The 109662-nt window shown below is 72.5% G+C and carries 111 protein-coding genes, 1 tRNA gene, 1 other RNA gene and 2 pseudogenes (1 of these 115 only partly in view); 57 read left to right on the top strand and 58 right to left on the bottom strand.

Annotated features, from left to right (window positions below):
* Positions 1-79, top strand: the final stretch of a protein-coding gene (locus tag ACTJK8_RS18115) for a MarR family winged helix-turn-helix transcriptional regulator (RefSeq protein WP_012322045.1). The gene continues 392 nt to the left of window position 1, outside the view; the window shows 79 of its 471 coding nt (coding positions 393-471); its start codon lies off the left edge, out of view; it ends in the stop codon at positions 77-79.
* Between the two features lie 42 nt (positions 80-121).
* Here the strand turns inward: ACTJK8_RS18115 and ACTJK8_RS18110 are convergent, their stop codons facing one another.
* Together ACTJK8_RS18110 and ACTJK8_RS18105 are read right to left on the bottom strand one after the other, a co-directional pair.
* Complete coding sequence (locus tag ACTJK8_RS18110) at positions 122-1492, bottom strand: pentapeptide repeat-containing protein (protein WP_012322046.1); 1371 nt, start codon at positions 1490-1492, stop codon at positions 122-124.
* Positions 1493-1537: 45 nt separating this feature from the next.
* Positions 1538-3856, bottom strand: coding sequence for an FdhF/YdeP family oxidoreductase (locus ACTJK8_RS18105; protein ID WP_053621227.1), 2319 nt, complete (start codon positions 3854-3856; stop codon positions 1538-1540).
* Positions 3857-4013: 157 nt separating this feature from the next.
* Here ACTJK8_RS18105 and ACTJK8_RS18100 point away from each other — a divergent pair, with 157 nt between their 5' ends.
* Entirely contained in the window at positions 4014-4187 is a 174-nt protein-coding gene (locus tag ACTJK8_RS18100) for a metallothionein (RefSeq protein WP_012322048.1), read from the top strand.
* A 412-nt stretch (positions 4188-4599) separates the two neighbouring features.
* Here ACTJK8_RS18100 and ACTJK8_RS18095 read toward each other — a convergent pair whose 3' ends face one another.
* Together ACTJK8_RS18095 and ACTJK8_RS18090 are read right to left on the bottom strand one after the other, a co-directional pair.
* Positions 4600-4887, bottom strand: coding sequence for an MTH1187 family thiamine-binding protein (locus ACTJK8_RS18095; RefSeq protein ID WP_012322049.1), 288 nt, complete (start codon positions 4885-4887; stop codon positions 4600-4602).
* 110 nt (positions 4888-4997) lie between these two features.
* Positions 4998-5900: a LysR substrate-binding domain-containing protein gene (locus ACTJK8_RS18090; protein ID WP_440762319.1), complete on the bottom strand. Its 903-nt coding sequence runs from the start codon at positions 5898-5900 to the stop codon at positions 4998-5000.
* Positions 5901-6007: 107 nt separating this feature from the next.
* On the opposite strand from ACTJK8_RS18090, the gene kdgD reads away from it, so the two are divergent.
* The 3 genes from kdgD (at position 6008) to gudD (ending at position 9868) form a co-directional block, all read left to right on the top strand.
* Positions 6008-6922: a 5-dehydro-4-deoxyglucarate dehydratase gene (kdgD, locus tag ACTJK8_RS18085; RefSeq protein WP_440762318.1), complete on the top strand. Its 915-nt coding sequence runs from the start codon at positions 6008-6010 to the stop codon at positions 6920-6922.
* Between the two features lie 98 nt (positions 6923-7020).
* Positions 7021-8376, top strand: coding sequence for an MFS transporter (locus ACTJK8_RS18080; protein WP_440762317.1), 1356 nt, complete (start codon positions 7021-7023; stop codon positions 8374-8376).
* A gap of 94 nt (positions 8377-8470) precedes the next feature.
* Positions 8471-9868 (top strand): glucarate dehydratase, encoded by a 1398-nt coding sequence (gene gudD, locus ACTJK8_RS18075; protein WP_440762316.1) that lies wholly within the window; start codon positions 8471-8473, stop codon positions 9866-9868.
* 22 nt (positions 9869-9890) lie between these two features.
* On the opposite strand, the gene ACTJK8_RS18070 is transcribed toward gudD, so the two are convergent.
* The 8 genes from ACTJK8_RS18070 to ACTJK8_RS18035 form a co-directional block, all read right to left on the bottom strand.
* Positions 9891-11432 carry an amidohydrolase family protein gene (locus ACTJK8_RS18070; RefSeq protein ID WP_287080418.1) on the bottom strand — a complete coding sequence of 514 codons (1542 nt, stop codon included), beginning with the start codon at positions 11430-11432 and terminating at the stop codon, positions 9891-9893.
* Between the two features lie 26 nt (positions 11433-11458).
* A complete protein-coding gene (locus ACTJK8_RS18065; protein WP_012322055.1) occupies positions 11459-12265 on the bottom strand; it encodes an ABC transporter ATP-binding protein in 807 nt (268 codons plus the stop codon).
* Positions 12255-13181 carry an ABC transporter permease gene (locus tag ACTJK8_RS18060; RefSeq protein WP_012322056.1) on the bottom strand — a complete coding sequence of 309 codons (927 nt, stop codon included), beginning with the start codon at positions 13179-13181 and terminating at the stop codon, positions 12255-12257. Before ACTJK8_RS18060 ends, ACTJK8_RS18065 begins: the two co-directional genes overlap by 11 nt.
* A 4-nt stretch (positions 13182-13185) precedes the next feature.
* Complete coding sequence (locus ACTJK8_RS18055; RefSeq protein WP_012322057.1) at positions 13186-14238, bottom strand: ABC transporter substrate-binding protein; 1053 nt, start codon at positions 14236-14238, stop codon at positions 13186-13188.
* 432 nt (positions 14239-14670) lie between these two features.
* Positions 14671-15216 (bottom strand): GNAT family N-acetyltransferase, encoded by a 546-nt coding sequence (locus ACTJK8_RS18050; protein ID WP_012322058.1) that lies wholly within the window; start codon positions 15214-15216, stop codon positions 14671-14673.
* 22 nt (positions 15217-15238) lie between these two features.
* Positions 15239-16132 (bottom strand): NAD(+)/NADH kinase, encoded by an 894-nt coding sequence (locus ACTJK8_RS18045; protein WP_012322059.1) that lies wholly within the window; start codon positions 16130-16132, stop codon positions 15239-15241.
* Positions 16133-16143: 11 nt separating this feature from the next.
* Positions 16144-17130 (bottom strand): SPFH domain-containing protein, encoded by a 987-nt coding sequence (locus tag ACTJK8_RS18040; RefSeq protein WP_012322060.1) that lies wholly within the window; start codon positions 17128-17130, stop codon positions 16144-16146.
* Positions 17131-17203: 73 nt separating this feature from the next.
* Positions 17204-17935: an NUDIX hydrolase gene (locus ACTJK8_RS18035; RefSeq protein ID WP_127991991.1), complete on the bottom strand. Its 732-nt coding sequence runs from the start codon at positions 17933-17935 to the stop codon at positions 17204-17206.
* Positions 17936-18186: 251 nt separating this feature from the next.
* On the opposite strand from ACTJK8_RS18035, the gene ACTJK8_RS18030 reads away from it, so the two are divergent.
* The 3 genes from ACTJK8_RS18030 (at position 18187) to ACTJK8_RS18020 (ending at position 21808) form a co-directional block, all read left to right on the top strand.
* Positions 18187-20376: a marine proteobacterial sortase target protein gene (locus ACTJK8_RS18030; RefSeq protein WP_440762315.1), complete on the top strand. Its 2190-nt coding sequence runs from the start codon at positions 18187-18189 to the stop codon at positions 20374-20376.
* Positions 20373-20963, top strand: coding sequence for a class GN sortase (locus ACTJK8_RS18025; protein ID WP_440762314.1), 591 nt, complete (start codon positions 20373-20375; stop codon positions 20961-20963). Before ACTJK8_RS18030 ends, ACTJK8_RS18025 begins: the two co-directional genes overlap by 4 nt.
* A 92-nt stretch (positions 20964-21055) precedes the next feature.
* On the top strand, positions 21056-21808 hold the full coding sequence (locus ACTJK8_RS18020; RefSeq protein WP_440762313.1) for a helix-turn-helix domain-containing protein: 753 nt from the start codon (positions 21056-21058) through the stop codon (positions 21806-21808).
* Between the two features lie 44 nt (positions 21809-21852).
* On the opposite strand, the gene ACTJK8_RS18015 is transcribed toward ACTJK8_RS18020, so the two are convergent.
* The 3 genes from ACTJK8_RS18015 to ACTJK8_RS18005 all read right to left on the bottom strand — a co-directional run bounded on the left by ACTJK8_RS18015 (position 21853) and on the right by ACTJK8_RS18005 (position 23438).
* A tRNA-Gly gene (locus ACTJK8_RS18015) sits at positions 21853-21926 on the bottom strand.
* A 98-nt stretch (positions 21927-22024) separates the two neighbouring features.
* Positions 22025-22546 carry a hypothetical protein gene (locus ACTJK8_RS18010; protein WP_440762312.1) on the bottom strand — a complete coding sequence of 174 codons (522 nt, stop codon included), beginning with the start codon at positions 22544-22546 and terminating at the stop codon, positions 22025-22027.
* 49 nt (positions 22547-22595) lie between these two features.
* Positions 22596-23438 (bottom strand): 3-keto-5-aminohexanoate cleavage protein, encoded by an 843-nt coding sequence (locus ACTJK8_RS18005; RefSeq protein ID WP_012322209.1) that lies wholly within the window; start codon positions 23436-23438, stop codon positions 22596-22598.
* Between the two features lie 207 nt (positions 23439-23645).
* Between ACTJK8_RS18005 and aroQ the strand changes: the two genes are divergently transcribed.
* The 11 genes from aroQ (at position 23646) to ACTJK8_RS17950 (ending at position 36141) form a co-directional block, all read left to right on the top strand.
* Complete coding sequence (aroQ, locus tag ACTJK8_RS18000; protein ID WP_012322210.1) at positions 23646-24095, top strand: type II 3-dehydroquinate dehydratase; 450 nt, start codon at positions 23646-23648, stop codon at positions 24093-24095.
* Between the two features lie 144 nt (positions 24096-24239).
* Complete coding sequence (locus ACTJK8_RS17995; RefSeq protein WP_012322211.1) at positions 24240-24941, top strand: orotate phosphoribosyltransferase; 702 nt, start codon at positions 24240-24242, stop codon at positions 24939-24941.
* Positions 24942-24954: 13 nt separating this feature from the next.
* Positions 24955-26034: a dihydroorotase gene (gene pyrC, locus ACTJK8_RS17990; RefSeq protein WP_029361017.1), complete on the top strand. Its 1080-nt coding sequence runs from the start codon at positions 24955-24957 to the stop codon at positions 26032-26034.
* Between the two features lie 206 nt (positions 26035-26240).
* Complete coding sequence (locus ACTJK8_RS17985; RefSeq protein ID WP_012322213.1) at positions 26241-27686, top strand: amidase; 1446 nt, start codon at positions 26241-26243, stop codon at positions 27684-27686.
* Positions 27687-28110: 424 nt separating this feature from the next.
* Positions 28111-29886 (top strand): acetolactate synthase 3 large subunit, encoded by a 1776-nt coding sequence (locus ACTJK8_RS17980; RefSeq protein WP_012322214.1) that lies wholly within the window; start codon positions 28111-28113, stop codon positions 29884-29886.
* A gap of 81 nt (positions 29887-29967) precedes the next feature.
* The gene (gene ilvN, locus ACTJK8_RS17975) at positions 29968-30510 is read left to right on the top strand and encodes an acetolactate synthase small subunit (protein ID WP_012322215.1); all 543 of its coding nucleotides are present in this window, start codon (positions 29968-29970) and stop codon (positions 30508-30510) included.
* A gap of 85 nt (positions 30511-30595) precedes the next feature.
* A complete protein-coding gene (locus tag ACTJK8_RS17970; RefSeq protein WP_024828151.1) occupies positions 30596-31240 on the top strand; it encodes a glutathione S-transferase family protein in 645 nt (214 codons plus the stop codon).
* 84 nt (positions 31241-31324) lie between these two features.
* On the top strand, positions 31325-31981 hold the full coding sequence (locus tag ACTJK8_RS17965) for a TetR/AcrR family transcriptional regulator C-terminal domain-containing protein (protein WP_440762311.1): 657 nt from the start codon (positions 31325-31327) through the stop codon (positions 31979-31981).
* Positions 31982-31993: 12 nt separating this feature from the next.
* Positions 31994-33013 carry a ketol-acid reductoisomerase gene (ilvC, locus tag ACTJK8_RS17960; RefSeq protein WP_440762310.1) on the top strand — a complete coding sequence of 340 codons (1020 nt, stop codon included), beginning with the start codon at positions 31994-31996 and terminating at the stop codon, positions 33011-33013.
* A gap of 165 nt (positions 33014-33178) precedes the next feature.
* Positions 33179-33832, top strand: a complete 654-nt coding sequence (locus ACTJK8_RS17955; RefSeq protein WP_012322219.1) for a pyridoxamine 5'-phosphate oxidase family protein — start codon at positions 33179-33181, stop codon at positions 33830-33832.
* A 233-nt stretch (positions 33833-34065) separates the two neighbouring features.
* On the top strand, positions 34066-36141 hold the full coding sequence (locus ACTJK8_RS17950) for a methyl-accepting chemotaxis protein (protein WP_440762309.1): 2076 nt from the start codon (positions 34066-34068) through the stop codon (positions 36139-36141).
* Positions 36142-36164: 23 nt separating this feature from the next.
* Here ACTJK8_RS17950 and tam read toward each other — a convergent pair whose 3' ends face one another.
* The 5 genes from tam to ACTJK8_RS17925 all read right to left on the bottom strand — a co-directional run bounded on the left by tam (position 36165) and on the right by ACTJK8_RS17925 (position 40673).
* The gene (tam, locus tag ACTJK8_RS17945) at positions 36165-36947 is read right to left on the bottom strand and encodes a trans-aconitate 2-methyltransferase (RefSeq protein WP_012322221.1); all 783 of its coding nucleotides are present in this window, start codon (positions 36945-36947) and stop codon (positions 36165-36167) included.
* A 23-nt stretch (positions 36948-36970) separates the two neighbouring features.
* Positions 36971-37672, bottom strand: a complete 702-nt coding sequence (locus ACTJK8_RS17940) for a haloacid dehalogenase type II (RefSeq protein WP_012322222.1) — start codon at positions 37670-37672, stop codon at positions 36971-36973.
* On the bottom strand, positions 37669-38733 hold the full coding sequence (gene trpS, locus ACTJK8_RS17935; protein ID WP_012322223.1) for a tryptophan--tRNA ligase: 1065 nt from the start codon (positions 38731-38733) through the stop codon (positions 37669-37671). The genes ACTJK8_RS17940 and trpS overlap by 4 nt, the downstream gene beginning before the upstream one ends.
* Positions 38734-38826: 93 nt before the next feature.
* Positions 38827-39588, bottom strand: coding sequence for an endonuclease III domain-containing protein (locus tag ACTJK8_RS17930; RefSeq protein WP_071000530.1), 762 nt, complete (start codon positions 39586-39588; stop codon positions 38827-38829).
* 317 nt (positions 39589-39905) lie between these two features.
* Positions 39906-40673 carry a GyrI-like domain-containing protein gene (locus ACTJK8_RS17925; RefSeq protein WP_012322225.1) on the bottom strand — a complete coding sequence of 256 codons (768 nt, stop codon included), beginning with the start codon at positions 40671-40673 and terminating at the stop codon, positions 39906-39908.
* A gap of 195 nt (positions 40674-40868) precedes the next feature.
* On the opposite strand from ACTJK8_RS17925, the gene dapF reads away from it, so the two are divergent.
* Positions 40869-41756, top strand: a complete 888-nt coding sequence (gene dapF, locus ACTJK8_RS17920) for a diaminopimelate epimerase (RefSeq protein ID WP_024828145.1) — start codon at positions 40869-40871, stop codon at positions 41754-41756.
* Complete coding sequence (mtaB, locus tag ACTJK8_RS17915) at positions 41756-42982, top strand: tRNA (N(6)-L-threonylcarbamoyladenosine(37)-C(2))-methylthiotransferase MtaB (protein WP_440762308.1); 1227 nt, start codon at positions 41756-41758, stop codon at positions 42980-42982. Before dapF ends, mtaB begins: the two co-directional genes overlap by 1 nt.
* A 10-nt stretch (positions 42983-42992) precedes the next feature.
* On the opposite strand, the gene ACTJK8_RS17910 is transcribed toward mtaB, so the two are convergent.
* A complete protein-coding gene (locus ACTJK8_RS17910; protein ID WP_012322228.1) occupies positions 42993-43667 on the bottom strand; it encodes an RluA family pseudouridine synthase in 675 nt (224 codons plus the stop codon).
* Positions 43668-43724: 57 nt separating this feature from the next.
* Between ACTJK8_RS17910 and ftsY the strand changes: the two genes are divergently transcribed.
* The gene (gene ftsY / locus ACTJK8_RS17905; protein ID WP_012322229.1) at positions 43725-45125 is read left to right on the top strand and encodes a signal recognition particle-docking protein FtsY; all 1401 of its coding nucleotides are present in this window, start codon (positions 43725-43727) and stop codon (positions 45123-45125) included.
* Positions 45126-45256: 131 nt separating this feature from the next.
* Positions 45257-45871, top strand: coding sequence for a septation protein A (locus ACTJK8_RS17900; RefSeq protein ID WP_012322230.1), 615 nt, complete (start codon positions 45257-45259; stop codon positions 45869-45871).
* 3 nt (positions 45872-45874) lie between these two features.
* Here ACTJK8_RS17900 and ACTJK8_RS17895 read toward each other — a convergent pair whose 3' ends face one another.
* The 3 genes from ACTJK8_RS17895 to ACTJK8_RS17885 are packed head-to-tail and all read right to left on the bottom strand — an operon-like array spanning position 45875 to position 47437.
* Positions 45875-46489 carry a DsbE family thiol:disulfide interchange protein gene (locus tag ACTJK8_RS17895; RefSeq protein WP_012322231.1) on the bottom strand — a complete coding sequence of 205 codons (615 nt, stop codon included), beginning with the start codon at positions 46487-46489 and terminating at the stop codon, positions 45875-45877.
* Positions 46486-46629, bottom strand: a complete 144-nt coding sequence (gene ccmD, locus ACTJK8_RS17890) for a heme exporter protein CcmD (protein ID WP_012322232.1) — start codon at positions 46627-46629, stop codon at positions 46486-46488. The genes ACTJK8_RS17895 and ccmD overlap by 4 nt, the downstream gene beginning before the upstream one ends.
* 10 nt (positions 46630-46639) lie before the next feature.
* Entirely contained in the window at positions 46640-47437 is a 798-nt protein-coding gene (locus tag ACTJK8_RS17885) for a heme ABC transporter permease (RefSeq protein WP_012322233.1), read from the bottom strand.
* A gap of 403 nt (positions 47438-47840) precedes the next feature.
* Here ACTJK8_RS17885 and ACTJK8_RS17880 point away from each other — a divergent pair, with 403 nt between their 5' ends.
* Together ACTJK8_RS17880 and ACTJK8_RS17875 are read left to right on the top strand one after the other, a co-directional pair.
* Positions 47841-48515 (top strand): hypothetical protein, encoded by a 675-nt coding sequence (locus ACTJK8_RS17880; protein ID WP_012322234.1) that lies wholly within the window; start codon positions 47841-47843, stop codon positions 48513-48515.
* A gap of 32 nt (positions 48516-48547) precedes the next feature.
* Entirely contained in the window at positions 48548-48859 is a 312-nt protein-coding gene (locus tag ACTJK8_RS17875) for a hypothetical protein (RefSeq protein ID WP_012322235.1), read from the top strand.
* Between the two features lie 9 nt (positions 48860-48868).
* Here the strand turns inward: ACTJK8_RS17875 and ACTJK8_RS17870 are convergent, their stop codons facing one another.
* Together ACTJK8_RS17870 and ACTJK8_RS17865 are read right to left on the bottom strand one after the other, a co-directional pair.
* On the bottom strand, positions 48869-49627 hold the full coding sequence (locus tag ACTJK8_RS17870; RefSeq protein WP_024828143.1) for a tRNA1(Val) (adenine(37)-N6)-methyltransferase: 759 nt from the start codon (positions 49625-49627) through the stop codon (positions 48869-48871).
* On the bottom strand, positions 49624-49848 hold the full coding sequence (locus tag ACTJK8_RS17865) for a putative signal transducing protein (protein WP_024828142.1): 225 nt from the start codon (positions 49846-49848) through the stop codon (positions 49624-49626). The genes ACTJK8_RS17870 and ACTJK8_RS17865 overlap by 4 nt, the downstream gene beginning before the upstream one ends.
* A gap of 168 nt (positions 49849-50016) precedes the next feature.
* Between ACTJK8_RS17865 and ACTJK8_RS17860 the strand changes: the two genes are divergently transcribed.
* A complete protein-coding gene (locus ACTJK8_RS17860; protein WP_043342815.1) occupies positions 50017-51036 on the top strand; it encodes a polyprenyl synthetase family protein in 1020 nt (339 codons plus the stop codon).
* Between the two features lie 67 nt (positions 51037-51103).
* On the opposite strand, the gene ACTJK8_RS17855 is transcribed toward ACTJK8_RS17860, so the two are convergent.
* Positions 51104-51532 (bottom strand): MarR family winged helix-turn-helix transcriptional regulator, encoded by a 429-nt coding sequence (locus ACTJK8_RS17855; RefSeq protein ID WP_012322239.1) that lies wholly within the window; start codon positions 51530-51532, stop codon positions 51104-51106.
* A 137-nt stretch (positions 51533-51669) separates the two neighbouring features.
* On the opposite strand from ACTJK8_RS17855, the gene ACTJK8_RS17850 reads away from it, so the two are divergent.
* Positions 51670-53487, top strand: coding sequence for a chloride channel protein (locus tag ACTJK8_RS17850; protein ID WP_076728476.1), 1818 nt, complete (start codon positions 51670-51672; stop codon positions 53485-53487).
* A complete protein-coding gene (locus tag ACTJK8_RS17845) occupies positions 53484-53963 on the top strand; it encodes a hypothetical protein (RefSeq protein WP_029361218.1) in 480 nt (159 codons plus the stop codon). The genes ACTJK8_RS17850 and ACTJK8_RS17845 overlap by 4 nt, the downstream gene beginning before the upstream one ends.
* A gap of 19 nt (positions 53964-53982) precedes the next feature.
* On the opposite strand, the gene ACTJK8_RS17840 is transcribed toward ACTJK8_RS17845, so the two are convergent.
* Positions 53983-54855, bottom strand: a complete 873-nt coding sequence (locus ACTJK8_RS17840) for a 4-(cytidine 5'-diphospho)-2-C-methyl-D-erythritol kinase (protein ID WP_012322242.1) — start codon at positions 54853-54855, stop codon at positions 53983-53985.
* A 66-nt stretch (positions 54856-54921) separates the two neighbouring features.
* On the bottom strand, positions 54922-56172 hold the full coding sequence (locus ACTJK8_RS17835; RefSeq protein WP_440762307.1) for a molybdopterin molybdotransferase MoeA: 1251 nt from the start codon (positions 56170-56172) through the stop codon (positions 54922-54924).
* 141 nt (positions 56173-56313) lie between these two features.
* Between ACTJK8_RS17835 and ACTJK8_RS17830 the strand changes: the two genes are divergently transcribed.
* Both ACTJK8_RS17830 and ACTJK8_RS17825 read left to right on the top strand, forming a co-directional pair.
* Positions 56314-57456, top strand: coding sequence for an aminotransferase class V-fold PLP-dependent enzyme (locus ACTJK8_RS17830; protein WP_440762306.1), 1143 nt, complete (start codon positions 56314-56316; stop codon positions 57454-57456).
* Positions 57457-57660: 204 nt separating this feature from the next.
* A complete protein-coding gene (locus ACTJK8_RS17825; protein ID WP_440762305.1) occupies positions 57661-58923 on the top strand; it encodes a hypothetical protein in 1263 nt (420 codons plus the stop codon).
* A 16-nt stretch (positions 58924-58939) separates the two neighbouring features.
* On the opposite strand, the gene ACTJK8_RS17820 is transcribed toward ACTJK8_RS17825, so the two are convergent.
* Together ACTJK8_RS17820 and ACTJK8_RS17815 are read right to left on the bottom strand one after the other, a co-directional pair.
* A complete protein-coding gene (locus ACTJK8_RS17820) occupies positions 58940-59938 on the bottom strand; it encodes a lipid II:glycine glycyltransferase FemX (RefSeq protein WP_440762304.1) in 999 nt (332 codons plus the stop codon).
* Positions 59939-60297: 359 nt separating this feature from the next.
* Positions 60298-61554, bottom strand: coding sequence for a glycosyltransferase family 4 protein (locus ACTJK8_RS17815; RefSeq protein ID WP_440762303.1), 1257 nt, complete (start codon positions 61552-61554; stop codon positions 60298-60300).
* 106 nt (positions 61555-61660) lie between these two features.
* Between ACTJK8_RS17815 and ACTJK8_RS17810 the strand changes: the two genes are divergently transcribed.
* Together ACTJK8_RS17810 and ACTJK8_RS17805 are read left to right on the top strand one after the other, a co-directional pair.
* Complete coding sequence (locus ACTJK8_RS17810) at positions 61661-62845, top strand: DUF1972 domain-containing protein (protein ID WP_012322248.1); 1185 nt, start codon at positions 61661-61663, stop codon at positions 62843-62845.
* Positions 62846-62862: 17 nt separating this feature from the next.
* Entirely contained in the window at positions 62863-64083 is a 1221-nt protein-coding gene (locus ACTJK8_RS17805) for a glycoside hydrolase family 5 protein (RefSeq protein ID WP_440762302.1), read from the top strand.
* Positions 64084-64118: 35 nt separating this feature from the next.
* Here ACTJK8_RS17805 and ACTJK8_RS17800 read toward each other — a convergent pair whose 3' ends face one another.
* A complete protein-coding gene (locus tag ACTJK8_RS17800) occupies positions 64119-65417 on the bottom strand; it encodes a VpsF family polysaccharide biosynthesis protein (protein ID WP_440762301.1) in 1299 nt (432 codons plus the stop codon).
* On the bottom strand, positions 65414-67519 hold the full coding sequence (locus tag ACTJK8_RS17795; protein ID WP_287081086.1) for a GumC family protein: 2106 nt from the start codon (positions 67517-67519) through the stop codon (positions 65414-65416). The genes ACTJK8_RS17800 and ACTJK8_RS17795 overlap by 4 nt, the downstream gene beginning before the upstream one ends.
* Before the next feature lie 418 nt (positions 67520-67937).
* On the opposite strand from ACTJK8_RS17795, the gene ACTJK8_RS17790 reads away from it, so the two are divergent.
* From ACTJK8_RS17790 to ACTJK8_RS17775, 4 genes are all read left to right on the top strand, one after another.
* A complete protein-coding gene (locus ACTJK8_RS17790) occupies positions 67938-68183 on the top strand; it encodes a hypothetical protein (RefSeq protein WP_024828128.1) in 246 nt (81 codons plus the stop codon).
* A 68-nt stretch (positions 68184-68251) separates the two neighbouring features.
* Positions 68252-68408, top strand: a non-coding RNA gene (gene ssrS / locus ACTJK8_RS17785) — 6S RNA.
* Entirely contained in the window at positions 68398-69015 is a 618-nt protein-coding gene (locus ACTJK8_RS17780; RefSeq protein WP_012322253.1) for a 5-formyltetrahydrofolate cyclo-ligase, read from the top strand. The genes ssrS and ACTJK8_RS17780 overlap by 11 nt, the downstream gene beginning before the upstream one ends.
* A gap of 3 nt (positions 69016-69018) precedes the next feature.
* Positions 69019-69837, top strand: coding sequence for a TIGR00282 family metallophosphoesterase (locus ACTJK8_RS17775; RefSeq protein WP_024828126.1), 819 nt, complete (start codon positions 69019-69021; stop codon positions 69835-69837).
* Positions 69838-70031: 194 nt separating this feature from the next.
* On the opposite strand, the gene ACTJK8_RS17770 is transcribed toward ACTJK8_RS17775, so the two are convergent.
* Positions 70032-70925, bottom strand: a complete 894-nt coding sequence (locus tag ACTJK8_RS17770; RefSeq protein WP_354405059.1) for a hypothetical protein — start codon at positions 70923-70925, stop codon at positions 70032-70034.
* A 104-nt stretch (positions 70926-71029) separates the two neighbouring features.
* On the opposite strand from ACTJK8_RS17770, the gene ACTJK8_RS17765 reads away from it, so the two are divergent.
* Both ACTJK8_RS17765 and ACTJK8_RS17760 read left to right on the top strand, forming a co-directional pair.
* Positions 71030-72043 carry a peptidoglycan -binding protein gene (locus ACTJK8_RS17765; protein ID WP_024828124.1) on the top strand — a complete coding sequence of 338 codons (1014 nt, stop codon included), beginning with the start codon at positions 71030-71032 and terminating at the stop codon, positions 72041-72043.
* A 279-nt stretch (positions 72044-72322) separates the two neighbouring features.
* Positions 72323-72757 carry a methyl-accepting chemotaxis protein gene (locus tag ACTJK8_RS17760; RefSeq protein ID WP_012322257.1) on the top strand — a complete coding sequence of 145 codons (435 nt, stop codon included), beginning with the start codon at positions 72323-72325 and terminating at the stop codon, positions 72755-72757.
* Between the two features lie 94 nt (positions 72758-72851).
* Here the strand turns inward: ACTJK8_RS17760 and ACTJK8_RS17755 are convergent, their stop codons facing one another.
* Positions 72852-74696 carry an ABC transporter transmembrane domain-containing protein gene (locus tag ACTJK8_RS17755; RefSeq protein ID WP_012322258.1) on the bottom strand — a complete coding sequence of 615 codons (1845 nt, stop codon included), beginning with the start codon at positions 74694-74696 and terminating at the stop codon, positions 72852-72854.
* Positions 74697-74937: 241 nt separating this feature from the next.
* Between ACTJK8_RS17755 and rpmE the strand changes: the two genes are divergently transcribed.
* Together rpmE and ACTJK8_RS17745 are read left to right on the top strand one after the other, a co-directional pair.
* Positions 74938-75186: a 50S ribosomal protein L31 gene (rpmE, locus tag ACTJK8_RS17750; RefSeq protein WP_012322259.1), complete on the top strand. Its 249-nt coding sequence runs from the start codon at positions 74938-74940 to the stop codon at positions 75184-75186.
* A gap of 375 nt (positions 75187-75561) precedes the next feature.
* Positions 75562-76344, top strand: a pseudogene (locus ACTJK8_RS17745) (MetQ/NlpA family ABC transporter substrate-binding protein).
* Between the two features lie 66 nt (positions 76345-76410).
* Here the strand turns inward: ACTJK8_RS17745 and rcdA are convergent.
* The 3 genes from rcdA to ACTJK8_RS17730 all read right to left on the bottom strand — a co-directional run bounded on the left by rcdA (position 76411) and on the right by ACTJK8_RS17730 (position 78773).
* Positions 76411-76941: a protease adaptor protein RcdA gene (gene rcdA / locus ACTJK8_RS17740; protein ID WP_012322261.1), complete on the bottom strand. Its 531-nt coding sequence runs from the start codon at positions 76939-76941 to the stop codon at positions 76411-76413.
* A gap of 437 nt (positions 76942-77378) precedes the next feature.
* Positions 77379-78353 (bottom strand): DUF1775 domain-containing protein, encoded by a 975-nt coding sequence (locus ACTJK8_RS17735; protein ID WP_440762300.1) that lies wholly within the window; start codon positions 78351-78353, stop codon positions 77379-77381.
* Between the two features lie 42 nt (positions 78354-78395).
* The gene (locus ACTJK8_RS17730) at positions 78396-78773 is read right to left on the bottom strand and encodes a hypothetical protein (RefSeq protein ID WP_058607212.1); all 378 of its coding nucleotides are present in this window, start codon (positions 78771-78773) and stop codon (positions 78396-78398) included.
* A 229-nt stretch (positions 78774-79002) separates the two neighbouring features.
* On the opposite strand from ACTJK8_RS17730, the gene ACTJK8_RS17725 reads away from it, so the two are divergent.
* Positions 79003-80301, top strand: coding sequence for a L,D-transpeptidase family protein (locus ACTJK8_RS17725; protein WP_440762299.1), 1299 nt, complete (start codon positions 79003-79005; stop codon positions 80299-80301).
* 215 nt (positions 80302-80516) lie between these two features.
* On the top strand, positions 80517-82172 hold the full coding sequence (locus ACTJK8_RS17720; protein WP_440762298.1) for a calcineurin-like phosphoesterase C-terminal domain-containing protein: 1656 nt from the start codon (positions 80517-80519) through the stop codon (positions 82170-82172).
* A gap of 34 nt (positions 82173-82206) precedes the next feature.
* On the opposite strand, the gene ACTJK8_RS17715 is transcribed toward ACTJK8_RS17720, so the two are convergent.
* Positions 82207-82785, bottom strand: a complete 579-nt coding sequence (locus tag ACTJK8_RS17715; protein ID WP_012322266.1) for a type 1 glutamine amidotransferase domain-containing protein — start codon at positions 82783-82785, stop codon at positions 82207-82209.
* Positions 82786-82951: 166 nt separating this feature from the next.
* Between ACTJK8_RS17715 and ACTJK8_RS17710 the strand changes: the two genes are divergently transcribed.
* Positions 82952-83155, top strand: coding sequence for a hypothetical protein (locus tag ACTJK8_RS17710; RefSeq protein WP_012322267.1), 204 nt, complete (start codon positions 82952-82954; stop codon positions 83153-83155).
* Between the two features lie 36 nt (positions 83156-83191).
* Here the strand turns inward: ACTJK8_RS17710 and ACTJK8_RS17705 are convergent, their stop codons facing one another.
* Positions 83192-83581, bottom strand: coding sequence for a hypothetical protein (locus tag ACTJK8_RS17705; protein WP_012322268.1), 390 nt, complete (start codon positions 83579-83581; stop codon positions 83192-83194).
* Positions 83582-83898: 317 nt separating this feature from the next.
* Here ACTJK8_RS17705 and ACTJK8_RS17700 point away from each other — a divergent pair, with 317 nt between their 5' ends.
* Complete coding sequence (locus ACTJK8_RS17700) at positions 83899-84108, top strand: cold-shock protein (RefSeq protein ID WP_012322269.1); 210 nt, start codon at positions 83899-83901, stop codon at positions 84106-84108.
* A 216-nt stretch (positions 84109-84324) separates the two neighbouring features.
* A complete protein-coding gene (locus tag ACTJK8_RS17695) occupies positions 84325-84561 on the top strand; it encodes a hypothetical protein (RefSeq protein WP_024828118.1) in 237 nt (78 codons plus the stop codon).
* A gap of 44 nt (positions 84562-84605) precedes the next feature.
* On the opposite strand, the gene ACTJK8_RS17690 is transcribed toward ACTJK8_RS17695, so the two are convergent.
* Positions 84606-85421, bottom strand: coding sequence for an inositol monophosphatase family protein (locus ACTJK8_RS17690; protein ID WP_012322271.1), 816 nt, complete (start codon positions 85419-85421; stop codon positions 84606-84608).
* 421 nt (positions 85422-85842) lie between these two features.
* On the opposite strand from ACTJK8_RS17690, the gene ACTJK8_RS17685 reads away from it, so the two are divergent.
* A complete protein-coding gene (locus tag ACTJK8_RS17685) occupies positions 85843-86298 on the top strand; it encodes a DUF6101 family protein (RefSeq protein WP_029360358.1) in 456 nt (151 codons plus the stop codon).
* Between the two features lie 15 nt (positions 86299-86313).
* On the opposite strand, the gene ubiA is transcribed toward ACTJK8_RS17685, so the two are convergent.
* A complete protein-coding gene (ubiA, locus tag ACTJK8_RS17680) occupies positions 86314-87261 on the bottom strand; it encodes a 4-hydroxybenzoate octaprenyltransferase (protein ID WP_012322273.1) in 948 nt (315 codons plus the stop codon).
* An 87-nt stretch (positions 87262-87348) separates the two neighbouring features.
* Positions 87349-87828: a hypothetical protein gene (locus ACTJK8_RS17675; protein WP_012322274.1), complete on the bottom strand. Its 480-nt coding sequence runs from the start codon at positions 87826-87828 to the stop codon at positions 87349-87351.
* Positions 87829-88048: 220 nt separating this feature from the next.
* On the opposite strand from ACTJK8_RS17675, the gene ACTJK8_RS17670 reads away from it, so the two are divergent.
* From ACTJK8_RS17670 to ACTJK8_RS17650, 5 genes are all read left to right on the top strand, one after another.
* Positions 88049-88801, top strand: a complete 753-nt coding sequence (locus ACTJK8_RS17670) for a 16S rRNA (uracil(1498)-N(3))-methyltransferase (RefSeq protein ID WP_024828116.1) — start codon at positions 88049-88051, stop codon at positions 88799-88801.
* Between the two features lie 293 nt (positions 88802-89094).
* The gene (locus tag ACTJK8_RS17665; protein ID WP_012322276.1) at positions 89095-90462 is read left to right on the top strand and encodes a glutamate--cysteine ligase; all 1368 of its coding nucleotides are present in this window, start codon (positions 89095-89097) and stop codon (positions 90460-90462) included.
* A gap of 98 nt (positions 90463-90560) precedes the next feature.
* Positions 90561-90908, top strand: a complete 348-nt coding sequence (locus tag ACTJK8_RS17660) for a hypothetical protein (RefSeq protein WP_012322277.1) — start codon at positions 90561-90563, stop codon at positions 90906-90908.
* Positions 90909-90987: 79 nt separating this feature from the next.
* The gene (locus tag ACTJK8_RS17655) at positions 90988-91257 is read left to right on the top strand and encodes a sulfurtransferase TusA family protein (protein ID WP_012322278.1); all 270 of its coding nucleotides are present in this window, start codon (positions 90988-90990) and stop codon (positions 91255-91257) included.
* 38 nt (positions 91258-91295) lie between these two features.
* Complete coding sequence (locus tag ACTJK8_RS17650; RefSeq protein ID WP_012322279.1) at positions 91296-91871, top strand: NUDIX domain-containing protein; 576 nt, start codon at positions 91296-91298, stop codon at positions 91869-91871.
* Positions 91872-91873: 2 nt separating this feature from the next.
* Here the strand turns inward: ACTJK8_RS17650 and ACTJK8_RS17645 are convergent, their stop codons facing one another.
* From ACTJK8_RS17645 to ACTJK8_RS17620, 6 genes are all read right to left on the bottom strand, one after another.
* On the bottom strand, positions 91874-92737 hold the full coding sequence (locus ACTJK8_RS17645; protein WP_012322280.1) for a WecB/TagA/CpsF family glycosyltransferase: 864 nt from the start codon (positions 92735-92737) through the stop codon (positions 91874-91876).
* On the bottom strand, positions 92730-94205 hold the full coding sequence (locus tag ACTJK8_RS17640; RefSeq protein WP_012322281.1) for a GumC family protein: 1476 nt from the start codon (positions 94203-94205) through the stop codon (positions 92730-92732). The genes ACTJK8_RS17645 and ACTJK8_RS17640 overlap by 8 nt, the downstream gene beginning before the upstream one ends.
* Positions 94206-94485: 280 nt before the next feature.
* Positions 94486-95613, bottom strand: coding sequence for a glycosyltransferase (locus tag ACTJK8_RS17635; protein ID WP_012322282.1), 1128 nt, complete (start codon positions 95611-95613; stop codon positions 94486-94488).
* Positions 95610-97598, bottom strand: a complete 1989-nt coding sequence (locus ACTJK8_RS17630) for a glycosyltransferase (protein ID WP_440762297.1) — start codon at positions 97596-97598, stop codon at positions 95610-95612. The genes ACTJK8_RS17635 and ACTJK8_RS17630 overlap by 4 nt, the downstream gene beginning before the upstream one ends.
* 104 nt (positions 97599-97702) lie before the next feature.
* Entirely contained in the window at positions 97703-98749 is a 1047-nt protein-coding gene (gene selD, locus ACTJK8_RS17625) for a selenide, water dikinase SelD (protein WP_012322284.1), read from the bottom strand.
* A 40-nt stretch (positions 98750-98789) separates the two neighbouring features.
* The gene (locus ACTJK8_RS17620) at positions 98790-99509 is read right to left on the bottom strand and encodes a cytochrome c biogenesis CcdA family protein (RefSeq protein WP_012322285.1); all 720 of its coding nucleotides are present in this window, start codon (positions 99507-99509) and stop codon (positions 98790-98792) included.
* Between the two features lie 211 nt (positions 99510-99720).
* On the opposite strand from ACTJK8_RS17620, the gene ACTJK8_RS17615 reads away from it, so the two are divergent.
* From ACTJK8_RS17615 to ACTJK8_RS17605, 3 genes are all read left to right on the top strand, one after another.
* Entirely contained in the window at positions 99721-100230 is a 510-nt protein-coding gene (locus ACTJK8_RS17615; RefSeq protein ID WP_012322286.1) for a metallophosphoesterase, read from the top strand.
* Positions 100231-100359: 129 nt separating this feature from the next.
* A complete protein-coding gene (locus ACTJK8_RS17610; protein WP_024828113.1) occupies positions 100360-100683 on the top strand; it encodes a hypothetical protein in 324 nt (107 codons plus the stop codon).
* Positions 100684-100771: 88 nt separating this feature from the next.
* A complete protein-coding gene (locus ACTJK8_RS17605; RefSeq protein WP_012322288.1) occupies positions 100772-100909 on the top strand; it encodes a hypothetical protein in 138 nt (45 codons plus the stop codon).
* Here the strand turns inward: ACTJK8_RS17605 and ACTJK8_RS17600 are convergent, their stop codons facing one another.
* Positions 100910-101209 carry a hypothetical protein gene (locus ACTJK8_RS17600; RefSeq protein WP_440762296.1) on the bottom strand — a complete coding sequence of 100 codons (300 nt, stop codon included), beginning with the start codon at positions 101207-101209 and terminating at the stop codon, positions 100910-100912.
* Positions 101210-101320: 111 nt separating this feature from the next.
* Here ACTJK8_RS17600 and flaF point away from each other — a divergent pair, with 111 nt between their 5' ends.
* Positions 101321-101692 carry a flagellar biosynthesis regulator FlaF gene (flaF, locus tag ACTJK8_RS17595; protein WP_012322290.1) on the top strand — a complete coding sequence of 124 codons (372 nt, stop codon included), beginning with the start codon at positions 101321-101323 and terminating at the stop codon, positions 101690-101692.
* A gap of 15 nt (positions 101693-101707) precedes the next feature.
* On the opposite strand, the gene ACTJK8_RS17590 is transcribed toward flaF, so the two are convergent.
* Positions 101708-102121 (bottom strand): flagellar biosynthesis repressor FlbT, encoded by a 414-nt coding sequence (locus ACTJK8_RS17590; protein WP_012322291.1) that lies wholly within the window; start codon positions 102119-102121, stop codon positions 101708-101710.
* Positions 102122-102271: 150 nt separating this feature from the next.
* On the opposite strand from ACTJK8_RS17590, the gene ACTJK8_RS17585 reads away from it, so the two are divergent.
* Positions 102272-103048, top strand: coding sequence for an SDR family NAD(P)-dependent oxidoreductase (locus ACTJK8_RS17585; protein ID WP_012322292.1), 777 nt, complete (start codon positions 102272-102274; stop codon positions 103046-103048).
* A gap of 72 nt (positions 103049-103120) precedes the next feature.
* Here the strand turns inward: ACTJK8_RS17585 and ACTJK8_RS17580 are convergent, their stop codons facing one another.
* The 5 genes from ACTJK8_RS17580 to ACTJK8_RS17560 form a co-directional block, all read right to left on the bottom strand.
* Positions 103121-103351: a hypothetical protein gene (locus ACTJK8_RS17580; RefSeq protein ID WP_012322293.1), complete on the bottom strand. Its 231-nt coding sequence runs from the start codon at positions 103349-103351 to the stop codon at positions 103121-103123.
* Positions 103352-103566: 215 nt separating this feature from the next.
* The gene (moaD, locus tag ACTJK8_RS17575; RefSeq protein ID WP_012322294.1) at positions 103567-103818 is read right to left on the bottom strand and encodes a molybdopterin converting factor subunit 1; all 252 of its coding nucleotides are present in this window, start codon (positions 103816-103818) and stop codon (positions 103567-103569) included.
* Positions 103819-103872: 54 nt separating this feature from the next.
* Positions 103873-104472: a CDP-diacylglycerol--glycerol-3-phosphate 3-phosphatidyltransferase gene (gene pgsA, locus ACTJK8_RS17570; RefSeq protein WP_012322295.1), complete on the bottom strand. Its 600-nt coding sequence runs from the start codon at positions 104470-104472 to the stop codon at positions 103873-103875.
* Between the two features lie 73 nt (positions 104473-104545).
* The gene (uvrC, locus tag ACTJK8_RS17565) at positions 104546-106612 is read right to left on the bottom strand and encodes an excinuclease ABC subunit UvrC (protein WP_440762295.1); all 2067 of its coding nucleotides are present in this window, start codon (positions 106610-106612) and stop codon (positions 104546-104548) included.
* Positions 106613-106686: 74 nt separating this feature from the next.
* Entirely contained in the window at positions 106687-107403 is a 717-nt protein-coding gene (locus ACTJK8_RS17560) for a protein phosphatase CheZ (protein ID WP_012322297.1), read from the bottom strand.
* 277 nt (positions 107404-107680) lie between these two features.
* Between ACTJK8_RS17560 and ACTJK8_RS17555 the strand changes: the two genes are divergently transcribed.
* A complete protein-coding gene (locus ACTJK8_RS17555) occupies positions 107681-108490 on the top strand; it encodes a L,D-transpeptidase (protein ID WP_266284496.1) in 810 nt (269 codons plus the stop codon).
* Between the two features lie 99 nt (positions 108491-108589).
* Here the strand turns inward: ACTJK8_RS17555 and ACTJK8_RS17550 are convergent, their stop codons facing one another.
* Positions 108590-109351, bottom strand: a complete 762-nt coding sequence (locus tag ACTJK8_RS17550; RefSeq protein WP_012322299.1) for a DUF2076 domain-containing protein — start codon at positions 109349-109351, stop codon at positions 108590-108592.
* 180 nt (positions 109352-109531) lie between these two features.
* Positions 109532-109662 (bottom strand): annotated as a pseudogene (locus ACTJK8_RS17545) (porin family protein); the annotation flags it as partial.

Below are 109662 nucleotides of genomic sequence, written 5' to 3'. Positions count from 1 at the left end.
CGAACTCAGCGAGCCGGAGATCCGCGCCCTGCGCAAGGATCTGAGCCTCGTGATCGACCGGCTCAGCGTGAACGACTGAGGACAGCCCGGATAGCGGGGCGCCGCTCCGGAGCTGGCGGCCTCACCGTCGCAGGCGGTTGCCCAGGACGAAGCCGTAGAGTCCCATCAGGATGATGCCGACGCCGCCCTCGATGCCGACCAGAAGGTTGGTGACGCGGCCGGTGGGCTTCAGGCCGATCTCCGGCGGGTTCGCGGTCATCATGTTGAGCGCGCTGTAGCTCAGGAGATCGAGGGGGTTGTAGGTCGGCCCGGCGTCCGGTCCCTCCAGGATGTACAGGCCGCCGGTCAGGCCGAAGAGCCCGCCGAACAGCACGATCAGCAGCGCGAAGGCGCGCGCGATGCGCGACAGGCTCTCGCCGTAATCGCACAACCACTCGACGAAGCGGTCGGCGGTCCAGCGATAGCCGTGCCGCAGGACGCCGGACCAGTCCCGGTCGGACCACGCGGCGCGGGCCTGCTGCCCGGCGTGGAAACGGCCCATCCGGCGGCCGCGCTTGTACGCCCAGCTCGCCGCGTCGTGGCTGCCGATGCTCTTCCAGTTCTGCTCCAGGGCGAGGTAGCTCGCCTGGGCGGCCTCGTAGGCGCCGGCCACCTCCTCGCCGACCGCCCCGCCGAGCTGCTCCACGCTCATCCGCGTGCCGTTGAGCCACGCGCCGGCGAAGCGGGCGTGCCGCAGCCGGCAGGTGGCGAGGTTGAGCCGCACGAGGTCGGTGTCGGAGAGATCCGCCCCGGAGAGATCGGCGCCGTCGAGCTTCGCGCCGGTGAAGTGGGCGCCCCGCAGCCGCGAGCCGGCGAGGCTCGCCTTGGTCAGGCTGGCCTCGGCGAAATCCGCGTGGGTCAGGTTGGCGTCGGCGAGCTTGGCCTCGTCGAGCCGCGCCCCGCGGAAGACCGTGTCGTCCGCATCCGCACCGGAGAAATCCGCGCCCCAGAGATCGGCGCCGGCGAAGTCGGTCCCGTCGAGCAGGGCGCCGGACAGGTCGGCGAAGCGCATCGCGGCCTCGCCGAACCGGGCATCCTCCAGCATCGCCCCGGCGAACTTCACCTGCCCGGCGACGATGCCGGTGAAGTCCGCGCCGGAGAGATCGGCCTCGGACAGGTCGGCCGCCTCCAGGATCGCCCCGGTGAAGCGGGTCGAGCGCCCGACCGCGCCGGTGAGGCTCGCCCCGCGCAGGTTCGCGCCGGAGAGGTCGGCCTCCTCCATGCGGGCGCGGGACAGGTCCGCGCCGACGAGCGCCAGGCCGCCGGATTCGGCGTCGGTGACGAGGCCGGCATCCGGCACGGCCGCGAGGGCGCCCGGCGCGGCGCTCAGCTGCGACAGGTCCGCGCCCGGCTCGCGCAGGGGCGCCGCGGCGGCGATCCGGCCGACGAGCGCGCGCAGCCGCGAGTCCGCCGGGGCGTCCGGTCGCGCGTCGGGGGGAGTCGCCTGGTCCATCGTCGTTCCTTGCCGGAAGGCGCGACCGGACGCCAGACGCTCCGCTCAGGGCGCGGCGGTCGCGGCCGTCACCCGCACGGTGATCGCCTTGGCGGCGGGGGTCTTGGACTGCTCGTCGTGGTGCCAGAGCGGCAGCAGGACGTTCAACTCCGGGTAGTACCCGGCGCAGTTGCCCTCCGGGATGTCGTAGGCGATCACCCGCAGGCCGCCCACGCGCCGCGGCACATGGTCGTCCGCCTCGGTCGCCACGTCGACGCTGATCCCGTCCCTCAGCCCCAGCCGCGCGATGTCGCGCCGGTTCATGAACAGCACGTCCCGGGTGCCCTTCACCCCGCGGAAGCGGTCGTCGTAGCCGTAGACCGTGGTGTTGAACTGGTCGTTCGACCGCAGCGTGATCAGGTCGAGCACGTCCGGGCCGCGCTCGGGCAGGTCCGGGTCGGCCTCGAGTCCCTCGGGCACCGCGAAATTCGCCTTCCCGGTCTCGGTCTCCCATTTGCGGTCGCGGGCGCCGAGCGGCTTCGTCAGGCCGCCGGGCTGGAACATCCGGCCGTTCAGGTCGTGGAACACGCTCGGGTAGGTCGCCTCGATCGCGTCGCGCACCCGCCCGTAATCGGCCACCCAGGCATCCCAGTCGATCCGGGGATTGGGCGGCAGCGTCGCCTTGGCGATCTCCGCCACGATCCAGGGCTCGGAGCGCAGGTGCGGCCCGACCGGTTCGGCCACGCCCCGGGAACCGTGGAAGCGCGCGGTGGAATCCTCCATCGACACCGCCTGCCGGCCGCTCGCCTGCTGGTCGATCTCGATCCGGCCGAGGCAGGGCAGGATGTAGGCGACGGCGCCGTTGACGAGGTGCGAGCGGTTGAGCTTGGTCGAGATCTGCACGGTGAGGCGCTGCCGCCGCCAGGCCGGCTCCATCCGGGCGGTGTCGGGCACGGCGCGCAGGAAGTTGCCGCCGAGCCCGACGAAGGCCTTCACGCGCCCGTCGAGGACGCCCTCGCAGGTCTCGACGGTGTTGAGGCCCTTCTCCCGCGGCGGCTCGAAGCCGTAGAGCTCCCGCAGCTTGTCCAGCGGCGCCAGCTCGGGCTTCTCGGTGATGCCGACGGTGCGCTGGCCCTGCACGTTCGAGTGGCCCCGCACCGGGCAGATCCCGGCGCCGGGCTTCCCGATATTGCCGCGCAGGAGCAGCAGGTTCACGAGCATCCGGACGGTCTCGGTGCCCTTGCGGTGCTGGGTCAGGCCCATCCCGTAGATGCCGATCACCGCCTTCGCGCGGGCGTAGACCCCGGCTGCGGCCTCCAGCGCGGTCCGGGTGAGGCCGGAGCGCCGCTCCAGCGCGGCCCAGTCCTGCCCGTCGCAGAAGGCGACGAAGGCCTCGAACCCGTGGGTGTGCTCGGCGATGAAGGCGTGGTCGAGCACCCGGGGCCGGCCGGCGGCCTCCGCGGCCCGGTCCAGGGCGAGCAGGGCCTTGCACAGGCCGGTGAGGGCCGCGAGGTCGCCGCCGGCCTTCACCTGGTGGTACTGCGTCGAGATCTTCGTGGACGAGCGGGTGAGCATCTCCACCGGCGATTGCGGGTCGGTGAAGCGCTCCAGCCCGCGCTCGCGCAGCGGGTTGAAGGTGATGATCTGCGCGCCCCGGCGCCGCGCCTCCTGGAGCGGGTGCAGCATCCGCGGCGCGTTCGACCCGACGTTCTGGCCGAAGAAGAAGATCAGGTCGGTGGTCTCGAAATCCTCCAGGAGCACCGTGCCGACCGGCGCGCCGATGGATTGCGGCAGTGCCACCGAGGTCGGCTCGTGGCACATGTTGGAGGAGTCGGGCAGGTTGTTGTTGCCGTAGAGGCGGGCGAGCAGCGCCCACATGTAGCTCGTCTCCAGCGAGGCCCGGCCCGAGGCGTAGAACACCACCGATCGCGGATCCTGCGCGCGCAGGTCCTTCAGCTCCCGGCCGATCTCCGCGAGGGCCTCCGCCCAGGCGACGGGCCGGTAGCGGTCCGTCGCCGGGTCGTAGCGCATCGGGTGGGTCAGGCGGCCCTGCTCCTCCAGGGCGTAGTCGCTCCAGCCGAGGAGCTCCGTCACGGTGTGCGCGGCGAAGAAATCCGGCGTCGCCCGGCGGCGCGTCTGCTCCCAGGCGGTCGCCTTGGCGCCGTTCTCGCAGTACTCGAAGGCGAGCGGCTTGGCGGGCTTCGCCCAGGCGCAGGACGTGCACATGTACCCGTCCGGCTTGTTCTGCTTCAGCAGCATCGCCGAGCCGGTGACCGGCACGCCCTCCCGGGTCAGGATCTCGACGAGGGAGCGGGCCGAGCCCCAGCCGCCCGCCGGCCCGTCATAGGGCTCGATCCGGACGTCGTCGGTCTTCTGCTCGGCCATGGCGCCCTCCCACCCGGCGCAGCGATCACCGGACCGGGGGAACGCGCGAGCGGGCGAATGGGATCACGGGCGCGTCACCGCGCCCGGGGAAGGGTTTCCTCGCCGCGGTCGCGGCTCTAACGTCGACAAGCGGACTGTCCCGCCGGAGGAGGAAATCATGGCCAGCGTCGACGTCGAGATGGTGAAGTGCGCCTGCCAGGACTGCGTCTGCGTGATCCCGGTCGCCAAGGCCGTGTCGCGGGACGGCAAGGCCTATTGCTGCGACGACTGCGCGGACGGCCACAAGGATCACGCCGGCTGCGAGCATGCCGGCTGCGCCTGCCACGGCTAGGGCCGCCTCCGATCGCGTTTCGACGGTCTGGAGAACGCATCTACGTTGGAGACAGCCGCAACGCGCCCCCTCTCCCGTCCGGGAGAGGGTTGGGGTGAGGGGCACGACGTTTCCGGATCGCACGCCGTCGCGGCTCGGTCAGGGTGCGCTGCGTTCGGACAGACCTGATCCCTCACCCTGTCCCTATCCCGCACGGGAGAGGGGACCCGCGCCTCGCTCGGGACAGGCTCCGCGATCGTCGCCGTCCCGACCTCGGTGAGATCAGGCCCCCAGAGGCTCAGGCGCTCTCGTTTCGGAGCGCCGAAGGCGGCCCCGGAATCGCGACGCTCCGTTGGTGTGAGACCTGCCGACCCCGGCACTGCATCACCGGCTCCGCGGCGCGACCCCGGGATGGCGGGCGATGGGCGCGCGGTCAGGAGACCGCGGCGAGCTTGTCGGCCATCGACTGGTCCTTGTCCCGGCGCGTCGAGAAGATCAGCGTGAAGAAGGTCCGCTGGACGCCGAGCTCGGCGAGCCTCGCCTCGCACCGCTCCGCCAGCGCGCAGATCTCCGACAGCTCGCCCTCGATGTTCGTGCCGTTGGGATGCATCGTGGCGGTGAGCCCGCTCGACTCGATGATCCCCTTGATTTCCCGCACGTAGGGCGAGACCGACGGGCCGACGCCCATCGGCACGATGCAGAGGTCGGCCGAAACTCTCATGGTGCCTGCCTGATCCGGGAGGGGCGGCCCCGGCCGGCAGCGCGACCGGAAGCGGGGCGAGCGGGCAGCCTATCGCCGGCGGCGGCGACTTTCCAGGGTGGCGCCGGCGGTCACGCCTCGCCGGTCTCCAGCGCCGCGGCCCGCACCGAGGGCAGGCACGGATTGGCGTTGTCGCTGCGCCACGCGAGCCACAGCTCCGGTCCGATCGCGGCCGGCAGCGCGATCGGCCGGAGCCGGATGTCGGCCATGCTGTTGCCCCGGGCGCTGCCCGGCACCAGCGCGACGCCGATGCCGGCGCCGACGAGGGCCAGCATCGCGTGGACCTGGTTCACCCGCTGCACGATCCGGGGCTGCACGCCCCCGGCCTCGAACAGACGGTCGAGCAGGTCGATGAAGTAGCGGCCGCCCCGGGGCGACCACGTCACGAAGGCCTCGCCGTCGAGGTCCCTCAGGGTCGGCGCGCGCGCCGCGGCGAGGCGGTGCCCGCGCGGGACCGCGAGGAGGAGCCGCTCGCGCGCCAGCGGCGCGGTGGCGATCGCGGATTTCGGATCCTGCAGGACCGGGGCCGGCCGCAGGATCGCGAGATCCGTGCGGTTCTCGCCCAGCGCCAGGATCTGCTCGTCCGAGACCATCTCCTCCAGCACGAGGTCGACCTCGGGCAGCGTCCGGCGGACATGGGCGACGACCTGCGGCAGCGTCCGGTAGGCCGAGGCGGCTGTGAAGCTGAGGCGCAGTACCCCGCTCTCGCCCCGGGCGGCGCGGCGCGTGATGCGGGCGGCGTTCTCGGCCGCCGCCAGCACCCGGTAGGCCTCGGCCAGGAAGGTGCGGCCCGCCGGGGTCAGGCGCACCGCCCGGGTGGTCCGCTCCAGCAGCGTCACGCCCAGCGTCTGCTCCAGCATCTGGATCTGCCGCGACAGGGGCGATTGAGTCAGGTTCAGCCGCGTCGCGGCCCGGCCGAAATGCATCTCCTCGGCGACGGCGACGAAGCTGCGGGCGTGGCCGAGATCGAACATTGATGCAGGATCCGGGATAATCCAGCCAAAATCAACGTTGGACGCATTTAACGCCGGCGCCTAACCCCGGACGCGACACCGAACGGTGCGTTCCAGGGAGAGGATCGATGGCGAGCATGACCCCGGCCGAGATGGCGCGCGTGCTGGGCTCCGGCCTGCTGTCGTTCCCGGTCACGCATTTCCGCGACGACCTCACCTTCGACGAGACCGCCTACCGGGACAATCTCGGACGTCTCGCCGACTACAAGGTGTCGGGCCTGTTCGCCGCCGGCGGCACCGGCGAGTTCTTCTCGCTGACGCCCGCCGAGATCGACCGCGTCCTGCGCGCCGCCGTCGAGGAGACCCGCGGCCGGACCCCGGTCATCGCCCCCGCCGGCCAGGGCACCGCCCTGGCGGTCGAGATGGCCCGGGCCGCCGAGGCCGCCGGCGCGGACGGGATCCTGCTGCTGCCGCCCTACCTGGTCGGCTCCGAGCAGGCCGGTCTCGCCGCCCATATCGAGGCGGTCTGCCGCGCGACCGCCCTGGGGATCATCGTCTACAACCGCGCCAACGCCCAGCTCGACGAGCGGACGCTGGCCGGCCTGTGCGAGCGCTGCCCGAACCTCGTCGGCTTCAAGGACGGCGTCGGCGACGTCGAGCTGATGACCCGGGTCTACGCGGCGCTGGGCGACCGCCTGACCTATGTCGGCGGCCTGCCCACCGCCGAGACCTTCGCGCTGCCGTACCTGGAGATGGGCGTCACCACCTACTCCTCGGCGATCTTCAACTTCCTGCCGGAATGGGCGCTGTCCTTCTACGACAGCGTCCGCCGCCGGGACCGCGACGCGGTCTACCGGGAGCTGCGCGACTTCGTCCTCCCCTACATCGCGATCCGCAACCGCAAGCGCGGCTACGCGGTCTCCATCGTCAAGGCGGGCATGAGCGCCGTCGGCCGCCACGCCGGCCCGGTCCGGCCGCCGCTGACCGAGCTCGACGCGGCCGAGCGCGCCGAGCTGACGGCCCTGATCGGCGACCGCCGCTGAGCCCCCGCCTCGACACCCAAGACGGACCCGCCGAGCCAACGGCGGCCACGACCCGCTTCCCGGATCAACCGGGTGGCGACGAGCCAGGGAGAACGTCCATGAGTGCCAGTTCGACCGGCGCGCCGAGCACCCTGCTCGCCGCCGCCGACGCGGGTCGCCGCACCCGCGTCCGCCTGCTGATCGTGGCGATGCTGTTCGCCGCCACGACGATCAACTACGCCGACCGCGCGACCATCTCGATCGCCGGGCCCGACATGGCCAAGGAACTCGGCCTCTCGCCGGTCCAGATGGGCTACGTCTTCTCGGCCTTCGCGTGGTCCTACGTCCTCGCCCAGATCCCGGGCGGCTGGCTCCTCGACCGCTACAGCGTCAAGTGGGTCTACGCCGCCGCCGTCGCCCTCTGGTCGGCCTTCACGCTGGTCCAGGGCGCCGTGGGCTTCTTCACCGGCCTGACCGCCGTGGTGCTGCTCTTCGCCCTGCGGCTCGCCGTCGGCCTCACCGAGGCGCCGGTCTTCCCCGCCAACGCCCGGATCGTCGCCGCGTGGTTCCCGACCCGGGAGCGCGGCATGGCCTCGGCGTTCTTCAACTCGGCGCAGTACTTCGCGACGGTGCTGTTCACGCCGCTGATGGCGTGGATCGTCCACACGTTCGGCTGGCACCACGTCTTCACCAGCATGGGCCTGCTCGGCATCGCCTTCGCGGTGCTGTGGCTGCGCGTGGTCGACAGCCCGAAGAACCACCCGTCGATGAACCAGGCGGAGCGGGACTACATCGAGGCCGGCGGCGCGCTGCTCGACATGGACGGCCAGAGCCGGGGCAGGCAGGGCGATGCCGGCCGGACGCTGCGCCAGCTGCTCGCCAACCGGATGCTGCTCGGCATCTATGTCGGCCAGTACTGCATCACGGTGCTGACCTACTTCTTCCTGACGTGGTTCCCGGTCTACCTCGTCAAGGAGCGGGGCCTGTCGATCCTGCAGGCCGGCTTCGCGGCGGTGCTGCCGGCGCTGTGCGGCTTCATCGGCGGCATCCTCGGGGGCGTGATCTCCGACCTGCTCCTGCGCCGCGGCTTCTCGCTGACGGCGGCCCGCAAGATCCCGATCGTCGGCGGCATGCTGCTGTCGATGAGCATCATCGGCTGCAACTACGTCCAGGCGGACGCGGTCGTGGTCGGGCTGATGGCGCTGGCCTTCTTCGGCAAGGGCATCGGCGCGCTCGGCTGGGCGGTCGTCGCCGACACCTCGCCGCGGGAGAGCGGCGGCCTCTCGGGCGGCCTGTTCAACACCTTCGGCAACACCGCCGGCATCACCACGCCGATCGCGATCGGCTACATCGTCCAGAGCACGGGCTCGTTCAACGGCGCCCTGGTCTTCGTCGGCCTGAACGCCCTCGTCGCCTGCTTCTGCTACCTCGTGGTGGTCGGGGAGATCCGCCGCGTCGAGCTCAAGGCCCACTGACCCGCCCACCGGGCCGGCCCCGTCCGGACCGGCCCCGCATCGATCCCGCCCCGCGCCCGGCGAAGACCGGCCGGGGGCCCCCGAGGAGGACGCCATGGATCACGCCACGGATCACGCCACGGATCACGCCACGGATCACGCCACGTCGAACGAGAGCCGCCACGCCGCCCGCCACACGCCGACCGTGACCGCCATGCGTGTCGTGCCGGTGGCCGGCCACGACAGCATGCTCCTCAACCTCTCGGGCGCGCACGGGCCGTACTTCACCCGCAACCTCGTGATCCTGACCGACTCCACCGGCGCCACCGGCCTCGGCGAGGTCCCCGGCGGCGAGGGCATCCGCAGGACCCTGGAGGATGCCCGGGACCTCGTGATCGGGCGGCCGCTCGGCGCCTGGAACGCGGTGCTCAACGCCATGCGGGCGCGCTTCGCCGACCGCGACGCGGGCGGCCGCGGCCTCCAGACCTTCGACCTGCGCATCACCATCCACGCGGTGACGGCGGTCGAATCCGCCTTCCTCGACCTGCTCGGCCAGTTCCTCGACGTGCCGGTGGCGGCGCTCCTGGGCGAGGGCCAGCAGCGCGACGCGGTCGAGATGCTGGGCTACCTGTTCTACGTCGGCGACCGCACCCGCACGGATCTCGGCTACCGGGCGCCGAGCGCCCGCGACGGCTGGTTCCGCCTGCGCGACGAGGAGGCGCTGACCCCCGAGGCCGTGGCCCGGCTCGCCGGGGCCGCCTACGACCAGTACGGCTTCAACGACTTCAAGCTGAAGGGCGGCGTGCTGCGCGGCGAGGACGAGATCGCCGCCGTCACCGCGATCCACGAGCGGTTCCCCAAGGCCCGCGTGACGCTCGACCCGAACGGCGCGTGGTCCCTCGACGAGGCGATCCGCCTCTGCAAGGGCCAGGGCCACGTCCTGGCCTACGCGGAGGATCCCTGCGGCGCCGAGGGCGGGTTCTCGGGCCGCGAGATCATGGCCGAGTTCCGCCGCGCCACCGGCCTGCCCACCGCGACCAACATGATCGCCACCGACTGGCGGCAGATGAACCACGCGATCCAGCTCGGCGCCGTCGACATCCCGCTGGCGGACCCGCACTTCTGGACGCTCGCCGGCTCGGTCCGGGTGGCCCAGCTGTGCCGGGACCACGGCCTGACCTGGGGCTCGCACTCGAACAACCACTTCGACGTGTCGCTCGCGATGTTCACCCACGTGGCCGCGGCGGCGCCGGGCAACGTCACGGCGATCGACACCCACTGGATCTGGCAGGACGGCGAGCGCCTGACCAAGGAGCCTCTGGCGATCCGCGGCGGCCTCGTGCGGGTGCCGGAGCGGCCGGGCCTCGGCATCGAGCTCGACATGGCGGCGGTGGAGGCGGCCCACGCCCTCTACCGCGACCACGGCCTCGGCGCCCGCGACGACGCGGCCGCCATGCAGTTCCTGATCCCCGGCTGGACCTTCGACAACAAGAAGCCCTGCCTGGTCCGCTGAGGCCCGACCCGGGCCCGCGCCGTCAGACGCGCGAGCTCGGGCGGTAGAACGGCTCGTGCCGCGACGGGTCGATGTAGTCGGCGTAGAAGCGCCGCGCGTGGGGGAGCAGCGCCTTCGAGAGCTGGCGCCGCTCGACCTCGTCGTCCGAGAGCGCCCGCGCCAGGTCGTCGTGGAGCGCCTTCAGGGCGGCGTCGCGGTCGACCCGCGTGAAGCGCCCGTCCGCGTAGAGCACCTCGCCCTCGCACAGCACCGCGGTGACGCCGCCGGTCTTGGCCCGCTGGATCACCGCGTCGAGGAGCGGCGTCTCCGGGTCGAGATACGGGTAGGCGATCTGGTCCCAGTCGATCAGGACGAGGTCGGCGCCCTTGCCGACCTCGATCGTGCCGAGGCCGTCGCCGTAGGGGGTGGTGCGGGCGCCGCCGACGGTCGCCATCCGCAGCACCTGCGCCATGCTCGGCACCTCGGCCTCGTCCATGCCGGGCACCCGGTGGGCGCGCAGCACGAGGCGCATCTCCTGCAGCATGTCGCGGTCGTCGTTGATGCCGGCCTCGTCGAGGCCGATCGCCGTGTTGATGCCCTTGGCCTCGAAGCGGTTGAGCGCCGCAACGCCGGAGCGCAGCCGGAAGTTCGACGAGCAATTGTGGCAGATGCAGGTGCCGGTCGCCGCCACCCGCTCGATGTCGGATTCGTTCAGCCAGACGCCGTGGCCGAGCGTCAGGCGCGGACCAAGCATCCCGAACCGGTCGAGGTACTCGAGGGCGGTGCCGCCGCCGCGCTTCTCCGCGTAGGCCTTCTGGTAGGCGGTCTCGACGAGATGCATGTGCATCGGCACGTCGTAGGATTCGGACAGTCCGGCGAGCCCTTCGAGGGCCGCGTCGGAGCACCAGTGCAGGTTGGCGGGCGCCAGCTGGATCTTGGCCCGCGAGGCCCCCTCCTGGCCGGCATGCAGGCTGCGGAAGAGCGAGAAATTGTCCTCCAGGGACATCTGGAAGCGCTCGAACCAGCGCTTCATCGGGTCCTGCAGCGGCGCCGGCAGGCTCGCCACGAAATCCATGTCGGCCTGGTAGACGAGACGGTTCTGGTCGCGGACCGCGAAGCAGTACGAGACCCGCATGCCGATGTCGCGATAGGCGCGCAGCACCTCGTTGGACCGCGCCTCGACCTCCTCCAGGCTGCCCGGCATCCAGCCGTGGATGTGCTGGACCGTGGTGATCCCGGAGCCGACCATCTCGAAGGCCGAGTAGAGGGTGTCGAGGTAGAGGTTCAGGTTGCGCGCCACCATGCGGGTGACGAACCACAGCTCCAGGGGCATGTCGGGTGAGCCGAGCTGCACCGGCGTCAGGCCGACATGGTGGTGGCCGTTGACGAAGCCCGGCAGCAGGATCTCGCGGCCGGAGCCGATCACCGGGGCGTCGGGGTAGCGGGCGTGCAGGTCCGCGTAGGTGCCGACCGCCGCGATGACCCCGTCCTTCTGAAGGACCGCGCCGTCGGCGATCTCCTCCCAGCGATCGTGGTCGAGGGTACGGGTGATCATCCGCCGGCTGCGGATCAGCGATGTGGCCATGGTCGTGTCCGTGTTGGGGGAGGGGGTCAGACGAGCGCTTCCTGCTCGGCGAAGGCCCGGTCGACCTCGTCGCGCAGCAGCTCGGTGAGGTGACGCCGCAGCGCCTCGGCCTCGGGCGAGAACGGGTCGCGCGGGCGGGCGAGGTCGTTGCGGACGATCGTCTTGATCCGGCCGGGGCGGGCGGTGAACACCACCACGCGGTCGGCGAGCGCCACCGCCTCGTCGATGTGGTGGGTCACGAACAGCACCGAGGCGCCGCTGTCGCGCCAGACGTCGAGCAGGAAGTCCTGCATCTTCTGGCGGGTCTGGACGTCGAGCGCCGCGAAGGGCTCGTCCATCAGCAGCACCTTCGGGCGCATGGCCAGCGCCCGCGCCACGGCCACCCGCTGGCGCATGCCGCCGGACAGCTCGTCCGGCCGCTTGTCGAAGGCCTCGGCCAGGCCGACGCGCTGGAGCGCCGCCCGGGCGACGCTCCGGCGCTCGGCCTCCGGCACGCCCTTCAGCGACAGGCCGAAGCTGACGTTCTGCCAGACGCTGAGCCAGGGCAGCAGCGAGGTCTCTTGGAAGATCAGGCTGCGCTCCGGCGACGGGCCGGTGACCGGTTCGCCGAAGGCCAGGAGCTCGCCCCCGGAGGCGGGTTCGAGCCCGGCGATCAGGTAGAGCAGCGTGCTCTTCCCGCAGCCCGAGGGTCCGAGGAACACCACGAACTCGCCGGGCCGCACGGTGAGGTCGATGTCGCGCAGGGCCTCGTGGGCGCGGGCGGTGCCGGCCGCCCAGACCTTGGCGACGCCGCGGCAGGAGACGGCGTCCTGGGATGCGGGATCAGAGGCCAAGGGAGGACCCCGCGTCGCGCGGCAGCCAGTACAGCAGCCGCCGCTGGACGAGCCGGAACAGCAGGTCGAAGGCGAAGCCGAGCAGGCCGATCAGCGTGATGGTGAAGAAGACGAGCGACGGGTTGAAGGTGTTGCGCGCCAGCATGATCACCTGGCCGAGCCCGTAGCCGACGCCCGTCGCCTCGGCGACGAGCACCACCATCCAGGCGCCGAACAGGTTGAGGCGCAGCACCGCGAGCAGGCCCGGCAGGATCGCCGGCACGATCACCCGGGCGTAGATCTGGCGCTTCGTCGCCCCCATGGTCCGGGCGACGTTGATGTAGTTCCGGTTGACCCCGTCGATCTGCTGGATGGTCGAGAGCACCATCGTGAAGAACAGGGCGATGAACACCATGAAGATCGCCGGGGCGTTGCCGATCCCGAACATGAAGATCGCCACCGGCAGCCACGCGATCGGCGAGACCGGCGCCAGGAGCGTGATGGTCGGCAGGGTCAGACGCTCGAACAGCTTGAAGTAGCGGATCCCGACGCCGACCAGGATCGACAGGGAGGCCGCCAGGGCGAGGCCCGCCAGCACGCGGCCGGTAGAGGCGAGCACCGTGATCAGCACCGCCATGGCGGGGCTCGGGCCGGTATTCATCCCGGTGCCGATCTGCCAGCGCTGCGCGGTGTTGAAGAAGCGCGCCTGCTCGGCGAGGTTGCCGAGGAAGATGTGCGGCGGCGGCAGGAGCTTGGCGTCGGCGATGCCGAGCGCCCAGAGCAGCTCCCAGAGACCGGCGAAGCAGCCGACCGAGACCAGCATCCAGCCGGTCCGCTGCAGGAGCGGGACGAGCCCGTCGGGCAGCGCGAGGCGCTGACCGAACGGGAGGCGCGGCCGGACGTGCGGGACGGCGGCGCGGGCGAGATCGACGGCCATCCGCTCAGGCCGACTTCAGCTTGAGCTTGCCGTAGAGGTCCGGGTTCTCGGCGATGACCTGCTCCAGCAGGGTCCAGTCGATCGCGTCGCGGCCGGGCTTCTTCTTGATGTAGCCCATCTCGGCCACGGAATCGGTCCGGTCGAGGATGAACTGCGTCTGGTTGCGGGCGTCCACCACCGAGGGCTGCCGGCCCATGGCGAGCTGGGCGTTGCTCATCGAGGTCTTGTAGTAGGAGCCGACGAGCTTGTTCAGGGCGGCCTGGGGGTCGCCCTCGGCCATGGCCTGGGCCTTCATCATGCCCTTGATCAGGGCCTTCACGGCGGCCGGGTTCTTGGCGATCAGCTCGTTGCGCACGGCCAGCACGCAGTCGGTGTAGCCCTTGCCGTAGATGTCGGTGCCGTCGGAGAGCTTCACCGCGCCCTTCACGTCGGTGAGCAGCGCGGTGCCGTAGGGCTCGATCGTCGAGATGATGTCCAGCGCCCCGGCGCGGAACGCCTCCACGGCCTCCGGGGTCGAGCCCATGTAGCGGACCGTGATGTCCTTGAAGGCGACGCCGTTCTTCTTCAGCCAGTCGTAGGGCAGGACCTCCAGCGTATCGAGCTGGAAGGTGCCGAGCGTCTTGCCCTTGAGCTTCTCGGGGCTGTCGAGGCCCGGCTGGGCCACGAGCACGCAGCCCTCGATGCCGCCGCCCGCCACGATCTTCACCGGGGCGCCGGCGTCGTAGAGCGCCATGAAGCTCGTGTAGGGCATCACGCCGGCATCGACCTGGCCCATCCCGAGGAAGGTGACCTGATCCGAGAAGGTCGGCGTGTTGACGAAGTCGATGGTGAGCCCGTCATCCTTGGCGAGCTGCATCGCCTCGGCCAGGAAGAAGTTCAGGTTGCAGAAGCCTGTGCCGTGGGTCGCCCGGATGCCGGTGGCCGCCGCGGCCGGGCTCGTCAGTCCCGGGCCCACCGCCAGGGTCAGCGCGGCGGCGGTCCCGCCGAGGAAGCGCCTGCGGCTGGGCTTGAACCGCGTGAAATCCGGGACGCGATAATCGCCGTGACGGTCGCACATATCGACTCTCCTCAGAGGGCGGATCGCGCGATCCGCCGGACGGCGCGTGCCGGTGCTGAATCGGAGGGATCGGAGCTCGGGACAGGCTCAAGGCAGTCGCGGAGATCCGGTCGCCCGGCACCTCACCACATCGACGGCACGCCAACCTCTAGCCGCCGCCGGGGCGACGCTGCGCTGGTGAATACGAACCAAGAAGCGTGCCAGACGCGGGGATCGGCGCCGTCGAAGAGCCGCACCGCCGTCCTCGCGAGCGGCGCGAAGCGATCCAGCAGCGCCACGCCTCCGGACGTCGCGCTGCCGTGGCTCACTTCGTTGCGCTCGTGATGACGGACACCGTCGGCGCGCCGGGTCTCGACCGGTCCGCCGCCCGCGAAAGCGGCTGAGTGCCGCCGGCGTATTCAGCCGGGCTCCTCGGACAGTGCCGGACCGGCCTCAGCCGCGCGCGGAGCGCTCGGCCCATTCCCGGCGCAGGACGGCGTACTGCATCGTGTTCTCGAAGATCGGGTTGCCCCGGTCGTCGTCCACGAAGGAGATGAACTCGCGGAACAGACCCTCGGAGCGCATCCCCAGCGCCTCGCACAGGCGGCGCGAGGCGGCGTTGTCCTCCTCGACATAGGCGTAGAGCCGCCGCGCCCGCCGCTCGGAGAACAGGTGTCCGAACAGGGCGGTCGCGGCCTCGCGGGCGTAGCCCGCGCCGCCGTACGCGGCGTTGAAGTTCCAGCCGACCGAGAAGGTGTCGGGCGGTTCCGGGAGGCAGAACAGGTCGCCGATCAGCCGGTCGGACGCGGCCAGGCACACGGCCACGTGCTCGTCGTCGCGGCCGCGCCGCTCGGCCTCCGCCTGCGCGTCCGCCGGCGTGTCGAGGCGGCCACTCAGGAAGCAGCGCGCCCGCGGCCGGTGCAGGTAGGCGAACAGGTCGGCGGCGTCGTCCGGCCTGAAGCGCCGCAGGATCAGGCGGTCGGTCCGGATGGCGATCATGGGGCTCCCGGTCGGGGCCGCGCTACGCGGCCACGAGGTTGAAGGTGCGGTCGGCCGGCGCGAGGCTCACCCGCCGCCCCCAGTCGAAGGCGACGAAATCCTGCTCGATCCCGTCCGAGAACACCACGCCGCCCTCGTTCATCCGCGACACCACGGTGAGGGGCGACCCGGCGAACTTGCCGCCGCGCAGGTCGGTGCCGGTGGCGACGCTCGGGAACGGCTCGCGCACCCAGTAGCCGAACGCCGCCTCCTCGATGCCGACCTCCACGGTGAGGTGCGTGGCCTCGCTGATCGAGCGCGCCCAGCCGGTCAGGCCGGTGCCCGAGGCCACGATCAGGCCGCTCGACGAGTGGTCCTCCGCCCGCGCCCCGTCGTCGATCCGGTAGCGCGCCGATTGGTGGCTGCGGTGGCCGACGAAGATCTCGTTCAGGGCGAGCAGCCGCTCGCCGCCGTCGAAGGTCGCCTGCACCATGGTGCGCCGCTGGAGGGGCGCGGCGCCGGCGGCGCTGGCGGGCAGGAGCGCGCGCAGGGCCTCGACCCGCGCCCGGGCCAGCACGCCGTCGTAGAGGTCGGGGGCCGGGTTGACGCCGACCACCGGCTGCCCGTCGAGGTACTTGGCGACGTTGGCCACGAGCCCGTCCTGCCCCACCGCCACGACCACGTCCTCGGGGGCGAACAGGAAGCGGTCGAGGTCGGGGCGCCGCACCAGGGCCTGCCGCCAGTCCAGGGGCACGCAGGCCCGGGCCTCGGCGAGCACGGCCTGGAACTGGGCGTGGCGCGCCTCGACCTCGGCGAGCGTCTGGTCCCGGCTCTCCAGGAAGAACCGGACCTGGCCGCGGGTCGCGTGCCGGGCGATGAGCAGCTCGTAGTCCGTGTCGCGGATCACGAAGACCGCACGGGGGGTGATGGCCGGCACGGCGGGCTTCCTCAGCGCGGCGCGAGCCGCGCGGGAAGCGCGCCCCGGAACTCGCCGAGGACCGCCGCCAGCAGGTCGGGCGTGACGTTGACGTGCTCGATGGTCTCCAGCTTGCCGGCGAGCTCCCGGGCCGCCAGCCCGAGCAGCACGGCGGGCGGCATGTCGCGGTAGACGGCGGCGCGGCGCTGCTCCGCCTCGGCCCGGGCGCCCTCGACGAGCCGGATCCGCTCGGCCTCCGCGGCCGCCTCCAGGCCCCGCGCCTCCGCGACGCCGGCGGCGCGGTCGCGGGCGTTCTCGGCTTCCTGCGCGATCAGCACGGTCTCGCGCCGGGCCAGCTCGGTCTTGGTCGCGAGCTCGTTCTCCGCGATGGCGCGCTCCTTCTCGACCGCGAGGGCGCGCCGGGCGAAGGTCGCCTCGTCGGCCTTCTGCTGCAGGGCCTCGAAGGTCGGCGTCTGCAGGGCGCGCTCCAGCTCGCTGGTCGGCGCGAGGTTGGTGAGCCGCACCGACACCGCCGCGACGCCGATCTCGGCCAGCGCCGGGGCGGCGACCAGCACCCGCTCCAGCACGGCGCGCAGCGGCTCCGGCCCGGCGTCGAGGAGGGCGCCGATCGGGCTCGCGCCGAGATACTGCAGCACCGCCTGGCCGGCGATGCCGCCGAGGCGGGCCTCGATCCGCTCGATCGGCTCGCCCTGCAGGCGCCCGGTGCGGAGGTCGATCGAGAAGTCGACCCGGCTCGCCAGCAGCTCCGGATCGACGACGTGCCAGCCGATCGTCCCCTGGACCACGACGGTCTGGAAGTCCCGGCTCCGGCCGCGGACGAACAGGGTCATCTCGCGATCGTCGACCGGCACCTCGCTGATGCTGGCGGTCTCGGGCCGGAACCAGAAGACCAGACCCCGCCCGCTCTGCCGGACCCGGCCGTTGCGGAAGCGGATGATGTGGCTGCTCGCCTCGCTGCGGAGCTGGGCGATCACACCGATGTTGCGGACCGTGGCCATGATGGTCTCCTCGAAGCGCTCTCCGCCGGAGTGGGTACCGGTTCGGCTCGAGAGAGCGCGTTGAAACAAAGCCTCAGAACTGACCCGAGCTGTCGAAGCGGAAGAGTTCGGCGGGGCGGAACGCCGTCCCGGCCTCGCGGGCGCCCGTCGGCGCGATCCAGCCCCGGTCGCGCATGCGGCGGCGGAAGGCGGATTTGTTGAGGGGCGCGCCGCGGATCGCCGCGTGCACGTCCTGGAGCTGGCGGAGGGTGAAGTGCTCCGGGAGCAGCGCGAAGCCGACATCCGTGTAGTCGAGCTTGCCGCGCAGCCGCTTCACGGCGAGCGCGAGGATGTCGGCGTGGTCGAAGGCGAGGGCGAGGGGGCCGCCGTTCTCCGACTCGGCCGAGACCGGGCCGCCGGCCTCGCCCGCCCAGGGCACGACCAGTGCCGCCGCCGTCAGCGCGGCGCCGCCCGCCAGGGCCTCGGTGAAGGCGGCCTCCGGCAGCAGCGCTAAATAGGCGACCGAGACGATGCGCATCCGCGGATCCCGGTCCACCGCGCCGAAGCTGTAGAGCTGCTCGAGCCGCGCCCGCCTGATCCCGGCCTTCTCGCGCAGGACGCGCTCCGCGGCGGCGTCGAGGGTCTCGGCGATGTCCACGAACCCGCCCGGCAGCGCCCAGAGGCCGGCCTGAGGCTGCCGGCTCCGCCGCAGGAGGAGGGCGGCGAGCCGCCCCGCCCGGATCCCCAGCAGGACGAGGTCGACCGCCAGGGCGGGCCGCTCGTAGGCCTCAGGGTCGTAGCCTGCCAGGAGTTCGGATTCGGTCATCGGTCGATTTCTACTCAAGTTGAGCATAACTAAGACGCGGATTGCGCATATGTCAAGCCGGGAGCGGATCCGTCAGGACGCGTCGCGCGGCGCACAGCTCCGCACCGGCGCCGGACAGATCCGCCCGGGCGCGGCCGGCGGGTACGGCCCGAGCCGGGAAAAGGGCGAAGCTTCTCGTGGCGGCGCGGCGGCGGGCGCGGGAGCTTCAGCGACGGGCCGGCCCCGATCCGCCGGCGCAGGAGGTTTCCCCGATGCCGTTCTTCGCTCCACGATCCGCGCTCGAGCCCCCCCGCAACGCCGCGCTGTCACCCCTCTTCCTCGCGCTGCTGGCGCTCCTCGTCATGCTCGCCTCGGCCCACGCGGCGCCGGGGCCGGCACGGGGCGGCCTCACGCTGCGCGGGCCGTCCGGCGCCGCGCCGGTCGAGGCCGTCCAGCTCGCGACCGACATCAGCGTCGACGTCAGCGGTCCGACCGCCCGGGCCACCGTCACCCAGGCCTTCCGCAACGTCACGGCGGAGTGGGTCGAGGGCACCTACCTGTACCCCCTGCCGGAGGACGCGGCCGTCGACGGGATGAAGCTCGTCGTCGGCTCCCGCGTGATCGTCGCCGACATCCGCGAGCGGGCGGCGGCCAAGCGCGCCTACGAGGCCGCGAAGGCGGCCGGGCAAGCGGCGGCGCTCACCGCGCAGGAGCGGCCCAACGTGTTCACCAACGCGGTCGCCAATATCGGCCCCGGCGAGACGGTGCTGGTCCAGATCACCTATCAGCAGACGATCCCCGTCTCCGGCGAGACGCGGACGCTGCGCCTGCCCCTGGTCGTCGCGCCCCGCTACAAGCCCGCCCCCGCCTCGGTGGACGCGGTCTCCCTCGACGGCACGGCCGCGGCGGCCCGCGACCCGGTTCCGGATCGCGCCCGGATCAGCCCGCCGGTGCTCGACCCGGCCCTGTCCCCGCCGACCAACCCGGTCGCCGTCACCGTGCGGCTCCGGGCGGGCTTCGCCGTCGGCGCCGTTCAGAGCGCGACCCACGCGATCCGCGTGATCGAGACCGGCCCGGAGGCGCGGACCGTCACGCTCGCCGAGGGCGTCGTGCCGGCCGACCGCGATCTCGAGCTGACCTGGGCGCCGGTCCCGAGCCGGATGCCCGGCCTCGGCCTGTTCCGCGAGACCGTGGCCGGCCGGACCTATCTGCTGGCCGCCGTGAGCCCGCCGGCGATCGAGGCCGACGCGGCCGCCCGGCCGGCGCGCGACGTCACCTTCGTCATCGACAATTCCGGCTCGATGTCGGGCGCCTCGATGCGGCAGGCCAAGGCCGGGCTGCTGGCCGGCCTCGGCCGCCTGAGCCCGCGGGACCGCTTCAACGTCATCCGCTTCGACGACACCTGGGACGCGCTGCATCCCGAGCCGGTCCCGGCGACGCGGGCGGCCCTGGCCGAGGCTGAAGCCTTCGTCGCCGCCCTGGAGGCGCGCGGCGGCACCGAGATGCTGGCGCCGCTCAAGGCGGCGCTCGCCGACCCGCACCCGGAGGACGGGCGCGTCCGCCAGGTCGTGTTCCTCACCGACGGCGCCGTCGGCGACGAGGAACGGATCTTCGCGGCGATCCACGCGGATCTCGGGCGCACGCGCCTGTTCATGGTCGGCATCGGCTCGGCGCCGAACGGCCACCTGATGCGCCACGCCGCCGAGATCGGCCGCGGCAGCTTCACCGAGATCCGCGACCTCGCGCAGGTCGGCGAGCGGACCCGGGCACTGTACGAGAAGCTGGAATCCCCCGCCGTCACCGACCTGACCGCGACCTTCTCGGTCCCGGGCGTCGCGGTCACGCCGGGCGCACTGCCCGACCTGTACCGCGGCGAGCCGCTGGTCTTCGCCGCGCGGCTGCCGGGATCGGCCGAGGGAGGGCTCCACGGGACCGTGACCGTCTCGGGCCGGGTGGGCGGCCGGACCTGGACCCGGACGCTGCCGCTCTCCGGAGCGGGTGAGGGCGCCGGCATCTCCAAGGTCTGGGCGCGCTCCCGGATCGGCGAGACCGAGACGGCGCGCATCTCCGGGCGGCTCGGCGCGGACGCGGCCGACGCCACCATCCTGGCGCTGGCCCTCGAGCACGGCCTGACGACGCGGCTGACCAGCCTCGTGGCCGTCGATGCCACGCCGCGCCGCGCGCCCGGCACGGCCCTCGTCGCCGCCGACCTGCCGCTGAACCTGCCGGCGGGCTGGGACTTCGCCAAGGTGTTCGGCACGGACCGGCCGGGCGCCGCGCCCGCCGACGACGGGGCCGCGCGGATCGTGCCGATCCGCGCCGACGGCGGGGCGGTCGACCTGCCGCAGACCGGGGCCGGGATCGTGGCGAAGCTCGGCCTGGGCCTGCTCCTCGCCCTGTTGGGCCTCCTGCTGCGCACCGGCCCGACGATCGGCGGCCGGCGGACCGGGAACGCGCGATGAGCCGCCGTCCGGGGACCGGACTGGGGAGGGCCCTCGCGGCCCTCCTCACCCTCGCGGGAATCGGGCTGGCGGCGCAGGCCGCCTGGATCCCCGCCAAGGCCGCCCTGGCGCAGGTCCTGCTGGAGCGCGCCTTCGCCCGCAGCCTGGCCGAGGGTCGGCCCGCCCGGCCCTGGCCCTGGGCGGACACCGAGCCGGTCGCCCGGCTCACCGTCGCGGGCCGCGGCTTCGTGGTGCTGAGGGGCGGGAGCGGGCAGGCCCTGGCCTTCGGCCCCGGCCATCTGGACGGCACCCCGGAGGCCGGCGCGCCCGGCACCGCGGTCATCGCCGCCCACCGCGACACGCAGTTCGCGGTGCTGGGGCAGCTCAGGCCCGGCGATCCGGTCATGGTGACGGGCCGCGACGGCCGGACCCTGCGCTTCCGAGTCACCGGCACGCGGGTGGCGCGCTGGGACGCCTCGGGCATCGACCCGCAGGCCCCCGGCCGGCACCTCGACCTCGTCACCTGCTGGCCCCTGGAGGCGCTGCGGGCCGGCCCGCTCCGGCTGATCGTCGAGACCGAGCTGGACCCGGAGCCGGAGCGCTCCTGACGGCTCGGCGTGGACGGTCAGCTTGACCGCGCTTGCGCAAATGTGCGGTTTCGTGCGGATCTGTGCGGGTCAAGCCCGTGCGAGCCGTGCCTGTGAGCGAGATCGAACTGTCCGAGGCGCAGAGCCGCGCCATTGCCCAGACCGTGCGCGAGGCGCTGGCCCGCCGGCGCATCTCGCGGCAGACGCTGGCCGAGGAGGCCCGGATCAGCATCTCGACCCTGGAGAAGGCGCTCGCCGGCCGCCGGCCCTTCACCCTGGCGACGACGATCCGGCTGGAGGAGGCCCTGGGCCAGTCCCTCCGCCAGGAAAGGGGGCGCCCGACCCCGGAGGCGGCCCGCCACGCGCCCGACGAGCTCGGCTCCTACTCGCGGGAGAGCGTGGCCTGGATCGAGGGGCGCTACCTCACCCTGCGGCCCTCGTTCGGGACGGCGGGCGCGATCTTCGCCTACCGCACCGAGATCGCCTGGGACGCGGACGCCGCCCGCCTCGTGTTCCGCGAGGCCGAGCGGCTCGACGCGCCCTTCGCGCAATCCGGCAGCGTCGCCGTGCCGAGCCAGTCGGGCATGATCTACCTGGTGACCAACTGGCACGGGCAGCACCGCCTCGCGGTGCTGTGCCGCCCGAACATCCAGGGCGAGATGTACGGGGTCCTGACCACCCTCCACGCGGGGCGCGGCACGCAGCTGACCCCGGCCGCTTCACCCCTGGCGCTGCTGCCCGAGCAGGCTGGCGCGCACGGGTACGGGCGGATCGGGCCGGACGAGCCGGGCTACGCGCCGTACCGGGCCCATCTCGCCCGGGTGCACGACGACGGCTACGCGACCTTCTTCACGGGCGTCGCCTGACAGGGTCTGACGGGTGAGCCCGAAGGCGCGGAGCGCGGCGGGCTTGGAGCGGGTACCGGGAATCGAACCCGGGTATTCAGCTTGGAAGGCTGCTGCTCTACCATTGAGCTACACCCGCGCGGGCGGATCGTTAGCACGCCGGGTCGGCCGTGAGAAGGTGGGGCGGGATCGCCGCCGCGCGGGCGACGTCCCGAATCCGCGGCGTCGCCGGCCGGCTCACAGGCACGGGTTCATGACAGGCTCGCGCGGGATCGAGAGCAGGTCGTCGACCTGGGCGCGCAGGCCCGCGGCGCCGCCGGTCCGCAGGGCCTCGAACAGGGCCTCCGCGTCGCGGCCGCAGACCGCGCCGGGCCGCTGCTCCGGTTCCGTCGTCCCGTCGCGCGGCGGGACGGCCCTGTCCGGGGCGTTGTCGGCGATGAACCGATCGATGCGCGCGAGCGCGGCGCGCAGTTCCTGCTGGAAGTCCGGGTCGGCGCCGGCGTGGCACGCCTGTCCGACGGCGCGCATCGCCTGCAGGATGCCGCGCATGCACAGCACCGCACCCTTTTCGGTCCGGTCGAGCTTCGTGACGGTGTCGCCGCGCCGGATGGTCTGGATCCCGTTCACGAGCGCCTCCGCCGGTCCCGGTCCGGCCTGCCCGGGAGCCTCCGAGGACACCGCCAGGAACGCGCAGGCCGCGGCGGCGCAGCCGACGATCAGGGATCGCGGTCGGGACGGCGTGCGTGTCGTCAGGCGCATGGATCCGGCGCCGTCTCCACCGCGCGGCCGCGGCAACGTCCGCGCGCGATCAGCCCAGGCCCAGGGCGGCGCGGGCCTCCGCGGGCGTGGCGACGCGGCGACCGTGGCGCGCCACCGCCTCGGCGGCGAGGCCGACGAGCTCGGCGTTGCCGGCCGCCAGACGGTCCTTCGTCACCCGGATGTTGTCCTCCAGGCCGGTGCGGACCGCGTCGGCGCCGCGGGCGAGCGCCCAGTCCATCACGATCGCCTGGTTGCGGCCGATCCCGGCCGCCGTCCAGGTCGCCTCCGGCAGGATCCGGCGGGTCTCGGCGAGCAGGATGTCGAGGAGGTGCTCCTCGGCCGGCATCGCGTTCTGGACGCCCATCACGAACTGCACGTGCGGGCGCGCGTCGATCAGGCCCGCCTCCACGAGGCGCTTGGCCCCGTGCAGGTGCGAGAGGTCGAAGATCTCGATCTCGGGCCGGACGCCGTACTGCTTCATCTGGCCGGCGAGGTCGGTCACGAGGCTCGCCGAATTCTCGTAGACGATCGTCGGGAAGTTGACCGAGCCGGTGGACAGGGAGGCCATGTCGGGCCGGTGCCTGAGCGAGAGGCCGCGGGCGGCCGGGTCGCGCCCGCGCCCGCCGGTCGAGAACTGCACGATCATCCCCGGGCAGTGCCGGCGCAGCCCCTCCTGCACGGCGGCGAACTTGTCCGGGTCGGAGGAGGGCGACTCGTCGTCGTTGCGCACGTGGATGTGGCAGAGCGTGGCGCCCGCCTCGAACGCCTGATGGGTCGACTCGATCTGCTCGGCCACGGTGACCGGAACGGCCGGGTTGTCCTTCTTGCGCGGCACCGAGCCGGTGATCGCCACCGCGATCACCACGGGTGCGTCGCTCCGGGATCCTGCCATTCGCCTGTCCTCCCTGCCTCATCCGGGTTCCGCGACCGGGATAGCGCCGCGGAACCCGGATCTGAACCGCCCGGCGCGGGCGGCAGGTCCGTGTGCGGGACATCTCCGGCCGGATGACAGCCGCGACCCGTGTCGTGCCGGACCCGTGCCGCGCCGGACTTGAGTCTTGCCGGCGGTTGTCGCACCTCTCGGCCCGCGAGGCACACGATGAACGACACCGTCCTGGTCCTGAACGGGCCGAACCTGAACCTGCTCGGCAAGCGCCAGCCGGAGATCTACGGCCGCGAGACCCTGGCCGACGTCGAGGCCCTGTGCCGCGAGACCGCCGCGGGCTTCGGCCTCGCGGTCGATTTCCGGCAGAGCAACGCCGAGCACGCGCTGATCGACGCGATCCACGAATTTCGGGTCGGCTCGGCCGGTATCGTCATCAACGCGGGCGCCTACACGCACACCTCGGTGGCGCTCCTCGACGCGCTGAACACCTGCGAGGTGCCGGTGATCGAGTGCCACATCTCGAATGTCCACCGGCGCGAGGCCTTCCGCCACCACTCCTACATCTCCCTCGCGGCCACGTCCGTGCTGGCGGGGTTCGGCACGCACGGCTACGCCCTGGCGATCCGCCACCTCGCGCATCTGCGGGCCGGCAGACCTGCTTGAGGCGCGGATAGCGCCGCGATCAGGGTTGACGCTGGCGGAGACAGGGGGGAGGAGGGCGGTCAGGCCCTTATTCAACGCGTTCTCCCCGGCCGGACCGGTCTACCGGACCGGCGGAGGACGTCTCGAGCGGAGCGCGCACGCCGCATGACCAGTCCCTTCCTGCCCCTCGACCGGACAGTGATCGCCCGCGAGGCGGCCAAGATGTTCCTCGAGATCGGGGCCGTCCTCTTCTACAAGGACGAGCCGTTCAAGTTCACCTCCGGCTGGGCGAGCCCGGTCTACACCGACAGCCGGAAGATCATCTCGTTCCCGCGCCTGCGCTCGACGCTGATGGATTTCGCCACCGCCACGATCGTGCGCGAGATCGGCTACGAGAAGCTGACCCACATCGCGGGCGGCGAGACCGCCGGCATCCCCTTCGCGGCCTGGATCGCCGACCGGATGATGCTGCCGATGCAGTACATCCGGAAGAAGCCCAAGGGCTTCGGCCGCAACGCCCAGATCGAGGGCGAGATCGTCGAGGGCGCCCGGACCCTGCTGGTCGAGGACCTCGCCACCGACGGGCGCAGCAAGGTCAATTTCTGCAAGGCCCTGCGCGATTCCGGCGCCCAGGTCGATCACTGCTTCGTGCTGTTCTACTACGACATCTTCCCCGACAGCGCCGCGCTGATGGAGGAGATCGGCATCAAGCTCCACTACCTCACCACGTGGTGGGACGTGCTGGCGGTGGCCAAGGAGATGGGCACCTTCGACCCGAAGACCCTGGCGGAGGTCGAGCGCTTCCTCAACGCCCCGGCGGAGTGGTCGGCGGCCCACGGCGGGATCTCCGCCTTCGGCCAGGCCTGAGGAGAGGATCGCGATGGGCGTCGCCGAGCTGTTCCCCGCCGAGCGCCAGGAGGCGAAGCCGGTCGACCGGATCACGATCCGCCGGCCGGACGACTGGCACATCCACCTGCGCGACGGCGCCATGCTGAAGGCGGTGCTGCCCTACACGGCGGCGCAGTTCGCCCGGGGCATCATCATGCCGAACCTCGTGCCGCCGGTGACCACGGTCGCGGCCGCGCAGGCCTATCGCGAGCGCATCCTGGCGGCCCTGCCCGAGGGCCAGGACTTCACGCCGCTGATGACCTGCTACCTGCGGGACGACACCGACCCGGACGAGATCGAGCGCGGCTTCAGGGAGAAGGTCTGGGTCGCCGCCAAGCTCTACCCGGCGGGCGCGACCACGAACTCGCACGCGGGCGTCACCGACCTCAATGGCATCGCGCCCGTGCTGGAGCGGATGGAGCGGATCGGCATGCCGCTCCTGATCCACGGCGAGGCGACCGACCCGGAGATCGACATCTTCGACCGCGAGGCCGCCTTCATGGAGGGCAGCCTGATCCCGCTCCTCGGCCGCCATCAGGGGCTGAAGGTCACCGTGGAGCACGCCACCACCGCGGAGATCCTCGACGTGGTCCGCGAGCACCGGAGCCGGTGCGCGGCGACGATCACGCCGCACCACCTCGTGATCAACCGGACGCACATCTTCCAGGGTGGCCTGCGCCCGCACCTGTACTGCCTGCCGGTGGCCAAGCGCGAGCGGCACCGGCTCGCCCTGCGCCGGGCCGCGACCTCCGGCGAGGCCTGCTTCTATCTCGGCACCGACACGGCCCCGCATGTCCGCGGCGCCAAGGAGGCGTCCTGCGGCTGTGCCGGCGTATTCTGCGGCCCGAGCGCGCTCCAGACCTACGTGCAGGTCTTCGACGAGGAGGGGGCGCTGGACAAGTTCGAGGCTTTCGCGTCGCTCAACGGCGCCCGCTTCCACGGTCTGGAGCCGAATGCCGGGACCGTCACCCTGGAGCGCCGGGAGAGCCGCATCGCCGAGGCCGTCGCGGTCGACGACACGGCGGTGGTGGTGTTCCGCGGCGAGGAGACGCTGCCCTGGTCGGTGGCGTGACCGCCTAGGCTGGGACCGCGCACCGTCATCGCGGGCGCGGCGAGGCGACCCCGGGCAGCGCGAGATCGGTGACCGTCGGGCGACATGGGGTTGCTTCGCCGCGCTCACCCAGACGGATACCGGCCAGCCATCTAATCGGCCGAAGCCATCTTTGCCCGGATCCAACCTCCGGTTACCGATCGTCCGTCGATCCGGAGGAGGGTAAGATGCAGGACGCGCGACAGGACGGCATCACCGCCATGGGCGCCGTGGACCTCGCCGCCGCCATCCGCGGCCGGGTCGTCTCCTGCGTCGAGGTGATGCGCGCCTATCTGGAGCGGATCCATCGGATCAACCCGCAGGTGAACGCCCTCGTGGGCCTGGCCGACGACGCCGCGCTCCTGCGGGAGGCCGAGGCCGCCGACGCCGTCCTGGCGCGCGGTGAGCCCGTCGGCCCGCTGCACGGCTTCCCGCTGGCGGTGAAGGATCTCGACCCGGTCCGCGGCCTGCGGTTCACGCAGGGCTCGCCGATCTTCGCCGACCGGGTCGCCGAGACGGACTCGATCATGGTCACCCGCCTGCGCGCCGCCGGGGCGATCTTCATCGGCAAGACCAACATCCCCGAGTTCGGTCTCGGCTCGCACAGCTTCAACCCGGTCTACGGCGCCACCGGCAACGCCTACGACCCGGCGATGACCGGGGGCGGGTCGAGCGGCGGCGCCGCCGTGGCGGTGGCGCTGCGGATGCAGCCGGTGGCCGACGGCAGCGACCATGCCGGCTCCCTGCGGAATCCGCCCGCCTTCAACAACTGCTACGGCCTGCGCCCGAGCTGGGGCCGGATCCCGGCCGAGGCCAAGGACGTGTTCAGCCCGAATCTCGGCGTGCTCGGGGCGATCGGGCGCACGCCGGGCGATATCGGCCTGATGCTCTCGGTGCTGGCGGGCTACGATCCGCGCTGCCCGAACGCCGTCCGGCAGGACCCGTCCGCCTTCGCGCGCCCGCTCGCCCGCGACTTCCGCGGGACGCGGATCGCGTGGCTCGGCGATTGCGGCGGCGAGATCCCGTTCGATCCCGGCGTGCTCGACGTCGGGCGCGCCGCCCTGGCGACCTTCGCGGAGATCGGCTGCACCGTCGAGGAGGCGATGCCGCGCTACGACATGGAGCGGCTCTGGCAGGACTGGCTGGTGCTGCGGGCCCTCACCGTCGCGGCGAACCTCCGCCCGCTCTACGACGAGCCCCGCCACCGGGCCCTGCTCAAGCCGGAGGCGGTCTGGGAGGTCGAGCGGGGACTGGCGCTCGGCGCCGACCGGATCATCGCGGCGCTGGAGGGGCGCACCCGCTGGTACGAGACCCTGCGCCGCTTCATGGAGGCCTACGACTACGTGGTCATGCCCAGCGCCCAGGTCTTCCCGTTCGACAAGAGCCTGCGCTGGCCCGAGACCGTGGGCGGCCACGCGATGGACACCTACCACCGCTGGATGCAGATCACGATTCCCGCGACGATGTCGGGCCTGCCGGCGCTGGCCGTGCCGGCCGGGTTCGGGGAGGCCGGGCTGCCCGCGGGCATCCAGATCGTCGGTCCCAACCACGGCGAGCTCGCCTGCCTGCAGCTCGGTGCCGCCTACGACGCGGCGAGCAACTGGGTCCGCCGCTACCCGCCGCCGCTGAACTGAGGGAGCGGCTCGTCGACCAAGCCGGCGCAAACAAGCGCCGGACGCGTTGACCCGCCCCGCGCTCTCCGCTAAGAGGCCCGACACTTCGCGTGCCGACCATGAGCCAGTTCCGGATCATGGGGCCGCCGCGGGGCAGGTTCGGATATCCGATGACCACGGTCCTTATTGTAGCGGTAGCGTCACCGACGGGGCGGCCCTGAGAGAGGGCCGCGATCCGGGCGGTGGCGCATGCAGGGTCCCTCGGGGCCCTTTTTTGTTGCCCGCGTCCGGGCGGGACAGGACTGGGACGGACGGAGATCCGAGGCGAGAGACACCTTCGGGCGAGGCGGAGACCGCCCCGCGTGACGGGGGTGCCGGGAGAGAGAACGGGGCAGGGCGGCGATCACGGGATCGCGGTGGCTCCGGAGAGCGCGAGGAGACGAGCATGGGCGGCGAGGTCATGACCGGGGCCGAGATGGTCATCCGGGCCTTCCAGGATCAGGGTGTCGACACGCTGTTCGGGTACCCGGGCGGCGCCGTACTTCCGATCTACGACGCGCTCTTCCACCAGAACGCCGTCAAGCACATCCTCGTCCGCCACGAGCAGGGCGCCGTCCACGCCGCGGAGGGCTATGCCCGCTCCTCCGGCAAGGTCGGCTGCGTCCTCGTGACGTCGGGCCCCGGCGCGACCAACATCGTCACCGGACTCACCGACGCGATGCTGGACTCGATCCCGCTGGTCTGCATCACCGGACAGGTCCCGACGCACCTGATCGGCACCGACGCGTTCCAGGAATGCGACACGGTCGGCATCACGCGCCACTGCACGAAGCACAATTACCTCGTCAAATCGATCGACGACCTGCCGCGCATCCTGCACGAGGCGTTCTACGTCGCGGCGAACGGCCGTCCCGGTCCGGTCGTGGTCGACCTGCCCAAGGACATCCAGTTCGCCTCCGGCCTCTACGAGCGCCCCGAGATCGCGAGCCACAAGACCTACCGCCCGGCCGTCAAGGGCGACGCCGACCGGATCCGCGCGGCCGTCGAGCTGATGGCGACCGCGCGCCGGCCGGTCTTCTACACCGGCGGCGGCGTCATCAACTCGGGTCCTGAGGCCTCGCGCCTGCTGCGCGAGCTCGTCCGCGAGACCGGCTTCCCGATCACCTCGACCCTGATGGGGCTCGGCGCCTATCCGGGCACGGACGAGAAGTTCCTGGGCATGCTCGGCATGCACGGGACCTACGAGGCCAACCTCGCGATGCACGAGTGCGACGTGATGATCTGCGTCGGCGCCCGGTTCGACGACCGGATCACCGGCCGGCTCGACGCGTTCTCGCCGTTCTCGAAGAAGATCCACATCGACGTCGACGCCTCCTCGATCAACAAGGTCGTCAAGGTCGATGTCGGGATCGTCGGCGACTGCGCGTCGGTGCTCGCCGACATGCTGGAGGCGTGGCGCGCCTTGCCGTCGCGGCCCGACACGTCGAACCTCGATCCGTGGTTCCAGAAGATCAACGCCTGGAAGGCGCGGGACTGCCTCGCCTACTGGCCGTCGGGCACGATCATCAAGCCGCAATACGCCGTGCAGCGCCTCTACGAGGCCTGCAAGGACCGCGAGACCTACATCACCACCGAGGTCGGCCAGCACCAGATGTGGGCGGCCCAGTACTTCAAGTACGACGAGCCGAACCGGTGGATGACGTCGGGCGGCCTCGGCACGATGGGCTACGGCCTGCCGGCTGCGATCGGCACGCAGCTCGCGCACCCGAACGGGCTCGTCATCGACATCGCCGGCGAGGCCTCGATCCTGATGAACATGCAGGAGATGTCGACGGCGGTGCAGTACCGCCTGCCGATCAAGGTGTTCATCCTGAACAACGAGTACATGGGCATGGTCCGCCAGTGGCAGGAGCTGCTGCACGGCTCGCGCTACTCGCAGAGCTACTCGGAGAGCCTGCCGGACTTCGTGAAGCTCGCGGAGGCCTACGGCGCCAAGGGCATGCGCTGCGAGAAGCCGGGCGACCTCGACGGCGCCATCGCGGAGATGCTCGCCCACGACGGCCCGGTGATCTTCGACTGCATCGTCGACAAGACCGAGAACTGCTTCCCGATGATCCCGTCGGGCAAGGCGCACAACGAGATGCTCCTGTCCGACTACCTCGGTGAGACCGGCGTCGAGCTCGGCGACGTGATCTCCGAGGAAGGCAAGATGCTGGTGTGAGGGAGGGCGGCCCGGCTCCGTGCCGGGCCGCGATCCGCCGCTGCGGCGGCGATGGGTCGAACGACGAGGACTTGCCCCGCGATGAACGCGATGAACACCCACTATCCCGAGCCCGTCCGCGTCGAGCCGGTGAACCGGCACACGCTCGCGGTGATCGTCGACAACGAGCCCGGCGTGCTCGCCCGCATCTCCGGCATGTTCTCCGGTCGCGGCTACAACATCGAGAGCCTGACGGTCTCCGAGACCGAGGAGGCGCGCCACATCTCCCGCATCACCATCGTGACCGCGGGCACGAACGCCGTGATCGAGCAGATCAAGGCGCAGCTCGACCGGCTGGTGCCGGTGCACCGGGTGGTGGACCTGACGCTCCAGGGCAACGCCATCGAGCGCGAGATCTGCCTGGTGAAGGTGAAGGGCGAGGGCGAGCACCGCAGCGAGGCGCTTCGGCTCGCCGCCGCCTTCGGCGCCAAGACGCTCGACGCCACGCTCAACTCCTTCGTGTTCGAATTGACCGGCGCCACCGAGGAGATCGACCGGTTCGTGCGCCTGATGAGCGTGATCGGGCTGGTGGAGATCTGCCGGACCGGGATCTCCGCGATGGGGCGCGGGGCGGAGCCGCTCTGAGTTTCCGACGCGCGGCTCATCGGTGCCGGGGGGAGCCGATCGAGGCCGTCGCTTCGCGCCTGAGTTCGTCGATCAAGGACCACCCATGACCGCCCGTACGCTCTACTACGCCCCCGGCGCCTGCTCGCTCGCCGCCCACATCATCCTGGAGGAATCCGGGCTCCCCTACGAGGGCATCAAGCTCGACCTCGCGGCGGGCGACCAGCGCCGGCCGGAATACCTCGCGATCAACGATCGCGGCCGCGTGCCGGCGCTGACCGAGGACGGCTGGGTGCTCACCGAGTGCGCGGCCATCCTGCGCCACGTCGCCCGTCAGGTGCCGGAGAAGGCGCTGTGGCCCACGGATCTCCGCGAGCAGGCCGCCACCGACGAGTGGCTCGGCTGGCTCGCCTGCAACCACCATGTCACTTATGCCCATGTCCGCCGGCCCGAGCGCTACACCGAGGACGAGAGCGCCTTCGCGGGCATCAAGGCTAAGGCCGCCAACACCTACGCGGATCTCGCCACCATGACCGAGGTGCGCCTCTCGCACGGCGGCTGGGCTGTGGGTGACCGGTTCAGCGTCGTCGACGCCTACCTGATGGTCTTCTGGTTCTGGGCCAACGGGCCCGTGCTCCGGTTCGACATGGCCGGCCGCTTCCCGGCCTGGACCGCCCATGCCCGCCGCGTCGCCGAGCGGCCGGCCGTGCAAGCCGTCTTCGCCCGCGAGGGACTGCCGCTCCCGCGCTGACCCGGTTCGGCCGCGGCAACCCCCTTGCCGCGGCCGTCGAATCGGCCTAGAGCGCGTACCGTACGGTACGGTACGCCATTCGAGATGATGCAGGCGAGCGCCACAGCAGAGCAGGAAGCCCCGTCGGCCCGCCAGCAGGCGGTGCTGGACGCCGTGCTCGGCCTCATGGTCGAGGATAGCGAGCAGCTCACCATGGACGCCGTCGCGCGCCGGGCGAGCTGCTCGAAGGAGACGCTCTACAAGTGGTTCGGCGACCGCGACGGATTGCTGACCGCGACGGTGCGCTGGCAGGCCTCCCGGGTCCATGCCGGGCGCGACGCCGCGCAGGTGCTCGACGGCGCGACCCTGCGGGAGCGCCTGCAGGACTTCGCCGTGACGTGGCTGGAGGTCATCACCGGCCCGACCTCGGTGGCGCTGAACCGCATCGCCATCGCGCATGCGGGCTCGCGCAAGAGCAACCTCGGCGGCATCGTGCTCGCGAACGGCCGCTTCGCCATCGGCGAGCGGGTCAAGCCCGTGCTGGAGGCGGGGCGCGCCGCCGGCCTGCTGACCTTCGCCGACAGCGAGGCCGCCTTCCGCACCTTCTTCGGCCTCGTCGGCCGGGATATCCAGATCCGACTTCTGCTCGGCGAGACCCTCGACCTCGACGGGGCCGAGATCCGGCGCGATGCGGGCCGCGCCGTCGAGCAGTTCCTGGCCCTCTACGGCCGGGCCCAACCCGACCCGAAACACCAAGCTTAAGAGGAGACAGACATGCGGGTGTATTACGATCGCGACGCCGACCTGAACCTGATCAAGGGCAAGAAGGTCGCCATCGTCGGCTACGGCAGCCAGGGCCACGCCCACGCGCTCAACCTGCGCGATTCCGGCGTGAAGGACATCGTCATCGCGCTGCGCGAGGGCTCCCCCACCGCCAAGAAGGCCGAGCACGAGGGCTTCAAGGTTCTCTCGGTCGCCGAGGCCGCCAAGTGGGCCGACGTGGTGATGATGCTCACCCCCGACGAGCTGCAGGGCGACATCTACCGCGAGTCCCTCGAGGGCAACATGAAGCAGGGCGCCGCGCTCCTGTTCGCCCACGGCCTCAACGTCCACTTCAACCTGATCGAGCCGCGCAAGGATCTCGACGTCCTGATGGTCGCCCCGAAGGGCCCGGGCCACACCGTGCGCTCCGAGTACCTCCGCGGCGGCGGCGTGCCGACCCTGATCGCCATCGCGCAGGACGCCTCCGGCAACGCCCACGACCTCGGCCTGTCGTACGCCTCGGCGAACGGCGGCGGCCGCGCCGGCATCATCGAGACGACCTTCAAGGAGGAGTGCGAGACCGACCTGTTCGGCGAGCAGGCCGTGCTCTGCGGCGGCCTCGTCGAGCTGATCAAGGCCGGCTTCGAGACCCTGGTCGAGGCGGGCTACGCCCCCGAGATGGCCTATTTCGAGTGCCTCCACGAGGTGAAGCTGATCGTCGACCTCATCTACGAGGGCGGCATCGCCAACATGAACTACTCGATCTCCAACACGGCCGAGTACGGCGAGTACGTCACCGGCCCGCGCATCGTCACGCCTGAGACCAAGGCCGAGATGAAGCGCGTGCTGAACGACATCCAGTCGGGCACCTTCACGCGCAACTGGATGCTGGAGAACAAGGTCAACCAGACCTCGTTCAAGGCGACCCGCGCCAAGCTCGCCGCCCACCCGATCGAGGAGGTCGGCGCCAAGCTCCGCGGCATGATGCCGTGGATCTCCGAGAAGGCGCTCGTCGACAAGACCCGCAACTGAGCCCGAACCGTGCGGCCGGGCCTCGCTCGGCCGCGCCGCCTGGGGCCGGTCACGCGTGAGCGTGGTCGGCCCTTCGTCTTCCCGGTTGCCCTGTCCGAAGCTTCCCGGCCATAAGCCCCGCAGCGGTCCCGCCTGCACGAGGGCCGGCAAGCGGAGAGGACACCCATGGCATCGCTCTATTCCGACGCGCACCGGGCGCTCCAGGAGGAGTTCGGCACGACCAAGCTCGCCGTGCGCCTCGACGAGGACTGGGTCCACGACAGCGTCCAGCCGGACGAGGCCGCCTTCATCGGCTCCCGCGACATGTTCTTCCTCTCGACCGTCGATCCGGACGGGATGCCCACCGTCTCCTACAAGGGCGGCCCCACGGGCTTCGTGAAGGTGCTCGACGACAAGACGCTCGTCTTCCCCGGATTCGACGGCAACGGCATGTTCTACTCGATGGGCAATATCGAGGGGCAGGCCAAGGTCGGCCTGCTGTTCATCGACTTCGAGACGCCGCACCGCATCCGCGTGCAGGGGCACGCGTCGCTGCTGCGCGACGACGCCCTCATGGCCGAGTATACCGAGGCCAAGTACCTGGTGAGGGTCGCGGTCACCAAGATCTGGGTCAACTGCCCGCGCTACATCCACAAGTACAAGAAGCTCGAGCAGAACAAGTACGTGCCGCGGCCCGATCGCGAGACCCCGCTCGCCGCCTGGAAGCGGCTCGACCTCGCGGGCGACGTGATCAGCGACGCCGACAAGGCCCGCGTCGCCAAGGAGGGCAAGCTCGAGGTCTCCGAGTACGCGGCGCTGGTCGCCCGCGGCGAGGCCTGACCGTCCGTTCCGGCCGCCCCGCGGAGCAGGGCGGCCGGTGCTTGACGAGGCGGAATTCCAATTTTCATGCCGTGAGTTGATCGCGAGTATATTTAACCTACGCATCACAATGATGCGGCACTGTATTGGCCTCTACTTTCTTCGTTCTTCAAATTTTCTTGACGCCGTGAGGGTAGGTCGTTAGATTTCGTGCGAGATCTCTCGATCGTACCTTCTCACGGTTCGTACAGGCCATGTTCTCGCTCCCGCTGCGCGTCGCGGTAATCTGTAGTGTCCTGATCGCGGCCGTCTTCGCGGGCGGGACGACTTTCCTGGCTCGCCGGATCAACGCCTCCTTCGAGGAACAGACGGCCAGGATGCAGTCGGAGACGCTGTCGAGCGAGGCGCGCGAGGTTCGGTTTCGCCTCGCCGTGGCGGCCAGGACCGCCGAGAGTCTCGCGGCGGCCGCCTCGGCGCTGCGCGGCGGCGGGATCCAGGACCGCGCGGTCTACGACGCGATGCTGCGCGAGCTTCTGCGCGCCAACCCCGACCTGATCGCGACCTGGACCGGCTGGGAGCCGAACGCTCTGGACGGGCGCGACCGCGCGTTCGCCGGCACGGCGTCCGCGGACGCGAGCGGCCGCTTCATGCCCTACTGGAATCGCGGCAGCGGCACGATCAAGCGGGAGGTTCTCACCGGCTACGAGGCCGAGCCGGACGGCGCCTACTACCTTCGGCCGAAGAAGCTGAACCGCTTGGTGGCCATAGAACCCTACATCTACCCGGTGGCCGGGAAGGACGTCGTCATGATGTCGTTCGGCGCGCCGATCACCGTGGACGGCACGTACCGCGGCACCGCCGGCGTCGACATCGATCTCGGCTCCCTGAACGCCGCCCTCAACGCGGTGAAGCCGTTCGGGACCGGCTATCTCGCGGTGATCTCGGCGAGCGGGACGACCGTCGCGCATCCGACCGGCGCGGCGGCCGGGAAGCCGTTGCACGGCTTCGACGCGTCGGCGGCCGACGCGGCCGGGCAGGCGATCCGCGCGGGAGCCGTGGTGGTGACCGACGCGCCGGGCCCGGACGGGGCGCCCTGGCGGTACATGGCGCAGCATATCCAGGCGGGCGAGACGCCCGACCGGTGGGCCATCGTCGTCGCGGTGCCGGTGGCGACGCTCACGGCCGCCGCCGATCAGGCGCGCGCGACGCTGATCGGCATCTCGATCCTCTGCGTGCTGATCGGATGCGCGGTCGTCTTCGGCGCGCTGCACCGCCTCGTCGGGAGGCCGATCCGCGCGCTCGGCCGGACGATCGGCGACATGGCGGCGGGCGATTACGGGGCGGACGTGCCCGAGGCGCGGCGCCGCGACGAGGTCGGGCTGGTCGGGCGGGCGGTGCTGCAGCTGCGCGACGGCCTGCGGGCGCAGGCGCAGGCCGACGCCCGGGCACGGGCGGACGCCCAGGCCGCCGCCGACCGGGATCGCAAGCGGGTGACCGCGGACCTGGCCAACGCCTTCGAGCAGGCGGTCGGCGGCATCGTCGAGACGGTGACGGACGCGGCCACCGAGCTGCAGGCCACGGCCAAGGGGCTGGCCGCCACGGCCTCGGAGACCGCGGGCCAGTCGACCACCGTCGCGGCCGGGGCCGAGGAGGCCGCCTCCAACGTCCGGGCCGCGGCCTCGGCGGCCGAAGAACTCGGCAGCTCCGTGCAGGAGATCGGGCGGCAGGTCCAGGGATCCGCGCAGCTCGCGCGGGCCGCGGCCGACGAGGCCGGGCGCACGGTGCGGCTGGTTGAGGACCTGAGCGCGGCGGTGATGAAGATCGGGGACGTGGTGGCGCTGATCAGCGGCATCGCGGGCCAGACCAACCTGCTCGCCCTCAACGCCACCATCGAGGCGGCCCGCGCCGGCGAGGCCGGCCGGGGCTTCGCGGTCGTGGCCGCCGAGGTGAAGGCGCTGGCCACCCAGACCGCGCGGGCCACCGACGAGATCGCGGGGCAGATCTCTCGCGTTCAGGCCTCGACCGCGCAGGCGGCCTCGGCGATCGGCAGCATCACGACGCGGGTCGACGAGATCAGCGCTGTGGCCACGACGATCGCGGCCGCGGTCGAGCAGCAGGGCGCCGCGACCCAGGAGATCGTCCGCAACGTGACCCAGGCCGCCGCCGGCACGGGCGAGGTGACCACGAACATCGCCCGCGTGGCCGACGCCGCCGACATGACCGGCTCGGCCGCCGGTCAGGTGCTGGATTCGTCCGCGAACCTGTCGCGTCAGTCCGAGCATCTGCGGTCAGAGGTCAGCCGCTTCCTCGGTACGGTGCGCGCGGCCTGAGGGCGCCCGGACCGGCCTGCGCGCTAGCTGGCCTTCCGGGCGACGACGAACACCCGCGGGAAGGCGAGCAGGCGCCGGCCGTCGCTGCGCGGCGGGTAGGCCCCGTCGATCGCGCGCGTGTAGGCATCCAGGAAGCCGGCGCGGTGCTCGGGATCCAGCGGGTCGAGGAAGGGACGCAGGCCCGTGGCCCGGACCCAGTCCACGATGGCGGCGGCATCGGCCATCCGGTGATGATAGGCGGTGCGCCAGACATCGACCTCGGCGGCCGCCGGCGCCAGCAGATCGTAGTACGCCGCGGGCTCCAGCATCCGCCCGAGGCGGCCGGCCACGGCCGGGTCGCCGATCGCCGCCGCCCAGGGGCCGGACGCCGCCACCGCGCGCATCAGGCGGTGGGTGGGCTCGGCGAGGTTGTCGGGCATCTGCACGGCCAGCACGCCGCCCGGGGCGAGGAGGCCGAACAGCCGCGGCAGCAGGGTCGCGTGGTCCGGCAGCCATTGCAGCACGGCGTTGGCGTAGATCAGGTCCGGCGCCCGCTCGGGTGTCCAGGTCGCGGCGTCGGCCAGCGCGAAGGCGAGGCGGGGCAGCCGGGCGCGGGCGCTCTCCAGCATGGCCGGCGAGGTGTCGAGCCCGATCACCTCGGCGTCGGGGAAACGGGCCGCGATCAGCGCGGTGGAGTTGCCGGGCCCGCAGCCGAGATCGATGGCCAGACGCGGCGCTTCGAGGGGCACGCGGGCGAGGAGCTCGGCGGCGGGGCGCGTCCGCTCGTCCTCGAAGCGGGTGTAGAGGGCGGGGTTCCAGTCGGCCATCGCACCCTTCCGTGAAAAAATCCTCAGCAGCCGAGCCGGTCGGCGAGATCCGCCAAGTCCCGCGCCGCGTGGGTGACCGGCACCGTCGGCGCGGCCTCGCCGCCGGCCGGGCCGTGCTCGTGCGGGCGGGCGATGTGGGCGGTGGCGAGCCCGTGGCCCGCCGCCGCTGCGAGGTCGTTCGAGTGTGCCGCGACCATCATGGTCTCCCCCGGCGCGAAGCCGAAGGCCGCGACGGCGTCGCGGTAGAGCGCCGGCTTCGGCTTGTAGTCGCGGGAGTAGCCGGCGCCGAGCACCGCGTCGAAGACCAGGCCGTTGCGGCGGGCGAGGTCGGCCATCAGCCGGACAGGCCCGTTGGAGACCGGCGCCAGGAGGTGCTTCTCGCGCAGCCGCCGCAGCGCGTCCGGCACCTCGGGCCACGCGTCGAGCCGGTGCCAGGCCTGGACCAGCTCCCGCTGCACGGCCTCGGAGACGCCCGCGATGCCGAACTGCGCCAGCACGCCGGGCAGCGACTCGGCCTGGAGCGTGTCGAGGTCGACGTAGGGCCGGGCGCCGGAGCGCACCGTCTCCATCGAGGGATTGTACTGTGCCCGCCACGCGTCCGCGAAGGCGCCGGCATCGAGGTCCGGCGCGACGGGCGCGAGCAGCCGCGCCGCCTCGCGGGCGACGCCGGAGCGCCAGTCGACCAGCGTCCCGAAGACGTCGAAGACCAGCGCCCGGACGGTCACCGCACCGCCTGCAGGCTGGGACCGCGCCGGACGAAGCCGACGATGTCCTTGACCGCGTCGAGGGTCTGCGCCGCGATGGTCTCGGCCCGGGCGCCGCCGTCGGCCAGCACGGCGTCGATGTGGCCAGGATCGGCGGTGAGGCGGCGCATCTCCCCGGCGATCGGCGCGAGGCTCGTCACCGCGAGGTCGGCGAGCGCCGGCTTGAAGGTCGAGAACTGCGCTCCCCCGAAATCGCGCAGCACGTCCTCCCGGGTGATGCCGGCCAGCGCCGCGTAGATCCCCACGAGGTTGTCGGCCTCGGGCCGCTCCTTCAGGCCCGCCACCTCGGAAGGCAGGGGCTCGGGATCGGTCTTGGCCCGGCGGATCTTCTGGGCGATGGCGTCCGCATCGTCCGTGAGGTTGATGCGGGCGTTGTCGGACGGGTCCGACTTCGACATCTTCTTGGTGCCGTCGCGCAGCGACATGACCCGGGCGGCCGGGCCGCCGATCAGCGGCTCCGTGATCGGGAAGAAGGCGTCGCCGTGGCCGTGCGCCGTGATCGACCCCGAGAAATCGGTGTTGAACTTCTGGGCGATGTCCCGGGTCAGCTCCAGGTGCTGCTTCTGGTCCTCGCCGACCGGCACGTGCGTCGCCCGGTAGGCCAGGATGTCGGCGGCCATCAGCACCGGGTAGTCGTAGAGGCCGATCGAGGCGTTCTCCCGGTCCTTGCCGGCCTTCTCCTTGAACTGGGTCATGCGGTTCAGCCAGCCGAGGCGGGCGACGCAGTTGAACACCCAGGCGAGCTCGGCGTGCTGCGGCACCTGGCTCTGGTTGAACACGATCGAGCGCTTGGGATCGATGCCGGCGGCGAGGAAGGCGGCCGTGACCTCGCGGATCTGGCCGCGCAGCGCTTCGGGATCCTGCCAGACGGTGATCGCGTGGAGGTCGACCACGCAGTACAGGCACTGCGCGTCGCGATCCTGCATCTCCACGAAGCGCTTCACGGCCCCGAGATAGTTGCCGAGGTGCAGGTTGCCGGTGGGCTGGACGCCCGAGAAGACCAATTCGGTGAACGCGGCCATCGGCGCCGATCCTGAGCAAGGGAAGACCGGGGCTCCGCGCCGTCCGGGCGCGGGGTTACTCGCACCCGTAGGCCGGAATGGTCAAGGACGCGCTCACGGCTCCCGCGTGGGCAGCCTCGCGCTGGGGCAGAGATCGACCAGAACGCAGCGCCCGCAGGCCGGGCGGTGATGATGGCAGACCTTCTGGCCGTGCAGCATCAGGATCTCGTGATTGTCGTAGAGGTCCTGCGCGCTCCAGTCGGCGGGGAGCTGCGCCCGCAGGATCGGGTGCGACGGGCCGACATCGACCGTCTTGCCGATCAGCCCGAGGCGCTGCGCCACCCGGTGATGGTGGCTGTCGACCGGCAGGGCCGGCATTCGCAGGGTGGAGAAGGACAGGACCGCCGCGCTGGTCTTCGGCCCGACGCCCGGGATCGCCTGCAGCCACGCCCGCGCGGCCTCGACCTCCATGTCGGCCAGGAAGGCGAGGTCGAGGCCGCCGCACCGGTCGCGCAGCGCCCGGAGCACGTCGCGGATGCGCGGCGCCTTCAGCTCCGGCCAGGTCACGCCCGCGATGGCAGCCTCGATCTCCGGCACGTCCGCGTCGATCACCGCCTCCCAGTCGCGGAAGCGCGCCCGCAGGGCCTTGAAGGCCCGGCCGGATTCGGCGTTGCGCGTCCGGTGCGACAGGAGCGAGGAGACGAGTTCGCTGACCGGATCCAGGCTGTGGAAGTACGGGATCGGGCAGCCGTAGACCGGGCACAACCGGGCATGGACGGCGAGCGCCTTCTCGGCGAGGGCCGGATCCGTGACGGCGGGGGCCGGCTTGCGGCGCGGGCGCGGGGCGGTCGCGGTTCTGAGGTCGGCGGCGGGCATGTCGGGCGAATCCGCGAGCCGATGCCCCTGTTCCTGCCGGTACGGGGCAGCGGCGATCTGTCCGCCTCGTCGGGTTCGCGCGCTTCCAGCGGAGAGCAGGGTTGGCGGCGGCGCGCGCCCTGCCCCCTCTCCCGTGCGGGAGAGGGTTGGGGTGAGGGACCGGGCGCTTCAGGGCGGAGAGCGCCGTCGACGCGCGTGCCCTGTCCGGAAGCCGCATGCCCCTCACCCTGTCCCTCTCCCGCTCGGGAGAGGGGACCCGCGCTCGGTCCCGGAGCGGTCGTGGCAATCGCGTGGGGACGCCGCCGGCCCGTGCGCGCCTACTTCACCAGCGCGTAGATGTTCACGTCGAGGTTGTCGTCGGTGCTGTCCTTGAGGTCGGTGGCGTACTCCTCCACGAACCGGTCCTGCACCACGATGTCCTTGGCGTCGAGGTAGGCGGTCAGCGTCTCGTAGGTGCTGTCGATCGACTCGTAGGACCCCTTGTGGGCGAAGCGCAACGCCTTGCCGGAGGGCGTCGTGCCGAAGCGCAGGCCGTCGGTCTCGGCGGGTGCCGGGCTCGGCGCGGCCGCCACCGGGATCATCGCCTCGAACTCGAAGCCGTCGTCGTCGGTGCGCGTGAAGACCGCGAGCGGCCGCCCGGCCGGCGCGACGCCGAGCTTGGCGAGGTCGGCCTCGATCCGCGCGAAGGCCTGCTTCAGGTTCGGCACGGCCTCCTCCCACTTGGTCTTGCCGGACAGGATCGCGACGGGCTTGGCCGGCAGGGTGACCTCGTCGACGTCGCCGGGCTCGCCGGCCTTGTCGATGAGCGTCGGCCGCGCCGGCGTTCCCGGGCTCGTGCCCGGGGGCGTTCCCACCGCGGACTGGCCCGCGGGCGGGGGCGCCACCGATTGCTGGGGCGCCGGGGCCGCGCTCTTGTCCGGATCGGCGACCGGGTTCGGCGCCGTCGTGGTCGGCAGCGGGTTCGTCTGGGCCGGCGCGGGCGCCGTGGAGGGCGGCGGCGCGGGCTGCTGCTGCGCGGCGATCGGGCCGCCCGACGCGAGCACGAGGGCGGCCGAGAGGGCGACGAGCGGACGAAGGCGGATCACGGTGGGCGCTCCGGTCGAGGCCCGCGGATGATCGCGCGGGCTCCCGCGGCGTAACCTAATGGCGATCGGGACGGCTCGCGAGGGCGCAGCGGACGAGAGCCGCGGGTGCGGCGCATCTGCCACGCCGCGGCACCCCTCGCGCCGGGCGGCGGCTTTTGCGATATAGCCCGCACCTTCCTCCAACCGCGGGACCGCATGAGCGCACTCGCCCACAGACGCTTCCTGAAGATGCACGGCGCCGGCAACGCGATCGTGGTGCTGGATCTGCGCGGCTCCGCCGCGAAGGTGCGGCCCGAGGAGGCGCGGGCGATCGCGCAGGATCCCGGCTCGACCTTCGATCAGCTGATGGTCCTGCACGATCCCGTGAGCCCGGGCACGGACGCGTTCATGCGCATCTACAACACCGACGGCTCGGAATCGGGCGCCTGCGGCAACGGCACGCGCTGCGTCGCCTACGCGATGCTCGACGACCCGGCCATGGCCCGGCCGGCCGAGGGCGGCCGGCTCGTCCTGGAGACCCGGGCGGGCCTGCTCGGGGTGCGCCGCGTGTCGGAGCGGGCCTTCACGGTGGATATGGGCCGGCCGCGGCTCGCCTGGGACGAGATCCCCCTGTCCGAGCCGTTCCCCGACACCCGGCGGATCGAGCTGCAGATCGGCCCGATCGACGATCCGATCCTGCACTCGCCGGGCGCCGTGAACATGGGCAACCCGCACGCGGTGTTCTTCGTGGAGCAGGATCCGGACAGCTTCGACCTCGCCCGGATCGGCCCGATGCTGGAGAACCACCCGCTGTTCCCGGAGCGCGCCAACATCTCGGTGGCGCAGGTGACGGGCCGCGAGACGATCAAGCTCCGCGTCTGGGAGCGGGGGGCCGGGCTGACGCTCGCCTGCGGCACGGCCGCCTGCGCCACCGTGGTGGCCGCCTCGCGCCTGCGGATGATCGGCCGGCAGGCCAGCGTCGCGCTGCCGGGCGGCGAGCTGTTCGTCGAGTGGCGGGCCGACGACCACGTCCTGATGACCGGCCCGGTCGCGCTCGTCGCCGAGGGGACCCTGGCGCCGGAGCTGTTCGACAGCGCGGCCTGATGGCGGTCGAGACCCTCACCTTCGGCTGCCGCCTCAACACCGTCGAGTCCGAGGCCCTGCGGGTCCACGCGGCGGCGGACGGGCGCGACCGGGTGGTGGTGAACACCTGCGCGGTGACCGCCGAGGCCGGGCGGCAGGCCCGCAAGGCGATCCGGCGCCTCGCCCGGGAGCGGCTCGGCGCCGAGATCGTCGTCACCGGCTGCGGCGCCGAGGTCGAGACGGAGGCCTACGCGGCCATGCCGGAGGTCGCGCGCCTCGTCGGCAACGCCGAGAAGCTGCGGCCGGAGGGCTGGTCGGCGGCCGCGACCGGCCCGGGCGCCGTCATGGCGGCGCGGGCGGCCGAGCCGACGCGGGTCGAGGCGGTCGCCGGGCACACCCGCGCCTTCGTGCCCGTGCAGAACGGCTGCGACCACCGCTGCACCTTCTGCGTGATCCCGTTCGGGCGGGGCGTCTCCCGCTCGGTGCCGGAGGCGGACGTGATCGCGCAGGTCGAGACGATCGTGGCGCGGGGCGGGCGCGAGGTGGTGCTGACCGGCGTCGACCTCACCGCCTACGGTCGCGACCTCCCCGGCACGGCCCCGTCCCTCGGCGGCCTCGCGCGCGCGATCCTCCGGGCGGTGCCCGACCTCGCGCGCCTGCGCCTGTCCTCCATCGATTCCGTCGAGGCCGACGACGCGCTGCTCGCGGCGATCGCCGAGGAGGAGCGGCTCATGCCGCACCTGCACCTGTCGCTGCAGGCCGGCGACGACCTGATCCTCAAGCGCATGAGGCGCCGGCACCTGCGCGTCGACGCGATCCGCTTCTGCGAGACCGTGCGGCGGCTGCGGCCCGACACGGTGTTCGGCGCCGACCTGATCGCCGGCTTCCCGACCGAGACCGAGGCGCAGTTCGACCGCTCCCTCGACCTCGTGGCGGCGTGCGGCCTGACGCACCTGCACGTCTTCCCGTACTCGCCGCGCCCCGGGACACCGGCCGCGCGCATGCCGCCGGTTGCCCCCGAGGCGATCCGCGCGCGGGCGGCGCGGCTGCGGGCGGCCGGCGCCGACGCGCTGCGCCGGCATCTCGACGCCCAGGTCGGCCGCCGCCTCACCGTGCTGGCGGAGCGCGGCGGCGTCGGGCGGAGCGCGGATTTCACCGCGGTTCGGCTTCCGGGCGTCCCCGAAGCGGGGACGTTCCACGACGTCGCCGTCGCCGGGCACGACGGCGCGCGGCTCATCGGCGCCTAGCGCCCGCGGCTCACGCCGGCATCGCCGCCACGGCCTCGGCGATGTGCGGGGGCGGCGGCGCCGTGACGGCGATGGCGTCGCGCTTCGGGTAGAGCGGGATCGACAGCGCCCGGGCGTGGAGGTGCAGCGCGCTCCCGCGGGGCGCCCCGCCGTAGACCGCGTCGCCCAGGATCGGCCAGCCGGAGGCGGCGCAGTGGACCCGGAGCTGGTGGGTCCGGCCGGTGACCGGCTTCAATTCCAGCCAAGTCCGCCCCCCGGCGCGGCCGAGCACCCGCCAGTGCGTCAGCGACGGGTCGCCCGCCGGGTCGGCCTTCATCCACCACGAGCGCGGATCGTCCGAGCGGCGGGCCAGCGGCAGGTCGATGCTGCCTTCCTCCCCGGCGGGCCCGCCCGCCACGATCGCCCAGTAGGTCTTCTCGACGGCGCTGCCGGAGAACAGCTTCCCGAGCCGCGCCAGCGCCTTGGCGTGGCGGCCCAGCGCGAGGCAGCCGGACGTGTCGCGGTCGAGCCGGTGCGCGGCCTCGGGGCGGCGGGGCAGGCCGAACCGGAGGGCGTCGAGGTGGTCGGTGAGCGTCTCGCCGCCCCGCGGGCCCGGATGGACCGGCAAACCCGCCGGCTTGTCGATGACGAGGAGCAGGGCATCGCGGTAGAGGAGGCGCGCGCCTATGTCGAAGGCGTTGGACATCCGGATCGGCTAGAGGGTCGGTGTCGGCGGGGCAAGGTGGGGCGAGGACGCGATTTCATGGCGAGCGAGGAGAAGCCCGGCTGGTTCGGACGCCTGTTCGGGCGCAAAGGCCAGCCCGCGCCCGAGGACAGGGGCGAGGACCGGCCCGAGGACAAGCCCGAGGCCGACCTGCCGGCCGGGGCGGCCTCGCCCTCCGAGGGGGAGCCGGACTTCGCCACCGCCGCCGAGGATGTCGCGCACGTCCCGCTGCCGCCGGAGGAGTCCGGGGAGCCGGTCCCGGACGCGGTCGAGGGCGCGGACCTGCTGCCCGTGGAGGGCGACGCGGAGCGCCCGCCGGCCGGCACCGCCGGCGACGACCCCGCGCACGGCGCCGACCCGGTCGACACCGGCGACGTGAACCGGGCGCCGGTGGTCGAGCCGGCCGCCGCGATGCAGCCCGGGATTCAACCCGACGTCCAGCCCGACATCCAGCCTGTCGACAGCGCCGCGGCCCTCGCCCACGACGCCGGCGCCGGGCCGGAGCGCGAGCCGGAGGCCAAGGGCTGGTGGAGCCGCCTCACCTCGGGGATGAAGCGGACCTCGTCGGCCCTCTCCGACCGCGTCACCGGCCTGTTCACCAAGCGCAAGCTCGACGCCACGACCCTGGAGGACCTGGAGGACGCGCTGATCCAGGCCGATTTCGGCCTGGAGACCGCGATGCGGGTCTCGGAGGCCGTCGGCAAGGGCCGCTACGAGAAGGGCATCTCGCCCGACGAGGTCCGGGCGATCCTGGCCGCGGAGGTGGAGCGGGCGCTGGAGCCGGTGGCGGTGCCGCTGACGATCGACGCCGCCCGGAAGCCCTTCGTGATCCTGACGGTCGGCGTGAACGGCGCCGGCAAGACCACGACGCTCGGCAAGCTCGCCTCGAAGCTGCGGGCGGAGGGGCGCACCGTGATGCTCGCGGCCGGCGACACCTTCCGCGCGGCGGCAATCGACCAGCTCAAGGTCTGGGGGGCGCGCACCGGCACGCCGGTGGTGAGCGGCGCGCAGGGCGCGGACGCGGCGGGCCTCGCCTTCGACGCCCTGAAGCAGGCGGGCGCCGCCGGCACCGACGTGCTGCTGATCGACACCGCCGGCCGGCTCCAGAACAAGGCCGGCCTGATGGCGGAGCTGGAGAAGATCGTCCGCGTGCTGCGCAAGCAGGATCCGGATGCGCCGCACGCGACGCTCCTCGTCCTCGACGCCACGGTCGGCCAGAACGCGCTCAGCCAGGTGGAGCTGTTCTCGCAGGCGGCGCCGGTCTCGGGGCTGGTGATGACCAAGCTCGACGGCACCGCCCGGGGCGGCATCCTGGTGGCGCTGGCGGCGAAGTTCGGCCTGCCGGTGCACTTCATCGGCGTCGGCGAGGGCGTGGAGGACCTGGAGCCCTTCGCGGCCCGCGACTTCGCCCGGGCGATCGCCGGACTGGAGAAGGACTAGCACGCGGGCGGCCGCCGCTCCTGGGTGCGCGATGTCATGGACATCGCGCGCTCCGCGTTCCACACACCCCGGCGAATCCCGTCCGACGCCCCCGGCCGACCGTGGGCGCCGCAGCCGAGCCAACCGAGCGTATGCAGATCGAATCCGTCCCCCCGCACCGCCACCTGCCGCCGCTCGTGAAGCTGGCGCTGGAACTCGGGCCGCTGGTGCTGTTCTTCCTCGGCAACGCCTATTCCGAGAAGTTCGGCGTCGCTCCGGACCAGAAGCTGTTCGTGGCCACGGGCGTGTTCATCGCGGCGACCGTGGTGGCACTGGCGATCCACTACGTGATGGTGCGGCGCCTGCCGATCATGCCACTCGTGTCCGGCGTGGTGGTGGTGGTGTTCGGCGGCCTGACCCTGGCGCTGCAGGACAAGACCTTCATCATGGTCAAGCCGACCATCGTGAACGCCCTGTTCGGCACCGTGCTGCTCGGCGGCCTCGTCTTCGGGCGCTCGCTGCTGTCGGTGGTGCTCGACTCGATGTTCAGCCTCACCGAGGAGGGCTGGCGCAAGCTCACCTTCCGCTGGGGCGTGTTCTTCTTCGTGTTGGCCGCGCTCAACGAGCTCGTCTGGCGGACCCAGACCGAGGATTTCTGGGTCAACTTCAAGGTGTTCGGCATCATGCCGATCACCGTGCTGTTCGCCCTCGCGCAGACGCCGCTGCTCACCCGCTACGAGCGCAAGAAGGCGCAGCCGGAGGCCTGACGCCTACTGCGCGGCCGCCACCTTCCCGGCGGCGCGGATCCGCGCGAGCACGCTCGCGAAGTTCTCCGGCGTGAGGATGCCGACCAGCTTGTCGCGGATCACGCCGTCGGGCCCGATGATGAAGGTCTCGGGCACGCCGTAGACGCCGAAATCGATCGCCGCGCGGCCGCCGGCATCGGCGCCCACCGCGCTGAACGGAACGCCGTGCCGGGTCAGGAAGCGCTGGCCGGCCTCGGGCGTCGGCTCCTTGTAGTCGATGCCGACGAGTCGGATGCCGGGTTCCTTCGCCAGCCGCATCAGCATCGGGTGCTCCACCTGGCAGGGCGCGCACCACGAGGCGAAGACGTTGAGCACCGTGATCTGGCCCTTGAGGTCCGCGCTCGACAGCCCGGGTACGGGCGCGCCGTTGGCGGTCAGTCCCGGCACGGCGGGCAGGTCGAAGCGCGGCACCGGCTTGCCGATCATCGCGGAGGGCAGGGCGGCCGGGTCGGCGCCGGAGCGCAGGCGCAGGAACAGCACGGCGGCGAGCGCCGCGAAGACGAGCGCCGGCAGGATCAGCAGCAGCGAGCGGCGGACCGGTGGCGTCCGGCCGGCGGTGTCGTCGAGGGGGGCGGTCATCGCCGGTCCTCGCCGAACCCCTTGAGGGCGCGGCGCTGCGCGCGGCGGTCGCGCAGGGCGTTGCCCACCAGGGCGACCATCACCAAGGCCGTGAAGGCGTAGGCGGCCAGGATGAAGCCGCCGTGAGACCCGAGATCCATCGCGGTCCTCCTAGACCGGCTGCCCGACCGGCATCGCGGCCGGTGTCGGGGTGAGGCGCGGCTGGGCGCGGTCGAGGCGCTCGGCCTCGCGGATCGTCAGCGTCCGCACCCGGCGGCGCATGATCTCGGTGCGCATCGCGTAGAGGTGCAGCGTCATGCCGCCGAGGGTCGCGGCGCCGATCATGACCAGCAGCGGGTGGAGCATCGAGGGGTCGATGGTCGAGCCGCCCATGCGCAGGATCGAGGCCGGCTGGTGCAGGGTCGACCACCAGTTCACCGAGAACTTGATGATCGGCAGGTTCACGGCGCCGACGAGCGTCAGGATCGCCACGGCGCGCGCCGCGCGGTTCGGATCCTCCAGGGTCCGCCACAGGGCGATGATGCCGCAGTAGATCAGCAGCAGGATCAGCATGGAGGTCAGGCGCGCGTCCCAGACCCAGTAGGTGCCCCACATGGGCTTGCCCCACAGCGAGCCGGTCACGAGGCAGATCAGCGTGAAGGCGGCCCCGATCGGCGCGGCCGCCCGCTGAGCGACGTCGGCGAGCGGGTGGCGCCACACCAGGGTGCCGATCGCCGACACGCTCATCGCGCCGTAGAAGAACACGCCGAGCCACGCCGCCGGCACGTGGATGTACATGATCCGCACGGTCTCGCCCTGCTGGTAGTCGGGCGGCACCACGAAGAAGGTCTGGTACAGGCCCAGCGTCAGGACGCCGAGGGACAGGACCGTCAGCCACGGCACCAGCGCCCCCGACCACCGCATGAAGTGGCTGGGGTTCGACAGGCGGGTCCAGAGGGAAGGCGTCATCGCGGCAGCTGTCTCGGACATCGTGGAAGCGGTCTAGCCTAGGGTGCGGTGCAGCAACAATGCGGGTCGGCGGCGCAGGCGGCGGGGTCGCCGGAATGGCATCGTGCGCCGGGCCGCAACCCGTCGGGCCTTCGGATCCGAGAAGCTGCTGTACGACTGCGCCGACGACCAGCCGTCTTCCTGAGACATCCGCGACGCGCCCGCTCTCCCGCAGGGGTTGGGACCCGCGCCACGCCCGCACATGTCCGACGATGACGCACGTCCGCGGCCGCAGCTTTTCGCGTCCGAGCCTTGCGCATCGCGGGCGGATTGCGCATATAGATGTGAACAAAAAGAGAACGAAAGAGCGTCCCCGATAAAAGCTGTGGACGACGCGACCTCACCCTGACGGACCGAGCGCCCCATGCGAACCGCCGACAAGCAGATCGCCGACATCCTCGTCCGCTACGGCGAGCCCTTCGGGGGCAACGTCTGGCGCGTCCAGGGGACCGCCGTCATCTACCACAAGACCCTGGAGCGCATCGCCGCCCAGGCCGGCATCGTGTTCGAGCCGCCGACCGTCATCCGGGCCGAGCGCGACGAGGCCGTGATCCTGGTGACCGGCCGGCTGCCCGGCGCGAAGCCCGGCACCGAGCGGGTCGAGTGGTCCATGGGCGAGGCCCTAGTCAACGTGAACTACCGCGTCTCGGGCAAGCAGGCGGCCTACGTCTACGCCATGGCCGAGAAGCGCGGGAAGGACCGCGTCATCCTCAAGCTCATCGAGCTGCACGGCCTCGTCTACTCGGAGGAGGAGGCCGACGAGTTCCGCGCCCACCAGGTCCCGGTCCGGGCCGTCGACGAGGATTTCGAGGAGGCACCCGCCTTCGACGAGGTCACCGAGGCCGAGGGCGACCTCAAGCGCCGCATCGACGCGGCCGAGACGATCAACGCGGTCACCGACCTGATGCTGGACGGCGCCACGCAGGCCGTCCTGGCGACGATGCCGCCCGGCACCCGCGACGAGGTGCGCGACTACGCCAAGGCCCGCCTCGTGGCGCTCGGCTGGCCGAAGCGCGCCGGACGCCGCAGCGCCGCCTGATCCTGCTTCCACCCCCACCGAAGGAGACCGCCATGCATCGCGCGACGAGCCGCCGCACCATGAAGGCCCGCCGGGAGTCCTGCCACGGCTGGAGCATCGAGACGCTGTCCTACAGCCCGACGCGGATCGTCCGCCTCGGCGCCGAGAAGGTCGCGATCCTGTTCCCGCCGGTCGAGCCCGGTGCGGCCTGGCAGCTCTACCCGCATCCCGACACGTTCCCGGGTCTCAACTTCGAGGGTCTGCCCGAGCCGCTGCGCCCGGAATTCCTCGCCTTCCCGGATCTTCCGGAAGTCGAGCGGTTCCTCGGCATCCGCGACGCCGAGCCCGTCGCCCTCGCGGCGTGAGGCGCGCTCTCAGGGCGTCGGCCAGGGCGCGCCGCGATGGAGCGCCTCGGCCTCGTCCGTGAACCTGCCGTCGGGGCCGTGCAGCACGAGGGGCGGCAGCAGGGTCGGGGCGGCTCGGCTCCCGCGGGTCGCCGCGATCAGGACGCGGATCGCCGGCGCGTCGCCGCGGGGATGGACGGGGCGGATCGCCAGCCCGCCGTAGCGGCCCCTGAGGGCGTCGAGGCAGGCCGGGAGGGCGTCCGCCCGGTGGATGAGCCCGAGACGCCCGCCCGCCCGCAGGACCGCCGTGCAGGCGCGGATCCAGCTGTCGAGATCGCCGCCCGCGAAGGTGTGGGCGGCGGCGCGGCCCGGGTGCGGCGAGGCGCGGTGAGCGCCGGCCGCGAAGAACGGCGGGTTGGTGAGCACGACGTCGAAACTGTCCGGCAGCAGACCGGCGGCGCGGCGTTCCGCCGCGGACGCGAGCACGTCGGCGACTAGGACCCGCGCGTCGATGCCGTTGAGGGTCGCGTTGGCGCGGGCCTGCCCGGCGAGCGCCGGGTCGCGCTCGACCAGGGTCGGCCGGAGGCCGGGCGCCAGGGCCGCGCAGGCGAGGCCGACGGCGCCGGTCCCGGCGCCGACATCGCAGAGCCGGTCCCCGGCCCGCGGCGCGAGCAGCCGGGCGAGCAGCACCGCGTCGGTCCCGGCGCGGTGCGCCCCCCGCGGCGGCTGGTGCAGGCGCAGGAGCCCGCCGAGGAAGGGATCGGCGCCGCTGTCGGCCTCGGCCGTCACGGTTGGCGCAACTCGTGGGCGATGCCGGCATCCGTCAGCAGGCGGCGGGCCTGGGCCTCGTGGTCGCGCGGCACCAGGAGGCGCTGGCCGAAGACGCCGATCGACCCCTCCATCAGGCTCATGTGGCTGTCGGCCACGAGGACCGGGATCTCGGCCGCCTCGAGGATCGACCGGGCGAACCCGATCAGCACGACGTCGTTGGCGCGGATCAGCTCGATCATCGCGGCTCGGCTCCGGAACGGGCGGGGATCGGCGGTTTCGTCGCGTGAGATCCGCGCTGGCGACACCCCATATCCGGCCGGCGACGATGTTGCGGCGCCGCGGGGCGCGTGCGAAGGGATCGCCCGCCCCCTGAGGGGCGACCGGTCTGGAGGTCACGGATCTTGGGTATGGCCCTCTCCATCGAGAATCCGAAGCCCGAGGCGGAGGCGGGGCTCAACGACCTCGTCGCGCTGGTGGCCGACGGCATGGCGCGGGTCAACACCACGATCCTGTCGCGGACGGGATCGGACGTGGCGATGATCCCCGAGGTCGCCAACCACCTGATCGCCTCCGGCGGCAAGCGCCTGCGGCCGATCCTGACGCTGGCCTGCGCCCGGCTCTGCGGCTACGCGGGCGCCACCGACGGCGACGTCAAGCTCGCCGCCAGCGTCGAGTTCATGCACACCGCCACGCTCCTCCACGACGACGTGGTCGACGAGAGCGACATGCGCCGCGGCCGCGTCGCCGCCCGGATCAAGTGGGGTAACGAGGCCTCCGTGCTGGTCGGCGACTTCCTGCTCGGCCAAGCCTTCCGGATGATGGTCGAGGTCGGCTCGCTGCGGGCGCTCGACATCCTCTCGGCCGCCGCCACGGTGATCGCCGAGGGCGAGGTGATGCAGCTCACCAACGCCAAGAACCTGGAGACCGACGAGGCCGCCTATCTGGCGGTGATCCGCGGCAAGACCGCCGAGCTGTTCGCCGCCGCCTGCGAGGTCGGGCCGGTGCTCGCCGGGCGACCCGAGGCCGAGCAGGCGGCGGCCCGATCCTACGGGATGAATCTCGGCATCGCCTTCCAGCTGATCGACGACGTGCTCGATTACGGCGGCACCTCGGCCGAGCTCGGCAAGAACGTCGGCGACGATTTCCGCGAGGGCAAGATCACCCTGCCGATCGTGCTGGCCTATCGCCGGGCCAGCGAGGGCGAGCGCGGCTTCTGGCGGCGCACCCTGCAGCAGGGCGAGATCGGCGAGACCGACCTGGAGACCGCCCTCGACCTCCTGCAGCGCCACGGCGCCCTGGAGGAGACCGTGGCCCGCGCCCACCATTACGGCGCCGAGGCCCGGGCCGCCCTCGACATCTTCCCGGACGGGCCCGTCAAGGCGGCGCTGATCGGGGCCGTTGAGTTCTGCGTGGCGCGGGCGCGCTGAGGCGGGAACTCGGGGCTCCCGCGTCGACAGCCACCGATCCGCGCCGGCCCGACGACCCGCGTCGGCCTCAACGCGTCACGGGCCCGAGGGCTTCGGCGAGGGCGGGGGCGAGGTCGCGCAGCTCCGCGAGATGCGCGTCCGTCAGGGTGCGCAGCAGGGCCTCGGCGCGCGGCGTGAGGGACAGCTCGCTCCGCCGCCTGTCCTCGACGGCCCGCGTCTTGGTCAGCAGGCCGGCCTCCACCATGCGGGACACCAGCTCGGCCGCGCTGTGCGGAGCGATCAGCAGCTGCTCGGCCAGCAGGCCGACCGTCGCCGGCGCGCGCCCGGCATGGCCCGCCAGCGTCAGCAGGGCCTGATGCTGCTGCGGCGGCAGGCCCGCCCGGGCCGCCGCCGCCTCGCTGAACGCCAGGAAGCGGCGGAGACGGAAGCGGAAATCCGCGAGCGCCGCGTACTGCTCCCGCGACAGCGCCTCCGGTCCCGGGGCATCGGCCTCCATGATCGCCTCCGTGGTGTGTCCCTCGAGCCGCCGACGGTGCCCCGTATCGACGGGCTGGTCCCGGCTCGCAATGGCCGCGCCGTTGCAAGATATATCGGATTACGACATAAAAGCCGCCGCGAAGGCAGGAGGCCCCGATGATCGGCGGGACTGGGAGCGGCAGCGGGGAGGGCAGCCCGTTGCGCCGGGCGCTGGGGGATTTCAGCGCGGACCGGCGGGTCCTGACGCTGGCCGGCATGGCGATCGTCACCGGGACCGCCGCCAGCGGCACCGCCTGGATCCTGCTCACGCTGATCGGCCTCGTCACCAATCTCGTGTGGTACGGCCGGCTCGACACCGCCCTGACCTCCCTGGCCGGCGCGGCGCCGGGGCCCTCGATGGTGGCGATCCCGGTGATCGGGGCGCTGATCGTCGGCGCCATGGCGCGCTACGGCTCGGAGAAGATCCGCGGCCACGGGATCCCGGAGGCGATGGAGGCGATCCTGGTCGGCGGCAGCCGGATGTCGCCCAGGGTCGCCGTGCTCAAGCCGCTCTCCTCGGCGGTGGCGATCGGCACCGGCGGACCGTTCGGCGCCGAGGGACCGATCATCGTGACGGGCGGCGCGGTCGGCTCGCTCTTCGCCCAGTTCTTCCATCTCAGCGCCGCCGAGCGGAAGACGCTGCTGGTGGCGGGCGCGGCGGCGGGCATGACCGCCATCTTCGGGACGCCCGTGGCGGCCGTGCTGCTCGCCGTCGAGGTTCTGCTGTTCGAGTGGCGGCCGCGGAGCCTCGTACCGGTGACCGTCGGGGCTGTCACCGCGGCCTGCTGGCGGCCGGCCCTGTTCGGCGCCGGCCCGCTCTTTCCCTTCGCCGACAATCCGGTCCTGCCCTGGTGGGGGCTGCCCGCCTGCGCGCTGCTCGGCATAGCCTGCGGCCTCATCTCGGGGGGGCTGACCCGGGCCCTCTACGCGCTGGAGGACGGCTTCGGGCGGCTTCCCCTGCACTGGATGTGGTGGCCCGCCCTCGGCGCCGTCGTGGTCGGGCTGGGCGGCCTCGTGGAGCCCCGGGCGCTCGGCGTCGGCTACGACGTCATCCACGACCTGCTCTCCGGCCACATGCTGGCGAGCGCCGTCGTGCTGATCCTCGTGGTCAAGGCGGCGATCTGGCTCGCCGCCCTGTCGTCGGGCACGTCCGGAGGCGTGCTCGCGCCGCTGCTGATCCTCGGCGGCGCCGTCGGCTGGCTGATCGGCCTCCTCCTGCCCGGCGCCCACGGTTTCTGGGCGCTCATCGGCATGGCGGCGATGCTCGGCGGCACCCTGCCGGCGCCGCTGACCGGCGTCGTCTTCGCCGTCGAGGTGACCGGCGACGTCGCCGCCCTGGCGCCGCTGCTCGCCGCCACCGTGGCGGCCTACGCGGTGACCGTGCTCCTCCTCAAGCGCTCGATCCTGACCGAGAAGATCGCCCGGCGCGGGCAGCACGTGACCCGGGAATACGGGATCGATCCCTACGATCTCGCCCGGGTCGAGGCGGTGATGACCCGCACGGTCGAGACCCTGGACGCGGACCTGCCCCTGGCCGAGGCCCTCGCGGCCATCGAGACCGGCGCCCACCACGCCTACCCGGTGGTCGACGGCGCGGGCCGGCCCGTCGGCCTCGTCTCGCGCAACGACGCCCTCCGCTGGACCCTGGAGGAGCGCGACGGCGCGGCCGAGGAGGGCACCCTCGGCGAGCGCGTCTCGGACGCCGATCTCGCCGTCGTCCATCCGGGCGACGTGGTCTCGCACGCCCTCGACGTCATGCTGTCGGCCGGGCAGGGGCGCCTGCCGGTCACCGATCCGCGCACCGGCGGCCTCGTCGGGCTCCTGACCCGCAAGGACCTGCTCCAGGTGCGCGCCACGGTGGTGCGGGCCGAAGCCGAGCGCCGCGCGTTCTACCGGAAGGGGCGGGGTGAAAGGCGCGCACGGATGGAAGCATGACCCTGGACCCGCACCGTCCCGGCCGGACCACCCGCCTCGATCGGCTCGCGCCGGGCAGCTTCTACCTGATCGCCGGCCGGGACGGGCCGGATCTCGCCCTCGTCGTCCTGCGTGAGGGACGCCGGCAAGCCCTGCTGCTGAACCGCCGTCACGCCGTCGACGGCCACCTGCGGGTCGAGTCCGAGATCGCCCCCGGGGCCGACGTGCTGGCGCTGCGGGGCGCCGTCCTGGCGCCGAGCGGCGCCCTCGCGGACATCGCCTTCGGCCTCACCGCCGCTCCGGCCGCGCTCCACCTCGGCGACGGCCGCGCGTATCTGCGCGGACACGACGGGGACGGCCGGCTCGCGACCTTCTCTGTCGGGAGCGGCCGGGCCACCGCGATCGATCCCGGCGACCTGCCGCGGTCGAGCCGCTGGCGCGTGATGGTGCCGGAGGCGGGCGGCGTCGTGACGGTCTACGAGGCCGCGCCCGGCTGAGCGCCGCCCGCGGGCCGGGTCAGCGCAGGAAGGTCGGCGCCACCCACCATCCCGGATGGGCGGCGCGCAGGGCGGCAGCGGCCCGGACGGCCGCGCGCCGGTCGGCGAACAGCGCGAACACGGTCGCGCCGGAGCCCGACATCCGCGCGAGGCGGCAGCCCTGGGCGCGGAGGGCTGCCAGCGCGTCGCCGATCACCGGCGCCACGGTCAGGGCCGGCGCTTCCAGATCGTTGCGGGCCCCGGCCAGGGCCTGGAGCAGCGTGTCGGTCGCCGTGGCCTGCGGGATCGTCGGATGCGGTGCGCCCGCGAGATCCTGGCCGACGCTCAGGCCCAGAGCCCTGAAGACCGGGGCGGTGGGCACCGGCACGCCGGGATTGATCAGCACCGCGGGCAGCGGTTCGAGCCCGAGGGCCGCCCCGATCTCCTCGCCCGCGCCGCGCATCATCCGGGCCCGCGGGTCGAGGCAGACCGGTACGTCGGCGCCGGTCTCCCGCGCCACCGCGCCGACGGCCGCGTGGTCGAGGGGCAGCCCGTTGAGGCGCGCCAGCAGGCGCAGGGCCGCGGCGGCGTCGGAGGAGCCGCCGCCGATCCCCGCCGCGACCGGCAGGCGCTTCACCAGATGGAAGGCACCCGCGCGCAAGCCCGGCACCCGTGCGGCGAGACCCCGGGCGGCCCGCAGGACGAGGTTGTCGTCCGTCGGGCCGGCGGGGCCGGCGGTGGGGCCGCTGACGGTCAGGCCCAGCGGGGCGTCGGGATCCAGGGTGAGGCGGTCGGCGGTGCCCGCGAAGGCGACGAGGCTCTCGAGCACGTGGTAGCCGTCGCCGACGCGTCGGCCGAGGACGTGGAGCGTCAGGTTGACCTTGGCGGGGGCGCGATCGGCGAGCAGGGTCACGGGGTCTCGGTCGGGTCGTGGCGATGTGTCCCGAGGCTCTACAGGCTCGCGGCCCGGAACAACAGCTCAGCTGCCGGCGCCGCCGACCGCACCGTGCGGTCGATAGGGCAGGGCGTCGCCCGGGCGGATCGCGGTCAGATCCTCGGCGAGTTCCGCCAGCCCGTCGCTGCCCGCGAGACTGGACAGCGCGCCGCCGGGCGCCGGCACGGCCTCGGGCAGGCCGTCCCGGCCGGCCCGGAGGCAGACGCGCAGGTATTCGCGCCGGCCGGGGCGCTTCTCGCGGGCGAAGCCGCTGCGGATCGCCAGCTCGGGCGCCGTGTCGCGCGCGCCGGAGAGATGGAGCACCAGGGGACCGAGCACCGCCAGGGCGGTCACGTAGGCGGCGGCCGGGTTGCCCGGCAGCCCGATGACGGGCGTGCCGGCCACGGTTCCGAGCGCGACCGGGCGGCCGGGCTTGATCGCCAACCGCCAGAAGGTCAGTCGCCCCGAAGCCTCGATCGCGGCGCGGACATGGTCCTCCTCGCCCACCGAGGCGCCTCCCGAGGTCAGGATCAGGTCGTGGGACGCCGCCGCCTCCGCGATGCGCGCCCGCAGCGGTCCGGGCTCGTCGCGGAGGATGCCGAGATCGACGGGGACGGCGCCGAGGCGTCTCAGGAGCGCGGCGAGCATCGGCCGGTTGGCGTCGAAGATCCCGGCCGGCGGCAGGGACTGGCCGGGCGGTGTCAGCTCGTCGCCGGTCGAGAAGAGCGCGACCGTCAGGGGCGTCCGCAGCGGCAGCGCGGCCAGGCCACAGGCGGCCGCGAGTGCGATGTGCTGCGGCCCGAGGCGCGTCCCGGCGCGGAGCGCCGTGCTGCCGCGGGCGACGTCCTCGCCGGCCCGCCGACGATTGGCGCCCGACACGAGTCCTTCGGGCAGGATGACGCTGCCGTCGTCGATCCGGACGTCCTCCTGCATGACGACGGTGTCGGTCCCCGCGGGCACCGGCGCCCCGGTGAAGATGCGCACGGCCGCGCCCGGACCGGGATCGCCCGCCGGATGGCCGGCCGGCACGCGTCCGCCGACGGGCAGGCGCGTCTCGCCGCCGGCCGCGAGATCGGCGGCGCGCAGGGCGTAGCCGTCCACCGCGGCGTTGTCGAAGGGAGGCAGATCGAGGGGCGCGATCACATCGTCCGCGAGGACCCGGCCGTCCGCATCCGCGAGCGGGACTGTCTCGGTCCCGGACAGGATCGGGAGTCGCGCCCGGATCAGAGCGACCGCGTCGGCGACCCGCATCGGCGCGGTGGCGGCGTCGAAGCAGTCGGGGCTCAGGCGGCCCATGGCGCTGCCGGATCGGAGTGAGGCGAGCGGGTCGGCACGGGCGGCCTCGCGGACTGGGACACGGCGACTTGCGGCATCGGCGCCGCGCGATCAAGCCTGGGCCGTGGTCCCGGCGGATCCGATCCTCTAGGCTCGCGCATCATGGCGTTCACCGAATCCGTCGCCGCGGCGCTCCCGTGCCAGCGCCACCTCTTCGAGATGCCCGCCGACGTCTGCTACCTCGACGCCGCCGCGTGGTCGCCGCTGCCGCGGGCCGTGCGCGCGGCGGGCGAGGCGGGGATCCTGGTCAAGAGCCGCCCCTGGGACCATCCCCGCACGGCGATCCCGCCCTGGGCCGAGCGAGCGCGCGCGGCGGCGGCGCGATTGATCGGCGCCACCGCGGACGACATCGCGATCGTCGGCGCGGTCAGCCACGCCATGGCGGTGGCCGCCCGCAACCTGACCGTGAGGCCGGGCGGGCGCCTGCTCCGCGTGGCCGACGAGTTCCCGTCCCTGCGCTTCGCCTTCGACCGGCTCGCCGAGCGGCAGGGTCTGGTGGTGGAGGAGGTTCCGCGCCCGCCGGACGGCGACTGGACCGCGGCGGTCGCGGCCGCGATCGCCCGGCCGGGCGCCCCGCCGCTCGCCCTCGCCACCCTGACCCCGTTGCACTGGACCGACGGCAGCCTGATCGACCTCGATCGGCTCGCCCCCCTGGTCCATCATGCCGGTGCGGCCCTGGTGATCGACGCCACGCAGGCTGCGGGCGCCGTGCCCGTCGACGTCGCCCGCTGGCGCCCCGACTTTCTGGCCTTCCCGACCTACAAATGGGCGCTCGGACCCTACGGCCTCGCCTTCCTGTACGCCGCGCCGCACCGGCAGGACGGGGCGGCCATCGAGGAGAATGTCGGGAACCGGCCGCCGGCCGTCGGCGCGCGCCGCTACGACCGGGGCGAGCTGAACGATCCGGTGGCGCTGTTCATGGCGGTGACCGGGCTGGAGCAGATCGCCGAGTGGGGTGTGCCGGCGGTCGCCGCCCGGCTGCGGGGGCTGACCGACCGCTTGGCGGACGGGGTCGCCGGCCTCGGCCTGACGCCGCCGCCGGCCTCCCTGCGGGCACCCCACATCCTCGGTCTGCGGCCGCCCGCGGGCCTGCCGACGGGCCTGGTCGATCGCCTGCAGCGGGACCGGGTCTACGTGAGCGAGCGCTCCGGCGCCCTGCGCATCAGCCCGCACGTGTGGACGGACGGGGACGACCTCGCGCGATGCCTTGCCGCACTGTCCGAGGCCTGCCAGGGGAGCACCTGAGACGGTCCGGAAACGGACGCCCCGGCACGGGCGCCGGGCCGGAGGAACGAGGATGCTGCGCCGCCGGCCGATCCCCGGCGCAGGTGCCCGGGCACGGCCCGCGCCCACACGGAGACCGTCCACCCCGACATGACCGACTCCATACCGCGTCCCGGTGATCGGCTCCGGATCCCGGGCGCCGGCCGCCTCCGTCTGCCCGGACCGATGCGCGCCGTCCTCTCGGGGCGGTTCGCCGTGATCCTGTCGGGCGAGCTGACCCAGAGCCTGTTCCACTTCCTCCTGAACATCCTGCTGGTGCGCGCGCTCGGCGCACACGATTACGGCCTGTTCGCCATCGTCTTCGCGGTCGGGGCGGTCGGCATCACCTACATCCGCGCCCTGGTGGCGGTCCCGGCGACGATCCACGTCGCCCGGAGCCTGGGCCGGCCGGCGGCGCTCGGCTACGACGTGATGTTCGGCTCGGGCGCGGTGCTGGTCTCCGGCATCATGGCGGCCGCCGTCGGCCTCGTCCTGATCCCGGTGATCGGCCTCGGCGCCCTCGCGGCCGGGGCCTTCGTGGGCCTCTACGCCTTCCGCAGCTACCTGCGGATCGTTCTCCTCGCCCGCGGCCGGCCCCGGATCGCCGGCCTGAGCGACCTGGTCTACGCGGTCTGCGGCGGTCTCCTCGTCGCGCGCTGGCTGAACGGAGAGGGCACGGCCCTTCTCGATCGAGCCTTCACGGCGATCGCGCTCGCCCACGCGACCGCGATCGCCGTGGCCTACGCGGCGCTGCGCGAGCGGATCCGCTTCTCGCTGCACGCGCGGGCGCGCGCCCGCTACCGGGCGATCTGGCGGACGCTGGCGTGGTCGCTCGCCGGCGTCACCAGCCTGACCGTGCAGGGACAGGGCCTGACCCTGCTGCTGGCCCTCCTGGCTGGTCCGGCCGCCTACGCGCCGATCGCCGCCACGATCGTGCTCTACGCGCCGCTGCGCATCCCCGCGAGCGCGCTGCTGAACATGATCCTGCCGGAGATCAGCCGGCTGCTCGCGGCCGGGCAGGTCGAGGCCGCCCGCCGGCTCGTCGTCCGCAACGGGATCCTGCTCGGCAGCGCCTGTCTCGCCTACGGGGCGGTCATGGCCGCGACCCTGCCGCTCGTCGAGGACATCCTGTTCAAGGGACGGTTCGCCGCGCAGCCGATGGGCTGGATCGGGCTCGGCGTCTGGGCGGTGGTGACCGTGTCGCTGCTCTACGCGATCCCGCGCGCCTACCTCGAGGCCTCGGCGGCGTTCCGGACCATCACGGCGGGGGCGGTGGCGAGCGCCGCCCTCGGCATGGCCGTGATGGTGCCGGCGCTGCTGCTGCTGCCGCCCGCCACCGCGCTCGTCGGCCTGCTGGCCTCCGAAGTGGCGACGCTGGTCTGGTCGGTCTCGGCCTTCCGGACGCTGGCGCGGCACCCGGGACCGGCGCGGCCCCTCGGCGCCCTGTGAGCGGCCGGCCCGCCGCTCAGCGCAGCGCCAGCAGGACCGGCGCCAGTTTCCGCAGCGCCGGCGTCCGGCTGTAGACCCAGAGCGGGTTGTGCTGGACCACGTCGGTGCACAGGCCGCGCTTGAACTCGAAGACGGGGCGGTTCGCCGCCGGGTCGATGCCGCCGAAATCGAAGACCCGGCAGCCCTCCGCCTTCGCCCGCTCCACGAAGCGCCAGACCGCGAGGGTCGCGGCGCCCGTCGCGCGGGCCCGGTCGTTCGAGGCCGTGTAGAAATCCGTGCAGCGTGTGTCCGACAGGTGCGCGATGCGCACGAGGACGCGCTGTCCCTTCTCGCGGACGTCGAGGATCAGCAGGTGCTCGTCCTCGGCCGCGATGTCACGGTAGGCCTGCGGCTGCAGCGTGGTGGCGAAGCCCTTGCGCTCGCGCAGGGCCGCGAACATCGCGGTGAAGTCGTCGAAGGCTTCGAGGCGCTCGGCCCTATCCTCGAGGAAATGCGTCGTCACCTCGACGTTGCGCTCGGCCTTGCGCAGGGCCTTGCGCCAGCGCGGCTCCATGCCGGCCTGGATGGCGTCGAGATCCTGGGTCAGGTCGAGCTCGAGGGTGTGGTCGTGCGCGCCGATCACCGGGGCGAACCCGTGCATCAGCAGCGCCAGCGTCGCGTCGCGGTTCTCGAACTGCTCGTAATCGACCGCGAGCACGTCGAGCCGGCCGAGCGCGAGATGGTCGATGAACGCGGCGAACACCGCCTCCGCCCGGTGCGCGCCCGCCGCGGTCAGCAGCGGGCCGCCCTGGACATGGACGAACCGCGCCGGCCCCTTGCGGCGCGTCTGCCACTGGACGAAGGCGAGGTCCGCGCCGTCGCCGGACACGACCGCGCGCCGCACCTCGAGGCCGCGCCGCGCCTTGTAGGTGCCCCAGGACGTCCCGCAATAGATGTTGGCGCCCGGGCAGGCCCAGACCCGCCGGTCCCAGTCCAGGGCATCCGCAATCTCCTGAACTGCGAGCTTGGCCGCCATGTCGCTCCCCGTCCTCGCTCCTCGTCCTGCCCGGGTTCGGTTGCCCGCGCCGCACGCCTCATCGGTCACGCGGGCCCGCATTGCATCCTCGCGCCGCTGATCGTCCACAGGGTGACGCCCGCGACACGGGTCGGTTTCCGCTCCGTCGCGAGCGGCGCTCCGGGGTCTTCCGGACCGAGGCTGCCGAGGCGGACGCCGCTGAACCCGTCGTCGCGCGCTCGTGGCGGCACGCGCGGCCGCGGCGCTCGGCCGCGGAGGGGGCGATCACGCAGGGAGTCAGCCCGGTCATGCCCGGGGCCCAGCTCTCGGACAGGCGTCGCCGCCGGATCGTCGGCGGTCCGGCCGGAAGGCCCCGACTCCTAGGCTGCCGGTCGCGCCGGCACGTCGGCGACGCGCGACGCCTCCGTGGTCGGGCGGCGCAGCGTCGTCCGGACCGCGGCCTCGATACCCTCCGCCGCCGAGGCCTCCGAGAACAGGCTCAGGTAGCGCGCCCGGGCCGCCCGGCCGAAGTCGCGCCAGCGCGCCGGGTCGGCGACCAGGTCCGCGAGAACGGCGGCGATCGGTTCCGGGCCGCCCGGCGGGACGACCCAGCCGGTCTTCCCGTCCTCCACGACCTCGGGCAGGCCGCCGATCGCCGTGACGAGCGGCGGCACGCCGTAGGACATCGCCTCGATCGCCACGCGGCCGAGGGATTCGGGCCGCTGCGACGGCATCGTGACCACGTCGGCCCAGCGGTAGAGGGCGGCGGGATCGGCCACGAACGGCTCGAGCGTGACCTGCGCGGCGAGCCCCGCCTCGGCGATCCGCCCGACCAGGGCCCGCTCGCGGGCCTCGTCCTCGAAGGCGCTGCCGACGATGCGCAGCGCGATCCGCCGGCGCACGGGCTCGGGCAGGGAGGCCAGCGCCTCCACGAGGACGTCCTGGCCCTTGATCCGGCTGATCCGGCCGAGCATCAGCACGCGGAGCGGGCGGGAGCCGTCGTAGGTGTTCCGATTCGGCTCGGCGGGACCCGCGATCCCGTTGTAGACGACCCGGGCGGTCGCCCCGCGGGGCAGGGCGTAGGCCCGCTCGGTGGCGCGCGAGTTGAACACCACGCTGGCGCCGCTCCAGCGGATCAGCCCGCGCAGGACTTTCAGCACGGTGCCTTCGGGGATCTCGTGGACGTGGACGATGCTCCGGCCGGGGACCAGCCGGGCGGCCAGCAGGTAGTCGGCCACCACGGTGGTGTTGATGTAGACGAGGTCGCTCGCGCGGATGCGGCGCCACGCACGGATCATCGCGATGGGCAGAGCCATCAGACCCAGGGTTACGAGGCGCGCCAGGTTCTTGCGCCGCAGGATCCAGAGCGGGGCGATCACGATCTCGCTGGCGAAGGGCTCCAGGGCGGCCACGATCGGCCCGCTTCGCGGCAGCACGACGTCGATCCGCGCATCCGGATGGGCGGCCCGGATCGTGCGGACGGTCTCGATGAAGCAGCGATCCGAGCCGTACAGCTCGAATCCCTGGTGGACACACGTGATCCGAAGCGCCGCCGCGGCGTTGCCGATGACCCGCAGCGCGGGCGCGGCAGCACGATCGCTGTCGCGCGCCGCTCTCAGTCCGAAGTTATCTACCATAAGATGATTTCTGTATTAAATAAACAACTAGCAGTTGTAGAGGCCGGTCGCCGGAATTGTATCCTCCGGATCTACAATAGGGCCGACACATTGGAAAGGAAGTTTCATGCCTGACCGCGCACCGAAACTACTTATTCTCGGCACGCGCGGTATCCCGGCCGCCCACGGTGGCTTCGAGACTTTCGCGGAACGTCTCGCGCTCTACTTGGTCGAACGCGGCTGGCAGGTCGGCGTGTACTGCCAGAGGGATGTCGAGACGGTGCGGGACCGCATCGTGCGGAGCACCTGGAACGGCGTCGAACTGATCACCGTGGAGATCGGCCTGCGCGGTCCCGTCGCGACGCTCGCCTTCGACGCCATCTGCGCCCACGACGCCGCGACCCGCGGCGGCGTCTGCCTCGTGCTCGGCTACAACGGCGCCGCGTTCCTGCCCTACCTGCGGGCGCGGGGCGGACGGATCCTGACCAACATGGACGGGATCGAGTGGCGCCGTCCGAAATGGTCGCTGCCCGTGCGCGCCTTCTTCTACGTCAGCGAGTGGATCGCCGCGTGGTCCTCGCAGCGGCTGGTGGCCGACCATCCCGTCATCGCCGACCACCTCGCCCGTCGCAGGCCGCGCGGCGCCATCGCGACCATCCCGTACGGCGGCGATCCCCCGGCGGCCGATGTCGGGCCGCCGCCCCTCGGCCTCGCGCCGGACCGCTACCTCGTCTCGATCGCCCGCATCGAGCCGGACAACAACATCCTGACGCTCGTCGAGGCCTTCTCGCGCCGTGCCCGCGGCGTGCGGCTCGTGGTGCTCGGCACGCTGAGGGTCGGCAACCCGTACCATCGCGCCGTGGAGGCGGCCGCCTCGCCGGAGGTGCTGTTCCCCGGCGCCATCTACGAGCCCGAGCAGGTCCAGGCCCTGCGGGTCCACGCGCGGGCCTATCTCCACGGCCACACGGTGGGCGGCACCAATCCGTCGCTGGTCGAGGCGCTCTGGGCGGGCAACGCCGTGGTCGCCCACGACAATCCGTTCAACCGGGGCACGGCCGGGGACGCGCAGTTCTATTTCTCGGATCCGGACAGCTGCGCGGCGGCCATCGAGCGCGTGCTCTCCGACGGGGCCGCGGTCGCGGCGGCCCGCGCGGCGGCGCGGGCGCGCGCCGAGCAGTTCCGCTGGGACGCCGTGCTGGCCTCCTACGAGGACGCGCTGCGCCGTGTCGGCGGCTACCCGCCGGCACCGGACCGCGCGGCGCGCGCCACCGCGGTCGCGCCCGTCGCCGCCCCGGCCGGTCCGAGGTGGTAGGCCCCAGCCGGCGGTCGATGCTCGCCGGCGCCCTCGCGGCGGGCGCGGGCGTCCGACCCGTCCAGGGCAGTCCCGCGCCGATCGCCCTGCGCCGAGGCATCGCCCTCTGGCCCTGGTTCTCGCTGACCACCGAGTACCCGCCGCCGCGGACCGACTACGCGTGGCCGCCCTTCCAGGCCGGCCGGCCAATACCCACCCGCGACGACCTCGCCCGAATCGCCGGGTTCGGCTTCGACTTCGTGCGCCTGCCCCTCGATCCCGGGCCGTTCGTGGCCTTCACCGGGGCCCGGCGCGCCGAACTCCTCGGCACCCTGTCGGAGGCCGTCGACGCGGCCCTGGCGGCCGGGCTGCGCGTCCTGGTCAATGTCCAGGCGAACGCCGCGACCCACCACTACACGCCGGGCGCGTTCTACGACTCGGACCGGGCGCCGCTCTTCGCCGCCTATCGCGACCTCGTCGGAGACCTCGCGCGCCTGTGCGCGCGGAAGGGCACGGACCGCCTGGCCCTGGAGCCGGTGAACGAGCCGCCGCAGGCCTGCGGCGCGCGCGCCTGGAATCGGGTGCAGGACGGGCTCCTGATGGCGGCGCGCGCGGCCGCGCCGGCGCTCACCCTCGTGGCGACCGGCTCCTGCGGCAGCCTCGTCGCCGGCCTGACGGCCCTGGACCCGGCCGCGCTCGCGCGCTTCGCGCCGCTCCTCTACACGTTCCACTTCTACGAGCCGTACCTGTTCTCCCACCAGGGGGCGACCTGGCTCACCGAGGAGCCGTTCTACCGCTGGCTCACCGCCGTGCCCTGGCCCGGGAGCCGCGGCACGCTGCGCGAGACGCTCGCGGCGGTTTGGGCGCGCATGGACGCGGACCGCACGGTGCCCCGGGCCGAGAAGGCGCGCGACCGCGCGCTGATCGAGGCGAAGCTGCACGAATATTTCGAGGCCGCGCCCGGCCCGGCCTACATCGCCGACGCGATGGCGCCGGTGGCGACCTGGGCGGACCTCTACGGGATCCCGCGCGGGCAGGTGCTGATGGGCGAGTTCGGCGCCCTGCGCACCGATGCCCGCTTCACGGCGTCCCGGGCGCCGGACCGGGCCGCCTACATCCGGGACGTGCGGCTGGCGGCGGAGGCGAACGGGTTCGCGTGGTCGTTCTGGAACCTGTTCGACGGCCTCGGCCTCATGGACGACGCGCACGTCGCCGATCCCGCCCTGATCGCGGCGCTCGGGCTGCGGGCCCGGCCCTGAGGCGGTCTCCGACCGATCCGCGGCTCGGCGCCCTCTCAGCCGCGGCGCGGAAGGGGCGGGAACAGGACGATGAGCATCAGGGCGAACTTGGCGAGCAGGGTCGTCTTGCCGGCGAGGCCCTCGAACGTATTCACGAGGATCACGAAGGCCAGGATCGGCAGCCAGACGCCGCGCCGGCAATCCCGCGCGATCTCCGTGAGGTAGAGCGCCACCGCGATCACCAGCACCCCCGTGACCAGGATGCCGTGGTAGAGCACGGCCGAGATGATCGAGTTCTCGATGCCCCATTCCAGGCCGTAGATCCGGCGCAGCGTGTTCACCTGCAGGAAGTCGGGTGCGAGCAGGAGCTGCCGGAACGGGATCGCGTCGAATACCGTGAGCATGTCGACCCGGGCCTGCGCGCTGCCGCCGTCCGAGACGAACCGGTCCAGCAGGGTGTCGAAGAACCCGGCCGCGGCCAGGACGGCGACCAGAACCGGCAGCAGGGTGAGGGCGAAGCACGCGCAGGCCGCCGCCGCCAGCGGGACGCGGCCGGTGCGCAGGGTGCGGTTCAGGGCCACCAGCCCGACAGCGCCGCCGAGGATCAGCGTCGTGACGGTGGCCGAGCGTCCTCCGAACGTGACCAGGGCGACGAGCTGGAGGACGATCATGGCGGCGCGCGGCATCGGCGCGAGGCGACCGCCGCCCTTGGCCAGCGCCAGGATGTAGCACGCCGTCATGGTCGCGTTGGCCAGCGGGTGGCCCTGGAGGGCCGCCGACCGCGTGTCGGACTCGAACGCCACGCCGTCGAACCGGTAGGGGAAGAAGCGCTGGCCGCTCGCGAGCTCGAACAGGCCGAGCAGGGCGTTGGCGAGCATCACGAGGTGGAAGATCGTCTCCAGCCGCCCGAGCGTGGCGGCGTCCCGGTCCATCAGGAGGATCGGGACGAGGCCGGCGAGCACGAAGGTGTCGATGGAGCCGGCGAGGCCCGCGCTGCCCCGGGCCGCGATCAGCGCGAGGAGCAGCACGCCGCAGGCGGCCAGGAGCACGCTAGCCGGCCGCCGGTTGAGCGCCCCGGCCACCGTGATCACCGGATTGCCCGCGCGCACCAGGGTCCAGCCGATCAGGACGACCGCCAGGTAGGTGGCGGGGTGGATCTTCGAGGCGGCCGAGCCGGTGATCCCCTCGTAATTGAGGCCGAGCACCCACAGGAGGCCGCCCGAGACCCCGACGAGGAGCAGGGCCCAGACCGACAGGGCCACTGATTCCGCCCGCAGCAGGGCGCGCAGCACCGGACCCGTGCGCGCCGCCGGATCGTGGCGGCGCGCGAAGCCGGTCTGCCGGAGGGTCCTCACGCCTTGCGCCGGGTCAGGAGCAAAGAGCCGGAAATCGGTCGGCCCAGCGCCTCCGACGTGTCGACGAGGTCGATCAGGTCGCGCTGGCGCGTCGCGCCGTTGCAGGCGACGAGCAGCAGCCGGTCGGCGGCGGCCGCCAGGGGACCGAGCCGCAGGTTCTCGGTCAGCACGCCGCCGTCGACGAGCACGAGGTCGAAGCGTCCCTTCACGCCCGCGATGAAGCGCTCGACATTGGCGGGTGTCAGGGCGTCGCGCAGGGGCTTCTCGGTGTCGCCGAGCCCGACCCGGCGGGCGCCGGAGGCCGGGTCCGTCCGGGTCACGGCGTTGAGGCTCTGCTCGCCGCGGAGCACGTCGAGGAGGCCGCCGGTGCCGGAGCCGTCCGCCCGCAGGTCGGCGTCCACGCGCAGGACGCGGTCGCCGCGCGCGACGGCGACCGCGGCGAGCAGCCCGATCACCGCTTGGCGCTCCGCCTCGTCGGATTCCCCCGAAGTGACGAGCAGCGCCAGCGCGTGGCCGCTCATGCCGGAGGTCGCGGCCAGGTGGTCGAGGGTGAGGCTCGCGGCGCTCGCGCTCGCGCCCCGCGGCCGCAGGCCGGGCAGCACGGCCACCACCGGGGCGTTCGACAGCCGCTCCAGCTGCCGCGGCGAGAGCACGGTCGGCGCCAGATATTCCCGCGTCAGCGCGAGGCCGGCGCCGAGGCCGAGGCCGCCCGCGAGGGCGGCGGCGACCAGGATCAGCCGCGGCGGCCAGCTCGGATCCTGCGGCGGCCGCGCCGTGGTGATGATCCGGGCGTTCGAGCTGTCGATGCTGGTCTGTTCCTTGATCTCCCGGGCGCGCACGAGGAAGGCGTTGTAGACGGAGCGCGCCGCGTCGACCTCGCGCTCGAGCTCGCGCTGCTGCACCGACGACTGTGCGTTCACCGCCGACTGCCGCTGCAGGCGCTCCAGCTCCGCCGCGAGGGTCCGCTCGTTCGCCTGGGCGCGCTGGGCCTCGGTCTCGGCCGCGCCCGCGATGCGGTTCAGCTCGGCGTCGATCAGCCGGCGGACGTCCTGCATCTGCGCGCGCACGGCGGCGATGAACGGGTGGCGCTCGCCGAGATTGGTGCGCAGGTCGGCCTCCTTGGCGGCGAGCTCCGCGTACTGCCCGCGCAGGCGCTCGATCACCGAGGACTGGACCGCCTCCGGCATCGCTCCGGACCCGATCGCCTGCCCGCGGGCCTCCCGGATCCCCTGCAGACGCGCCTTGGCGTCGGCGGTCCGCGCCCGCGCGGCGACCAGCCGCGCGTTCAGGTCGGTGAGCTGCTGCTCGTTCACGAGCCGGCCGCTCGACGCGATCAGGCCGTTGCGCGCCTTGTAATCCTCGAGCTTCTTGTCGGCGGCGTTGACGGCGCTCCGCAGCTCGTCGAGGCGGCCGCGCAGCTCGCCCGCGGCGCGCTTGGCGGCGTCCGAGCGGGCGTCGGTCTGGTCCGTCAGGTAGGCGTTCGCGATGGCGTTGACGATCCGCGCCGAGAGATCGGGATCCGGCGTGGTGACCACCAAGTCGATGACAAAGACCTTGTCGGCGCGCTTGACCGCGAGGCGCCGCCGCAGCTGGTCCAGCGCCCGGCCGCGGGCGTCGACGGGCCGCTCCGCCTTCTGCCCGGCCACCAGCGCGCGGACCTCGCCGAGGGCCCGCGTCACGACGCCGTCCCGCGGCGCGCCGAAGCCCGGCGTGGTCGCGAGTCCGACCTGATCGACCGCGCGCCCCAGCACGGCGTCCGACTCGATCACCTTCACCTGGCTCTCGACCTGGGCGATGCCGCCGTCCGGCGACAGTCCGGCCGGATTGACGTCGTTCGAGACGACCTGGCGGTCGCGGGGATCGATCAGGATCTGCGCCGTGGCGGTGTAGAGCGAGGGCGTGATCAGCGCGTAGGCCAGGGCGAGGAGGCCGAGCAGCAGCGCCGTCCCGAAGACCAGCCGCTTGCGCCGCCACAGGATCCGCCACAGGTCGCCCAGTTCGGCCGTGGTGTCGGGACGGTTCGGGCCCGGACGCTCGGGATGCGCCGGCTGCACCGGGCCGAGCCACGTCGCGACAGCGATGTTATGGTCGATCTGTGCCACGATCGGTCACCGTCGTCTCAATCCTGGTCGGTCCCTCGCGGGCGCCTTCCCTACTGCAAGAGTCGCGCAGCCTGCTGACAATGTATCGAGGCCGCGATCCGCGCCGCGGCGGCCCGGATGACTGGGAGCGTGGTAAACAACCCCCGCGCGGCGGGCCCGCGCAAACGCGTCCGTCATCGAGGTCGGCGTGTTGCTACAGGATGTCGACACCGCGCGACGCGGACGCGTCGCCGCATCGCGCAGGCCTGCCGAGGGCCCGCGCCGCACCGATCCCGGGGTTCGACGGATCCGGCGAGTCATCGGCGTGGATAACGCTCTCGGGCTGCCCTATTCTCCGATTGGATAAATTGTATTGGCTCGTCCGAGACGCGACAATCGCCCCTAGCTGCGGCCTCAATTCTTGTTCAGGTGCTCTGCCATGGAAGCGATCAGCGTCGAGGACCGGGGTGGCGGCCGGCGCGCCGTCAATGCCCGCCTGCGTCGGATCGCGGCCGCGACCGGCGTCCCGATCGCCGCCTTCTTCGGAGCGCCGGCACCGCGGCCGCTGGCCGAGCTCAGCGAGCTGATCGGCCTGTGGCAGTCGATCGCCGACCCGGAGGGCCGCAGCGAGATCCTGGCGGTGGCCCGGGCGCGGGCCGCCGGGACCGCGGACGAGCCGGGCTGACGGCGAGCCCGCGGATTTTGGTGCGCGCGGCCCTGGCGGGATCGCGCCGGGACCGCTACATGACGTGGGCGGGGCTGCAGAGTTCGTCAGGAGCACTATCCCCGGGGCCTTATCGACTCCCTCGGGAGCTGTCCCTGGCCTCGTCCCTGGACCTGGCCAACACGGCGCCCACCTACGCTGTAGGTTTCCCGGGATCGATCCTCCAACGGCTCACGTGGCTCCGCACCCGACCCCTCCCAGAACCGGCGCCGAGGCTCCCGACGCCGCCCGCAAGGCGGAACTCCGCGCCGCGGCCCTCGCCGCCCGCGACGCCCTCGATCCGGCGGCCCGTCAGGCGGCCTCGACGGCGATCGGGGACGCGCTCCTCGCGCTGCCGGAGCTCGCCCGGGCCAGACTGGTGGGCGCCTTCTGGCCGATCCGCAGCGAGGTCGATCCCCGGCCCGCCGCCGAGGGCCTACGCGCCCGCGGCCAGGCCGTGGCCCTGCCGCACGTCACGCCGGACGGCCTGGTGTTCCGGGAATGGCGCGCCGGCGACGCCCTCGTCGCCGGCCGGTTCGGCCTCAGCGAGCCCGACCCGTCGCTGCCGCCGGTGGAGCCCGACGCGCTGATCGTGCCGCTCGCCGCCTTCGACCGGACCGGGCAGCGCATCGGTTACGGCCGGGGCTACTACGACGGCGCGATCGCGCGCCTGTCCCGGACACGCCCCGTCCTGACCGTCGGCATCGGCTTCGCCGCCCAGGAGGTGGGGCGGGTGCCGGCCGAGCCGCACGACCGCCCCCTCCAGTTCGTGATCACCGAAGACGGCGTGATCCGCTGCGACAGGACCGCCTGACCCATGCGCCTGCTCTTCCTCGGCGACGTCGTCGGGCGTTCGGGCCGCACCGTGGTGTGCGATCACCTGCCGCGGCTCCGGGAGCGCTGGCGCCTCGACTGCGTGGTGGTCAACGGCGAGAACGCGGCCGGAGGCTTCGGCATCTCCGAGACCATCTGCGACGAGCTGATCCAGGCCGGCGCCGACGCGGTCACCCTCGGCAACCACAGTTTCGACCAGCGCGAGGCGATGGTGTTCATCGCCCGCCAGCCGCGCCTCGTGCGGCCGGCGAACTATCCGCCCGGCACGCCGGGCCGCGGCGCCACGGTGGTGGAGACCCAGGGCGGCGCCCGCGTGCTCGTGGTCAACGTGATGGGCCGCGTCTTCCTCGACGCGATGGATGACCCCTTCGCGGCGGTCGAGCGGGAGCTCACCGCCTGCCCCCTCGGCGCGGCGGCGGACGCGGTCATCGTCGACGTCCACGCCGAGGCGACGAGCGAGAAGCAGGCCTTCGGCCACTATCTCGACGGCCGGGCGAGCCTCGTCGTCGGGACGCACACGCACACGCCCACGGCGGATCACCGGATCCTGCCCGGCGGCACGGCCTACATGTCGGATGCCGGCATGTGCGGCGATTACGATTCGGTGATCGGCATGCAGAAGGACGAGCCGATCCGCCGCATGATCCAGAAGACGCCGGGCTCCCGCTGGGAGGTCGCCGTCGGCGAGGGGACCCTGTGCGGCATCGCGGTGGAGACGGACGCGCGCGGCCTCGCCACGCGGGTCGCGGCCCTCCGGCTGGGACCGAATCTCGAGGAGACAGCGCCGCATTTCTGGGATTAGCGCCCTGTTCGGCCCGGCGGATGCCGGTTCGGCGTAAGTCGGTCGCGCGCAGCTAAGCCTTTTGTGCGCGACTGGTCTCGATCGGCCTGGGCATAGCTCCGCGGTGACCTTCCCGAGACTTGATCGCGTGCGGGCCTACCCCCACAGTGCCTCGGAGGGGCGCCGATGGCCGGCTGCCGCGTGGTGAGATCAGGCTAGAACGATCGATGGCCGCCCGACAAACCGGCGACGACAAGAATGGGCCGCTGGCACAGCCCGGGATCTATCTCGGGCGCATGGTCATCTTCCTGATCCTCGTAGGCTTCCTCGCCTTCATCCTGTTCCGGCAGATCACACCGGCCTTCCTGGCCAATCCCGGGCTCAACGGGCTGATCCTCGGTGTTCTGCTGATCGCCGTCCTGATCGCCTTCGGGCAGGTCGTCCGGCTGTTCCGCGAGACCGCCTACGTCAACGCCGTCGCCAACGGCGCGCAGGTCAAGCGGCCGCCCGCCCTGCTGGCGCCGATGGCGCCGATGATCGCCGCGCGGGCCGGCGGGACGACCCTGCCGGGCACGACCGGCTATCTCGACACGATCGCGGTGCGCCTCGACGAGGGCCGCGAGATCCTGCGCTACATCGCCGGGATCCTGATCCTGCTCGGCCTGCTCGGCACCTTCTGGGGCCTCATCGACACGCTGTCGGCGGTCGGCGGCGTCATCAAGGGCATGCGCGGCGGCGGCGATGCCGGCGTCATGTTCGACGAGCTGAAATCCGGCCTCGCGGTGCCGCTCTCGGGCATCGGTCTGGCGTTCTCGGCCTCGCTGTTCGGCCTCGCCTCGTCGCTGATCACCGGCTTCCTGGAATTGCAGGCGGGCCAGGCCCATGCCCGGTTCCACAACGAACTGCAGGACTGGTTGATGTCCGGCGCGGCTTCCCAGGAGGCGGCGCCGGTCGCGGCGGCGGCCGGTGCCAGGCCGGCCGCCGGGACTCAAGAGCTGAAGGAGGCGGTCGACCGCCTGAGTGCCCTGGTGGCCGAGGGCGGCGGCAGCCGCGCGGCGACGCAGGCGATGACCAACCTCGCCGAGGGCATCCAGGGCCTCGTCCAGCACATGCGCGCCGAGCAGCAGATGATCCGCGACTGGGTGGAGGCGCAGGCGAGCCGCGAGCGCGAGCTGAAGCAGGTGCTCGACCGGCTGGGCCGGGAGCGCGTCTAGTGGCCTCCACGGCGACCCGGACCCGGCGGACGCTCAACGTCTGGCCCGGCTACGTCGACGCGCTGGCGACGCTGCTCCTCTCGGTGGTCTTCCTGCTCACGGTCTTCGTGGTCGGGCAGTTCTTCCTGTCGCAGGAGCTGACCGGCCGGGACGAGACCCTGGCCAAGCTCAACCGCCAGATCGCCGACCTCACCGACCTCCTGGCCCTGGAGCGGACGAACCGCCGCAACCAGGAGGACGAGGTGCGCAACCTCCGCACGACACTCGCCGGCGTCGAGGCCGAGCGCGACCGGGCCAAGGTGCAGGCCGAGGCCGCGACGGTCAGCCAGGGCGCGGCGGGCACCCTCGACAAGCAGCTGGAGACGGAGCGCGGCGCGACACGGCGGGCGCAGTCCCAGATCGACCTGCTCAACGAGCAGATCAGCGCCATGCGCCGGCAGCTCGCAGCCCTGGAGGACGCCCTCGCGGCCTCCGAGAGCCGCGACAGGGAATCCCAGGCCCGGATCGCCGAGCTGGGCAGCCGGCTGAACGTCGCCCTCGCGCAGAAGGTTCAGGAACTGGCCCGATACCGGTCCGACTTCTTCGGCCGCCTGCGCCAGATCCTCGGCAACCGGCCCGACATCCGCGTGGTCGGCGACCGCTTCGTGCTGCAATCCGAGGTGCTGTTCCCGGCCGGCTCCGCGACCCTCAAGCCCGAGGCCGGGCCGGAACTGGACCGCATCGCCGGCGCGGTCTCGGAACTCGCCAAGCAGATCCCGGCGGATCTGCCCTGGGTGCTCCGCGTCGACGGTCACACCGACGCGCGCCCGATCAGCACGTCGCAGTTCCCGTCGAACTGGTCGCTCTCGGCGGCGCGCGCCATCGCGGTGGTGCAGTTCCTCGCCGGCAAGGGGATCCCGCCGCAGCACCTCCTGGCGGGCGCCTTCGGCGAGTTCCAGCCCCTCGAAGCCGGCGCGACCGAGGAGGCCTACGCCCGCAACCGCCGGATCGAGATGAAGCTGACCGAGCGCTAGGGCTGTCGGGCCGTCGCGGCGCGCGGGGGGGCGTGCCGGAGCGCATGACGTCCTTGGACCGGACCTGCGATCATTTCGCTGCGCTCGCTCGCGTTGTCGCGCCGGTGAAGACAGCATCCGCATGTGTTTCGGCGGCTTCGGCTGTCCGCGTCCGGCAGGAATAGGCCGCAATGCGTGAGGGGCCTGCCGCTTTCTCTCGGCGGCGGTCCTGTTCTGCTGGATTAACCCATCGTTATCCTTGACGCCTCATGGTGCGGCCGATCCAGGGAGACCGTATCGATGTCGAAGCCCAACCTGTCCCTGAACCCGGTTCGGTCCGGAGCGGACCGTGAGCCCCGGGACGAGGCCGGCGCCATTGCCGCGGCCGTGCGGGTCTTCGAGGACGGGCTGGCGGGTCTGCGCGCGGGTGCCCTGATCGCGGACGATGCGGCTTCGGCCGCGGCGGCGGCCGACGCGGCGACCGGCCTCCTCGCAGGCATCGCCGGTCAGACCAGCCTGATGGCGCTGCGGGCCGCGATCGAGGCGGCCCGCGATGGCGGGGAGGGGCGGGGCTTCGCGGCCGCGGCCGCCGAGGTCAGAGACCTGGCCGGGCAGATGGCGCGGGCGACCGACACGATCGTGGCGCAGGTCGGCCAGATCCAGGCCGCGGCGGAGCGGGCGCAGGACACCGGCCTCCGGGGGGCGCGCCAGCTGGCGCCCGCGTCCGCGCACTGATCCGCGCACTGATCCGCGCACGGCGCGGTACCTCAGCGCCGGCGATCCGTCGCGCGGCCGGACGCCGCCGCGGGCCGCTCCCGGAGCGGTCCGGCTACTCGGCGACCGGAAGACGCTCGCCCCGGCTGCGGGGCTCCTTGCCCCGCGCCGTCTCGTCCAGCGCGTCGGTGAACTGCAGGTTGGCGAGCTGGGCGTAGAGCGCGCCCTGCGCCAGCAGGCTCTCGTGGGTTCCGGTCTCGACGATGCGGCCGTCGTCGAGGACCAGGATGCGGTCCGCGGCGCGGATGGTGGCGAGCCGGTGGGCGATCACCAGGGTGGTGCGGCCCTGCATCAGCGTGGCGAGGGCGGCCTGGACGGCGCGCTCGGACTCGGCGTCCAGGGCCGAGGTGGCCTCGTCGAGGAGCAGGATCGGCGCGTCCTTGAGGATCGCCCGGGCGATGGCAATGCGCTGCCGCTGGCCGCCCGAGAGGGTCACGCCGCGCTCGCCCACCTGGGTCGCGTAGCCCTGCGGCAGGGCCGAGACGAAGCCGTGCGCGTTGGCGAGCTCGGCGGCGCGCCGGACCTCCGCCTCGCCGGCCTCCGGACGGCCGTAGCGGATGTTCTCGGTGACGGTCCCGGAGAACACGACGGGATCCTGGGGCACCAGGGCGATGCGGGCGCGCAGGCGCTCCGGATCGACCTGGGCGATATCGGCGCCGTCGACCAGGATCCGGCCGCCCTGCGGGTCGTAGAAGCGCAGCAGCAGCTGGAACACCGTCGATTTGCCCGCCCCGGAGGGCCCCACGATGGCGATGCGCTCGCCCGGCGCGGCCGCGAAGCTGAGCCCGCCGAGGGCGGCGTGTTCCGGGCGGGTGGGGTAGGCGAAGCGCACGTCCTCGAAGGCCACCGCGCCCCGGGCCGGCTCGGGCAGCGGCAGGGCCGGGGACGGCGCGCGGATCGCGGGCTCGGCGGCCAGGATCTCGGTGAGCCGCTCGGCCGCGCCGGCCGACATGGCGAGGTCGCCGTAGACCTCGGAGAGCTGGCCGAGGGCGCCGGCGCCGAACACGGCGTAGAGCACGAACTGCGAGAGCTCGCCGCCCGTCATCGTGTGGTTCAGGACGCCCTGGGCGCCGTACCACATCACCCCGACCACCGAGGCCGAGATCAGGAAGATCGCGACGCCGGTGAGCAGCGCGCGGGCCCGGACCGAGGCGCGGGCGGCGCCGTAGGCCTCCTCGGAGGCCGCGGCGAACCGGGCCGCCGTCGAGTCGGAGCGGCCGAAGGCCTGCATCGTCCGCACCGCCCCGACCGCCTCGGCGGCGTAGGCCGAGGCCTCGGCGAGCCGGTCCTGGGCCGCCCGGGAGCGCCGACGCACGCCGCGGCCCGACACGATCAGCGGGAAGACGATGATCGGGATGGCGGCCAGCACCATCACCGACAGGCGCGGGCTCGTCACCACCATCATGGCGGTGGCGCCCACGAACAGGAACAGGTTGCGCAGCAGGATCGAGACCGAGACGCCGAAGGCCGACTTGATCTGCGTCGCGTCCGCGGTGAGCCGCGAGACGATCTCGCCGGACTGCGCCCGGTCGAAGAACGCCGGATCGAGCTGGGTCAGCCGGGCGAAGACCGCGCTGCGGAGGTCCGCGACCACCCGCTCGCCCAGCGTCACCACCGTGTAGACGCGGGCCGCGCTCGACAGCGCGAAGGCCGCGACGACGCCGAGCAGGGCGAGGAAGTAGGCGTCGATCACGTTCGAGCCGTCGGCGGTGAAGCCGTGGTCGATGACCCGGCGCATGGCGATCGGGACGACGAGCGTCGAGGCCGACGCGCAGATGAGGGCGACGAGTCCCGCGGCGATCCGCGCGCGGTAGCGCAGCGCGAAGGGGAGGAGCGGCCGGAGGGCGCTCAGCGGGGCTCTGGGTCGGCCGGCCGCGGCCGCCTTGGTCTTACGGGCCATCACGCCTCACGTGTTCTTCTTTCTCCCGGTCCGCGGCGCTTGTGACCGGGGAGCGGCTGCGGTATAGGCCGCCGCTCATCCGATTGCGTGTGTTCAATGGCCGCGGGCCGCCACCACGGTCGGCTTGGACGTGCCGTTGCCACGAACCCATGGTTCGGTGCAACCGGTGACATCTTCCGCATTCCGGGCCGGGCGGCGCCTCCTGCGCTTCCCGCCGGCGTGCCAGACAGGGACCAAGGTCATGGCGAAGGACGCGGCCGCGAAGGCCAAGGGGACCGAGCACCCCGATTACCACTTCATCAAGGTCGTGATGACGGACGGTACCGAGTACCAGACCCGTTCGACCTACGGGAAGGAGGGCGACACCCTCAATCTCGACATCGATCCGCTGACCCATCCGGCCTGGACCGGTGGCGAGCAGAAGATGCTCGACCGCGGCGGTCGCGTGTCGCGCTTCAATTCGCGGTTCGGCAACCTCGGCAAGCGCTGAGCGTCGCAGCCCACACGGTGACGCTGTTCGAGACGGGCGGTCCCTGGCGGGGCCGCCCGTTTTCGTGCGCGGTGTCGCGCGGTCGCGGCGCGCGTTATCCACAGGACGGGTTTGCAAAGATCGCGCGGACCGCGCGGCGAACCGCGCGTCCGGGCGCGCCGGCGGAAACGCTTCTTCTCGTGCGGGCCGCGCTCGCGGCCCGCGTGGCCTGAATCGGCCGCTGCCGGTTCGTTCAAAGCGCGGCCGGGCCGTCGTATCCTACTCCGGTCACCCGCGGTTCGCCCGGGCTCCGCGCCGGAGCCGCGGCGGTCACGCGGGCGCCCCTGCCTGTCCGGGCCCGATCGTCTCCGGACGCACTGCTAGGATCGAGACACGATGAGACGTCTGCTGCTGCTGTTCCTCGCCCTGGCCGCTCTGGCCGCCGCGCCGGCCCTGGCCGCGGACAAGATCAAGGTCGGCATCATGGGTGGGGATGCCGAAGTCCTCTGGGCGAGGGCCAAGGAGATCGCGGCCCGCGACGGGCTCGACATCAACCTGGTGGTGTTCTCCGACTAGCTGCTGCCGAACGAGGCGCTCCAGGCCGGTGACCTCGACGCCAACGCCTTTCAGCACAAGCCGTTTCTCGCCAACCAGATCAAGGCCCGGGGCTACAAGATCGTCCCGGTCGGCGAGACGATCGTGACGCCGATCGGCCTGTACTCCAAGCGCGTCAAGGCTGTCGCGGATCTGAAGGACGGGGCGCTGATCGGCATCCCGAACGACCCGTCGAACGGCGGTCGGGCGCTCCTGCTGCTGCAGGCCGAGAAGCTGATCCGCCTGAAGGACGGCGTCGGCCTGCTGCCGACGGTCTTCGACGTCGTCGACAATCCCAAGCGCCTGAAGTTCCAGGAGGTCGACGCCGCGCAGCTGCCCCGCAGCCTCGAGGATCTCGACGCCGCGGTGATCAACACCAACTACGCCGTCGATGCCGGCCTGATCCCGGGCAAGGACTCCATCGCGATCGAGTCCAAGGTCGACAACCCCTACAACAACGTCATCGTCGTCCGCGAGGCGGACACGCAGAAGCCCTGGGTGCCGAAGCTGGTCCGCGCGTTCCAGAACGACGCGATCCGCCAGATCCTGAAGGAGCAGTTCCCGGGTCAGTTCCCGGCATTCTGACCGTCGGGGCCGGAGCGCCGGCCCTGCGCGGCGGCGGCGCTCCCCGGAGCGTCGCTCGGCTTTCGCTCAGCCCTCGCTCATCCGGAACGCCATCCGCAGCAGTCCCTGCTGCGCGGCGACGGGGCTCTCCACGGGCTGCGGCGTCGGCCGGTCCTCGGCGATCAGCGCGTCGAGGTGCAGGATACGGCTGTGCAGACGCCGGGCCCGGACGATCAGCTGCTGCAGACGCATCGGCAGCAGGTTGAAATCCTGCTGCTTCGGCGGCTCTGCGGTGCCGAGCTTGACCCGGTGCTTCTCCTGCAGGGCCTCGGCCGGAGTCATCTCGCCCTCGGCGACGGCGCGCTGGACCAGGAGCCACGAGGCGATCTGCATCAGCAGCGTGGTCAGGCGCATGCTCTCGGCCGCGTAGCTGAGCGTCGCGTCCCGGGAGACGAGGCGCGACTCGTCGCGGCCCTCGCCGTCGAGATAGGCGGCCGTCTCCTCGACCAGGGTCATCCCGTCGCGGAACAGCGCCTTGAAGGCTTCCGAGTTGACGTAGGACCTGCCGAAATCGACCCAGTCCTGATCGTCCCGGAACGTGACATCGAAGCCGTTCATCTGCCTCTCCTGTGCCGTCCGACGGCCCGGCTCGTTCCGATCCGGGACGCTCCGTCCGTGGCTTTCGGACGACGCCGCAATCTTAGCGCCGATCGGCCCGGACAGCAGGGTTCATGTTTTTTTAACCTTAACGCGCCGTCCGGTGCCGGGAGAAGAGCCCCGAACCGTCCGACGCGCGCTCGGAACGAGGCGCGGATACCGTCGAAGACGCTGCGGCCGCCCGGGATCGAGCGCGGCCAGCGCGCCCGGACCGCCCGCCGTCGCGGCGGCGTCTGCCGCCGCGGCGATGTCCGAGACGTCGCGGGCATTCGTGAGGTTGCCGGCATCCACGAACAGAGCGGTGCCGCGCGGCCGCGACGGCCGGGCGCCGCGGCCCGGCCCCGTGGAGCTTCGCGCGTCACGTCGGTCGCCCGGCGACCGACGCTCCGTCCGGGCGGCTAGTGCTGGTGCTGGTGCTGGCCGCCCGGCGCGCCCGCGCCGATCGGCGCCACCGTGAAGGTCACCGGCACGGCGCCGGCCCGCTGGAACGTGAGCGTCCCCGCGACGGTCTCGCCCGCCTTAGGCGCGCCGGTCAGGTCCTCGAACATGAGGTGATAGCCGCCGGGCTTCAGCTCCACGGTCTCGCCGGGCTTGATGGTCAGGCCGTTTGTGACCGGCGCCATCTTCATGACGCCGCCCTCCATCGACATGGAGTGGATGTCGCTGCTCTTGGCGAACGGCACCGTGGCGCCCGTGAGCGTGTCCGGCGCGCTCCCCGTGTTGGTGATGCGCACGTACCCGCCGGCGACCTTGGCGCCGTTCGGCGTGGCGCGCAGCCACGGCGTCTCGATCGTCAGGTCCCCGGCCTTCACGGTCGTCGCGGCCGCGGCCGTCCCCGCGGGCGGCGCGCCGCCCGCCTGGGCGACCTGGACGATCCGGAAGGACGGCGCGGCCGCCTTCAGGTCGTGGGCGTCCTGACCGGCCTTGGGGATCTCCGACCAGGCGTAGCTGCCCTCCGCGCAATCCTGCTGGACCGGGACGTAGACGGTCGCGCCGGGCTCGAACGTGCCGGCGACCTGCGCCAGGAAGGTGAACTCGTCGACCTGATCGTCCGGCAGGGAGCCGCCGCTCCACGTGATCGCGGTCACGCCCTCCGAGGCCGTGCCGTGGTGGGTCGCGTAGGTCTTGGCGTAGGGTCCGCGCGTCGTCGCGAGGGTCCAGCCGGGCTTCGGCATCGGCTTGGCGCCGATCAGGCCCTCCGGGATGGTGACGCTCACGCGGGTCGTCGGCTTGCCGTTGCAGCCGTGCATGATCTGGACGACGCCGCGATACGAGGTGCCGGGAGCGGCCTGCTTGCGTTCCAGCACCGCGTGGGCCTGCGCCGCGGAGGCGAGCAGCCCGAGGCCGAGGGCGGCCGAGACAAGGGTCTTCATGGGAATACATCCGTCCTGAGGGATCCGAGAGGTGGTGATCGCTCAGGCGGTCGGCGGCCCCCTCGGGGCCGCGATGGTGCCCGGCGGCGCGCGGGCGCCGACGCTCCGGGCAAGGCTCCAGGCCGGGTGGCGGTTCGCTTCCACTGCCCACCGGACGCCGACGGCGGCCGGCCGCGGCGGAAGCGCCGGGCCGGTGGCCTGGGCGGCCGTGCAGCACTCGCCGTGGTCGCGGGGGACGGGCGCGCCCGGCAGGGCGGGCGCGTCGGAATGCTGCGCGCAGAGGCCGTCGGTCGTCGTCGGCGACGGCATCAGGCCGCCGAGGAAGGCCTGGAGCAGCAGGGCGTAGAGCGCCAGCACGGCGATGGCGGCCCGCAGGGCCGGCCCGACACCGCGATCCGAAAGGGCCTCGCCCGAATCCATGCTGCTCCCGCGCGCCGTCCGAGCCGGACCGCTATGGCATCCCTGCCACACCGGCGCGACGATGGCTGTTGCCAGGGTGCCGCACGGGGACGCGGCGTGCGCTGGCGCACGGCGACGCCACATTCCGGCCCCTTCGATAGGGAGTCTTAACGCCATCCCGACACCGTGGCGCCCGAGACAATCCGCTCCCGTCACGACCTGACGAACCCCGGACCAGAGCCAGCGACCGATGCGCAAGAAGGCACAAAACCGGTTCACCACGATCCTGAGCGTCGCCGCCCTCGGCGCGCTCGGCATGGGCGCCGCCGAAGCCCGCGACCAGGGCAACTACGCCCAGGCCGAATGGGCGCAGGACTACGCCTCGCCCGCCGGCATGCAGGTGCAGCGCGAGACGGTGCCGATCCTCTCGCCCCAGACCGTGGCATCCACCGAGCAGATGGTGGAGCGCTACAAGGATATCGTCGCCCGCGGCGGCTGGCGGCAGGTCTCCGGCGCCGACCACCTGCGGATCGGCTCGCGCGGCCCGGCCGTGGCGGCCATCCGCCAGCGCCTGATCGTCACCGGCGACCTCGACCCGGCCGCCGGCGGCTCGGGCGTCTACGATTCCTACGTCGCCGCGGGCGTGAAGCGGTTCCAGGCCCGGCACGGCCTCAGCCAGACTGGCGCCATGACGATGGCCACCCAGCAGGCCATGAACGTGCCGGCCGATGTCCGCCTGCGCCAGCTCGAGATCAACGTCGTGCGCCTGCGCTCCTACTCGGGCGATCTCGGCCGGCGCTTCGTGATCACCAACATCCCGGCCGCGCTCGTCGAGACGGTCGAGAACGGTCAGGTCGTCACGCTCCACGCCGCCGGCGTGGGCAAGATCGACCGCCAGTCGCCGATCATGAACACCAAGGCGACGCAGATCAATTTCAACCCGACCTGGACGGTCCCGGCTTCGATCGTGAAGAAGGACCTGATCCCGAAGATGCAGAAGGATCCGAACTACCTCACGGACAACAAGATCCGGATCCTGTCGAACGGCTCCGAGATCTCGCCGAAGTCCGTGAACTGGTTCTCGGACGAGGGTACCCGCTACACCTACCGGCAGGATTCGGGCGCCGACTTCAACTCGATGGGCATCGTCCGCATCAACATCCCGAACCCCTACGGCGTGTTCATGCACGACACGAACACCAAGGGCGTGTTCGGCGACGATTTCCGCTTCATCTCCTCGGGCTGCGTGCGCGTGCAGAACGTGCGCGAGTACATCACGTGGCTGCTGAAGGACACGCCCGGCTGGGACCGCCAGAAGGTCGAGGAGGCGATCGAGAGCGGCAAGCGCATCGACGCCAACATCTCGCAGCCGGTGCCGGTCTACTGGACCTACATCACCGCCTGGTCGACCCCGGACGGCATCGTCCAGTTCCGCGACGACATCTACAAGCGCGACGGCGTGAACGTGCCCTCGACGATCGGCGCGCCGACCCCGGTCGCCAGCGCCGAGCCGATGCCGCAGACCTTCGAGCCCGGCGACGAGGAGTAGTCGGATCCGCGGGCGCCGGCCGCTCCCGGCGACGCCCGCCCGTCGAACCCGATCCGAGGCCCGCACCTCTGCCGAGGCGCGGGCCTCGCGCGTTCGGGGCCGCGCCTGTCATCCGGAGGTCAAACGCGTCTGATTGGCCCCGGAGGCAGCGTCCCGGATGCCGGCTGCCGGCCTCCCGCGGGACGCCGCGCCGCGAAGCCGTGCAGGAGCCATCGATGTCGCGCGACACCCAGCCCGGAGGCCTGACCCGCCGGAGCACCATGGCGGGGGCCGCCGCCCTCGGCCTCGTCGCGGGCCGGGCCGGCGCGCAGGAGGCCGCCGAGGCTACCGGGATCGTCTCCGCGCGCGACGCGGCCGGCGCGGAGCCGGTCCCGCTGCCGGGCGTGCTGGTGTCCAACGGTCGCGAGATCGCGCGGACCGACGAGCGGGGCCGATACCGCCTGCCGATGCCGGGCGACGGCGCGGTCTTCGTCATCAAGCCGCCGGGCTACGCCCTGCCGCGCGACGCCGACAACGTGCCGCGCCACTCCTACATCCACCAGCCCGGCGGTACGCCCGCCGAGCTGGGCCTGCGCTACCGCGGGCTCGCGCCCACCGGCCCGCTCCCGACCTCGATCGACTTCACCCTGACCCGCGCGGACGAGCCGGACGACTTCGACGTCGTGCTGTTCACCGATCCCCAGCCCGAGAGCCGGTTCGAACTCGATCACGTGCGCGACACCGCGGTCGCCCGCGCCATGGCGATCCCGGCCGCCTTCGGCCTGACCACCGGCGACGTGCTGTTCGACGATCTCTCGCTCTACGGTCGGTCCAACCGGATCGTCGGGCAGATCGGCCTGCCCTGGTACAGCCTGCCGGGCAACCACGACCTCAACATGCAGGCGCCGGACGCGCGCTACAGCCGCGAGACCTGGAAGCGGGTGTTCGGCGCGCCGACCTACGCGTTCCGTCACGGCCGGGCGTGGTTCGTGATGCTCGACAACGTCGAGTGGCTCGGGCCGCCGGTGCCGGTGGGCGCCAACACCTACCGGGGCCGGATCGGCGAGTGCGGTCTGGCCTTCCTGCGCAACCTCCTGGCCGAGATCCCGCGGGACGACCTAATCGTGCTGGCCATGCACATCCCGCTGCACACCGACACGGCGCCGGACGATCCCCGCACCACCACCATCGACCGCACCGCGCTCCTCGAGCTGCTCGCCGGCCGCAAGGTCCTGAGCCTCGCCGGCCACACCCACACGACCGAGCACCACTACCTCGCCGACGGGCACCATCACCACGTGCTGACGGCCGTCTCGGGCTCGTGGTGGAGCGGCCCCGACACCCGGACCGGCATCCCCTCGGCCGACAGCCGCGACGGCACGCCGAACGGGTTCCACGTCCTGTCGGTCCGCGGCACCGCCTACACGTCGCGCTACGTCGCCGCGCAGGGTCAGCCGGACGAGACCATGCGGATCCTGTTCGAGAGCGAGCTGCGGGCCGGCGCGCCCGAGGTGGTGCGCTGGACCCGGCCCGTGCAGGGGCTGCGGCCGCCGGTGCCGCAGGACGCGCTCGCCGACACCACCCTGGTGGTCAACGTGTTCGACGGCGGCCCGCGCACGCAGCTCGCGTTCCGGGTCGGGGACGCGCCGCCCCGGCCGATGGCGCGCACCCGCCGCCTCGACCCGTTCGTCACCGAACTCTACGAGCGCTACCCCGAGACCAAGAAGAGCTGGGTGAAGGCGATGCCCTCGACCCATATCTGGACGGCGCGGCTTCCGGACGACCTCGCCCCGGGCGCCCACCGGGTCACCGTGGAGGGCGCGGACGAGTACGGCCGTCCGATCCGCGGCTGCGCGGTTCTGGAGGTCACCGGCGAGCGCGGCCGCGGCTGAGGCCGGGCGCCGCGAGCGGCGGCGCCCGCCCGGGTCACGCCGCCAGCTGGCGGGCGCCGTGGCCACCCTCCTGGATCTCCTCGACGATCTTCGCGCAGAAGGCGTCGAGGTCGCCCGGGTTGCGGCTCGTGACGATGCCGTGATCGGTCACGACGTCCTTGTCGTGCCAGCGGCCGCCGGCATTGATCACGTCGGTCCGGATCGAGCTGAACGAGGTCAGGTCGCGGCCCTTGGCCGCGCCGGTCTCGATGAGCAGCCAGGGGGCGTGGCAGATCGCGGCCACGACCTTGCCGGACGTCAGGAAGCTCTTGATCACGGCCAGTGCCTGCGGCTCGAGCCGGAGCTTGTCCGGGTTGATCTGGCCGCCCGGAAGGACGAGGGCATCGAAGGACGCCGGGTCGACCTGCTCCAGGTCGGCGTCGACGGTGACCTCCTGGCCCCAGTCGGTCTTGTCCCAGCCGCGGATCGTGCCCTTGCTCTGGCGCGACTGCGGGGCGGCGACGGTCACGGTGGCGCCGGCCTGGGCCAGCTTCGCCTGCGGCACGGTCAGCTCGCTCTCCTCGAAACCGTCGGTGGCGAGGATCAGGATCTTGGCTTGGCGGATGTCGGGCATGGCGGGTCTCCGGTTCGGGGATCAGCCCGGCTAACGGAGGGTCGTCCCGCCCGTTCCCGCGGCCCTCGGCCGCCCGACCGCCTCCGGGAGCGGAAGCCGGTCCGGCGATCGGAACCCCCGCGAGGGCGGCCCGTTGGTCCGCATCCCAACCATCAGGAGTCGCGTCATGGCCAATCCCGGCCTTCCCGAGCCCACGCCCGGCGACCTGCCGCCGCCCCCGCCGACGCCCGAAGAGGAGCCCGATATCGGCCCGACCGGCCCGCGCACGCCCTACCCGGTCAACGACCCGGGCATCGGAGAACCCGGTGGTCCGGGCTCAGAGCCGGACATCTTCCCCGGCACGCCGACGGACCCCGGCACGCGCATGTGACTGTGTCCGCGCAACGGACGGCGGCGCGCCCGGCCGTCAGTGGCCGCCGTGCGAGGTCCGCACGTCGCGCGGAGCGTTGAGGATCTCGGAGAGGCTCGTCACGACGTGGCGGGCCTCTTCGTCCGTGAGGCGGAGCTGGAACGGCGGAAGAGCGCCGGCCTGCAGGGCGACCACCGCCTGGCCCTCGTCGTCGGTGCCGATCTCGATGGCGGACGACGTCACGTCGAGCATGGCGACTTCCTCGTCGCCCATCTCGTCGGCCATGTCGGGCTCGTCCGTATCGTCGATCGCCGTGAGGAGTTGCCCGACGGCGCGCACCAGCGCCCGGGCGGCGCGGGCATCCATCACCACCGCCGTCGCCTGATCGTCCTTCTGGAAGGAGAGCTGGATGTTCGCACCGTCCAGCGAGACCGAGATGCCTGCCATGTATCGTCCAGAGCCACGCGCCTTAACTGCTTGAGCGCATTCCGTATATGCATCGTGAATGCCCGGAATCACAGGGGGCGGCGCCGCACGGTCGCCTCCCGATCCCGGCCTGCGGCGCAGATGATACGCCGCCCATGCCTTGTTGCGGCCGCAGCCTGCGCCTAAATACGTCCTCGGGGGGCTCATCCACCGAGGCTGACGCTGTTCAAGGTTCAGCGACTCGCGCCCCGCCGCACTGGCCAAATCCAGAAAGACCGTGGTGCATCACGCGGCCCTCGCGCCGCGCGGATGGCCTATGGACGAACGAGGTACACTACGTGAATACCGGCACTGTGAAGTGGTTCAATGAGACCAAGGGCTACGGTTTCATCCAGCCCGACGATGGCGGCAAGGACGTGTTCGTCCACATCTCGGCCGTCGAGCGCGCCGGGATGCGCAACCTGATCGAAGGCCAGCGGATCGCTTACGAGATCCTCACGGACAAGCGCAGCGGCAAGGACGCCGCCGGCAACCTGCAGGCGGCCTGACCGTCGCGGGTTCTGAAGCGCCTCCCGCGGCTCTCGGTGCGCCAGCGCGTGCAACCGAAGGTCGCGGGGACGCACGAAGCGGCCGCCTGACGCGGTTCCCCCTTCCGACGCTGCCTTCCCGGGCGAGACTGCCCGGATTCCGGTCGCGTCGGAGGCAATATCCCAGAAACGACGCCGGACGCAGCCAACGTCCGGTCCAGAGAAGAAAAGACATTGATGTTATTCGAGTACACACGGCGCCGCGGCGTCCGTTCCCCCGTCACCGATGCCCCGACCTTCCGGGTGGGCAAGCTGGCGCGGGCCAAGACCGCGGATCAGACCGGGGCCGATCTCAGCGACCTGATCGACCGGTCCTACAACTACCACTCCCCGCGTGAGCTGCACTGGCATCTCGCCGAGCGTCTCGGGCTCGCGCCCGCCGCGGTGAGGATCCGCGAGACCGCGGCGGCCTGAGCCGTCCGCGGCTCCTTCCTCAGGAGTCGTCCGAGGCCTCGGCCTCAGCGCTCCCAGGCGGCGAGGACCGGGTCGCGCAGACCCACCGGCGCGGCGAGCAACTCGCCGTGCACCGGGTCGGCGCGATTGTACGGGGTCGCCGCGCCGGAGAAATCGCAGACCACGCCGCCCGCCTCGCGGAGAACGAGGTCGGCGGCGGCCAAGTCCCAGTCGCGGGCATTGCCGGAGATCATCCCGATATCGACCGTGCCGTCCGCCACGCGGGCGAGCCGCAGGGCGAGGGACGGGATCCGCGCGACCACCTCGAAGTCCGGGTCTTCTCCGGCGCCCCGGGCCAGACGGTCGAGCATCGGCTTCGGGCCGGTGATGCGGGCGCCCGGCAGGCTCTGCCTGGGATCGACGCGGATCGGTTCGCCGTTCCGCGTCGCGCCGCGCCCGCGCACGGCCTCGTAATCCGCGTCGCCCACCGGCGCGTGGACGAAGCCGATCAGCGGCTCGCCGCGCGACAGGAGCGCCACCGCGATCGACCAGTCCGGATGGCCCGACAGGAAGGCCCGCGTCCCGTCGATCGGATCGACGATCCAGACGAGGTCGTGGCCGAGGCGGGCCGGGTCGTCGGCAGTCTCCTCCGACAGCCACGCCGCCCGGGGCACGAGGGCGCTCAGGCGCACCTTCAGGAAGGCGTCGACCGCGACGTCCGCCTCGGTCACCGGCGAGCCGCCGGACTTCGACCAGATCCGGGCCGAGGTCTGACCGCCGAGCCTGAAGAAGGGCCGGGCGATGTCGGCGGCCTCGCGCATCACGGCGCGCAGTTCCGGCATCAGGGCAGATACGGCATCGTCGGTGAGAGGCTCGGGCATCGCGCTCCGCGTGGAATCCGTGCGGCCCGCGAGGGCCTCGCCGTCCCGCCCGTCCGGCGACGCGGACGTCCGGGCCCGCCTGGGCTCACCCGCTCGGGCTGTGAAGACCCGGCGCGGAGGATCGCGCGCCCGGTCACCCCGTTGTACGGCGCCTCCCGCAGCGCCACAAGGATGCTGGTTGATCGATCGATAACGACCGATCTGCGCAAGGAAATGTTGAGCATTCAAGGAAGCATTGAGCATTCCGCAAATGACAGCGCTGTCCAGATTCGCTTAACGACGGCTCTTAAGCGGTGCGGAGGAGTTCGGGTGCGATTTTGCTTGGCATAACGGACGGCCCGACAGCGGCCGCCACTTGCTCCAGGGACTCGGACCGATGAACACTTCCCCGGCCACGGACAAAAGCCACGCAGGACACCCGATGCACGGTGCCGACACCGCGCCCCGCTTCGTCGTTTCGCCGCTTCCGGTCGTCGGCCGCGTCTCCGGGGCGCGCCGGGCCGCCGGGATCGCGCTCGCCTACGCCGCCGAGGACGCGGAGATCGTGGGCGCCGACCGGTTCAGCCTGATCCTGGTCGATGCCGAAGGGGACGTGCTGCAGCGCCTCGGCAGCTTCGAGGAGGACGACGTCGTCGCCGTGTGGCGCGACATCGCGGCGCGGGCGGGACTCGTGCGGATGATCGTCCGCGAGGACGGCCTCCTCGTCCCGGTCTCCCAGCAGATCGGCCGGCTGATTCTCGGTCAGGTCCGCATCCGCCGCCGCCATGCCGGCCTCGGCCGCCGGCGCCCGCGCTTCCTGGCCCGCCGCAAGACCGGCCGGCTGCCGGCGCGCCCGCAGATCTTCCGCGGCGAGAACGAGATCATCGCCCGCACCTGAGGGCGCCGCCCGCGCCTAGGCCAGGTTGCGCAGCAGCGCGTCGGCGGTGAGGCCGACGAACAGGATCAGGCCCGCATCCCGGTTCGACCGGAACAGCGTCAGAGCACCGCGCCCGTCGCGCTCGCGCAGCGACAGGACCTGCCAGGCGAGATGCCCGGCGAAGGCGGCGATCCCCAGATACCCGACGGGCCCCGCTCCGGCCCCGCGCGCCGCCAGCACTACGAACAGCGCCGCCAGCGCGTAGCACAGCCCGACGGCGAGCCGCACGTGCCGGCCGAACAGGCGGGCCGAGGAGCGGATCCCCGCGATCTCGTCGTCCTCGATATCCTGCACCGCGTAGATCGTGTCGTAGCCGATCACCCAGCACAGGGCGCCCGCGTAGAGCAGGAGCGCCGGCGGGTCGAGGCGGGCGAACACCGCGGCCCAGCCCATCAGCGCGCCCCAGGCGAAGGCCAGGCCCAAGATGGCCTGCGGCATCGGCATGACCCGTTTCATGAACGGGTAGATCGCCACCGGCAGCAGCGAGCACAGGCCGATGACCACCGCCTCCGCGTTGAACTGCAGCAGGACGGCGAGCCCGATCAGGGCCTGGATCACCAGGAACAGGGCCGCGTGGCGCGGCCGCACCTGCCCGGAGGGCAGGGGGCGCAGGCGCGTGCGCTCGACCTGCGCGTCGAGGTCGCGGTCGGCGATGTCGTTGTAGGTCGAGCCCGCCCCGCGCATCGCGACCGCGCCGATCAGGAACAGGAGGCAGTGCCAGGGATCGGGAAAGGCCTGGTCCGCGGCGATCGCCGCCAGGGCGGCCGACCACCAGCAGGGGAGGAGGAGGAGCCACCAGCCGATCGGCCTGTCGATCCGGGCCAGGCGCAGGTACGGGCGCCAGGGTCGGGGCGCCCGCCGGTCGACCCAGTGCCCGGAGACGGCATCGGCCGGCCGCCCGTCGTCAAACACCGTGCCGTTCATCGGTCGGATCTCCGGTCGTCCCGCACGTGAAATCCCCGCCGCTGCAGAGGGGGACCCGCGCCGGATCCGTGATCCTCTCAGACGATCTCAGAGAGCGCCCTGCGGCAGCTTGAAGCTTCCGGTCAAGCCCGGACCGCCGAGCAGCCCGCCGCCGCCGCCGCCGGCCTGGGCCTGAGCCTGGGCGCGGGCCTGCGCCTCCATCTTGGTCGCCTGGGCGGCGACGCTGCAGATCTTGGTGCGGATGCCGCTGACCTTCATGTGGTCGGCCTTGAAGCCCTCGGCGAAGGAATCGGGGATCGAGCACCATTCCTTGTTGGCGGCGATCCACTTGATGCCCTCGGCGCCGTTGGCCTGGAGCTTCCCGAACAGGGCGCAGGCCTCCTGCGGGGTCATCTTCTTCTTGGACTGCGACGCCGCGTTGGCGCGGCCGACCAGGGCCTTGCGCTCGGCCAGGGTCTTCTGGATGGCGCCGCATTCCGGCGCCGCGCTCTGCGCGAACGCGCCGGTGCCGAACAGGACGGTGCCGACCAGCACCGCCGCCCCCAGCTTCAGACTCCCCTTCGCCATTCCGCGACTCCCTCGACGCCCCTGCCGACTCCGCGAGCGGCCGGCTCTCTTCCGTTCCCTTGGGTTCGCCATAGGATTGTGGCGTCAATCGAGCGGCAAACCGGCTGCGCCATGAGCCGGTGGACTGGCTGCGGAAAACCGGGGCTCGTAACCATTCGGCAACACTTTCGGGAACGCATCCCGCGTTGACAGGCCCGCCGACCCGCGCGACCACGCCGCCATGCCGGCCTACGACTTCACCGCTCCGCGCCTCCACGTCGCGGCCGATCTCGCCGCGGGGGTGATTCTGCCCCTCGACCGAGCCCAGGCCAACTACCTGCTCAACGTGCTGCGCCGCGGGCCGGACGATCCGGTCCTGGTGTTCAACGGCCGCCACGGCGAGTGGCGCGCGCACCTGGTCCAGACCGGGCGCAAGGGCGCCGACCTCCACGTCGCCGCGCAGACGCGCCCGCAGACCGAGCGCGCCGACCTGCACTACCTGTTCGCCCCGCTGAAGAGCGCGCGGCTCGACTACCTCGCGCAGAAGGCGGTGGAGATGGGGGCCGGGACGATCCGTCCGGTCATCACCCGGTTCACGCAGGGCGACCGCGTCAACATCGACCGGCTGCGAGCCAACGCCGTCGAGGCCGCCGAGCAGTGCGGGATCCTGGCGATTCCCGAATGTCCCGAGCCCGAGCGCCTCCCGGCCGCGCTCGCGGGCCTCGCGCCCGGGCGGCTCCTCGTGTTCTGCGACGAGGACGCGCCCGTGCGCGACCCCGTCGCGGCCCTGCGGGCGGCCGGCGACCCGCTGGCGCCGCCCCCGCTCGCCGTGCTGGTCGGCCCCGAGGGCGGCTTCTCGGAGGAGGAGCGGGCGCTGATCCGGGCTCGGCCGAACACCGTGGCGCTCTCCCTCGGGCCGCGCATCCTGCGGGCCGACACCGCCGCCGTCGCCGTGCTGACCCTGGTGCAGGCGGTGCTCGGCGACGCGCGCTGACGGCGGGCCGATCCTTCCATGTGTGCCCGCGCACATGGTAGGATCGCGCCGGGCGATTGTTTCGCGGGATCGGACGTGAAGCGGCGCGCCGGTGGAGACCGCCGCGTTGTGGGTTCACGGCGGCTCGATTATGTCCCGGATCGGACGCCGCCTGCGCCGCGTGCTCATCGGGGTCGGGGGCGGGTGTCCGCCCGGATCCCGCTCGCGAGAGCGGGTTCGTACCGGGTGGATCCGCCGGAGCAGTCCGGCGCGCCCGTTCCCAGGCACAGGTCAGACGCACGGGCAGGCAGCGCATGGCGCGCGACAGCAACGACACCACGCCGCTCACCACGCGCGCCGAACTGATCGAATGGTTCGCGGCGGGCGAGAAGCCGCGCGCGCGCTTCGCGATCGGCACCGAGCACGAGAAGATCCCGTTCTACCGCGAGACCCGGACGCCGGTTCCCTACGAGGGCGACCGCGGCATCCGGGCGCTCCTGGAGGGGCTCGCCCGCGAGACCGGCTGGGAGCCGATCCTCGATCTCGGCAACATCATCGGCCTGTCGGCGGAGGCGGGCGGCGCGATCTCGATCGAGCCCGGCGGCCAGTTCGAGCTGTCCGGCGCGGCGCTCCCCGACGTGCACGCCACGGCGGCGGAGCTCGCCACGCACCTCGCCGCCACGAAGCGGGTCGCCGATCCCCTCGGCATCGGCTTCCTGACGCTGGGCATGAGCCCGCGATGGCGGCGCGACGAGACCCCGGTCATGCCCAAGAGCCGCTACCGGATCATGGCCGGCTACATGCCCAAGGTCGGGTCCCTCGGCCTCGACATGATGCTGCGCACCGCCACCGTGCAGGTGAATCTCGATTTCGCCTCCGAGGCCGACATGGTGCGCAAGATGCGCGCGTCCCTGGCGCTGCAGCCGGTCGCGACCGCGCTCTTCGCCAACTCGCCCTTCACCGACGGCCGGCCGAACGGCTTCCTGTCGCGCCGGTCCGAGATCTGGCGCGACACGGATGCCCACCGCACCGGAATGCTGCCCTTCGCCTTCGACGCGGGCTTCGGTTACGAGGCCTATGTCGACTGGCTGCTCGACATGCCGATGTACTTCGTCAAGCGGGGCGACACCTACCACGACGTGTCGGGCGCCTCGTTCCGCGACCTGATGGCCGGCAAGCTCCCGCAACTGCCCGGCGAGTTCGCCACGGTCTCGGACTGGGCCAACCACGCCTCCACGGCCTTCCCGGAGGTGCGGCTCAAGCGCTTCCTCGAGATGCGCGGCGCCGATGTCGGCGATCCCGGCATGATCGCCGCCCAGGCGGCCTTCTGGGCGGGGCTCCTCTACGACGAGTCGGCCCTGGACGCGGCCCTCGACCTCGTGAAGGGGTGGAGCCCCGCCAACCGCGAGGCCGCGCGGGCCACGGCGCCGCGCCTGGGGCTCGCGACCCCGGTGGCCAACACCACGCTCGGGGCCGTCGCCGCCGAGGCCCTGGCGATCGCCCGGGCGGGCCTCCGGGCGCGGGGCCGCCGCGACGCCGAGGGTCGGGACGAGGTGATCTACCTGCAGCCGCTCGAGGCCATCGTCGCGGCCGGGCGCACCCGGGCCGAGGATCTCCTCGCCGACTACGAGGGACGCTGGGGCGCCTGCGTGCGTCCGGCCTTCACCGAGTGCGTCTTCTAGCGACCGCCTGAGCGGCGCTCGTGGCCCGCGCGAATCGGCCTTGGAACGTGCTAATGGAACGTTCCGACAGGGCGCCGCGCTCGGGGAGAGGACGCATCATGACCCGCATCATCGCCGCCATCCTCGCCGGGCTGGCATCCGTGCCGGCGAGCTCCGGTACGGGGCAGGCCGCCGACCTAGCGCCGTTCCAGGGCTCAGGTCCGGCGCCGACACCGGGTCGCTGGCACACCGGAGCCGGTGGCCGCGTCACCGGCACCGTGGCCGCGCGGGGGCGGCCGGAGTACAGCTATTACGGCGAGTACGGCTATCCCGCGCCGTTCGGCTACGGCTACGCCTACGCGCCCGTCCCGAGCCGCGGCTTCGAGTACGGCTACAACGGCCCCCGCTACGTCTGGACGGCGCCGGACAGCTATTCCGGACCCGCCTTCGGCTATCACGTGTGGTGAGGGCGCCGCTGGCGCCGGGGCGCGGCGGTGCCTATGACGCGCCGGGGCCGGCATCCGCGCCGGTTCGGGAGCTTCCGGTGTGCGGGACGAGGATCCGGACTGCGTCGACCTCGACCTGAGCGGCCTGAAATGTCCGCTTCCGGTTCTGCGCACCCGCAAGGCGCTGCGCGGCCTCGCTGCCGGCCAGACGCTGGTGGTGACCTGCACCGACCCGCTGGCCGCCCTCGACATCCCGAACCTCGTGCGCGAGGAGGGCGCCCGCCTCGACGCCGCCGAGCGGCTCGGAGGGCCGCCCGCGGTGCGCCTGCGCTTCCGCATCACCGTGTCCGCAAGGCCGCCGCATTCCTGAACGATCCGTCGGGCTTCCAGGAGCGAGGTGAGATCGGAATGGCACCGCGGATCGGGGGCGTGCGCCTCGTACATGACGGTTGGGCGCGCTACCTCGTCGCCGAGGTGATGCAGGAGGACGGAAGCCGCATCACGCGGGAGATGGAGGATCACGGCCGGGCGGTCGCGGTGCTCCCCTACGATCCGGACCGTCGGGTCGCCACGCTCGTCTCGCAGTTCCGGGCGCCGGTCCTCTACTCGGGCGGGCCGCCGAGCCACATCGAGGTACCGGCCGGGCTCCTCGACGAGGGCGCGTCCGAGGACGAGGCGCGGCGCGAGGCGATGGAGGAGACGGGCCTGCGCCTGAGCGCCCTCGACTTCGTCGCCAGCGCCTGGTCGATGCCGGGGATCTCCACGGAGCGCATGGATCTGTTCCTCGCCGCCTACGGCGAGGCCGACCGGACCGGCACCGGCGGCGGTCTCGCCGCGGAGGGCGAGGCCGTCGCCGTCCACGAGATCCCGCTGCCGGAACTGGCCGCCATGGGCCGCCGCGGGGCGATCACCGACATGAAGTCGCTGACGCTGCTCTTCGCGCTGCAATTGCGGCGGCCGGACCTGTTCGCGGAGCGGCGCTGAGGTCAGCCGGGGCGCCGCCGGAGCTGGTCCCGCGCGGCGAGGCCGATGAAGCGCCAGGATTTGATGAAGTAGCGCCGGAACAGCCTGCGCGGCGCCTGAAGGAACCGGTAGATCCACTCGAGGCCGAGGCGCTGCATCAGCCGCGGCGCGCGCGGCAGGAAACCGGCGGCGACGTTGAGGGCGTCGCCGACGCAGAAGACCACCGGCTCGCCGAGCGTCTGCCCGTGACGATCCACCCAGATCTCGGATTTGGGCGCCCCGACCCCCATCACCAGCAGCGTCGTCCCGTGGGCGCGGATCCGCTCGGCCAGGGCGCGGCTGTAGGCCGCGTCGTGCTCGAAGCCGAAGGGCGGCACGGCGCTCGCCACGGCGCCGGCCGGAAGCCCCGCCGCCTGCAGCCGGGTCGCCAGCGCGTCCGCCGCATCCTGGCGGGCCGAGACGAAGAAGACCCGCTGCGCGAAGGCCGGCGGATCGGCCAGGACGCAGCCCAGAAGATCGTGGCCGGTGATCCGGTGCACGGGCCGGCCGCACGCCTTCCGGGCCAGCCAGACCAGCGGCATCCCGTCGAGGGTCCTGGCCGCGGCGCGGGCGTAGGCCTCGCGGAACGGCGCGTTCTCGCTGAGCTGGACGATGTGATCGACGTTCGCCGTGACGATCATGCGCGGCCGGCCGTCTCGCCGGGCCGCGACGGCGGCCACGAGGGCCGCGGCCGGACCGGTGTGAAACCGGTGCCCGAAGAGTTCGACGGTCGCGCCTGTCTGCGGCGACCCGGACGCCGCGGAGGCCGGGGCGCTCACCGTGTGTGCCTCTCTGAGGACCGGATCCATAGCGCCCAGGTAGAGGCTGATCTCACCGCTGTCACGCATCGGCGGCCCGGAAGCTCGCGGCCGGCCGGGTAGCGGCGCGCAGGCTGCGGCGCCGGTCGCTGTCGGCGCCCAGCAGCAGGGCGATGCCGCCGCCGAGCAGCAGGCCGAGGACCAGCGCCACCGGCAGGACGATCTTGGGCGAGGGCGGGAAGGTCCGCTGGCGCGCCGGCACCGCGGCCGAGATGATCCGGACGTTGGTGGTGTTGAGCCGCTCCTGCTCGCTCGCCTCGCGGGCGCGCTTCAGGTAGGCCTCGTAGATGCCGCGGCGGGCGTCGAGGGTCCGCTCCAGCTCGCGCAGGCCGACATAGGCCCGGTCGCTGGACGCGGTCTCGTTCTTCACCCGGTCGAGATTGGCCCGGATCGCCGCCTCGCTCGCGGCGGCGCGGTCGTAATCCTTCTGGGTCGTCTCGATGATCCGCTCCTTCTCGCGCTGGATCAGGCGCTGGAGGTCGCGCTGCTGGGCGTACTGCTCGGCCATGGCCGGGTGGCGCTCGCCGAGGCGGGTGGCGAGCTCCGCGGTGTTGCGGGACAGCGTCGCGTATTGCTGCCGCAGGGCCTGCATCTCCAGGCTCTGCAGCATCTCCGGCAGGGCGGTGCTGGGATCCGACGAGCGCATCCGGCGCGCCTGCTCGAGGCGCGACTTGGCCTCGGCGGTCTTGATCGAGGCGGTGACGAGCTGCTGGTTCAGGTCGCCGAGCTGCTGGTCGGTGAGCAGGCGGCCGCTGGCGGCCACGAGCTTGTGGTCCTCGCGGTAGCGCACCACGGCGCTCTCGGCCTGCTCGACGTCGCGCTTGAGGCTGTTGAGCCGCCCCGCCAGGGCGTCGGAGGCGCGCCGCGCGGTCTCGGTCCGGGCCGCGGCCTCCTCGGCGAAGTAGGCGTCGCCGACGGCGTTGGCGATGCGGGCGGCCTTCTCGGGATCGCGGGACTGCACCGAGACGTCGATCACGAAGGTCCGCTCGGCCCGCCGGACGGTGAGGCGGTTCTGCAGCGTGTCGAGGGCGGTGATGACCGGGTCGCGACTCGCCGGCGGGGGCAGCATGCCCAGCGCGCCCTTGATCCAGGTCAGCGTCGGGTTGTTGCCGTCCGGCAGGACGAACTCGTCGTCCTGGTCGAGGTGGAGCTTGGCGATCACCCGGCGCAGGACGCTGTCCGACTGGATCACCCGCACCTGGCTCTCGGCAATCGACACGCCGCTGTCGGCCTGGGGCTGGCGCGCGTTCACGTCGTTCTCGACGACGCGCAGGTCGCTCGGATCGACCAGGACCTGGATGCTCGACGTGTAGCGCGGCGGGATCAGGCCGAGGAGCGCCACCGCCACCGCGACCATGAACAGGCCGCCCAGCACGATGAAGCCGCTGCCGCGCCACAGGCGCCGCAGGATCACGCGGCTATCGGTCGGCGGCGCGACCTGCGGCAGCACCATCCGGACGGGCTGCTCGCCGCTCATCCGTGTCGAGAAGTCGAACATACGCCCCGCTCCCTGACCTGCCTCGGCGGAGACCGCCGCCCGTCACCAGCCTCTTCGCCCGTTCCCTTTCTGACCAGCTCCGTGCCGGTCTGGAACAGGTGCGCGTCCGAGGCGCTGCCTTCTCCGGGAGCCCAGCAATCGACATACCGGGCCAGTAGTGTCGCTCCGATGCGGCATCTGCTGCAGGAAGCTGGCAGATATCGCTTACTGATGCAGTCCTAACTGTCACGACAACCCGGCGTGAAAAGTTCCCGATTTGTTGGGGACTACGTAAGCCGCGTCAGCCATCGCCCTCGTGTGCGACAATTGACTCCAGCGCATCGTAGGCCGCGGGATCGCCGGCCAGGAAGCGCTGGAAGCGCGCCCCGTCCTCGGCCGCGGCCGCGTTCCAGCGCGCGACGTTGGCCCGACTCATCCCGGCGGCGCGGGCCAGGGCGCCGTCGCGGATCCACCCGGCGAGGGCGCACGCGGCCGCGTCGGGCTGCTCCGGCCGGATCAGCAGGGCCGACCCGCCCAGCACCTCGCGGAAGACCGGGTCGTCCGGCGCCACCACCGGCAGGCCGCCGTGCTGCACCTCCAGCAGCGGCAGGCCGAGCCCCTCCGCCTTGGAGGTGGAGAGCAGCAGGTGGCACGAGCCCGCGAGGGCGCGCAGTTCGGCGTCGGTGAGGTATCCGTGGCGGTGCAGGAACGGCGGCGGTGCCTCCAGGAAGGCGTGCCGCCCCCAGCCGACCCGGCCGACGAGATGGAGTTCCGCCGGGATGCCGGCGCGGATCAGCGCCGCCGTCAGCGCGAGGGTCGCCGGATAGTTCTTGCGCGGCTCGATGGTGCCGATGGCCAGGATCCGCAGCGTCCGGCCCGGCGCGTAGGCCGCCGGTCCGGGCAGGTCCTCCAGGCCGAAGGCGTCGCGGACGGGCGGCCGCAGAAGCGCGACGCGGGCGCGCCTGGCACAGAGCGCGCGCACGTCCGCCCCGGTGGTGCGGCTGTTGACGAACAGGTTCGGGCACCAGCGCAGGGCCAGGGCGAAGCTCGGGCTCATGTAGAGCCGGCTGCGCAGGCTCAGATCCTCCTTCCGCGTGAGCAGGAAGGTGTCGTGGACGTAGAGCAGGCAGCGCGACGCCGCGACGGCGCAGAGCGGCCCGGGCGGGAAGCCCGGGAACAGGAACAGGGCGTCCCGATCCGTCAGCGCCCGCGCCGGCAGTCCGAGCTGCTGCGCGGCGATCATGCCGGGCAGGGAGCCCGCGGTCACCGGCCGCACCGCGTGCGGGGCGAGCCGGTCGGGAGCGAACAGGTCGAGGGTGACCCGCTCGATCCCCGTCACGTGGTCGCGCAGATGGGTCTGATCGAGGTAGATCCGCCGCCGCCCCGGCGCCGCCCGCGCGCCGCCCGCATCTGCGCCGCTTGCCGTCACGGCGTGCTCCGGCGCAGCGCGCCGGCGAGGTAGAGGCACCGGCGCACGAGGAGCGGCATCCGCCGCCCGAAGACCATCTGCTTGGCCCGCCGCAGCCGGCGCACGAGCGGGCGCGAGACCGTCGGAACGGTGCCGGCCGCGCCCGGCCGCAGGGCCGCCGCGAACGGGAAGTGTCCGAGCATCTCGGGGGCGAAGCGCGGGCCTGTCGCGGCGCTCGGCAGACCCCGACGCCGGAAGACGGCGTCCAGCGACAGCGCCGACGCGGCCGGGCTGTAGCGGCTCTCCAGGGCGATGCGCGCGAAGGCGCCGAGCCGTGTGCGGGCCTCGCGGTCGCCGACCAGCGCGGCCAGCGCCTCCGCGAGGGCGCCGGGCCGCACCGGCACGAGGCGGCCCGACACGCCGTCGATCACCGCGGAGGTCAGGCCGGAGGTGCGGTAGGCGAGCGTCGGCACCCCGCACAGCCCGGCCTCGATGGGCGTCTGCCCGAGGGTCTCGTGGCGGCTGGCGGTGACGTGGAGGTCGCAGGCTCCGTACCACGCGGCCAGGACCGCCTCGTCGGCGATGAGGCCGGGCGCGAACAGGTTCGCGACGCCGAGCCGGGCCGGGTCGTCGAGCCGGCCGATCGCCACCACGCCGACGCCGGGCCCCGCGACGGCCTGAAGCGCGGCCCGGAGGTCGGCGAAGCCCTTGTCGGGCCCGTCGACGATGACCGACGAAACGAGGATCAGGACCTCGTCGGGCGGCAGGCCGAGCGTGCGGCGCAGCGCGGCGCGATCGCCCGGCCGGAACACGGCGGTCGGGAAGGCCAGCCGGACGGGCTCGACCACGCTGCCGGGCGGTGCCAGTTCGCGGGCCCGCGCCAGCGTCCAGTCGGAATTGGCCAGCAGCCAGGGCGCGGAGGACTCGGTCGGTGACCCGGGCGAGGCGCCGGCGAGCACTGCGCGCTTGCGGCCGTGCATCCCGGCGATCCGGCCGGGCGCCAGCTCCGGGTACTCGTCCGGGCCGGGGCAGGCGGCGTCGCAGCCGGACGCGGCGCGCCCGCAGTCGCGGGGGTGGGCACACCGGCCGGTCAGGGGGAAGAGGTCGTGCAGCACGAGGCCGACAGGCACCCGCCGCGCGAGGCGGCCGACAACGTCGAGGCTGCGGGTGGCGCCGTGCAGGTTGCCGGCGAGGACGAGATCGGGGGCGGCCGCCGCGACCGCGGCCTCCGCCCGCGGGAACTCGTCGCTCCATTCGGCGGCCTCGGGGCGCCCGCTCAGCGTCACCTCCGCGACCCTATGGCCCGCGAGCGTCAGCGCCTCGGCCAGGCGGCGCTGGGCCACGCCCGCGCCCCCCCGGGTGCCGGTGCCGGTCAGCGACACGATCGACAGGCCGGCGGCGGGCGGGGGCAGCGGCGCGTCGAGCCTGCGGAGCAGCACCGGGCGGCCGATCAGACTGCGCCGGTTCTCGGAAATCGCCGACCAGGCGGAGGCGGCGTCGAGCACGCCGTCGGCATCGAGGAGCGCGCCGGCCGCGAGGGCGCCCCGCCGCCAGAGAATGCCGTCTGCCGCCGGCACCGGACCTTGCGCGTCCTCCGCGACCCCAGGGCCGTCGAGGCCGCGGACGGCGGCGTCGAACAGGACGCGCAGCCCCGCCACCGCGTCGGCGCCGGTGAGCGCGGCCTCCAGCGCCAGGGCGGTCAGCGCGCCCGGCGCGAGCAGGTCGCCGGCGCGGAGCCAGAACAGAAGCTCCGGGTCGGGATCCGCCAAAACCCGCGCCGCGGCCGCGCGGCCGGCCGTCGGGTCCAGCACGTCGTGCCGCACCTCCGGGTAGCCCTGGCGCAGAACCGACGCCACGGTCCCGGCCAGGGCGGCATCCGCGCGGGCCACCGTCACGACGCGGATCCGCGGCCACGGACGCCCGTCGGGCAGCGACCCGGGGCGGGACGGCGCGTGGGCGCGGCGCCCGAGCGGCCAGCCGACGACGCCGTGGGCGGGCGGTGACATGTCTGCGGCGTCGGTCAAGGCGGCTCTGGCGGCGGCTCGGGTCTCGTGCGGGGCGGCAGATTGGACGGGAAGGTTGAAGATTGCCTCTCGGATTGGGCGGCGCCTCAGGCCGCCACGCGGATCCGTGCCGGGCCGGGCTCGATCCGGCCGATCCGGGCGGCCGCCGGGTAACCGGCCGCCCGGACGCGCGCCAGGATCGCGTCGGCGCGGTCGGCCGAGCAGGTCACCAGCAGGCCGCCCGAGGTCTGCGGGTCGGTCAGGAGGTGGCGGCGCCACTCGGGGAGGTCGGCGGGCAGGTCCACCGCCTCGCCGAACGCCGCCCAGTTGCGGTGCGAGGCGCCGGTGACGGCGCCGGCGCGCGCCAGCGCCTCCGCCTGCGGCAGCAGCGGGAGGGCGTCGGCCTCGAGGGCGAGCGTGAGGCCGGCGCCGCGGGCGATCTCCAGGCCGTGCCCGAGGATGCCGAAGCCGGTGACGTCGGTGAGGGCGTGCACGGCGGGATCGGCGGCGAGGTCGGTTCCGATCCGGTTGAGCAGCGTCGTGGTCGCGATGAAGTCGCGGTAGCCGGCCTCGTCGAGGGTCGCCCGCTTGATCGCCGCCGAGTAGACCCCGACCCCGAGAGCCTTGGTGAGCAGGACGGCGTCGCCGGCCACCGCGTCGGCGTTGCGCCGCACCGCCTCGCGGCGGCAGGTTCCGATCACCGCGAGACCGTAGATCGGCTCCGGCGCGTCGATCGAGTGGCCGCCCGCGACCGGGATGCCGGCCTCGGCGCATTGCTCCGCGCCGCCGCGCAGGATCCGCGCGACCACCTCCGGGTCGATCTTGCCCAGCGGCATCCCGAGGATCGCCAGCGCGAAGAGCGGCCGGCCGCCCATGGCGTAGACGTCCGAGATGGCGTTCGTCGCGGCGATCCGGCCGAAATCGACGGGGTCGTCCACCATCGGGGTGAAGAAGTCCGTGGTGGCGATGAGGCAGGTGCCGTCCTCCAGCTCCCACACCGCCGCGTCGTCCGCGGTCTCGTTGCCGACGAGGAGCCGCTCGAACGGGCCCGCCGCCGGCTGCTGGGCGAGGAGCTGGCGCAGGGTGGCCGGGTCGAGCTTGCAGCCGCATCCGCCTCCGTGGGCGAGACTGGTCAGGCGGGGGGCATCGCTCATGGCTGAACTCCGTTCCGGATAACCCGGGGGCCTCGCCGGGTCAGTAGCGCGTTGTCAGCGCGTTGAGCCAGTCCGGCGAGGCCGCGACGGCCGCGGCCTCGACCCGCTTGTCGAGGCCCGTCAGCACCAGCAGGCCGAGCACGACCATCACGGCGCCGAGCGCGGCCTTCGCGGCCCGGCCGGCCGCGGCGAGGCCGCCGCGCCAGCGCAGCAGCGCCTCGCGGGAGACGAATCCGAGGAGCATCAGCGGGGCCGCGGCGCCGATCCCGAAGGCCAGCATGGTCAGGGCGACACCCCCGAGATGCTCGCCCCGCGCCGCCATCAGCGAGGCCGCGCCCAGGGTCGGGCCCACGCAGGGACTCCAGGCCGCGCCGAGCAGCAGCCCCACGGCGAACTGGCCGGACACACCCCCGGAGCCGGCGCCGCCGAAGCGGTCCTCCGCCCAGGCGCCGATCGGGCTGGCCGCCGTCGCGACCCGGGCCTGGAGTCGCGGCAGCATCAGCACCGCGCCCAGGAGCACCAGGAGCACCGCGCCGGCGCGCCGGAACACGTCGCCGTCCAGCCCGACGGTGAAGCCGATCGTCGCGACGAACAGCCCGATGGCGGTGAAGGCGACGGCGAGGCCGGCTGCCAGCGCGACCGGACCGAGGCGATGCTCGGCTGCCGCCGTCCCGAGCACGATGGGGATCAGCGGCAGCACGCAGGGCGAGAGCACCGAGAGCAGGCCGGCCAGGAACGCGAATCCCACCGTTCCCAGCATGCCCCGTGCCCTCCCGCTGGCGCCTCGCCGGGGGAGGCTTCGACCCTGCCGCGCGGGCCGTCAACGCGCCAGGCGGACGCGGGTCCGCGGGAACAAGGCGGCCGCAGGCCGATTTCGGCGGCAATCCGGCGGCGCTGCCGGGCAGGGCGACGAGGCAAGGCGCCGGGGCGAGGCGCTGAAGCAAGACGCAGAGGCATGGCGGAGCTGAGCGGTGACCATCTTCTTCACGGGCGACACCCATTTCGGCGACCCGCGGGCGCTGCGCTTCGATCACCGGCCCTATCCGGATCTCGAGGCCCACGATGCCGGGCTGATCGCGGCCTGGAACGCGACGGTCTCGCCCGACGACACGGTCTGGCACCTCGGCGATTTCGCCCTCGGACCGAGCGGCGACCGGATCCGCGCGATCCTCGCCGGACTGAACGGCGAGAAGCACCTGATCGTCGGCAACAACGACGGGCCGGACACGCTGACGGCGCCCGGCTGGGCGTCGGTGCGGCACTACGCGGAACTCGCCGTCGAGGGGCGGATGGTGGTGCTCTGCCACTACGCGTTCCGCACCTGGAACGGCATGAGCCGGGGGGCTCTCAACCTCCACGGCCACAGCCACGGCAAGCTCAAGCCGATGCCGAAGCAGTACGATGTCGGCGTCGATCCGATGGGTGCGGCCCCCGTGCAACTCTCGGTAATCCTGACCTCCCGCCTGCGCCGGAAGGCGTGATTCGGCGCGGAACTTTCACGTCAGCTTCACTGTTTCAGCGGACAGAGAGGGAGTGGATCTGAGCCGCTCCGAGAAACCCGGCAGGCCCGCCCGCGGATCTGCCATCACAAACCGTGTGTGAGTGTTCCCGTGAGTGCCAAGTCGGTCACTCTGACCCGCTGCCTCGCCAGCCTTCTGGCAGGCCTCGCCCTGACTTCCGCCGCGTCGGCCCTGCCGTCCTGCATCGAAGCTCAGCGCAAGGTCGACGAGGCGAACGCCCTGCGCTTCCAGGCGCGTCAGGAAGCCCGCCTGGGCGACCACGACCGCGTCTGCGACACGCTCGACGAGGTGGGCGACCGCTACGACGATGCCCGCGACGCGTTCGAGCGATGCGGCGAGGGCGTCGTGGCCATCGATCTCCGCAGCGAGCTGCGGGGTCTGCGGATCGCCAAGAAAATCAACCGCTGCGACTGACCGGGTGCGCGATCGCACCTCGGACGTCCCGTTCCTGAAGCATCACCGCGACACGCGCGACGCTGGTCGCCGAGAAGGTTCTGCGCCGATGACCCCCGCCACGCTCCCGAACGACATCGAGCCCGCCGTCACCCGCACCGGTCCGTCCTTCGCGGCCGCCCTCTGCGGCTTCGTCAGCACCACCGTCGCCACGACGATGCTGCTGATGCTGATCGGCACGTTCTGATTACGGCGCGACCGACCAAAACCTCTGGCGGTTGAACAGCATCTCCTGGGAGCCGATCTTCGGGGCCGGCTCCGTCCGTCGTCCGCAATCGTGCTCGACCGGCTTCGTGACGGCCGCCAGCGTCGCGGGCGCCGCCGGTATCAGACCGAGTCGGGACTGAACTTCGGGCTGCCGCGCCGCCGCGATGGTCAGCACGCAGGCAATCAGGCCGCCGGCAACAGTTCCGAGAACGAAATTCAACATCGGGGTCGGGATCCGGGGGCCGGTTTCTTTCGGCCGCAGAGCGTCGTCGATAACCAACCCGGCGGGATCATGGCGGACGCGGTGCTCACGCGCTTTTAACTCCTGGTCTGCGACAGCTACGCGCTAGCTTGCCTCAGTGGCAGGCCCGACGACGGGGCTGGACCGCCGATGAACTACGCCGCCAACGCCTACGCCAAGACTTCCCACAGCGCGCTGTCGCCCCGCGAGGCCGAATCCGCCGTGCTGCTGAAGGCCGCACAGAAGCTCATCGGCGCCAGTCAGGGGCTCGCCAGCGGCGATGCCGGACGCATCAACGAGGCCCTGACGTTCAACCAGCGGGTCTGGACGCTGCTGACCTCCGAGGCGACGTCCGACGTGAACCCGCTCCCCGCCGACGTGAAGCAGGGCGTCGGCCGCCTGGGCGTGTTCGTGCTCCAGAGCTGCATCGACACCATGATCGCGCCGACGCCCGAGAAGATCGCCACGCTGGTGTCGATCAACAATCACATCGCCGCCGGTCTTCAGGGCAATCCCGGCTGAGGCCGGGCTCTCCCATCAGGGAGCGGCCGCCTGGTCCGGCACGACGGCCTGCGATGCCGAGCCGGCGGCCTCCCACTCGACGAGCTTGCGGCTCAGCTTGAGCGATCGGTAATACTCGCCGGCCTCGACGGCCTGCGCGATCGCGGCGATCTGCCCGGCCGCGGCCGGCGCCAGCCCGAGCAGGTCGGTGGCTTGCCGGAAGAACAGGTCGATGCTCTGTGTGGGGTCGTCGGCGAGGTAGATGACCGTCAGCGTCAGGTGGAGACGCTTGCAGGCCGTGTCGGCCTCGCTCTCCGTGATGATCTCGCTCTCGCGCAGGAACTTGCACTGCGTCTCGATCAGGAAGGTCGAGCGGCGGTCGCCGTTGCGCAGCAGCGCGCCGTTGATGATCAGCCGCTCGAACGGCTTGAGTTCCAGACGCAGGGGCATCGGGTGTTCCTTTCTAGAAGACCCGACGATGTCATTCGCGAACCGTTAACGTTTCGCGAATCTCAGGCGGCCCCGCCACCGTTGCGGCGGCCGGCCACCGTGGTAAACTCAGACAAGTTCCGGTCTACCTTAAAACCTCGAGGAGGTCCGATGGCGGCGCAGCCGGATCAGCGCGCGCGGTATCCGAGCCTCGCCGGCAAGCGCGTCCTCGTGACCGGCGGCGCCTCGGGCATCGGCGCGGGGCTGGTCGAGGCCTTCGTCGGGCAGGGGGCCCGCGTCCTGTTCTGCGATATCGCGGACGATGCGGCCCGCGCCGTGGTGGCCCGTCTCGGGCCCGGCGCCGCGCACGCCCCGCTCTACCGGCGCTGCGACCTGACCGATGTCGACGCGGTCCGCGCGCTGGTCGCCGAGGCCGACGCGGCCCTGGGCGGGCTCGACGTCCTGATCAACAATGCCGGCAACGACGACCGCCACGCCCTCGCGGACGTGACGCCCGCCTACTGGGACGACCGGATGGCGGTGAACCTGCGCCACCTGTTCTTCGCCGCCCAGGCGGCGGTCCCGGCCATGCAGCGCGCCGGCGGCGGCGTGATCCTCAACTTCGGATCGATCAGCTGGCATCTCGGGCTCAGGGAGATGCCGCTCTACCAGACCGCCAAGGCGGCGATCGAGGGGATGACACGCGCCCTGGCCCGCGACCTCGGTCGCGACAACATCCGGGTGGCGACGGTCGTGCCCGGCAACGTTCAGACGCCCCGCCAGGAGCGATGGTACACGCCGGAGGGCGAGGCGGAGATCGTCGCCGCGCAATGCCTGGACGGGCGGATCCAGCCGGCCGACGTCGCCGCGCTGGTCCTGTTCCTGGCCTCGGACGACGCACGCATGTGCACCGGCCACCCGTACTTCATCGACGCGGGCTGGCGCTGAACCGAAGACGCGCAGGGGCCTGGCCGGGCTGGGCGCGCGGGACCGCGCTCCGGCCCGACCCGCTCGCGTGCCTCAGTCGCAGCTCTCTTTCTTCACGGTCTTCGTATCGCCCATGTCGTTCTCCTTGCGCACCGTCTTGGTGACGCAGCCGTCGCCGTGGTCATGGACGGTCACGGACTTCGACTCGCTCGCCGGGCGATCGACGACGACGGCCGGTCGGTCGCGCTCGATGACGGTGGTCTGGGCCTGCGCGGCGGCGCCGAGGCTCAACAGGGCGGCGGTCGCGAGCAAGGTCATGCGCATGCTGAAACTCCAAAACCGATTTCGGTAGCGGGTAACGGCAATGCCAGCTTGGGCGTTCCGCGGATTGTGGCGTCCCGAGGCGGGCCGAACCCGTAAAAAACTCGGCTCGGCCCGCGCGCCGTTCGGCTGACGGGCAGCCGGAGCGACGGCGCCAATGTCCGCGGAAGCCGACCCGTTGCAACCCCGGCGGACTACGTGCGCGGCGCGGCCGGTTCTCAGCCGCCCGTCATCGGCGGGAAGAAGGCGATCTCGCGGGCACCCGCGATCGGCGCGTCCGGCTTGACATGGGCCCGGTCGATCGCGGCGCGGACGACGCCCGGATCCTCGAAGGCGTAGGCGTACTCCTCGCCGCGGCCCCGGAGCCACCCGACCAGATCGGCGACGGTGGCGACCTCCGGCGGCGGCGCCAGCTCCTCCTCGGAGCGGCCGATCCGCTCGCGGACCCAGGCGAAATAGACGAGCTTCATCGCATCACCGTACCGGAGACAGGGCAGGGACCGCGCGTCCCGGAGGCGGATCCGTCAGCGCGGATCGTCGATGACGTGCTTGATCCCGGCCCGCATGTAGTCCCAGCCGGTCCACAGCGTGAGCGCGGCGGCGAGCCACAGGAGCGTCAGGCCGATCGCCTCGGTTCCCGGGAGCACCGTCTCGCCCGCCGGGCCGGCCACCAGGAAGCCGAGCGCCAGGAGCTGCACGGTGGTCTTCCACTTGGCGATCCGACTGACCGGCACGCCGACCTTCAGCTCCGCCAGATACTCGCGCAGGCCGGAGACCAGCACCTCGCGGCACAGGATCACGATCGCCGCCCAGATGTTCGAGCCGACGATGGTGTGGTCCGCCGCCAGCATCAGCAGGCAGGCCGAGACGAGGAGCTTGTCGGCGATCGGATCGAGCATCCGGCCGAGCGCCGAGCTCTGGTGGTAGGTGCGGGCGACGTAGCCGTCGAGATAGTCGGTGATCGCGGCCGCGACGAACACCCCCAGCGCCGTCCACCGCGCCGTGTGGGATTCGGGCCAGAACAGCAGCGCGACCATCACCGGCACGGCAACGAGGCGCCCGTAGGTCAGGCAATTCGCGAGCGTCCAGGCCGGCGACCGTCGTCGGGGAAGGACGGCGTTCATCGCAGGGGTGAAATCAGAGCGGGGCCCGGGCGTCAACGCCTCTGAGTCTGCCTCGGCCATCGCGGCCGGGTTCTCAGGCGCCGGCATGGAAGAAGTCGTAGACCGCCCGCGCTGTGGCGGCGTTCACGCCCGGGGTCCTGGCCAGATCCTCGAAGGCGGCGCGCTGGATCGCCTTCACGGTCCCGAAATGGTGCAGGAGCGCGCGCTTGCGGCTCGGGCCGATGCCGGCGATCTCGTCCAAGGGATTCTTCACCATCTCTCGCTTCCGCTTGGCCCGATGGCTGCCGATGGCGAAGCGGTGCGCCTCGTCGCGGAGCCGCTGCACGAAGTAGAGCGTCGGGTCGCGCGGCGGAAGCTTGAAGGGGGGGCGGCCGGGCACGAAAAACGTCTCGCGGCCGGCATCGCGGTCGCGGCCCTTGGCGACGCCGACCAGGGGAACGCCCGCCACGCCGACCTCCTCCAGCGCCGCCCGCGCGGCCTCGAGCTGGCCCTTGCCGCCGTCGATCAGCACGAGATCCGGCCAGGCCGGGAACGCATCGCTCTCCTCCGCCGGCGCGGGCACCGGCTCCGGCACGTCGCCCTCGCCCGCGGACGCGGCCGCCTCGCGCTCGGTGCGCGGCGCCTCTTTCGCGAGCCGCTTGAAGCGCCGCTGCAGCACCTCGCGCATCATGCCGTAATCGTCGCCGGGCGTGAGATCCTCGGACTTGATGTTGAACGTGCGGTAATGCGCCTTCATGAAGCCCGTCGGGCCGGCGACGATCATGCCGCCGACCGCGTTCGTGCCCATGATGTGCGAGTTGTCGTAGACCTCGATCCGGCGGGGTGCGCCGTCGAGCCCGAAGGCCTGGCCGAGCGCCGCGAGCAGCTTGCCCTGCGAGGCCGTGTCGGCGAGGCGCCGGGCCAGCGCCTCCTTGGCGTTGCGCTGGGCGTAGTCGACGAGGTTCTTCCGCTCGCCGCGGCTCGGCCGGTGGATCTCGACGCGGTACTCCACCCGGCTCGACAGGGCCGCCGCCACCAGCTCCGCGTCCTCGATCGCGTGGCTCGTCAGCACCGTCCGGGGCGCGGGCTTGTCGTCGTAGAACTGGCCGATGAACGAGCCCAGCACCTCGTCGGGCGTCATGGTCCGGTCGGCCTTCGGGAAATAGGCGCGGTTGCCCCAGTTCTGGAAGTTCCGGAAGAAGAACACCTCGATGCAGAACTGGCCGGCCTGCTCGTCGAGGGCGAACACATCCGCCTCTTCCACACCCTGGGTGTTGACCCCCTGCACCCCCTGGATCGCCGACAGGGCTGCGATGCGGTCGCGGAACCGGGCGGCACGCTCGAACTCCATCGCCTCGGACGCCGCCTGCATCTCGGCGCGCATCCGGTCCTTCACGGCGTTCGACTTGCCCGCGAGGAACGCCCGCGCGGAATCCGCCATCGCGGCGTAGTCCTCGGGCCCGATCTCGTTCGTGCAAGGGCCGGAGCAGCGCTTGATCTGGTAGAGCAGGCAGGGCCGGGTGCGGTTCTCGTAGTAGCTGTCGGTGCAGGTGCGCAGCAGGAAGGCGCGCTGCAGCGCGTTCACCGTCCGGTTCACCGCCCAGACGCTGGCGAAGGGGCCGTAATAGTTGCCCTTCCGGCGCCGGGCCCCCCGGTGCTTGACGATCTGCGGGGCGGGGCCGTCGTCGGTGACCAGGATGTAGGGGAACGACTTGTCGTCCCGCATCAGCACGTTGAAGCGGGGCTTCAGCTGCTTGATGAGGTTGGCCTCGAGGAGGAGCGCCTCGGTCTCGGTCGCGGTGGTGACGAACTCCATCGCCGCCGTCTGCGAGATCATCCGGGCGATGCGGTTCGAGTGCGCCTGGCCCCGCGCGTACGAGCCGACCCGCGCTTTCAGGTTCTTGGCCTTGCCGACATAGAGGACGTCGCCGCGATGGTCGAACATCCGGTAGACGCCGGGCGACGACGGCAGGGTCGACCAGAACCGGCGGATCACCTCCGTGCCGGCCTGGACGGCGCCCGGCTCGAAATCGAAGTCGATCTCCGGCGTCTCCGTGTCGGGGAGTTCGGCTTCCGGCTCGTCGACGGCCTCGTCCCGCTCGGCGTCGCGGCCGTCGTCGAATGTGTCGGGGGGCAGGTCTGGGAGGGCTCTGCGGCTCATACCGCAGATCTAAGCGCTCCGGACCGCCAGGGGGACGGGGGCGGCGACAAAAATCGCGCGCCCAATCCGATCAATCAGTCGAACAGCGAGTCGATGTCGCTCTGATCCACGTGACCGACGTCGTGGTCGAGCTTCGGCCCGTTGAGGAGCGAGCTCTCGTCGTCCAGGGAGGTCGGCACCGGCATGACGGTGATGAGTTCCTTGAAGCTGTCGAGCTCCGACCACGTGGCGATCAGCCGGTCGAGATGCTCCTCGATGAACTTCATCACGCCGACGATCTTGGTGATCCGCTGGCCGGTCAGGTCCTGGAAGTTGCAGGCCTCGTAGGCGGTGATCACGCGCTCGAGGATCACGTCGACGTGCGGCTTCATGCCGGGCGGCAGCGTCGCGGCGTTGAGCATGCCGGCGTGGCTCTCGATCTCCTCGACCGCGCCGAGGAGCTGCGTGGTGGCGCGCTCCGTGGAGTCGACCACCGCGTCGAGCTCGTCGGCCGCCCGGCGCATGCCCTTGCCGGTATTCTCGGTCCGGTGAAGCGTCGCCAGCTCCGACTTGGTGCGGGTGATCGCCTCCTTCATCACGTCGAGTTCGGTGCGCATCGCCAGCGCCTCGTGCAGCTCGCGCCGGCACGACTCGATGGTCTCGCTCGCGCTCATCTGCGTGACGCGGCGCAAGTCCTGGATGGCGTTGAAGATCTCCTCCAGGCGCTCGCTCGAGGCGGACGCCCCCGGCCCGGGAGGGGGAGCCGCGGGAAGCCCGAGACTGTCTTCGATGCGATAGCGCTTCTGGGTCATCGTCCGGGCGTGAGCGTTCGGGTTCCGTCGCCGAGACTGTCTACCATAACGGTTAGCGGACTGTGACTGCCGAGCTTCTTCCGGCGGGCTCTGCCCGCTCCGGGGTGAGGCCGGGCGGTGCCGCCAAGCTTAACCGCCGATTCACGCTGGCGGCGACGGGCCGGGGAGAGGCCGGGCTGCGGAGACGATTCACCACGTTTGTTCACCCGATTCGGTAAAATGTGACGGGATCGTTCGCGGGCCGGGAGCGTGGGCTCCGGCTCGGGAGCATGCGGCGATGCGGCGTTCAGTCCGTCTGGGAATGGGGGTGGCTGCGGCCGCGTTCGTGCTGTGCGGCCCCGCCCGGGCGCAGCAGGCGCGCTACGCCGAGGGCGGCTACGGCGGCGGCCTCATCGAGTATCTCGTCACCGGCAGCGCCGGCGGCGCCGGGCGCGGCTGGCCGCAGCGCGCCGCGCCGCAGCAGCGGGTCGCCGCCTATTCCGGCGAGCTGGTGCCGGTTGAGCCGGAGCCTGCCCAAGCTTACGGGCAGGCGTACGGGCAGGCGTACGGCCAGTCCTACAGTGCCCCGCAGCCCTACGGCGCGCCGCCCGCGGCCGCCTACGGTGCGCCCCAGGCGGATCCGGGGCGGATCGGCCGCGCAGTCCCGCCTGAGTATCAGCGCCAGGAAGTCGCCTTCGCGGGGCGGCAGAAGCCCGGCACGATCGTGATCGACACCGCCGGCAAGCATCTCTACCTCGTGCAGGCGGGGCAGCGCGCGCTGCGCTACGGGATCGGCGTCGGCCGCCCCGGCTTCGCCTGGAGCGGTCTCAAGACGGTCAGCCGCAAGGCGGAGTGGCCGGACTGGACGCCGCCGGCCGAGATGCTCGCCCGTCGTCCCGATCTGCCGCGCCACATGGCCGGCGGCCCGGAGAACCCGCTGGGCGCCCGCGCCCTCTACCTCGGCTCGTCGCTCTACCGCATCCACGGGACGAACGAGCCCAACACGATCGGGCAGTCGGTCTCGTCGGGGTGCATCCGGATGATGAACGACGACGTCGTCGACCTCTACGACCGCGTGCCGGTCGGAACCCGGGTCGAGGTGCTCTGAGCGCCCGACGCGCGCGCCGTCGCGGATCGAACCCGCCGATACGGAGAAGGCCCGGCCGCGCCTGACGCGACCGGGCCTTCCGCTCGATGTCAGCGCCGATCAGGTCCAGTCGCTGTCGTCGCCGCCGCCGAGGTCGCCGCCGAAATCACCGCCCGGATCGCTGTAGCCGGCGTCCTGGAACCCGCCCAGGTCGCTGCCGCTGTTGTCGAGGGCCGAGCCGAGATCCTGGTTGCCGCCGTCGCCGTAGTAGTTGTTGACGATGGTCTCGCCCCCACCGCCGCCGAGGCCGGCCGCCGCGGCGCTGCCGAGGCTCGAATGGCCGCCCGCGAAGGCGTTCGACAGGGCGCTGCCGAGGAGCATGCCGCCCGCCGCGCCGGCCGCCATGGGCAGCGCCGTCGCCATGAAGCCGCCGCCGCGCGCCGGGGCCTGGGGCTGGCCGCCCCACGGGCCGCCCTGCTGCTGCGGGTAGCCGCCCTGCTGCGGGTAGCCCTGCTGCGGGTAACCCTGCGGCGCGCCGCCCTGGTTGCCCCAGGGCTGGCCACCCGGACGCGGCTGCCCGTAGCCAGGCTGCGGCTCCTGGCGCTGCTGGCTGCCGCCGCCGAAGATGCTCGACAGGAAGCCGCCGCCCCCGGAGGGCTGGGCCGAGGCCGCCTGGCTGCGGGCCTGCTCCAGCTGCTGGTTCAGGCTCTTGATCGCCTCTTCCTGCACGTAGATCAGCTGCGCCATCGCGTAGGGTGCGTAGGGCTGCGCGCGGAGCTTGTCGGCGATGAAGCGCTCCGCCTCCGCGTCGCGGGGCTGGGTCTGCGCCTGCTCCAGCCGCTGGAAGATTCCCGAAATGACGTCGCGTTCTTCGCTGTTCATGGAGTCGTCCTCCTCGAATCTCACCCGCGGGCCCGAACGCGCCGCATGGCAGCTAGGACATGGGTGCGCGGCGACGCTTTGTCAGGGGGATTGCAAAAACTTCATCCGCCGACCCCGAAAAGCGAGAAGCCCGACCTGCCGGCCGGGCTTCCCGCATGTCGACGGTGGGGCGNCGCGATCCTAGAACGTGCCGAACTTGTAGTTCAGGCCGGCGCGGACGACGGCGAACTGGTCGTCGCGGCGACCGACGCCGCTGTAGACGACCGGGAAGTTGTTGGCGGCGTTGATGACGAACGCGCCCTGGTTGCGGG

The organism is Methylobacterium sp. 22177, assembly GCF_052045615.1.
GTDB classification, from domain to species: domain Bacteria; phylum Pseudomonadota; class Alphaproteobacteria; order Rhizobiales; family Beijerinckiaceae; genus Methylobacterium; species Methylobacterium radiotolerans.
The sequence above is the reverse complement of the archived record's forward strand: the minus strand, read 5'-3'. Positions and strand labels throughout refer to the sequence as shown.

Coding starts and splice junctions, on each gene's coding strand:
- ACTJK8_RS18110 (WP_012322046.1), bottom strand. CDS start 1,492: ATGGACCAGGCGACTCCCCCCGACGCGCGACCGGACGCCCCGGCGGAC.
- ACTJK8_RS18105 (WP_053621227.1), bottom strand. CDS start 3,856: ATGGCCGAGCAGAAGACCGACGACGTCCGGATCGAGCCCTATGACGGG.
- ACTJK8_RS18100 (WP_012322048.1), top strand. CDS start 4,014: ATGGCCAGCGTCGACGTCGAGATGGTGAAGTGCGCCTGCCAGGACTGC.
- ACTJK8_RS18095 (WP_012322049.1), bottom strand. CDS start 4,887: ATGAGAGTTTCGGCCGACCTCTGCATCGTGCCGATGGGCGTCGGCCCG.
- ACTJK8_RS18090 (WP_440762319.1), bottom strand. CDS start 5,900: ATGTTCGATCTCGGCCACGCCCGCAGCTTCGTCGCCGTCGCCGAGGAG.
- kdgD (WP_440762318.1), top strand. CDS start 6,008: ATGGCGAGCATGACCCCGGCCGAGATGGCGCGCGTGCTGGGCTCCGGC.
- ACTJK8_RS18080 (WP_440762317.1), top strand. CDS start 7,021: ATGAGTGCCAGTTCGACCGGCGCGCCGAGCACCCTGCTCGCCGCCGCC.
- gudD (WP_440762316.1), top strand. CDS start 8,471: ATGGATCACGCCACGGATCACGCCACGGATCACGCCACGGATCACGCC.
- ACTJK8_RS18070 (WP_287080418.1), bottom strand. CDS start 11,432: ATGGCCACATCGCTGATCCGCAGCCGGCGGATGATCACCCGTACCCTC.
- ACTJK8_RS18060 (WP_012322056.1), bottom strand. CDS start 13,181: ATGGCCGTCGATCTCGCCCGCGCCGCCGTCCCGCACGTCCGGCCGCGC.
- ACTJK8_RS18055 (WP_012322057.1), bottom strand. CDS start 14,238: ATGTGCGACCGTCACGGCGATTATCGCGTCCCGGATTTCACGCGGTTC.
- ACTJK8_RS18050 (WP_012322058.1), bottom strand. CDS start 15,216: ATGATCGCCATCCGGACCGACCGCCTGATCCTGCGGCGCTTCAGGCCG.
- ACTJK8_RS18040 (WP_012322060.1), bottom strand. CDS start 17,130: ATGGCCACGGTCCGCAACATCGGTGTGATCGCCCAGCTCCGCAGCGAG.
- ACTJK8_RS18035 (WP_127991991.1), bottom strand. CDS start 17,935: ATGACCGAATCCGAACTCCTGGCAGGCTACGACCCTGAGGCCTACGAG.
- ACTJK8_RS18030 (WP_440762315.1), top strand. CDS start 18,187: ATGCCGTTCTTCGCTCCACGATCCGCGCTCGAGCCCCCCCGCAACGCC.
- ACTJK8_RS18025 (WP_440762314.1), top strand. CDS start 20,373: ATGAGCCGCCGTCCGGGGACCGGACTGGGGAGGGCCCTCGCGGCCCTC.
- ACTJK8_RS18010 (WP_440762312.1), bottom strand. CDS start 22,546: ATGCGCCTGACGACACGCACGCCGTCCCGACCGCGATCCCTGATCGTC.
- ACTJK8_RS18005 (WP_012322209.1), bottom strand. CDS start 23,438: ATGGCAGGATCCCGGAGCGACGCACCCGTGGTGATCGCGGTGGCGATC.
- aroQ (WP_012322210.1), top strand. CDS start 23,646: ATGAACGACACCGTCCTGGTCCTGAACGGGCCGAACCTGAACCTGCTC.
- ACTJK8_RS17995 (WP_012322211.1), top strand. CDS start 24,240: ATGACCAGTCCCTTCCTGCCCCTCGACCGGACAGTGATCGCCCGCGAG.
- pyrC (WP_029361017.1), top strand. CDS start 24,955: ATGGGCGTCGCCGAGCTGTTCCCCGCCGAGCGCCAGGAGGCGAAGCCG.
- ACTJK8_RS17985 (WP_012322213.1), top strand. CDS start 26,241: ATGCAGGACGCGCGACAGGACGGCATCACCGCCATGGGCGCCGTGGAC.
- ACTJK8_RS17980 (WP_012322214.1), top strand. CDS start 28,111: ATGGGCGGCGAGGTCATGACCGGGGCCGAGATGGTCATCCGGGCCTTC.
- ilvN (WP_012322215.1), top strand. CDS start 29,968: ATGAACGCGATGAACACCCACTATCCCGAGCCCGTCCGCGTCGAGCCG.
- ACTJK8_RS17970 (WP_024828151.1), top strand. CDS start 30,596: ATGACCGCCCGTACGCTCTACTACGCCCCCGGCGCCTGCTCGCTCGCC.
- ACTJK8_RS17965 (WP_440762311.1), top strand. CDS start 31,325: ATGATGCAGGCGAGCGCCACAGCAGAGCAGGAAGCCCCGTCGGCCCGC.
- ilvC (WP_440762310.1), top strand. CDS start 31,994: ATGCGGGTGTATTACGATCGCGACGCCGACCTGAACCTGATCAAGGGC.
- ACTJK8_RS17955 (WP_012322219.1), top strand. CDS start 33,179: ATGGCATCGCTCTATTCCGACGCGCACCGGGCGCTCCAGGAGGAGTTC.
- ACTJK8_RS17950 (WP_440762309.1), top strand. CDS start 34,066: ATGTTCTCGCTCCCGCTGCGCGTCGCGGTAATCTGTAGTGTCCTGATC.
- tam (WP_012322221.1), bottom strand. CDS start 36,947: ATGGCCGACTGGAACCCCGCCCTCTACACCCGCTTCGAGGACGAGCGG.
- trpS (WP_012322223.1), bottom strand. CDS start 38,733: ATGGCCGCGTTCACCGAATTGGTCTTCTCGGGCGTCCAGCCCACCGGC.
- ACTJK8_RS17930 (WP_071000530.1), bottom strand. CDS start 39,588: ATGCCCGCCGCCGACCTCAGAACCGCGACCGCCCCGCGCCCGCGCCGC.
- dapF (WP_024828145.1), top strand. CDS start 40,869: ATGAGCGCACTCGCCCACAGACGCTTCCTGAAGATGCACGGCGCCGGC.
- mtaB (WP_440762308.1), top strand. CDS start 41,756: ATGGCGGTCGAGACCCTCACCTTCGGCTGCCGCCTCAACACCGTCGAG.
- ACTJK8_RS17910 (WP_012322228.1), bottom strand. CDS start 43,667: ATGTCCAACGCCTTCGACATAGGCGCGCGCCTCCTCTACCGCGATGCC.
- ftsY (WP_012322229.1), top strand. CDS start 43,725: ATGGCGAGCGAGGAGAAGCCCGGCTGGTTCGGACGCCTGTTCGGGCGC.
- ACTJK8_RS17900 (WP_012322230.1), top strand. CDS start 45,257: ATGCAGATCGAATCCGTCCCCCCGCACCGCCACCTGCCGCCGCTCGTG.
- ACTJK8_RS17895 (WP_012322231.1), bottom strand. CDS start 46,489: ATGACCGCCCCCCTCGACGACACCGCCGGCCGGACGCCACCGGTCCGC.
- ccmD (WP_012322232.1), bottom strand. CDS start 46,629: ATGGATCTCGGGTCTCACGGCGGCTTCATCCTGGCCGCCTACGCCTTC.
- ACTJK8_RS17885 (WP_012322233.1), bottom strand. CDS start 47,437: ATGACGCCTTCCCTCTGGACCCGCCTGTCGAACCCCAGCCACTTCATG.
- ACTJK8_RS17880 (WP_012322234.1), top strand. CDS start 47,841: ATGCGAACCGCCGACAAGCAGATCGCCGACATCCTCGTCCGCTACGGC.
- ACTJK8_RS17875 (WP_012322235.1), top strand. CDS start 48,548: ATGCATCGCGCGACGAGCCGCCGCACCATGAAGGCCCGCCGGGAGTCC.
- ACTJK8_RS17865 (WP_024828142.1), bottom strand. CDS start 49,848: ATGATCGAGCTGATCCGCGCCAACGACGTCGTGCTGATCGGGTTCGCC.
- ACTJK8_RS17860 (WP_043342815.1), top strand. CDS start 50,017: ATGGCCCTCTCCATCGAGAATCCGAAGCCCGAGGCGGAGGCGGGGCTC.
- ACTJK8_RS17855 (WP_012322239.1), bottom strand. CDS start 51,532: ATGGAGGCCGATGCCCCGGGACCGGAGGCGCTGTCGCGGGAGCAGTAC.
- ACTJK8_RS17850 (WP_076728476.1), top strand. CDS start 51,670: ATGATCGGCGGGACTGGGAGCGGCAGCGGGGAGGGCAGCCCGTTGCGC.
- ACTJK8_RS17845 (WP_029361218.1), top strand. CDS start 53,484: ATGACCCTGGACCCGCACCGTCCCGGCCGGACCACCCGCCTCGATCGG.
- ACTJK8_RS17835 (WP_440762307.1), bottom strand. CDS start 56,172: ATGGGCCGCCTGAGCCCCGACTGCTTCGACGCCGCCACCGCGCCGATG.
- ACTJK8_RS17830 (WP_440762306.1), top strand. CDS start 56,314: ATGGCGTTCACCGAATCCGTCGCCGCGGCGCTCCCGTGCCAGCGCCAC.
- ACTJK8_RS17825 (WP_440762305.1), top strand. CDS start 57,661: ATGCGCGCCGTCCTCTCGGGGCGGTTCGCCGTGATCCTGTCGGGCGAG.
- ACTJK8_RS17820 (WP_440762304.1), bottom strand. CDS start 59,938: ATGGCGGCCAAGCTCGCAGTTCAGGAGATTGCGGATGCCCTGGACTGG.
- ACTJK8_RS17815 (WP_440762303.1), bottom strand. CDS start 61,554: ATGGTAGATAACTTCGGACTGAGAGCGGCGCGCGACAGCGATCGTGCT.
- ACTJK8_RS17810 (WP_012322248.1), top strand. CDS start 61,661: ATGCCTGACCGCGCACCGAAACTACTTATTCTCGGCACGCGCGGTATC.
- ACTJK8_RS17805 (WP_440762302.1), top strand. CDS start 62,863: ATGCTCGCCGGCGCCCTCGCGGCGGGCGCGGGCGTCCGACCCGTCCAG.
- ACTJK8_RS17790 (WP_024828128.1), top strand. CDS start 67,938: ATGGAAGCGATCAGCGTCGAGGACCGGGGTGGCGGCCGGCGCGCCGTC.
- ACTJK8_RS17775 (WP_024828126.1), top strand. CDS start 69,019: ATGCGCCTGCTCTTCCTCGGCGACGTCGTCGGGCGTTCGGGCCGCACC.
- ACTJK8_RS17760 (WP_012322257.1), top strand. CDS start 72,323: ATGTCGAAGCCCAACCTGTCCCTGAACCCGGTTCGGTCCGGAGCGGAC.
- ACTJK8_RS17755 (WP_012322258.1), bottom strand. CDS start 74,696: ATGGCCCGTAAGACCAAGGCGGCCGCGGCCGGCCGACCCAGAGCCCCG.
- rpmE (WP_012322259.1), top strand. CDS start 74,938: ATGGCGAAGGACGCGGCCGCGAAGGCCAAGGGGACCGAGCACCCCGAT.
- rcdA (WP_012322261.1), bottom strand. CDS start 76,941: ATGAACGGCTTCGATGTCACGTTCCGGGACGATCAGGACTGGGTCGAT.
- ACTJK8_RS17735 (WP_440762300.1), bottom strand. CDS start 78,353: ATGAAGACCCTTGTCTCGGCCGCCCTCGGCCTCGGGCTGCTCGCCTCC.
- ACTJK8_RS17730 (WP_058607212.1), bottom strand. CDS start 78,773: ATGGATTCGGGCGAGGCCCTTTCGGATCGCGGTGTCGGGCCGGCCCTG.
- ACTJK8_RS17725 (WP_440762299.1), top strand. CDS start 79,003: ATGCGCAAGAAGGCACAAAACCGGTTCACCACGATCCTGAGCGTCGCC.
- ACTJK8_RS17720 (WP_440762298.1), top strand. CDS start 80,517: ATGTCGCGCGACACCCAGCCCGGAGGCCTGACCCGCCGGAGCACCATG.
- ACTJK8_RS17715 (WP_012322266.1), bottom strand. CDS start 82,785: ATGCCCGACATCCGCCAAGCCAAGATCCTGATCCTCGCCACCGACGGT.
- ACTJK8_RS17710 (WP_012322267.1), top strand. CDS start 82,952: ATGGCCAATCCCGGCCTTCCCGAGCCCACGCCCGGCGACCTGCCGCCG.
- ACTJK8_RS17705 (WP_012322268.1), bottom strand. CDS start 83,581: ATGGCAGGCATCTCGGTCTCGCTGGACGGTGCGAACATCCAGCTCTCC.
- ACTJK8_RS17695 (WP_024828118.1), top strand. CDS start 84,325: ATGTTATTCGAGTACACACGGCGCCGCGGCGTCCGTTCCCCCGTCACC.
- ACTJK8_RS17690 (WP_012322271.1), bottom strand. CDS start 85,421: ATGCCCGAGCCTCTCACCGACGATGCCGTATCTGCCCTGATGCCGGAA.
- ACTJK8_RS17685 (WP_029360358.1), top strand. CDS start 85,843: ATGCACGGTGCCGACACCGCGCCCCGCTTCGTCGTTTCGCCGCTTCCG.
- ubiA (WP_012322273.1), bottom strand. CDS start 87,261: ATGAACGGCACGGTGTTTGACGACGGGCGGCCGGCCGATGCCGTCTCC.
- ACTJK8_RS17675 (WP_012322274.1), bottom strand. CDS start 87,828: ATGGCGAAGGGGAGTCTGAAGCTGGGGGCGGCGGTGCTGGTCGGCACC.
- ACTJK8_RS17670 (WP_024828116.1), top strand. CDS start 88,049: ATGCCGGCCTACGACTTCACCGCTCCGCGCCTCCACGTCGCGGCCGAT.
- ACTJK8_RS17665 (WP_012322276.1), top strand. CDS start 89,095: ATGGCGCGCGACAGCAACGACACCACGCCGCTCACCACGCGCGCCGAA.
- ACTJK8_RS17660 (WP_012322277.1), top strand. CDS start 90,561: ATGACCCGCATCATCGCCGCCATCCTCGCCGGGCTGGCATCCGTGCCG.
- ACTJK8_RS17650 (WP_012322279.1), top strand. CDS start 91,296: ATGGCACCGCGGATCGGGGGCGTGCGCCTCGTACATGACGGTTGGGCG.
- ACTJK8_RS17645 (WP_012322280.1), bottom strand. CDS start 92,737: ATGCGTGACAGCGGTGAGATCAGCCTCTACCTGGGCGCTATGGATCCG.
- ACTJK8_RS17640 (WP_012322281.1), bottom strand. CDS start 94,205: ATGTTCGACTTCTCGACACGGATGAGCGGCGAGCAGCCCGTCCGGATG.
- ACTJK8_RS17630 (WP_440762297.1), bottom strand. CDS start 97,598: ATGTCACCGCCCGCCCACGGCGTCGTCGGCTGGCCGCTCGGGCGCCGC.
- selD (WP_012322284.1), bottom strand. CDS start 98,749: ATGAGCGATGCCCCCCGCCTGACCAGTCTCGCCCACGGAGGCGGATGC.
- ACTJK8_RS17620 (WP_012322285.1), bottom strand. CDS start 99,509: ATGCTGGGAACGGTGGGATTCGCGTTCCTGGCCGGCCTGCTCTCGGTG.
- ACTJK8_RS17605 (WP_012322288.1), top strand. CDS start 100,772: ATGACCCCCGCCACGCTCCCGAACGACATCGAGCCCGCCGTCACCCGC.
- flaF (WP_012322290.1), top strand. CDS start 101,321: ATGAACTACGCCGCCAACGCCTACGCCAAGACTTCCCACAGCGCGCTG.
- ACTJK8_RS17590 (WP_012322291.1), bottom strand. CDS start 102,121: ATGCCCCTGCGTCTGGAACTCAAGCCGTTCGAGCGGCTGATCATCAAC.
- ACTJK8_RS17585 (WP_012322292.1), top strand. CDS start 102,272: ATGGCGGCGCAGCCGGATCAGCGCGCGCGGTATCCGAGCCTCGCCGGC.
- ACTJK8_RS17580 (WP_012322293.1), bottom strand. CDS start 103,351: ATGCGCATGACCTTGCTCGCGACCGCCGCCCTGTTGAGCCTCGGCGCC.
- moaD (WP_012322294.1), bottom strand. CDS start 103,818: ATGAAGCTCGTCTATTTCGCCTGGGTCCGCGAGCGGATCGGCCGCTCC.
- pgsA (WP_012322295.1), bottom strand. CDS start 104,472: ATGAACGCCGTCCTTCCCCGACGACGGTCGCCGGCCTGGACGCTCGCG.
- uvrC (WP_440762295.1), bottom strand. CDS start 106,612: ATGAGCCGCAGAGCCCTCCCAGACCTGCCCCCCGACACATTCGACGAC.
- ACTJK8_RS17560 (WP_012322297.1), bottom strand. CDS start 107,403: ATGACCCAGAAGCGCTATCGCATCGAAGACAGTCTCGGGCTTCCCGCG.
- ACTJK8_RS17555 (WP_266284496.1), top strand. CDS start 107,681: ATGCGGCGTTCAGTCCGTCTGGGAATGGGGGTGGCTGCGGCCGCGTTC.
- ACTJK8_RS17550 (WP_012322299.1), bottom strand. CDS start 109,351: ATGAACAGCGAAGAACGCGACGTCATTTCGGGAATCTTCCAGCGGCTG.